This is a genomic window from Nakamurella multipartita DSM 44233, assembly GCF_000024365.1.
In the GTDB taxonomy this organism is placed as follows: domain Bacteria; phylum Actinomycetota; class Actinomycetes; order Mycobacteriales; family Nakamurellaceae; genus Nakamurella; species Nakamurella multipartita.
Window position 1 is genome coordinate 1,431,061 of sequence record NC_013235.1, and the last position, 115,343, is coordinate 1,546,403.

Sequence of the window (115,343 nt, forward strand, 5' to 3'; positions counted from 1 at the left end):
CGGGCCCGGCCCGCGACGAGAGCACTGATGGCGATCAGCGTGTTCGACCTGTTTAAGGTCGGCATCGGTCCGTCCAGCTCGCACACCGTCGGGCCGATGCGGGCGGCCCTGCTGTTCACCGAGGAGCTGACCGAGCGGGGGATCACCCCGGCCCGGGTCCGGGTCGAGCTGTTCGGCTCGTTGGGGGCGACCGGTCACGGGCACGGCACCGTCACCGCGGTCATGCTCGGGCTGCAGGGACACGCCCCGGACACCGTCGACCCCCGGGCCGCCGGCCCGTCGGTGCAGCAGGTGGCCAGTACGCACCGGCTGACGCTGCCGGGCGGCCCGACGATCGACTTCGACCCGGACCGGGACATCGTGCTGCACCGCCGGCGGCGGCTGGATTTTCACACCAATGGCATGCAGTTCCACGCCTACGGCGAGACCGGTCCCGGAATCGCCCCCGAGGCCGACCCCGAGACCGCTGAGCCGGTGCTGAGCCGGACGTACTTCTCGGTGGGTGGTGGGTTCATCCTCGGCGAGGACGAGACCGGTGAGCAGGCCGTGGTGCCGGACAGCACCCCGGTGCCCTACCCGTTCCGCACGGCCGCCGAGTTGCTCGCGCACACCCGGGCCACCGGCCGGTCGATCAGCTGGATCATGCTGCAGAACGAGCTGGTGCAGCGGACCGAGCAGCAGGTCCGGGACGGCCTGCTGCACATCTGGTCGGTGATGCGCGAGTGCGTGGACCAGGGTTGCCGGGCGACCGGGGTGCTGCCCGGCGGGCTCAAGGTCCGCCGCCGTGCGCACACCCTGCACCAGCAGCTGCTGGCCGCCGACGGGACCGGCGATCCGTTGCACGCGATGGAATGGATCACCCTGTACGCGTTGGCGGTGAACGAGGAGAACGCCGCCGGGGGACGGGTGGTCACCGCGCCCACCAACGGGGCGGCCGGCATCGTGCCGGCGGTGTTGCACTACTACCGGCGATTCGTCCCCGGCGCCGACGACGACGGCGTGGTCCGGTTCCTGTTGGCCGCCGCGGCCATCGGCATCCTGTTCAAGGAGGGGGCGTCCATCTCCGGTGCCGAGGTCGGCTGCCAGGGCGAGGTCGGCTCGGCCTGTGCGATGGCCGCCGGTGGTCTGGCCGAGGTGCTGGGCGGCACTGCCGAGCATGTCGAGAACGCGGCCGAGATCGGCATCGAACACAACCTGGGCCTGACCTGCGATCCGGTCGGCGGCCTGGTCCAGATCCCGTGCATCGAACGCAACGCGGTCGCTTCGGTCAAGGCGATCACCGCGGCCCGGATGGCCATCCTGGGCGACGGGCAGCATCACGTCTCCCTGGACAAGGCGATCCGGACGATGCGCGAGACCGGCGCCGACATGAGCGTGAAGTACAAGGAAACCGCCCGCGGCGGGCTGGCCCTGCACGTGATCCCGGTGAACATCCCGGTCAACATCGTCGAATGCTGACCGCGGGCGGCGGATACTGCCCCCAGGCTCAGTCACGGGGGTGATCGGTATGACGGCGGACGTGGTCGCCGGCCGCTTCATGCTGTGCGACCCCATCGGTGCCGGTGGGTCGGGCACCGTCTGGCGCGCCTTCGATCGCAGCCGCGGTGCGTTCTGCGCCGCCAAGCTCCTGCGCCAGCGCGACGCCGGGGATTTGCTGCGCTTCGTGCGGGAGCAGTCCGTCCGGCTCGATCACCCCAACATCGTCAGCCCGTACAGCTGGGTCGCCGAGGACAGCACGGTGCTGATCGCCAGTGAGTTGATGACCGGCGGCTCGCTGCACACCCTGCTGGGCGACTACGGCCCGCTCGCCGAGGGCACCGTGGTCACCGTGCTGGGTCAGGTGCTCGCCGCGCTGGCGGCGGTGCACGACGCGGAACTGATCCACCGCGACGTCAAGCCGGCCAACGTGCTGGTGCGGACCACCGGGACCGGACCGATCCACGTGGTGCTCACCGACTTCGGCTTGACCATCAGCCGCGCGGACGCCCGGCTCACCCAGGTCGGCACGGTCATCGGCACTCCCGGGTACCTGCCGCCGGAGGTCCTGCTCGGCGGGGTGCCGCCGGATCCGCGGCACGACCTGTACGCGGCCGGCCGGCTCGCGGTCACCCTGCTCGGCGGCGACGAACGCACCGGCCCGACGGGCGGGGTGATCGAGTCGATCCAGGATCCGGTCCTGCGGCAGGCCGTGGACGCCTTGGTGCGCCCGGACCCGCTCGAGCGCCCGACGGCCGCGCGAGCGGCCCTGGCCCTGCTGGCCGGGGCGGCGGCCGACCCGGAACCGCGCACCCGCGAGGGCGACCCGGTCGACGTGCTGGACCAGCTGCCGGCGTTGCCGGCCGGCTGGACCACCGACGGCCCGCCGCTGCCGCGGTCGCCGTCGGCACACTCGTCACAGTCACCGCCGCCGCCGCCGTCGTCGTCGGTCCGGCCGGGCCGGGCGACGGTGATCGACGTGCTGCCCACCGCTCCGCGGACCGCGCGGTCGCCAGGTCCGGGGACGCCCGGAGCAGCGACGGCGCCGGTCCCGGACGCTTCGGTCCACCCGGACGGGCCGGCCCGGCCAGCGCCGCCAGCGACATCGGCGCGCCGGCCCCGCCGCACCGGTCCGGTGCTGGCCGGGGTGCTGGTGCTGGTGGCCGGCGTGCTGGTGGGCCTGCGCCTGGTCGGCGGCTCCGGCGCCGACGACCCGGGCACCCCGCCGGCGACGGTGCAGTCGTCCGTGCCGTCATCCCTGTCGACCTCCGTGGTCGGCTCGGGCGTCCCGCCGACCACGGACGTGCAGGCCGGCGACCCGTGCACCTGGCAGCAGGAGGGTGACCGGCGAACCGGCACCGACGGGGTGCTGGTCTGCACCCTCGCCGACGGGGTCTACGGCTGGCGTCCGGCCTGATCGGCCCGACGGCGCGAGAGCAGGACCACCACCAGCGCGGCCACGCTCGCGACCAGGGCTCCACCCAAGGCCCAGACCCAGCCCGGCAGCGAGGATTCCCCCGGTCCGGTCGACCCGGCCCTGGCGTCCGTCGAGGATCCGGCCGTCGCCGCTGACGTCGCCGCTGACGTCGACACAGTGGCCGATGCTGACGTGGACGGGGATGAGGACGTGCTCGGCGCCGTGCTGCCCGTCGTCACGACCGCGCCGGCCGGCCCGTACACGGGCCCCGGTTCGACGTCGCCGCTGACCACGACCGTGATCAGGAACGTGGTCGAGGACGGCTGGTCCTCGTTCCGGTTGGCGTTGACCCGCAGGTAGTAATCGCCATCGAGGGAGAACTCCCGTGATTCACCGCCGGTGCGGTTCGTATAGCGGGCCAGGTACTCGGTCGATGAGCTGAACGGCTTGTCGTTGACGGTCCGGGCGAACCACCCCTCGCCGCTGATGTCGGCCAGGCGGGTGACCTCGGCCCGGACCGGGTTGAACACGTCGACCCAGACGGTGACGCCGTTCGCGTCGATCGGCGGCTGGGCCGGGCCCACCTCGGTGATCAGGTAGGACAGACGCTGCCCCCACTGCAGGGGGACCCGGTAGTAGCGGCTCTCCCCGGTCGTCAGGGTGTCGGTGTACGTGGTTCCCGAGGTCAGCCGGGGCGCGTCGTTGAAGCTGTTGCCGCCGGTCAGGCCGGTCGGGGTGCCGTGCGTCGGGGCCGGCAGGACCTCGCCCTTGGACGCCGGGGGGAGCACCCCCGAGGCGTCGGCCGGTGGTTCCATCCGGACGACGATCTCCACCGACACCGGCTGGTCGGCCCACGCCTGTCCGATCCGGGCCACCTTGAGGATCGCGACCCCCTCGGTCGGGCAGGTGCGGGCCTCGGGGGTGCCGAAGGTCGGCCCGTCCAGCACCGCCGTGGGGGCCTCGCTGCGGTTGCCGTCCAGGACGACCGAGCCCCGCTCGTGCGCGCATGAGGTGAGATCGGACCGCAGCAGGTCCACATCGAGGCCGAAGATCTCGCTATCGCCCACGTTCGCGTCCGGCGGCACGATGGTGGCCGAGATGTAGGGGCGCATGCCGGCCTGCACCGGGATCGTGTAGTACTTCGTCGTGCCCGCGGCGGCCATGTCGGTCGTCCCGCCGACCGCGTAGCTGTCGACGTACTGCCCCGGGGTGAGCAGGGGCGCCTGCTCGGAGGCCTGGTCGGCTCCGGTGACCGGCGTCCCGGCGGTCGTGTAGCCGCTGATCGCCACCTCGACCTTGGCCTGCAAGGCATCGGTCAGGCCGGTGGCGTTGCCGGCGTCGCTGTAGGTGCCACCGGTCGCCTGGGCGACGCAGCTGAGCTGGTCGCGGGCGGTGGCGTCGACCTTGAACCCGACGGTGTGCACGGTCAGGTCGACCCCCTGCTCGTGCAGCTCACGGGCGACGTCGCAGGGGGCGGGCGGCGCGCAGGTGTCCTCTCCGTCGGAGACCAGCACGATGCTGCGGGGTCCCTCGTTCGGCAGGGCCTGCGCGGCGGCCCGCAGAGCGTTGCCGATGGGCGTGTAGCCGGACGCGGTGATGCCGGCGACCTGGCTGGTCAGGGTGGCCGCGTTCAGCGTGCCCACCGGGGCCAGGGTCTTGATGTCCTGGCAGCCGGCGGCCCGCTCGGCGTCAGTGCTGCCGGTGCTCGTGCCGTAGACCATCAGGCCGACCTGCGTCGGTGCGGGCAGCGTGCCCAGCAGGTCGGTGACCGCGGCCTTGGCCGCGTCGATGCGCAGGCCGGGGGCATCGTCCTGATTCATCGATCCGGACGCGTCGAGCACGATCATCACCGGCACGGGCGGCGGAGCCACGGCCACGGCGGGCGATGGTGTCGAGACAGCGGCCGCAGGGGAGGCCGCGGCGGGCCAGGCGGTCAGGGGCAGCAGGACCAGGGCGGCCGCGGCGACCAGGGCGCCGGCGCGGGCCGGGCCGAACCGGCGACGGGCGGGAGCGCATCGTGACACAGGGTCCTCCATCCGATATCTTTGCAGTAGCAAAGCCCACATTTGCATATGCAAACAGCCCGCGCAAGTCCGGAAGGGGCGCCGTGACGAGTTCAGATCGCATTCACCCGCCCGAGGGGCCGACCGTCACCCGGCAGGTGGACCTGTACGGGCTGAGCTGGTCGGAGCGGCTGCACCGGCTGATGACCGCCTACGGCCTCACGCAGGGACGCCTGGCCGCGGTGATCGGCCTGAGCGCGCCGATGGTCAGCCAGCTGATCAGCGGGCAGCGGGTGAAGATCAGCAATCCGGCCGTGTACGGCCGCGTGGTGCGGCTGGAGGAGCTGGCCGGTTCGCCGGCGGTGCGGGCCGGCGATCCGGCCGAGATCGCCCGTGTGCTGGCCGATGTCGCGGCGGTCACGCCGACCCTGACGACCGGCGGGATGCCGGCCGGGCGGGCGCAGGCGATCGGCCACCTGGCCGTGATCGCGACGCCGTCGGTGCTGCGGGCGGCGGCCGCCGCCGTCCCGGGCACCGAGCTGGCCGCCCTGCTGGACGAGGCGGCCGGGCCCGGGCAGGCCGGCACACCGGGCTGAGAACGCCGGCGGCGCCGCCGTCCCGGGGTGGGACGACGGCGCCGGCATGCTTTGATGCGGTCTCAGACGCGGCGGAACATCAAGGCGCGCTTGACTTCCTGGATCGCCTTGGTCACCTGGATGCCGCGCGGGCAGGCCTCGGTGCAGTTGAAGGTGGTGCGGCAGCGCCACACGCCCTCGGCGTCGGAGAGGATCTCCAGGCGCTCCTGGGCGCCCTGATCGCGCGAGTCGAAGATGAACCGGTGGGCGTTGACGATCGCCGCCGGGCCGACGTAGGCGTCCTCGGACCAGTAGACCGGGCACGAGGTAGTGCAACAGGCGCACAGGATGCACTTGGTGGTGTCGTCGAATCGATCGCGATCCTTGGAGGACTGCACGTACTCCCGGGTCGGCGGGTTGTCGTAGGTGATCAGGAACGGCTTCACCGCGCGGTACGCGTCGAAGAACGGCTCCATGTCCACGATCAGATCCTTGAGCAAGGGCAGGCCCTTGATCGGCTCGATCGTCACCTCGTTGCGCTTGTCCCCGATGAGGTCCTTGACCAACACCTTGCAGCCCAACCGGTTTCGCCCGTTGATCCGCATCGCGTCGGACCCGCAGACGCCGTGCGCGCACGAGCGGCGGAAGGTCAGGGTGCCGTCGATGTACCACTTGATGTAGTGCAGGACGTTGAGCAACCGGTCACCCGGCTGGGCCGGCACCCGGTAGGACTCCATGTGCGGGCCGTCGTCGAGCTCGGGGTTGTACCGCTGGATCTTGACCGTGAGCATCACCGCACCCTCGGGGATGGGGGGCAGTTCGGCGCGGTCGGACCCCTGGACGGACGCGGCCGCTGTTCCGGTCTCAGCTGCGATCGTCATCAGTACTTGCGCTCCATCGGCTGGTAGCGGGTCTGGACCACCGGCTTGTAGTCCAGGCGGATGTCCGCGGTGAGTTCGTTGCCCTGCTTGTAGGCCATGGTGTGCCGCATCCAGTTGGCGTCGTCCCGGTTCGGGTAGTCCTCCCGGGCGTGCCCGCCGCGCGACTCGGTGCGCACCAGGGCCCCGACGACCAGGATCTCGGCCAGCTCGAGCAGGAAGCCCAGCTCGATGGCCTCCAGCAGGTCGGTGTTGTACCGCTGGCCCTTGTCCTGGATCGAGACGCGCGAGTAGCGCTCCTTGAGCACCCGCACGTCGTTGAGGGCCTCCTTGAGGGTGGCCTCGGTGCGGTAGACCGCCGCGTTCAGGTCCATGGTGGCCTGCAGGGTGGTCCGGATCTCGGCGACCTTCTCCTTGCCGGTGGACTCCCGCAGCTTGGTCACCATCTCGATGACCAGCGCCTCGGGGTTGTCCGGCACCTGGACGAAGTCGCTGGCCAGGGCGTGCTCGGCGGCCGCGATCCCGGCCCGCCGGCCGAACACGTTGATGTCCAGCAGCGAGTTGGTGCCCAGCCGGTTCGAGCCGTGCACCGACACGCACGCGCACTCGCCGGCGGCGTACAGGCCGGGCACCACGTCGGTGTTGTTGCGCAGCACCTGGCCGGCGATGTTGGTCGGGATGCCGCCCATCACGTAGTGGCAGGTGGGGAAGACCGGGACCGGCTCGTCGAGCGGCTCCACCCCCAGGTAGGTGCGCGAGAACTCGGCAATGTCAGGCAGTTTCGTCTCCAGCACCTCCTTGCCCAGGTGGGTGACGTCGAGCAGCACGTAGTCCTTGTTCGGGCCGGCGCCGCGGCCCTCGCGGACCTCCATCACCATCGAGCGGGCGACGATGTCGCGCGGCGCGAGGTCCTTGATGGTCGGCGCGTAGCGCTCCATGAACCGCTCGCCCTGCGCGTTGCGCAGGATCCCGCCCTCGCCGCGGACCGCCTCGGAGATCAGGATGCCCAGGCCGGCCAGGCCGGTCGGGTGGAACTGGAAGAACTCCATGTCCTCCAGCGGCAGACCCTTGCGGAACACGATGCCCAGACCGTCACCGGTCAGGGTGTGCGCGTTGGAGGTGGTCTTGAAGATCTTGCCGGCGCCGCCGGTGGCCATCACCACGGACTTGGCCTGGAAGACGTGGATCTCGCCGGTGGCCAGCTCGTAGGCCACGGCGCCGGTGCAGGTCTCGCCCTCGTCGGTCTTGGACAGCAGCAGATCCAGCACGTAGAACTCGTTGTAGAACTCGATGCCGAGCTTGACGCAGTTCTGGTAGAGCGTCTGCAGGATCATGTGGCCGGTGCGGTCGGCGGCGTAACAGGCCCGGCGGACGGCGGCCTCGCCGTGGTTGCGGGTGTGCCCGCCGAACCGGCGCTGATCGATGCGGCCCTCGGGGGTGCGGTTGAACGGCAGCCCCATCTTCTCCAGGTCCAGGACGGCGTCGATGGCCTCCTTGCACATCACCTCGGCGGCGTCCTGGTCGACCAGGTAGTCGCCACCCTTGACGGTGTCGAAGGTGTGCCACTCCCAGTTGTCGTCCTCGACGTTGGCCAGGGCGGCGCACATGCCGCCCTGCGCCGCGCCGGTGTGCGACCGGGTGGGGTAGAGCTTGGTGAGAACGGCGGTGCGGGCCCGCTGGCCCGACTCGATCGCGGCGCGCATGCCGGCGCCGCCGGCGCCGACGATCACCACGTCGTACCTATGGAACTGCATGACCAGGTGCTCCCGTCAGCTCATCGTGGGATCGAAAGTGAAGATCACCAGCGTGCCCACCGCCAGCGTCAGCACGACCGAGATCAGCAGCAGCAGCTGCAGCCAGAACCGGGTGCCGTCCTTGCGGGCGTAGTCGTTGATCACCGTGCGCAGGCCGTTGGCCCCGTGCAGCTCGGCCAACCACAGCATCAGCAGGTCCCAGATCTGCCAGAACGGGCTGGCCCAGCGGCCGGCCACGAAGCCCCAGTTGATCCGGTGCACCCCGCCGTCGAGCACGTTCATGATCAGCAGGTGGCCCAGAACCAGGACCACCAGCACGATCCCGGACAACCGCATGAACATCCACGAGTACATCTCGAAGCTGCTGCGGCGCCCGGTGACCCGCTTGCGCGGGGCCCGCGGGGCCACGATGCCGCGGGTGGCCGGCGGATCGAACGCGGCGGTCATGCTCCACCTCCGAACATGGCCGAGACGGTGTGCTTCATCATGAAGTAGACGCCGGGGACCATGACGACGAACCAGATCGCCAGGATGATCCACAGCATCGTCCGCTGGTAGCGGGCGCCCTTGGCCCAGAAATCGACCAGCATGACCCGGATGCCGTTGAGCGCGTGGTAGAGCACCGCGCCGACCAGGCCGACCTCCATGAGGTTGACCAGCGGGTTCTTGTAGGTCTCGATGACCTGGTTGTAGGCCTCGGGGGAGACCCGGACCAGGGCGGTGTCCAGGACATGGGCGAACAGGAAGAAGAAGGTCAGGACGCCGGTGATGCGATGGGCCACCCAGGACCACATGCCCGCATCACCGCGGTACACCGACCCTCGCCTGGGTGGCGGCAGGGTCTGCCCGCCTTCCACGACGGTGGGGTTGGACATGTCGCTACTCGACCTCCGGCTCCGACAGCTGGACGTGCAGATACGTGGTGGGACGTGCGCGGCTCGGGTCGGCGAGGTGATCGCCCGGCCGGCCACAGCGATCCGAGCCCAAGGCTAACCCCGTGTTTACATGCCGTGCTGCCGGCACACGTGTGACGTGATCGACATCGACGTGGGCTAGGGCACAAGCGGCGGGGCCGACGGGCCGGCGGCGCGGCCGCCGGGCCGTTCCGGCTGATCACCGTGAGTGACGACGCGCGTGGGCGGTTGAACCAGATGCCGAGAGAGTTTCGTAGCGACGGCCTTCCGGCCGGGCTTTTTTCGGCGTATGCCGGCATTTCGGACAGCTACAGGAACAATTCTGTCACGGAGCGATGTCAGCTCTCGCTCTGCCGGTGGAGCCGCAGTAGCCTCCGACGATGCCCATTCCGCCGAACAGCCGGTGCCATCGGGCCTGGCGACGGCGGACGCAAGCAGGAGGAAAGGGAGACCCAACGTGCGTCGAGCTGTAGGACTCAAGCTCATCGCCGGACTCGCCGCGGCCGGCCTCGTGCTGTCCGCGTGTTCGTCCGGCAGTAGTTCTTCGGGCACCACCAGTGCAGCTGCCACCACCGCGGCCTCGTCGGCCCAGTCGGCGGCCTCGTCCGCTGCCACCGGGGCCAGCGGGTCGGCCGGAGCGGCGGCCGAACCCTCGTTGACCGGCGATCCGAGCAGCGTCAAGGTGGGCCTGGCCTACGACATCGGTGGCCGGGGTGACCAGTCCTTCAACGATCTGGCCGCGGCCAGCCTGGACAAGGCCAAGGCCGCCGGGGTCACGGTGGTCGGCGAGCTGACCGCCGGGGCCGGCGAGCCGGACTCGGCCAAGACCGACCGGCTCAACCAGCTGGTCGACAGCGGGGCGACCGACATCATCGCGGTGGGCTTCGCCTACGCGACCCCGCTGGGCGAGGTGGCCAAGGCCAACCCCGACGTGCACTTCGCCATCGTGGACGATTCCAGCCTGGCCGACGTGCCCAACGTGGCCTCGCTGACCTTCGCCGAGGAGCAGGGCTCCTACCTGGTCGGTGTGGCCGCGGCCAAGAAGAGCACCACCGGCAAGGTGGGCTTCGTCGGCGGCGTCAACACCCCGCTGATCCAGAAGTTCCAGGCCGGCTTCGAGGCCGGGGTCAAGGCCACCAACCCGAGCGCGACGGTGACGTCCAAGTACATCAGTGAGCCGCCGGACTTCAGCGGCTTCAACGCTCCCGACAAGGGCGAGACGATCGCCACCGGCATGTACAACGACGGCATCGACGTGATCTACGCGGCCGCGGGCGGGTCCGGGGCCGGGGTGTTCAAGGCGGCCAAGGCCACCGGGAACTACGCCATCGGCGTGGACTCCGATCAGTACAACATCCCCTCGCTGGCCGACGTCAAGGACGTCATCATCACCTCGATGCTCAAGAAGGTGGACGTCGCGACCTGGGACTTCATCGCCAGCGCGGTCAACGGCGAGGTGATCTCCGGCCAGCACGTGTACAGCCTGAAGAACGACGGGGTGGGCTACTCCACCTCCGGTGGATTCATCACCGAGTACGTCCCGGACATCGAGAAGGCCAAGGCGGCCATCCTCGACGGCTCGATCACCGTGCCGTCGACGGTCGGCTGAGTCCGGCACCTGACGATGCGGCCCCGGCGGGAGTCATCCCGTCGGGGCCGCGTGCTTTCTGCTAAGACTGCCTGACCGTAGGCAGCCCATCCTTCGCGCGGAAGCAGGTGCGATGAGTCCCGACGCGACACCCACCGGAGCGCCCCCCACCCGATCACCCGGCTCGCCCGCCGGGCCCGCGGCGGTCGAGCTGACCGGTATCACCAAGCGGTTCCCCGGCGTGGTGGCCAACTCCGACATCACCTTCAGCGTCCGCCGGGGCACCGTGCACGCGCTGGTCGGGGAGAACGGCGCCGGCAAGTCGACGCTGATGAAAACCCTGTACGGCATGCACCAGCCGGACGAGGGCACCATCACCGTCGACGGCCGGCAGGTGACGTTTCATTCACCGGCCGACGCGATCGCGGTCGGCATCGGCATGGTGCACCAGCACTTCATGCTGGCCGACAACCTGACCGTCTGGGAGAACATCGTCCTGGGCTCCGAACCGGTGTCCGGGGGCCGTCTGGACGTGACCGGCGCGCGGACCAAGATCGACGAGCTGGCCCGCACCTACGGGTTGGCGGTGAACTCCGGGGCGCTGGTCGAGGACCTGGGCGTGGGCGCCCGGCAGCGGGTGGAGATCCTCAAGGTCCTCTACCGGGGCGCCCGGATCCTGATCCTGGACGAACCGACCGCGGTGCTGGTGCCGCAGGAGGTCGACGAGCTGTTCGGCAACCTGCGCGAGCTCAAGGCCGAGGGGCTGACCATCATCTTCATCTCGCACAAGCTCGACGAGGTGCGGGCCATCGCCGACGAGATCACGGTCATCCGGCGCGGCACCACGGTCGGCACGGCCGATCCCAAGGCGGTGACCAACCGGCAGCTGGCCGAGATGATGGTGGGCTCGGCGCTGCCCGTGCCGGAACTGCGCGAGTCGACGGTGACCGACCGGGTCGTGCTCGAGCTGTCCGGGGTCCGGGTCGGCGGCGGCGCGGGGGAGCGCGACGTGCTCTCCGACATCGACCTGACCATCCACGCCGGCGAGGTGCTGGGCATCGCCGGGGTCGAGGGCAACGGTCAGGCCGAGCTGGTCGACGCGATCATGGGGATCCGGCCGATCGCCGGCGGCACCATCGAGCTGGCCGGCCGGGACGTCGGGCACCTGTCCACCGCGGCCCGGCGCGAGGCCGGGGTCGGGTTCATCCCCGAGGACCGGCACCGGCAGGGCCTGATCCTGGAGGGCTCGCTCTGGGAGAACCGGATCCTGGGCCACCAGACCCGCCGGCCCGCCGCCCGCGGTTGGCTGATCGACCGAGCCGCGGCCAAGGCCGACACCCGGCGCATCGTCGAGGCTTTCGACGTCCGCACCCCGGGCATCGAGGTGACCGCGACCTCGCTGTCGGGCGGCAACCAGCAGAAGCTGATCGTGGGCCGGGAGATGAGCGAGGACCCGGTGCTGCTCATCGCCTCGCACCCGACCCGCGGCGTGGACGTCGGCGCCCAGGCCGCGATCTGGGAGCACCTGCGCAACGCACGGGCCAACGGCCTGGCCGTGCTGCTGATCTCGGCCGACCTGGAGGAGTTGATCGGCATGTCCGACCGGTTGACGGTCATCCTGCGGGGCCGGCTCACCGGCACCTACGACCCCCGCTCGGTGACCCCGGAACAGCTCGGGGCCGCGATGACCGGCGCCGGTGAGGACGCCGCCGCGCCGGCCCCGGAGGTGGGCCAATGATCGGCACCCGATGGCGCCGGTTCCTGCTCGGCGCGGCCGCCCCGGTCGGGGCACTGGCCTTCTCGGTGGTGATCACCTCGCTGCTGCTGGTGACCACCGGGCACAGCCCGGCCGAGGCGTTCGGGGCGATGGCCGGCGCGTTCGAACGGTCCCGGATCATCCTGGGCACGGTCAACCAGAGCGCCATCTACTACCTGTCGGCGGTCGCGGTGGCCATCGGCTTCAAGATGAACCTGTTCAACATCGGCGTCGACGGCCAGTACCGGCTGGCCGCGATGCTGTCCGCCGCGGTGGCCGGCGCGGCCTGGATGAGCTCGCTTCCCGGCTTCCTGCGGGTCGCCATCACCCTGCTGGTGGCGATGGCCGTGGGCGCGGCCTGGGCCGGCGTCGCCGCCCTGCTCAAGGTCACCCGTGGGGTCAGCGAGGTGATCAGCACGATCATGCTGAACGCGATCGCCACCTTCATCATCGCCTACCTGCTCACCCCGCAGCGGCTGGCCGTGCTGGACGGCAACAACATCAGCACCCCCAAGATCACCGAGGGCGGGCAGCTCCCGGTGATCGAGTTCACCGGGTCCACCACGCCGCTGTACTCGCTGGTCCTGCTGGCCCTGCTGGTCGGCGTGTTGTATGCGCTGATGCTCTCGCGCACCGTCTTCGGCTTCAGCCTCAAGGCCACCGGGTTGTCCGAGTCGGCGGCCATCGCCTCCGGCATCTCGGTCAAGCGGATGGTGGTCTCGGCGATGCTGCTCTCCGGGGCGGTCGCCGGGCTGATCGGCATGCCCGAGCTGCTCAACGGCACGGCCGCGTCGTACTCGCTGAACTTCCCGACCGGCATCGGCTTCACCGGCATCGCGATCGCCCTGCTGGGCCGCAACCATCCGGTCGGCATGATCTTCTCCGCGCTGCTGTGGGCGGCTCTGGACAGCTCGGCCAACGCCCTGCAGGGCGTCGGCGTCCCCCGGGAGCTGGTGACGATCATGCAGGGCGTCATCGTGCTCTCGGTCGTGGTGGCCTACGAGTTCGTCCGCCGCTACCGGCTCACGCTGGAGGCCAAGGACGTGGCCCGGGCCCTGGCCGCCAAGACCGCCCCCGCCGTGGCGACGAAGGGAGCGTCGTCGTGAGCGTCGACTCGGATCTGGCCGTCCCGCTGCCCACCTCGCCGCGCCGCGCGCGGAACCTGACCCCGGTGATGTGGTTGGGCATCGTCGCGATCGGCATCGCGGTGGTCTCCCTCGTCCGCATCTGGACCGGCGCGAACAACCTGGACTCCTCGGGCGCCATCCAGGCGGCGATCACCGCGGCCACGCCGATCGCGCTGGCCGGCCTGTCCGGGCTGTGGTCCGAACGCGCGGGCGTGGTCAACATCGGCATCGAAGGCATGATGATCCTGGGCACTTTCGGGGCCGGTTACGCCGGCTACCAGTGGGGCGCCTGGGCCGGGGTGGCCTTCGGTGTGTTCTGCGGGTTGCTCGGCGGCATGCTGCACGCCCTGGTCACCGTCACCGTCGGGGTGGACCACATCATCTCCGGCGTCGCCATCAACATCCTGGCCCCCGGTCTGGCCCTGTACCTGTCGCGGTTGCTGTTCACCGACGCCCCCGGCGGCGGCCAGCGGCAGTCGCCCCCGGTGCCCGACGTCGGCCGGATCACCCTGCCCTGGCTGTCCGACTGGCTCGGCGAGATCGAGGACAAGGGTTGGTTCTTCGTCTCCGACCTGGCCGGCATCCTGCGCGGCATGTGCACCAACCTGTCCCTGCTGACCGTGCTGGCGGTGGTGCTGATCATCGCCACCGGCTTCGTGCTCTGGCGGACCCGGTTGGGCCTGCGCCTGCGCTCCTGCGGCGAGGCCCCGTACGCCGCGGAATCGTTGGGCGTCAACGTCTATTGGTACAAGTACGTCGCGGTGATGATGTCCGGTGCGCTGGCCGGCCTGGCCGGTTCGTTCCTGGTGGTCGGCCTGAAGTTCCAGGACGGGCAGACCGGCGGCCGCGGCTACATCGGCCTGGCGGCCATGATCTTCGGCAACTGGCGGCCGGGCGGGATGGCGTTGGGCGCCTCGTTGTTCGGCTACACCGACGGCGTGCAGCAGTACGACGCCAGCGGTTCGGCGATGCGTGCGTTCCTGGTCCTGGTGGCCATCGCCCTGCTGGTCGTGGCGGTGCTGCAGTACCGGGGCGGGCACCGGATCGTCGCCGGCGTGGCCGTGGTGATCGCGGCGCTGTGTCTATGGTGGTTCGCCGCCACCGACGAGCTGCCGCAGCAGCTGGTGAAGGCCGCGCCGTACGCGATCACCCTGCTGGTGATGGCGTTGGCGTCGCAGAACCTGCGGATGCCCAAGGCCGACGGCCTCATCTATCGCAAGGGTGGTCATTGACGTGTCCGAGAGCTCGGTCGACTGGCCGCTGTTGCGCCAGGCCGCCGTCGAAGCCGCCCAGTCGGCCTACTGCCCGTACTCGGGCCTGCAGGTCGGGGCCGCGGCCCTGGTCGACGACGGCCGGATCATCACCGGCTGCAACGTGGAGAACGCCTCCTACGGCCTGGGGCTGTGCGCCGAGTGCACCCTGGTCGGCCAGCTGCGGCTCTCCGGTGGTGGTCGGCTGGTCGCCCTGGCCTGCCGCTCGGGCGAGGGTGAGCTGCTGATGCCGTGCGGCCGCTGCCGGCAGGTGATCTACGAGTTCGGCGGGCCCGAGCTGGAGGTCGACGGCCCGTCCGGGCCGCGGCCGATGACGGCCGTGCTCCCGGACGCCTTCGGCCCCGAGCACCTGCCGGCCGCCCGCACGGCCCCGGAACCCGCGTCCGCCCGCTGGAGTTGACCGTGCCGGTCACTGATCCCGACAGCGAGGTCGGGCCGGTGCCGCATCCGGACAAGAACAGGCCGGGCCGTCCGAAGGGAGTTCCGTGGCCGACGATGTCCCCGACCCGGTGGCCGATCTCATCCGATCGTTCGTCCAGAACCTCGAGGATCCGGCGGGCGGCCTGGGCGACTGGGCATCCACCGCGTTCGTGCTGGAGTTCCCCGACGGGCGGTTCAACTCGGCGCACGGTTACCTGTACGCGGCGGACGGCCGGATCTCCCCGGTCGCGGCCGACCCGTGGGCGGTCGGGACCGCGGTCGATGCGTACCTCGACTGCCATTACCAGCCCGCGGACGCTCGACCGCGGGCGATCCTGGTGCAGTTCGACCGGACGTCGGGCCGCTACCAGTTCAGTTCGAGGACACCGATGAGCACCGATGGAACGCGACTCCGCGCACCTTCCGGCAGCTCCGGGAGGAGCTGCGACCGAGGCTGCCGTGAGCCGCAGTCCCGCCCGAGGCCCGGAAAGGGGCGCCCCATGACCGACGTGCATCCGGCGACGGAGGGCCAGACGGGCGACCCGGTCGCCGAGGAAGGACGAGCATGAGCACCTTCGCCGCGGTGGACATCATCCGGGCCAAGCGGGACGGTCAGGAGCTGCGCACCGAGCAGATCCAGTGGGTGATCGACGCCTACACCCGGCACGAGGTGGCCGAGGAGCAGATGTCGGCGCTGCTGATGGCCATCCTGCTCAACGGGATGTCCGGTGCCGAGATCGCCGCCTGGACCACCGCCATGATCGAGTCCGGCCGGCGGATGGACCTGTCCGCCGTGCCCCGGCCGACCGTGGACAAGCACTCCACCGGCGGGGTGGGGGACAAGATCTCCTTGCCGCTGGTCCCGCTGGTCGCCGCGTGCGGGGCGGCCGTGCCGCAGCTGTCCGGCCGCGGGTTGGGCCACACCGGCGGCACCCTGGACAAGATGGAGTCGATCGCCGGGTGGCGGGCCACCCTGTCCCCGCAGGAGATGACCGACCAGCTCAGCACCCTCGGCGCCGTCATCTGCGCCGCGTCGGAGGACCTGGCCCCGGCCGACCGCAAGCTCTACGCGCTGCGGGACGTCACCGGGACCGTCGAATCGATCCCGATGATCGCCGCGTCGATCATGAGCAAGAAGATTGCCGAGGGCACCTCGGCCCTGGTGCTGGACGTCAAGGTCGGCACCGGCGCGTTCATGAAGCGGGCCGACCACGCCGCCGAGCTCGCCCGCACCATGGTCGAACTCGGGACCCGGGAAGGGGTCCGGACCAGCGCGCTGCTCACCGACATGTCCACCCCGCTGGGGGTGGCGGTGGGCAACGCGATCGAGGTCGCCGAATCGGTCGAGGTGCTGGCCGGTGGCGGGCCGGCCGATGTGGTCGAGCTGACGGTCGCACTGGCCCGGCAGATGGTTGAGCTGGCCGGGCTGTCGGTCGACCCGGCCGACGTGCTGGCCTCCGGGCAGGCCATGGACTGCTGGCGGGCGATGGTCAGCGCCCAGGGCGGCGACCCGGACGCGCCGCTGCCCACGCCCCGGTTCCGCGAGGTGGTGGTCGCCGACGAGGCGGGGGTGGTCGCCGAGCTGGACGCGCTGCCCGTCGGCCTGGCCGCCTGGCGGCTGGGTGCCGGCCGGGCCCGCAAGGAGCATGCCGTGCAGGCCGCCGCCGGGGTGCTGTGCCTGGCCAAGCCGGGGCAGACCGTGCGGATCGGCCAGCCGCTGTTCGAGCTGCACACCAACACCCCGGACAAGTTCCCGGCCGCCCTGGCCGACCTGGACGGTGCGATCCGGATCGCCCCCGCGGGCACCACCGTGCACCGGCCCGCGCTCGTCCAGGACGTGATCACCGCCGGCTGACCCGCCCGGCCCGCCCCCCGCCCCCCGACGCCCGCCCCCTGACGCCCGCCCCCTGACGCCCGCCCCCTGACGTGGTGTTGATCAGTCGAAAATAGGTGACGGGCGGCTCGGACGGGGGCGTGTTTGAGTTGCCGGCCTGCTGGTGTGGGCTGGTTGGTGACGGGCGTGGGGGTTGGCGGGGCGGGGTTAGTTCATGCGGCGTCGTTGTGGGTGACGGTGTAGCCGTTGGTTTCGAGGATGGTGCGGGCGCGGCGGATCCGGTTCTTGTCCAGGTCGCGGCGGCGGTATTCGTTCAGGTAGGTGGGTCCGAGGTCGTGGTAGTCGGTGTCTTTGCGGATCAGGTGGTGACAGGTCTCCAGGATGATCCTGGAGATCGCGACCAGGGCTTTGGTTGGTTTCATCCGGGTACACAGATCGGCGTACTTCGCGGCCAGGTACGTGCTGTGGGTGCGGGCGGCGGCCTTGGCGCACTGGAACAGCACTGCGCGTAGTGACCGGTTGCCCTTGCGGGTCCGGGTCGAGAGGTGTCGTCCGGCTGATTCGTTGTTCCCGGGGCTGAGCCCGGCCCACGAGGCCAGCCGGTCGGTCCCGGTGAACCGGCTCATGTCGATCCCGATCTCGGAGACGATGATCATCGCGGCGCGGCGGCTGACTCCCGGGATCGTCTCGAGGTGGTCAACCGCTCGGGCGAAAGGGGCGATCTCCTGGTCGATCTGTTGGTCCAGGTCCGTGAGGAGCGTGTCGAGGTCGTTGATCTGTCGCATCATCGTGGCGGCCAGTCGCGCGTGGTGGTCGGTGAAGTGTCCGGTCAGGGCCTCGGTCAGTTCCGGGAGCTTGCTGCGCATCCGGACCAGCGCCAGGTCCGCGACCTGGCGGGGATCACTCATCGCCCCGGCCGGGTCGTTGATCATCGCGTGCAGCATCGCGGTGGCCGATTTGCCGGTGATGTCGCTGACCGTGCTGGACAGCTTGATCCCGGCGGATTCGAGCAGATCCTGCAGCCGTTGCACGGCGCGGGTCCGGTCGCGGACCACGTTGCTGCGGTACCGGGTCAACTCCCGCAGCTCCCGCACCGGGATGTCCGGCACGAACGAGGGTGTGACGAGCCCGAGCTGAGCCATCCGAGCGATCCATTCGGCGTCCTTGACGTCGGTCTTGTTGCCCGGTACCCGTTTGACGTCCCGCGGGTTGAGTAGCCAGCATCTGAACTGGTCTTCCAGCACCAGGAACAATGGTTTCCAGTACACCCCGGTCGATTCCATCGCGACCAGCTCGATGTCCAGTTCGGTCAGCCAGTCCCGTAGCCGCAGCAGCGATGGTGTCGTCGTGGCGAAGGTGCGGACCTTGAGTCGTTTGACCCGGCCGTTCTCGATCAGCCGGACCGCGACCTTGACATCGCGCTTGGAGATGTCCATCCCCGCGACCCGGCCGTAGGCGATCTCGTCGTCGTCGATCACCGGCATCAGCCTTACCTCCGTTTCCGGTATCCCTTGTGACGGGTGGTGCCGCCGTCGGGTGGGAGGTCTCCCGGCAAAGACGATCAGTCACGTGCTCGAAGCAACACCACGGGATCCCTGACCGACCTCCAGCGTCCAGTTCATGGCCAGGCTCGCCGGCACCAATCAACATCGACGTCAGACAACCCGAGGGCAGCACCAAGAACATTTTCGCCGCCACGGGACGGCCCGCAAGGGCCCCCAGTCGTTCATGGGAAGAGTGCCGTTTTCCGGGCCCGGAAAACGGCACTCTTCCCATGATCAACTGCGGGATGGGTGGGGGCGGGCGGGGAGTCGGTGCGCCGGGTACCGTGCGGAGATGCCGACCGCGCTGACCGCCGAGACCATCGCCACCGCACCGAAAGTCCTGCTGCACGATCATCTGGACGGGGGGCTGCGCCCGGCCACGCTCATCGACCTGGCCGAGCGGATCGGCTACCGGGAGCTGCCGGCCGACACCCCGGCCGCGTTGGCCCGCTGGTTCTCCGAGTCGGCCTATTCGGGATCGTTGGAGCGGTACCTGGAGACCTTCACCCACACCCTGGCCGTCATGCAGACCCGGGAGTCGCTGATCCGGGTGACCTCCGAATGCGTGCAGGACCTGGCCGCCGACGGGGTCGTCTACGCCGAGATCCGGTTCGCCCCCGAACTGCACACCGAGCAGGGGCTGCCCCTGGACGACGTGGTCCGGGCCGTGCTGGACGGGGTGGCCGCCGGCACCGCGGCGGCGCAGGCGGCCGGGCACCGGATCCGGGCGACGATCCTGCTGACCGCGATGCGGCACGCGGCCCGTTCCCGGGAGATCGCCGAGCTGTGCATCGCCTTCCGCGACCAGGGGGTCGCCGGCTTCGACATCGCCGGCGCCGAGGCCGGTTTCCCGCCCACCCGGCACCTGGACGCGTTCGAGTACCTGCGCCGGGAGAACGCGCACTTCACCATCCATGCCGGCGAGGGCTTCGGCCTGCCCTCGATCTGGGAGGCGCTGCAGTGGTGTGGCGCCGACCGGTTGGGGCACGGGGTGCGGATCGTCGACGACATCACCCTGCACCCCGGCGGGCGGGTGGAGCTGGGCCGGCTGGCCGCCTACGTCCGGGACAAGCGGATCCCGCTGGAGATGGCGCCGACCTCCAACGTGCAGACCGGTGCGGCCACCTCGATCGCCGAGCACCCGATCGGGCTGCTGGCCTCGCTGAAGTTCCGGGTCACCGTGAACACCGACAACCGGCTGATGTCCGGCTGCAGCATGACCAGCGAGATGACCGCGCTGAGCGAGGCCTTCGGCTACGGCTGGGACGACCTGCAGTGGTTCACGGTCAACGCGATGAAGTCGGCCTTCCTGCCGTTCGACGAGCGGCTGGCCCTGATCAACGAGGTGATCAAGCCCGGCTACGACCGGCTGCGGCGCGGCTGAGCATCAGCCGCGGGCGCCGTCCCAGTCCAGCGTCCCGGCGAACCGGTCGACCAGCACCGACCAGGCGGCCGCCTCATCGTCGAACGGCGGCGAGGGCGGCAGCCGGTCCGGGTCGGGACGGGTGATGGCGCTGATCAGGTTGCCCAGCGGGGTGGACGAGCCGACCGCCTCGACGGTCTCGGTATCGCCGCGCTCCAGGGCCGCGTCGATGAGCAGCTCCACGGCCAGCTCGAGCTGCTTGCCGTCCACGGCCTCCGGGCCCTCGCGCAAGGACTCGGTGAGACCGTCCAGCCGGTAGGTGTTCTCGGGCCCGGCCAGCACGGCCGCGTCGCCGTCGGTGACCGCGCGCCGGATCTCCTCCCACACCTGCAGGGTCGACAGGTTGTGCGTGATATCGGTTTCCATCAGGTAGTTCTCCAGATCCTCGGCCGAGGAGTAGATCTGGATCCGATGGTTCTCGGCCAGGAACACCGGGTCGTCGCCCAGGTAGCAGCGCAGCGTGTAGCCGGTGCGTTCGCCGATGGTGATCTCCAGGCAGTCGACGCCGGTCTCGTCCCAGAACTCGAGATCCTCGTCGCGCTCTTCCTCCTCCTCCGGTTCCACGGTCTCGGAGGTCTTGGCGACGGCGTTGATGGCGGCGGCCTCGGCCTTGGTCTGGGTCAGCTCCTCGGCGTCGACCTCCGGGATGGTGACCAGCGCGTCGAGGGCGTCGATCACCTCGTCCCACCGCTCGACGATGACGGCGCCCATCTCGTTCCACAGCTTCTCGCCGTTGCGCCCGACGAAGGCCTGCTGGCCCAGCGGGAGCACCGCGAACCCGTCGGCCGAGTCCAGGATCTCCTCGACCACCTCCAGGTCGCAGACCTCGGCCAGCGACCGGACGATGGCCACGGTGTCGGTCAGCGAGGCCAGCGTCCAGATGTCGGGCACCTCGGCCATCAGGTCGGGCACGCCGACGATGTCGAAGATGTGGTCGTCGTCCGGGCGCAGCTCGTCGACCAGCAGTTCGGCGGCGGTGTCCCACTCCGGGTGGTCGATCAGGTCGTGCTCATCCGACGTGCGGATGAACGCGGCCAGGTGCGCGGGGGAGGGGAAGACGTACAGATGGTCACCGTGACCGAGGAACGCCTCCCATTCCTCGCCGTCCTCGAGCCACTGGGGTGCCCACAGCGTGTAGACGTTGCCCTCGGTCAGTCCGAGCTGGATGGGAATGATGTCGGCGGCCACCGGGGGTCCTTCCGTGCGGGTGTTGCAGCGGGGGACAGCGTAGACCGACCCGTCTGTGAAACCGGTGTGGCAGGGGGGTCAGCCGTCGCCGGCGCCGACCGCCCGCAGCACGAGGACGTCCCCGGAGCCCAGGTAGGCCCGGGTGCCGAAGCCGGCCGTGGAGAACGCCGCGTCCAGCTGCGCACCGGTCTGCCAGGGCCCGTCGCCGGCGGCCGAGCGGACCGACGCCGGCAGGTCGGCCGGCAGGTCGGCGCTGGTCAGGCCCGGGGTGGCGCGCAGCATGGTGACCGCCGACGGCGGCAGCTGCACCGCGGCGTCGATCCAGTAGGTGCTCGGCCCGGGCACCGCCGGGTCGCCCGTCGTGCCGGAGCGCCAGGTCACCGCCACCGGCTCGCCCAGGGCGGCGAACCGGCGGGTCAGCGGCTCCGGGTCGTGCCGGTCCGGCCCCGGATCGGTGCGGGTGGCGCTGGGCAGGAAGGACGAGCTCACCGGGGTCTCCTCGGATCCGGACGTGCACGAGGTCAGCAGGGCGGCGGCCAGCAGCAGGCCGGCGGTCCGGCCCCGGCCGCTCACGTGCCGTCCAACGGCGTGGTGTCCGGGATCGGCGGCCAGGACGGTCGGCCGCTGCCGAGCTCGTCGGGCCGGTCCTCGGAACCGGGGTTGCGGGAGACGTCGCCCTCGCCCGCGGTGATCGGGATGCTGTCGCCGACCGGCCAGGTGATGGTGCGGGTCAACTCCCCGCGGGTGTCGAACGGCTTGGCCCAGCCGAGCACGGCGAACCGGCCGTTCTCGTCGTCCGGGGTGCCGGTGGCGATGTCGGACATGCCCGCGTTGAAGTCGTAGCGGTCGTGCGCGTGCACGGTGATCACCATCGTCGCGGTGCCGCCCGCGATCGTCACGTCCGCGCTGCTCCAGAGCTGGTGATCGCCCAGCGCCTTTTGCCAGTTCTCGGTGCTGGGATAGCCGCTCAGGGCGCTGGCCAGGCTGGCCGCTCCGCTCATCGAGAACGAGCTCTGACCGGTCTGGGCGGCCAGGTCCTGCGCCGCGGTCCGGGCCCGGGCCAGCTCGGCATCGACGGCGGCGGCGATGGCGGCGTCCTCCCGGTAGGCCTCTTCGTAGTCGACGGTCATCGGGGTGCCGGTGTTGTCGCGGTAGTGGTCGTACACGCGCAGGGCGTCGTCCAGGTCGGGCCGGATCAGGTGGGCGCCGGCGGCCTGGGCGCCCCACTTGAGCCAGGCCGCGTGGTCGGCGGGGGTGGCCCGCGCGTCCGGGTCGTAGGGGAACGAGTCGGTGAAGGTCAGTGGTGGCTCGGTGGGCGGGCCCACGGTGAGGCCGTCGATCGACGGCCCGCCGGCGGGGTGCATCCCGACCGGCACCGCCAGGCCGTGCCCACCGATCGGGCCGGGACCACCACCCGGGCCGGCGAGTCCGGCCGTGCTGCCGGCGCCCGGTGCGGCGCTGGCCCGTCGCTGCTCATCGGCCTGCCGGGTCAGGACCACGGACGCGTCCCGCAGCCGGCGGCCGGCGGCGCCGATCGCCTGGTGATGGGTGGTGTCCCAGTCGTGCCGGAACGCCTGGGCATCCGAGCCGGACCACGGCGCGGTGTGCAGGCGGCCGCGCAGGGCGGAGTGCGTGGCGACGAGCCGGTCGGCCGCGCCGGACAGCTCCCGGGCCAGGTCGTCGAGCTGGTCGGGGTCGGCCCCGATCATCCCGCCCGCCGGCGCGCCACCCGTCCCCATGCCCGAGCACTGTAATGCCGACCCGCCGGCTATCCGCTGGCGGTGAGACGGCCGGCCGGGACATGATGGGCGAGCCCCGACCCCGGGGCGCCGTCACGCAATTCGACGATCGATCCGACCGAGCCCGGGAGGCCACCATGACCGAGCAGGCAGCAGACAACCAGTCGGAGTCGTCCACCGAACACGTCCCCGTCACCCAGTCGACCAAGGACAAGTTCGCCGAGGCGCTGGCCCGCAAGAAGGCCGAGGGTCAATCCCGCAGCGCTCACCTGGACGGGCACGGCGGCGTGGAGGGATCGACGGCCAGCCACAAGGCGACCCGGCAGTTCCGCCGCAAGTCCGGCTGAGGGCAGCGCGCCCATCACCTCACCCGGACGGGTAGTTCTCCCCATTCCGGTCTTCGCCGCGAACCCGTAGCGTGCCTCACGCAGGTCAATTGTCCGGAAACGGCTTCATCGGACGACTTGCTGGTCAGGGGCGGGGCAACGGGGCCGGTATTCTCGGCCCCCGGGTGGGAATGTCAGTGGATTCGTTGGGTGATGGGCGCTGCCCGAATGCGCACCCCGTTTTATCAGGAGGGGTGATGGACGTCGCGTGGGGCGCCCGGACGGATAAAGGGCATGTCCGGAAAATCAATGAAGACGCCTATTTGACCGAACCGCCGGTTTTTCTGGTGGCCGACGGCATGGGCGGATATCAGGCCGGGGAAACCGCCAGCGCGGCCGTGATCGACGAGTTCCGGGACGCCGACAGCGTCGAGGTCAGCCCGGAATGGGTCACCGATCGCCTGGTTCGCGCCAACGCCACGATCCGTGACGGCGCCGGCGGCGGCACCACCGCGACCGGCGCGGCCCTGGTGCTGCGGGACGGCCGGCCCTACTGGCTGGTGTTCAACATCGGCGACTCCCGGGTCTACCTGCGCAGCGGGTCACAGATGCGGCAGGTCAGCGTCGACCATTCGGTCGTCCAGGAACTGGTGGACGCCGGCCGGCTGGCCCCGGAACGAGCCCGATTCCACCCCGAACGGCACATCGTGACCAAGGCCGTCGGCACGCCGGCCGCCCCTCGACCGGACTTCTGGCTGGTGCCGCGGGACCCGGGAGACCGGCTGCTGCTGTGTTCCGACGGTGTGAGCACCGAGCTGGACGACGCCGCCATCGCCGACGTTCTGGGCCGGCCGGCCGGCGCGCAGGACGTGGCCGACGCCCTGACCGAGCTGGCCCTGCAGGCCGGCGGCCGGGACAACATCACCTGCGTGGTCGTCGACGCGCTGCCCGTCGACCCCGACGACGGCCAGGCCGGCGCCGACCATGATCAGACCCGGCCGCGGCCGCGATCCGAACTCGGGACCGCCCGATGACGGTGACCTACCGTCCCGGGTCGATCGCGCTGCTCGCGGTCCCCGGGTTGGCGCTGGCCACCACCGACGAGGACATGGCCCGGCGGGTGTGGCCCCGCCTGGCCGCCGGGGACGCCGCCGACGAGGCGCTGCAGGAACTGACCCGGGCCGGATTCGCGGCCACCCCGCCCTTCGCCATGGTCGACCTGACCGGGCCGCGCGCCCGGGTGCTGGTGCGCGGCGAGCAGCTGCAGGCCGAGGTCGACACCGGGAGCACGACCGTTCGCTGGGACGGGGCCGGGGTCAGCACCTGGGCCGAGCGCACCTTCGACCGGCCGGCCCGGATCCGCATCGCGGCCGGCGCGACGGCCGGTGACCCGCTCCCGTTGCGGGCCGGGATCGTGCGCTGTGGCGAGGTCGTGGTCGAGCCCGATCCGGCCCCCGGGGCGCCCGCAGCGGCCCGCCCCGCGCCGGTGGTCGAACCGGACCGGCTGATCACCGCCGCACCCATCACTGCCGCACCCATCACTGCCGCACCCATTGCCACCCCACCAGCGGCCGCGCCCGTCACGAACGCACCGACCGTGGGGACGGTGATCACGGACAAGCCCCCGGCGGCGCCGGACCTGGCGCAGACCCGCACCGACGACCCGGACCCTGGGTTCGACCACCTCTTCGAATCCACGATCATGCGCAGCATCGAGGACGCCGCGGTCCGCGAGATCGCCGAGGACGCATCCGCGCATGACTCCATGGAGCAGGGCCCGGCGCCGATCGAGCCGATCGGGCCGGTTCCCACCGCGGCGGACCCGGCCGGCCCGCCCGGGGATCGACCGGGGGACGAGCTCGGCGATCACGACGGGCACACCGTCGCCGCCGTCGATCTGGACGCGCTGCGGGAGCAGACCCCGGCCACCGAGCCACTGGGTGCGCCGGTCCCGCCCGCGCCGGCGCACCAGCCCCGGCTGGAACTGTCCACCGGCGAGGTGATCACCCTCGATCGGGACGTGGTGATCGGCCGCCGCCCGCAGGTCGACCGGGTGCAGGACGGCCCGGTGCCGGCCGTGGTCACCGTGCCCAGCCCCCAGCAGGACGTCTCCCGCACCCACCTGCGCGTCGCCCTCGCCGGCGAGCAGGTGCTGGCCACCGACCTGCACTCGATGAACGGCACCGTGCTGATCGGCGCCGACGGCCGCACGGTCGCCCTGGACGGCGGCGCTCCACAGCCGCTGGCCGACGGCGATGCCCTGGACCTCGGGGACGGGATCACCGTCACCCTGCGGCTGACCTGATGGCCCGGCCTCCGGCGCCGGCCCCGCAGTTGCCCGGCTACACCCTGGTCCGCCACCTCGGCGGCGGCGGGTTCGCCGACGTGTTCCTCTACCGGCAGGAGAGCCTGGGCCGCGAGGTCGCGATCAAGGTGTTGCTGGCCAAGGACTCCTCGCCGGCGGCCCGGGCGCGCTTCGAGAACGAGGGCGCGGTGATGGCCCGGCTCTCCGAGGAGCACCGCAACATCGTGCCCGTCTACGACGCCGCGATCGGCCCGGACGGCCGCCCGTACCTGGTCATGCAGTACTGCCCGAAGCCGGATCTGGCCAAGCGGTACAAGTCGGGCTCGTTCACCGTCGCCGAGGTGCTGGCCACCGGCGTGCAACTGGCCGGGGCGGTGGAATCGGCCCACCGGCAGGGCATCCTGCATCGGGACATCAAGCCGGCCAACGTGTTGACCACCCGGTCCGGCCGGCCCGCGCTGGCCGACTTCGGCATCGCGGTGAACGCGGCGGCCGAGCAGGATCCGGACGCGGTCGGGGTGTCGATCCCGTGGAGCCCGCCGGAGCTGCTGGCCGACGAGCCGGCCGGTGACGCCCGCTCCGACGTGTATTCGCTGGTCGCCACCCTCTACACGCTGCTGGCCCGGCGCTCGCCGCTGGAGCTGCCGGACCGGCCGACCACCCAGGCCGACCTGCTGGCCCGGATCCCGCGGATCCCGGCGCCGCCGACCGGCCGGCCCGACACGCCGCGGTCGCTGGAGCGGCTGCTGTCCCGCGGGCTGGCCAAGGACCCGGCCCTGCGGTTCGCCTCGGCCGAGCAACTGGCCCGCGCCCTGCAGCAGGTGCAGCGCGAGATCGGTGAGCCGGTCACCGATTTCGAGTTCCTGGCGGCCGATCCGACGGCCGAGCTGGCCGTGCTGTCCGAGGATGCCGCCGACCACACCCGGGTGCGGCCGCTGGTCATCACCGCCCAGCCGAACCCCCAGCCGGTCACCGATCAGATCACCGAACGGCTCGCGGCGCCCGGCCCGGAACCGGTATCCGACGAGGGCACCCGGATGCGCGAGCACACGGTGCTGCGCGGCCGGCCGAGCACCGGCGCGTACCTGGACGCCCCGGCCCCGGCGGCGCCGCCGGCCGAGGACACGGTGGTTCCGGCCCGGTCCGCGCCGGGCGCGGCCGCGCCGGCGGCCCCCGCGCGGCGGCTGCGCCCGGTGCCGCTGGCGATCGGCGCGGTGGCCCTGCTGGCCGCGGGTGCCTTGGCCTGGATCGTGGCCAGCGGCGGCACCGCGGCACCCGCGCTGGACAGCCCGACCACGGCGGCCGCGCCGACCTCGGACCCGGCGCTGGCCGTGGTCGACGTGGTCCCGGCGCCGGCCGAGCTGACCGGCACCGCCACTGCGGACGGGGTCAGCTTCACCTGGACCAACCCGGAGCCGCGGACCGGGGACAGCTACGACTGGCAGCGGGTCAGGACCGGGGGGCCGGAGGAAGCGGTGAACCGGGTGAGCGACCCGGCGGTGACGATCACCGGGGTGGCGCAGGCGTGCATCGAGGTGGTCATCGTCCGCGATGACGGCAGCTCGTCGGTGCGGCCGGCCCAGGCGTGCGTGGGGGAGGCCGGAGGATGACGGCGGGGCAGCAGCTTCGGGTTGGGTTCTGCGGCGAGTGGTACGACGCCGACCCGCAGGGGGAGTTCGTCATCGGCCGCGAGGGTGACCTCGCCGTCGACGACAACCCTTATCTGCACCGGCGTTTCCTCACCCTGGTGTTCCAGCAGGACCTGTGGTGGTTGGTCAACGTGGGCACCCAGCTGTCGGCGACGGTGGCCGACACCGCCGGCGCGGTGCAGGCCTGGCTCGCCCCGGGCGGCCGGGTGCCGCTGGTGTTCGCGCACACCACCGTGCTGTTCACCGCCGGCCCGACCACCTACGAGATCGAGATCGCCTGCGACGACCCGACCTTCACCCCCAACCAGGACGGTCCCGGCCGCGGCATCGGGGAGACCACCATCGGTCCGGTCACCCTGACCCCGAGCCAGAAGCAGTTGATCGTCGCGCTGGCCGAACCGTTGCTGCGCCGGGAAGGCACCAGCATCAGCGCGATCCCGTCGTCCAAGGAGGCGGCGGCCCGCCTCGGCTGGGAACTCACCCGGTTCAACCGCAAGCTGGACAACGTCTGCGACAAGTTCGACCGGCGGGGGGTGCGCGGGCTGCGCGGCGGCCCCGGGCAGTTGGCCTCCAACCGGCGGGCCCGGCTGGTCGAGCACGCGGTGACCGCCCGGGTGGTCACCGCGGCCGACCTGGATCTGCTGGACGCCCCGACCGGGCAGGCACCGGCATGAGGCGGATCCGCGCCCGCTGGACCGGTTCCACCCGGTCCGTCCGGTCCACGGTGGTGATCGTGGTGCTGACCCTGCTGGCCTCGGTGCTGGTGGTACTGGGGGTCAACGCCCAGGGCTACCCGGTGACCGACGTCAACCTGGCGTCCTCGACGGTCTGGGTGACGAACGAGGCCAAGGGCGTGGTCGGCCGGGTGAACCGGCAGATCGACGAGCTCAACTCGTCCGTCAAGGCCAACAAGCCCGGTTTCGACGTGCTGCAGGACGGCGACGCCGTGCTCGTGGTCGACCGGATCAAGAACGAGGTCCGGCCGGTCGACGTCGCCGCGGTGGTGCTGACCTCGCGGATCGGCCTGCCGGAGAACGCCTCCGTCGGATTCGGCGGCGGCACCCTGGCCGTGGCCGACCCGGTCACCGGCCAGCTGTGGGCCGGCACCCCGGACTCGCTGACCGGCCTGGACCCGGCGTCGACCGAGCCGCTGCTGACCGCGGGGGCCGGGGCGCGGGTGGCCGTCTCGGTCGGCGGGACCGTCTTCGCGGTCGCCCCGGGCAGCGACGCGCTGTGGTCGGCGCCGATCGGGGACACCGGCGAGGTGACCGGCTGGGCCGTCGACGACGCCGGCGCCCCGGTCGCCCCGGAACCGGCCCGGCTGCCCGGCGGCCCGCTGACCCCGGTGGCCGCCCAGGTGGTCTCGCAGCAGGCGCCGACGGTGGATCTGACCGCGGTCGGCGATGTCCCGGTGGTACTGGATCGGGCGAGCGGGGAGCTGATCCTGCCCGACCGGCGGATCGCGATCCCCGGCGGCGCGGAGGCGGTGCTGCAGCAGCCGGGACCGGCCGCCGACGCGGTGCTGGTCGCCACCGGGACGGCGTTGCTGCGGGTGCCGCTGACCGGCGGCGACCCGCAGACCGTGGTGGACGGCGTCACCGGCACCCCGAGCGCGCCGGTGGCGCTGGACGGCTGCGCGCACGCGGCCTGGGCCGGCCAGCAGCCCCGTTACGCCGTCGCCTGCGGGGACGACCCGGCCCGGCTGATCGACGTGCCGAACGCGGCCGCGGCCGCCCGGCTGGTCTTCCGGGTGAACCGGAACGTGATCGTGCTCAACGACCAGGCCACCGGCGACATCTGGCTGGTCGACGCGGACATGAAGCTGATCAGCAACTGGGACGACGTGCAGCGTCAGGACTCCAGCAGCGATCAGACCTCGCCGGACGGCGAGCAGAACAGCTCCGACCAGCTCACCAACTCCCGCACGGACTGCGCGGCCACCTCCGCCGCGGGCACCCCGCCGCAGGCCGCGGCCGACGAGTTCGGGGTCCGCGCCGGCCGGACCACGGTGCTGCGGGTGCTGGACAACGACTCCTCGGCCGACTGCTCCATGCTGGCGATCAGCGCGGTCGCCCCGCTGCCGGCCGAGCAGGGCACGGTCGCCGTCGCCGAGGGCGGTCAGGCGCTCCAGCTGACCGTGCCGGCCACCGCCACCGGGCCGCTGCCGACCATCGACTACACCGTCGACGACGGCCTGGGCCGCACCTCGACGGCGCAGGTCAGCGTGAGCGTGGCCGCCGCCGACGACGTGCGGGCGCCCCGCAAGCTGCGCGACTCGGCGACCCTGGTCGAGGTCGGCGGCACGGTCTCCTACAACGTGCTGCCCGACTTCCGCTCGCCGGTCGGCGAGGATCTGTCGCTGATCTCGGCCACCGCCACCACCGACGACTCGGTGACCTTCCAGCCCAACGGCCTGGTCACCTTCCGGGACACCGGATCGGCCGGCGCGATCAAGAAGACCGTCGACCTGGTGATCTCCGACGGCACCAGCCAGATCAACGGCGCCCTGACCATCGACGTCAAGGCCGAGGGCACCACCACCCCGGTGCCCGGCCCGGTCGCCGCCAGCGGTGTCGTCGACGAGGCGGTCACCGTGAACCCGTTGCGCAGCGTGCTGTCCGGGCTGCGCGACCCGGCCCGGGTCACCGCGGTGCAGCCGCTGGTGGCGGCCACCCCGGACCGGCCGGCATCCGCGAGCGCCACCCTGAACCCGCTGGATTCCACCGTCGTGCTCACCGGGACCGCCCCGGGCACCAGCTACTTCCTGTACACGGTGGTCGCCGGCTCGGCCAGCGCCACCGGGGTCATCCGCTTCGACGTGACCGCCCCGCCCGACACCCCGGCCCCGCCCGTGGTCACCCCGGACGTCGGCTACCTGGTGCCCGGCCGGACCCTGGTGCTCGACCCGCTGGCCAACGACCGCGACCCGATGGGCGCGGTGCTCTCGATCCAGCAGCTGAGCCAGCCGGCGGACAGTCCGCTGACCGCGACCGTGCACGACCTGAGCCTGCTGCAGGTCTCCTCCGCGCGCAGCGTGCCGGCCACCGGCGTCACCCTGACCTACACCGCGGCGAACACGGCCGGGTCGACGACCGGCCAAATCCGGGTGATCCCGGTGCCCGCGCCGCTGACCCCGCAACCCCCGGTCGCCGCCGACATCGCGGTGACGGTGCGGGCCGGGGACGCGGTGACCGTGCCGATCTCCCGGTACGCCACCGACCCGACCGGCCAGGTGCTGACGGTCAAGCCGTTCCCCGACGGCACCCTGCCGGCCGACCAGGGCCTGGTGTTCGCCACCGAATCGGCGATTCGCTACCTGGCCCCGGCCACCCCGCCGCCGACCTCCGTCCGGTTCAGCTACACGGTCGTCAACACCGATCAGCTCACCGACACCCGGTCGGTCACCATCTCGGTGCTGCCCGCCGATCCGGCAATCAACACCGCCCCGCAGACCCCGCCGCTGACCACCGCGCGGGTGTTCGCCGGCCGCACCGCGACGATCCCGCTGCCGTTGGACGGGCTCGACCCGGACGGCGACTGGGTCACCTTCGCCGGGCAGACCGATCCGGCGCCGACCCTGGGCCGGGTGGACAAGGCCGGCCCGGCCACCCTGACCTACACCGCGCTGGGCGCCCCCGGCCTGGACGCCGCCGGCTACCTGGTCACCGACCCGTAAGGCAAACAGGCCAAGGGCGCCATCCGGGTCGCCGTGGTCGCGCCGCCCTCGGTCGCCGAACCGCCGGTGGCCCCCGACCTGAGCGTGGTCGTCCGGCCCGGCCGCACGGTCGGCGTCGACGCGCTCGGGGCGGCGACCGACCCGGGCGGCAACACCCCGTTCGCCTTCGCCGACCCGGCCCTGGTGGTGCCCGACGGCATCGCCGCCGAGATCGGCGACGGCGCCGTCGTGGTCACCGCCCCGGGCACCGAGGGCACGTTCCCGATCAAGTACACCGTGCGCAACAGCAAGGGGCTGGCCGCCTCCGGCATCCTGACCGTCACCGTGTCGGCGACCGCACCGCTGGCGCCGCCGACCGCCAAGGACGTGTTCGTCGACGCCGCCGCGCTGGCCGCGGACGGCGCGAGCGCCTCGGTCGACGTCACCGGGGCGGTGACCAACCGGTCCGGCCTGGTCGCCGACCTGACGGTCTCCGCGGGGGCCGTCGGGTCGAGCGGGGCGAGCGGGTCGGGCGTGGCGGTGGACGGTCGCACTGTGACGGTGCCGGTCACCGACCGCCGGCAGGTGCTGGCCTACACGGTGAGCAACCTGGACGCCGACACCGCGCGCGCCTTCATCGTGGTGCCGGCGCGCAACGAACTGATCCCACCGGTGGCCCAGCAGAACCAGGAGCAGCCCCAGCCGGCCGCGCCGCCGCAGGCCCGCGGCGACGTCGAGCCGTTCACCATCACCGCCGGCCAGAGCGCCACCGTGCCGGTGCGCGATTACGTCGCGGTGGACGCCGGGCGGAGCGCGGTGGTGCCGGCTGGCGCCGCGATGAACGCCAGCCAGGGCACGGTGCAGCGGGTCGACGATGCCAGCCTGCAGTACTCGGTGCCGGAGTCCGCCGGCGGCCCGGCGGTGATCAACGTGCAGGTCTCGGACGGCACCGGCGACCCGGTGTTCATCCCCATCCCGGTGCAAATCATCCCGGTCGTCATCCCGCCGCCGACCTTCACCGGCGCCACCCTCAACGTGGAGAAGGGCACCTCGGCCACCCAGGATCTGGCCGGTCTGGTCGGCACCGCCAACGCCGATCAGGCCGCGGCGCTGCAGTTCTCGGGTCCCGGCGGACTGACCAACGGGCTCTCCGGATCGTTGGACGGGTCCGTGCTCACGGTCACCGCCGACCCGTCCGCGGCCCGCGGTACCACCTCGACCGCGACGATCACCGTCACCGACGGGACGAACACGGTGACCGGGTCGATCGCGGTGAACGTGGTCGGCTCGACCGCCGCCCTGCCCGGGGTGGCGGCCAACCGGCAGGTCGAGGCCAGCGCCGGCGCGCCGGTGACGGTCGACGTCCTCGCCGGCGCCTACAACCCGTTCCCGGAGACGCCGCTGAGCATCGTCACGGCCACCGCGTCCAACGGCGTCGGGGTGCAGATCGCCGGCGGATCGTTGACCGTGACCCCGCCGGCCGGGGTGCTGGACCAGTTCACCGTCTCGTTCACCGTCGCCGACGCCACCGGCGACGCCGACCGGCAGGTGCAGGGCACGCTGACGGTGATCCCGCTGGCCAAGCCGGAGGCGCCGACCGCGGTGGTCGCCACCTCCCTGGGCAAGCCGGACAGCGTCGACGTCGCCTGGCGGGCCCCGGCCCTGACCCGGCCGGCGATCAGCTCGTTCACCGTGTACTTCAACGGCGGGTCGACCAGCTGCAGCGGGGACGCCGGGCATTGCGAGGTCGGCCCGCTGACGCCCGGCAAGGACTACACCTTCGAGGTGTCGGCGACCAACAGCGAGGGTGAGGGGCCGCGGTCGGCGCCGTCCGCATCGATCACCCCGGACGTCGAGCCGGACACCCCCGCCGCGCCCACTGCCACCTGGGCCGCCCCCGGGTCGATCACCGTCACCTGGCGGCCGCCGGCCAACCGCGGCTCGGCGATCGTGAGCTACCTGCTGACCACCAACACCGGCGAACAGCGCACCGTCGCCGCCGGCAGCACCAGCACCACCCTGACCGGTCTGGACCCGACCGTGCAGGTCAACGTCACCGTGTCGGCGACCAACAGCACCGGCAAGACCAGCCAGACCTCGGCGCCGTCCAACTCGCTCTATCCCAGCGACACCACCCGGGCACCCGGCCGGCCGGACCTGGTCGCCGGGGTCGACGCCGGCGGCACCCGCACCATCACCGCCACCTGGGCCGCGGCCGAGCCGCGGGGCGACCCGGCCGAGAGCTACCTGGTCACCGTCAACGGCAGCACCGCTACCGTCACCGCACCCAAGACCAGCTACGTGATCACCAACGTGCGGGACGGCCAGCAGTACACGGTGTCGGTGGTCGCCCGCAATCATGTGGGCGATTCGGCGGCCAGCGGGTCGGCCTCGTTGACCACCACCCCGGATGTCGCGAACGTGACCGGGGCGAGCGCGACCAGGCCCAACGAGGTGGACGTGACGGTCCGGGCGTCCACCAGTGCCGGCGGCCAGGTCACCCAGTTCCGGGTCTTCGCCGACGGCCAGCAGGTGGGGTCGGGCGGCGGCCCGACGATCACGGTGCCGGCCAGCCGCGGCCGGCACACCTACTCCGCGTTTGCCTGCGTCGACAACTCGTGCAGTGGCGAGGCCGGGGCGACGGCGTCGGCGACCGCGTTCGACCCGGTCGGCAACGCCTCCGCTGGCCAGACCGACAGCAGTCAGACCGCCGTCCGGTTCAACTGGAGCCCGCCGGCCGACAACGGCCGCGGGCCGATGCAGGTCCGGTACCAGATCGACGGCGGCGGCTGGTCCGGCTGGGGCGGGGCGGACACCGGTGTGTGGGGCAACGGCTGCGCGCAGTCGCACACCATCTCGGTGCAGGGCCGGGACGCGGGTGGGTTGGAAGGGCCGGTCTCCTCGGCCTCCGGCCGGTCCCAGGACTGCCCGAAGCCGACCGTCACCCGGATCGAAAGGGGCGACGCCACCGGGCATATCGGTGGGTCGCCGAACTCGGAGCTATGTCTGGGTCCGCGGTGCCGGTTCATTGATGTGCAGGTGACCAACTTCCCGCCCAACACCTCGGTGACCTGCGAGCTCTTCAACTCTTCGGCCACGCCGAAACAGACCGACGGTAACGGGCAGGCCTATTTCGACTGGGGCTGGTACAGCGGCACTCCCGAACAGGGACAGGCGACCTGTCGAGCCGGCAACGTCACGGCCAGCGGCTAGCTCGGACCACTAATGAGACAGACTGCAGGAGAACAGCAATGAGCATGACCCCGGAACACGCGTCCTGGTTCGCCGAGACCTTCGGCAAGCTGGTGGCCAACGTCGGCCTGGCCGTGCGCGGCAAGCCCCGGCCGATCGGCCTGGCCGTGACCTGCCTGCTGTCCGAGGGTCACCTGCTGCTGGAGGACTACCCGGGCACCGGGAAGACCTCGCTGGCCCGGGCACTGGCGGACACGGTGCAGGGCACCAGCTCCCGGATCCAGTTCACCCCGGACCTGCTGCCCAGCGACGTCACCGGGGTGACGATCTACGACCAGGCGACCAAGCGCTTCGAGTTCCACAAGGGCCCGATCTTCTCCTCGATCGTGCTGGCCGACGAGATCAACCGGGCCTCGCCCAAGACCCAGTCGGCGCTGCTGGAGGTGATGGAGGAGGCCAAGGTCACCGTCGACGGCGTCTCCCACTCGGTCGGCAACCCGTTCATGGTGATCGCCACCCAGAACCCGATCGAGCACGCCGGCACCTACCGGTTGCCCGAGGCGCAACTGGACCGGTTCCTGATCAAGACCTCGCTGGGCTACCCGGACCACGCGGCGACGGTGGAGATCCTGGCCGCCGCGCACACCCGCAGCCACCAGCCGCAGATCACCCCGCTGATCACCCCGACCGCGGTGGTCGACATGGTCGAGCTGGCCGCCACCGTGCACGTCGACCCGTCGGTGCTGGACTACGTCGCCCAGATCGCCGAGCAGACCCGCACCTCGCCCCTGACCAGCCTGGGCGTGTCGGTCCGCGGCTGCCTGGCGTTGCTGCGGGCCAGCCGGACCTGGGCGGCGGCCCACGGGCGGCACTTCGTCACCCCCGACGACGTGAAGGCGTTGGCCGAACCCGTGCTGGCGCACCGGATCCTGCTCGACGCGGAGGCCGAGTTCGCCGGCAGCACGGTGGCCGACGTGCTCGGCCAGATCCTGGCCGACATCGCCCCGCCGGAGCGGCGGGGCGTGTCCTCGTGACCCTGCGCCAGGCCCGCGGGATCATCACCCCGCTGGGCTGGTCGGTGCTGGGCGCCGCCGTGGCGTTGTTCCTGCTGGCCTTCGGCGGCGGGTGGGTCGAATGCGCGATCGCCGGGTCGGCATTGCTGGCCGCGTTGCTGGCGGCCCTGCTGTTCTCGATCGGGCGGGCCCGGTACCGGGTCGAGATCGACCTGCGCACCCGGCGGGTCGTCGTCGGCGAGCCGGCGTCCGGCCGGATCGTGGTGACCAGCACCGCCTCTCGGGCGCTGCTGCCGTCCCGAATGGAGCTGCCGGTCGGTGACGGCGTGGGGCGCCTGGCCATCCCGGCCCTGCGCCCGGCCGAGCAGCACGAGGACCTGTTCGTGGTGCCCACCCAGCGTCGGGCCGTCATCGCGGTGGGACCGGCCCGCTCGGTCCGTGGCGACGCGTTCGGCCTGGTCCGCCGGGAGGTGCGCTGGACCGACCCGCAGCTGCTGTACGTGCACCCGCGGACGACGTCGTTGTCCGGGGCGGTGGCCGGGTTCTTCAAGGACCTGGAGGGCCAGCCCACCGACGACCTGTCCAACGACGACGTGTCCTTCCATGCGCTGCGCGGATACGTCCCCGGCGACGACCGCCGCTACATCCACTGGCGGACCTCGGCCCGGTCCGGCGCGCTGATGGTGCGCCAGTTCGAAGAGACCCGCCGCTCGCACATCGCGGTGGCACTGTCCACCGACGCCGCCGAGTACGCCGACCCGGACGAGTTCGAGCTGGCGGTGGAGGCCGGTGCATCCGTCGTCGTGCAGGCGGCCAAGGAGAGCCGGGAGCTCACGGTCGTCGCCGGCGGCACCCCGGTGCCGGCCGGCCCCGCGCGGCGCACCCTGGACCGGCTGGCCGGCGTCCAGATCGACGACCGGCCGGCTCGCACGGCCGACCTGGAGGTCGGCATCGTGGCCACCGCCCGCCGGGTCGCCGAGCTGACCCCGGACGTCTCCATCGTGTTCCTGCTCTGCGGATCCACCCCCACCCCGGCGCAGATCCGGCAGGCCGGGGCGGCGCTGCCGGTGGGCGTGCGGGTGATCGCGGTCCGCGCGGTCCCGGGCGTGGCGCCGTCGGTGCGCCGGATCTCCGGTCTCACCGTCGTCACGGTCGGCGCCCTGGACAAGCTGCCGGTCACCCTGCGCAAGGCCCGCGGATGAGGGCGGCGACCCGCCCGCTGGCCGCGGCCACCGTCGACGCCGTGGTGATCGCCGTCCTGGTCGTGCTGGCCGCTGCCGCCTTCGGCGGCGCCTACGGCGGAACCCGGTGGTGGGTGGCCGCTGCCGGTGGTGCGCTGGTCGGCGCCGGGGTCGCGGTGCTGGCCGCCCGGCGGCGCTGGCCGTGGTGGGGCACCGGGCTGGCCGTTGCCGCCGGGTACCTGCTGTTCGGGGCCGCGTTGGCGGTTCCGGCCAGCGCGATCGGCGGGGTGCTGCCGGGCATCGAGTCGTTGCGGCTGCTCACCGTCGGCGTGGTCAGCTCCTGGCGGCAGCTGCTGACGGTTGCGGTGCCGGTCGGCACCTCCGGGGCGCTGATGATCCCGGTGTACCTGACCGCGCTGGTCACCGCGGCGGTCGGGACGAGTATCGCGGTGCGGGCCCGGACCGCCCGCCGGGCCTGGTGGGCCCTGGTCGCACCGCTGACCATGCTGGTGGTGGCCGCCCTGTTCGGAGCGAGCTCGCCGTGGCTGCCGCTACTGGCCGGGCTGGGGGTAGCCCTGGGCGGCCTGGCCTGGGCGTCCTGGCGCGGCCGGAGCGCCGGCGGTGGACTCGACCTGCGCCGTCCGGTGTCCGCGCTGGTGGTGTTGGCCGCCGCGGTGGTCGCCGGGTTCGTCCTGGGACCGCAGGCCGACGTGGGCCCGCGGTTCGCGCTGCGCGAGGTGGTGCAGCCCCCGTTCGACCCGCAGCAGTACCCGAGCCCGCTGGCCGGGTTCCGCAAGTACTTCAAGGACCAGCGTGACGCCGACCTGTTCACCATCACCGGGTTGCCCGCGGGCGCCCGGGTCCGGGTCGCCGCGATGGACGACTACGACGGCGTCGCCTACGCCACCTCCAGTGCGCTCGATCCGTTCCGCAAGGTCGGCGACGAGATCTCCGGTCAGCCGCCGTCGTCCGCGGCCCGGGCGGCGACGGTCCAGGTGAGCATCGAGGACTACCGGGGGGTGTTCCTGCCGTTGGGCGGCAGCCTGACCTCATTGCAGTTCGACCCGGACGGGGCCCGGTCGGCCACCCTGCAGGACGCGTTCCGATACTCGCCGGGCAACGCCACCGGTGTCGTCGTGGGCGGGCTGGCCGCCGCGGACGGGTACCGCGCGCAGGTGCTGACCACTCCGATGGCCGATCAGCTGGACCTGAGCTCGACGCCGATCGAGCCGGTCACGCTGCCGTCCCCCGGCAAGATCAGCGACGACATCGTCGCGATGGCCGGCCGGCTCACCGAGAACGCGACCACGCCCCAGGAGAAGATCGCGGCCATCCGCAAGGGCCTGGCCGACCAGGGTTTCCTCTCGCACGGCACCCAGGGCGAGGAGCCGTCGGCCTCCGGGCACGGCCTGGACCGGCTGTCCGCGCTGGTCGGTGACCAGGTGATGGTCGGTGACCAGGAACAGTTCGCCCCGACGATGGCCCTGATGCTGCGCGCCCAGGGCATCCCCGCCCGGGTGGTGATGGGATTCGCGCCGCCGACCGACGATCAGGGCAGCCCGGTGCTCGCGGACGGCCAGACCTGGACGGTCCGCGGCGGCGACGCCACCGCCTGGGTCGAGGTGCCGTTCCAGGGCGTCGGCTGGGTGGCCTTCGACCCCACCCCCGACGATCAGCGGATCGAGCAGCAACCCGACCCCGAACCCGAGGTCGCCCCGCGGGCCCAGGTGCTGCAGCCGCCACCGCCCCCGCAGCCGCCGCAGGAGATCACCACGGACGAGGTCAACCGCAGCCAGAACGATCAGAACGACCAGGACAACCAGAACGACGACGCCTCGGACTCCGGTGCGGTGGTCCGCACCATCCTGCTGGTCACCGCCTGGGTGGGCAGTGCGTTGCTGGTGATCGGTGGCCCGATCGCGCTGATCCTCTGGCTCAAGGCCCGGCGGCGTCGGCGGCGGCAGGAGGCGGCCGTCGTCGCCGACCGGTTCGCCGGTGGCTGGGATCAGATCGTCGACGTGGCCACCGATCTCGGCTACGGGGCGGCGTCCGGGCGCACCCGCACGGAGACGGCGGCCGACCTGGATGCCACCTTCGGTGGGTCCACCGTGCTGTTGGCCCGGCGCGCGGACGCCCGGGTGTTCGGACCGGAGGAGCTCGATGACGGGCAGGCACGGCAGTTCTGGGCCGATGTGGACGCCGCGGTGCTCGGCCTGAGCAGCGGCCGCAGCCGGTGGCGGCGGCTGCGGGCGGCGCTGTCGCTGCGTTCGCTGCGCCGGTCGGGCCGGACCGGGGGCCGGCGATGAGACTGAAGTTCTCGCTCGCCCGCAGCGGCCGGCCGGCCGTCGATCTGGCCGCCACCGTGGATGCCACGGTCACCGTCGGCGATCTGGCCGCGGCCCTGGACCGGTGCGACCCGGACCGGGAGTTCCGCCGGGACGCCGGTGCCCCCGGGGTCAGCGCGGCCGGGGATCCGGTGAGCGGTTCCCGGTTGAGTCTGCGGGTGCACTCGGGGACCAGTACCTCGGGCCAGAGCACCGTGCTGGCCGCCGATCTGCCGCTGTCGGTCAGCGGTCTGCGCTCGGGATCGCTGGTCTCGCTGACCTCGGTGAGCGAGCGGTTCACCGGGCCACGGGGTGAGCGGGGCGCGGCGGCGGCCACCCTGACCGTGCTGTCCGGGCCGGATGCCGGGCAGGAGTTCCCCCTGGCCGAAGGCACCAGCGTGATCGGCCGCGACGCCGGCTGCCAGGTGCGGCTGACCGACCCCCTGGTGTCCAAACGGCACGCCCGGATCACCATCACCGACGTGGCCGAGGTGGTCGACACCGCCTCGGCCAACGGGTTGATCATCGGCGGCGCGCAGGTCCCGCGGGCGGTGGTCCGGCCGCAGGACCGGTTGATCCTGGGCGAGACGGCGATCGCCATCACGGTGCACCGCAGTGTCGCCGCGGCCCTGGCCCAGACCACAGACGTCGACTTCAACCGCTCGCCCCGGCTCGACCCGACATTCCCCGGGGAGCGGTTCGTCGCCCCCGATCCGCCGGAGAAGCCGCACTGGCAGCGGTTCCCGCTGATCGCGATGATCGCCCCGCTGGTGATGGGGGTCGTGCTGTTCGTCTTCACCCGCAGTGCCCTGTCCATCCTGTTCATCGGGCTGTCCCCGCTGTTCATGATCGGCACCTGGATCGACAACCGGATCCAGAACCGGCGTCTGGTGCGCGACGGGGACCGGGAGTTCGCGCAGGCGGTGCAGCAGCTCCGGCAGGAGATCGCGCAGGCGCTGGCCCGGGAGCGAGTCGGGAGGCTGGCCGAATGCCCGTCCACGGCCGAGGTGGTGGATGCCATGCGCCGGCAGACCCCGCTGCTGTGGACCCGCCGTCGCGAGCACGAGCGGATGCTGACCGTCCGCCTGGGGGTGGGCACCCAACCCAGCCGGCACGAGATCGAACTGCCGCCGCGCAACCGGACCCAGGCCCGGCACTGGCTGGCGCTGGCCGCGGTCCGGGACGATGCCGCGCTCGTGCCGGGAGTGCCGGTGGTCGGCGACCTGCGCGAGTCCGGGTCCATCGGGGTGGCCGGATCCCGTCCGGCCGCGGCCGGCGTCGCTCGCGGCCTCGTCGCCCAACTCGCCGGGCTGCACTCGCCGGCCGATCTGACCCTGGTCGCGTTCGCCTCGGCCGACACCACGGCCGACTGGGAATGGCTCAAGTGGTTGCCGCATCACGGGTCCGCGTTCTCGCCGGTGTCCGGCCCGCACCTGGCCGGCGAGGCCGCCGCCGGGCTGCGGTTGGTCGCCGAGCTGGAGGAGGTGATCATCCGCCGCACCGGTGACGGCTCGGCCGGCGCGGGCGAGCCGACCTGGCCGGCGGTCGTGGCGATCGTCGACGATGCGGCCCCGGTCGAGCGGGCCCGGCTGGTCGGGCTGGCCGAGATCGGCCCGGCCGCCGGGGTGCACGTGCTCTGGGTGGCCGGCAGCCAGGAGCGACTCCCCTCCGCCTGCCGGACCTTCCTGGCCGTCGACGACGGGACCGGTTCGGTCGTCGCCGGTTTCGTCCGGCTGGGCGCGGCGGTCGCCCCGGTGGTCTGCGAGACGCTGGACGGTGCGGCGGCCGCATCGGCGTCCCGGGCGTTGGCCCCGGTAAGTGATGCCGGGGTGCGCGTCGAGGACGATTCCGATCTGCCCCGCTCCCTCGCCCTGCTCTCCCTGATCGGGCCTGAGCTGGCCGCCGAACCCGGTGCGGTGCTGGAACGGTGGCAGGAATCCGAATCGATCGTCCGGCGCGGTCCCGGCACCCCGCTGCGGCGCCGCAACCTCACCCTGCGGGCCGTCGTCGGGCAGGCAGCCGGCGACCCGCTCACCCTGGATCTGCGGGCGCAGGGGCCGCACGCCCTGGTCGGCGGCACCACCGGTGCGGGCAAGAGCGAGTTCCTGCAGTCCTGGGTGCTGGGCCTGGCCGCCGGCTACAGCCCGGACACCCTGACCTTCCTGTTCGTGGACTACAAGGGCGGGGCCGCGTTCGCCGAGTGCATCAACCTGCCGCACAGCGTTGGCCTGGTCACCGACCTGTCCCCGCACCTGGTGCGCCGGGCACTGACCTCGCTGAACGCCGAATTGCGGTACCGCGAACACATTCTCAACGCCAAGAAGGCCAAGGACCTGCTGGAGCTGCAGCGGCGCGGTGATCCGGAGGCGCCGCCCAGCCTGGTGATCGTGGTCGACGAGTTCGCCGCGCTGGTGCAGGAGGTGCCGGCGTTCGTCGACGGCATGGTCAACATCGCCCAGCGCGGGCGGTCCCTGGGTCTGCACCTGATCCTGGCCACCCAACGGCCGGCCGGGGTCATCAAGGACAACCTGCGGGCCAACACCAACTTGCGGGTCGCGCTGCGCATGGCCGACGAGGCCGACTCCGTCGACGTGCTGGGATCGCCGCTGGCGGCGGACTTCTCACCGGACATCCCCGGGCGCGGCGCGGCCAAGACCGGGCCGGGGCGGATCACCGGGTTCCAGACCGGATACGTGGGCGGCTGGACCGGGCAGGGCCCGGAGCGGGCTCAGTTGGAGCTGCACGAGTTGACCTTCGGCGCCGGCCGGGCCTGGGAGGAGCCGGCGCCCGCGGGCGCGGCGGCCGCCACCGACCTGGGGCCGACCGACATTGCCCGGCTGGTCACCAGCATGTCCGAGGCGGCCCGGCGAGCCCAGCTGCCGGCCCCGCGCCGGCCCTGGCTGCCCGAACTGGCCGCGACCTACGACCTGCAGTTCCTGCGCCAGCGCAGCGACCACGAGCTGACCCTGGGCGTGCTGGACGACCCGGAACGGCAGGAGCAGCGCACCGTCGCCTTCCATCCGGACCTGGACGGCAATCTCGCCGTCTACGGCACCGGCGGCGCCGGCAAGTCGACGCTGCTGCGCACCGTCGCCATCGCGGCCGGCATCACCCCACGGTCCGGGCCCTGCCAGGTCTACGGGCTGGACTTCGGGGCCGCCGGGTTGCGGATGCTCGAGGTGCTCCCGCATGTCGGCTCGATCATCTCCGGGGACGACGGTGAGCGGGTCGTCCGGCTGATCGGCTACCTGCGGGAGCTGGTCGAGGAACGGGCCGTCCGGTTCGCCGCGGCCCGGGCCGGCTCGATCACCGAGTACCGGCAGCTCACCGGCCAGCACGACGAGGCCCGCGTGCTCGTGCTGCTCGACGGGCTGGCCGCCTTCCGGGCCGAGTACGAGTTCGCCGGCCGGCAGAACCATTTCACCGCGTTCACCCAGATCGCGGCGGACGGACGGCAGGTCGGCGTGCACCTCGTGGTCAGCGCGGACCGCCCGGCCACGGTGCCGTCCGCGCTGGGGTCGACGATCCAACGCCGGGTGGTGCTGCGGCTGGCGGACGAGGCCGACTACCTGATGCTGGACACCGGCACCGACGTGCTCGACGCGTCCTCGCCGCCCGGACGGGGCGTGCTGGACGGCAACGACCTGCAGGTGGCCGTGTTCGGGGGCGCCGCCAATGTCGCCGCCCAGGCCAAGGCGATCGACCAGCTCGCCCTCACCCTGCGGGCCCGGGGGGCGGTGACCGCCCCGCCGATCCGCCGGCTGCCCGAGACGGTCCGGGCCGCCGAAGTGGTCGCCGTCGGTGGCGCCGGGGCGCCGGAGGGCTCGCCGGCGGGGGAGCGGGTCATGATCGGCATGGCCGACGACACCCTGGGTCCGGTCTCGATCGAGGCCAGCGGCGTGTTCCTGCTCGCCGGGCCGCCGGGATCGGGCCGCACCACCTCGCTCGGCGCCCTGGCCGCCGCGGTCGCCCGGGTGCGCCCGACGGCGCAGCGGTACTACCTGGGCCACCGGCGTTCTCCGCTGCCCCGGCAGCTGCGGTGGACCGAGGTGGCCGACACCCCCGAGACGGTCGCTGACCTGGCCGCCGCGCTGGTCGGCCGGTTGCCGACCGCGGCGCCGGCCCTGGTGGTGATCGAAGGGCTGACCGATTTTCTGTCCAGCCCCGCGGAGATGTCGCTGCAGGAACTGGTCAAGGTGATCAAGATCAGCGATCACCTGCTGCTCGCCGACTCGGAGACCTCGACGCTGTCGCAGTCCTGGCCCCTGGTGCAGGCGGTGCGGTCGGCGCGCCGCGGGTTCGCCCTGCAGCCGGACCAGGCCGAGGGTGACGCGATCTTCCGGACGAGTTTCCCGCGGATCAGCCGGGCCGAATTCCCGCCCGGTCGCGGCCTGCTGGTGGAAGGAGGCAAGACCCGCAAGGTGCAGATCGCGTTGCCCGACTGAGTCACCGGCGCGATCGAACCGCCCGGGGTCGGGCCGATGGGGAGTCGTCCCCATCGACCGGAACGACCCGACAGCACAGACTCGAACCCACGGCCGCGGGGAGCGGCCGGCCCACCAATCGCGGACCAGCGGTCCGCACGAAGGGGAGTGAACTCCATGGCCATGCAGGGAATGGATACCGGCGAGGTCCGCGTCCTGGCGCAGCAGCTGCACCAGGCATCCACCGACATCACCACCCTGGTCTCGACGCTGACCCAGCGGGTGCAGAACGCGCCGTGGGCCGGTCCGGACCGGGAGCGGTTTGTCGCCGACTGGCAGTCGCACCACGTCACCGCGCTGAACACGGTCGCCCAGGCGCTCAGCGACGCGGGCACGTTGGCCACCACCAACGCCCAGCAGCAGGACGACGCCTCCAACGCCTGACGCGGGGTCGGGGGATCGGGGGCGGTGCCGTGAGCACCATGATCGGATCCGACGTCGACGAGCTGCGCGCGTTGGCGGCGGAGCTGGACACCAGGGCGGCGACCCTGCGGTCCGTGGAGGTCCAGCTGACCTGGCGAATCCACGGCGCACCCTGGCAGGGCGGCGATGTCGAGCGCTTCCGGCACGACTGGAACGACCGGCACCGCCGGGCGATCACGATCAGCGCCGCCGGCATCGACGAGGCGGCCCGGGTGCTGCGGGCCAATGCCGACCAGCAGGAGCTGGCCAGTGCGTCCGGCTTCACTGGCCGGGTCCCGGCGGTCGGCCGATTCGACGGCGCCGGTGGAGTGGGCGGCGCGGTCAGCGGGGATGGGGACGGATGGATGGCCGCCTACCTGGCCACCACCGATTCCGGCTGGTGGCAGGGGGCGGGTGACGTAACCGCCCTCGGGGATGCCGCCCATACCTCCTTCGAGGAAGCCCGGCGCGCCGTGCGGAGCGAGGATCTGGTCGCGGACTTCCTCCATGCCCCGCACGAGCCGCTCGGCGTTGCCGGTCGGGTCGGTGTCGGATTCGGCCTGGCCGGGATGGTGTTCGACGCACAGGAACTGGGCGAGGATCTGGCGACCGGCGACGGTTGGGGGGTGGCCCTCAGCGGTGCTTCTCTCGCAGTGGGGGGTCTGGCCACGATGGCCGCCGTCGGCATGGGCACTGCGGCGATCGTCGGTGCGGCCCCTGCACTGGCGGTCGGCGCTCTGGTCGTGGGGCTGGCCAGCTTTGCCTACCACGAGCCGGCGGTCCGCGGCGTCGTGACCGGAGCCGGCGACGCCGTCGTCCGGGCCGGCGAATGGGCGGCCGACCGGGCTCGGGACGTGGCCGGCGGCCTGGCCCGCTCCGCGACGGACGCGGGAAAGCGGTTTGTCGACGGCATCTTCGGCAAGCCCGCCTGGGCGCCGTGGTGAGCAGAACACGGGAGCTGCGATGAGTTCACCTGGATCCGAGACGAAACCGGCCGCGCCGACCAGCCTGACCGCGCACGAGTTGCGCTACCTGCTTGATCTCGAGTCGTCCGCCGCGGCTCGGGCCAATCTGCGGCGGCTGAACCTGCCGGCCGTGGCCGATGACAGTGACGCCGTCGAGGCGGGCGCCGCCACCCTGCTCGTGCGGGGGCTGGCGCAGCTGGCCGACGGAAAGCTGCGGCTGGGTGAGATCGCCGGGCTCGTCGGGTATGTGCTCACGCACGCGAGCACCTGGACCGAGCTGGCCCTGATCGGCGTTGACGTCGCCGACGGTGCGCTGCTGCTCACCGAGGACGACGTCACCCTGCTCTTCATCCCCCGCCCACTGGCCATCTTCGACGTCCTGGCGCTGCGTCGGCCCTCCGGTGCGCGGGAGATGGTCATGTCCCTGGCGACCGCCTTCTTGGACGGCGGCCATGACCGGATCGCGGTCGTGCGGGCGGACGGCGGATCGGGCGAGCGATCCGCGGCAGTGATCCGGACCGGGCCCGATCGCTGGCGGGTCGCCGTCGACGTGCCGCGGCCGGGCGCGCCCGAGCTTCCCGAATCCTCGTATCTGGACACTGACCGGGCCTCGGCGTTGCGCACGCTCGCGCAGGTGCCGGCATGACGGCGGCTGCCGGGACCCCGACCACCCGGCTGTCTTCGGAGGAGCTGGCCTACCTGCTGCAGATGGCGCCGGGCGACCACGAGCTGGCCGCCGAGCGGTTGCGCCTGCCGGCCGATGATGCGGCCGGGCGGGCCGCGCTGGCCGCGCGGGGCGGTGTGCGGATCGAGCACGGCACCATTCGTCCGACGCTCGAGAACGCGGCGGCCGCACTGGTGCTGGCCGCGGCGACCAGCTGGGTGGAGATCGGCGTGGCCGGGGCTGGCCGGGCTGACGTGCTGCACGTCGTCGCGGGGGCCGGCGCGGTGCTTGTGGTGAACCGGCGGGCGCTGGGCGTATGGGAGTTCACCGGATTGCGGCCCGGCGTGCCGATCGACGCGGGCGTGCTGCGGATGCTGGCCGCGCTGCTCGACGCGCCGTCCTCGGGACTGGTCGTGGTGAACCGCGTCGACCGCGGCGGCGGGGCCGGCCCGGCGGCGGTGATCGGCGTCCGCGCCGGCGAGCACTGGCGGCTGGCCCGGCGGGACGACGTGCTGCCCGCGGGTGCGGTGGCCGCGCTGAGCCGCAGCACCGAACCGGGACCGGGATGGACCGCGATGGGAGCCGGTGGGCCCGCCGACCTGCTGTCCTGGGTCGCCCTCGTGGTCGGCGCCGGCGAGCCGAATCGGGCGCCACGATGACCATGATCGGCGCCGACCCGGACGAGCTGGACCGCCTCGCCGCCACGTTCGACCACGCGGCCGAGCAGACCCGGCGCATCGAATGGCTGGCCAGTTCGCGCCTGTTCCTGGCCGGCTGGCACGGGCCCGACATCGACGACATCCGGTTCCGCTGGCACCACGGCGCGCGCCCGGGGCTGCGGCACTGCACGCAGTCGCTGACCCAGGCCGCCCGGCAGGTCCGGGATCAGGCCGACCAGCAACGCCGGGCCTCCGACGCCGGACTGTTCTACGCCCGGTCCTCGACCTGGTCCCCGGGCTTGGGTGACCTGCTGGGGCAGGCCTGGCGGGACGCCGTCGGCACCGGCCGATCCCTGCTGGATGCGATCGGCAGCGCCACCGGGGATCTGTTCGTCTCCCTGGCCACGCTCGTGCCCGTCGGTGCGGCAGCCGTCGGCGAGGCGCTGGACGACCTGGGCCGGCAGAGTGCGAAGACGGCCGGCGACATCGTCGACGACGTGATCAAGCCGTGGCTGGACCGCGAGATCCTGCAGAACTACGACCTTCTCGCCGGACTGCCCGGCATCGGGGAGCTGGTCGAGCAGACGGCCGGCGTGGTTCCCGCGGCCAGCCTGCTCGACGGAACGGGCCGTCAACTCGACGTGACCACGGTCTACGACAACCTGGCCACCAACTACGGCGGGCCCGGGCACATCGAGGTGCAGACCGTGCGGGGGGCCGACGGCCAGGACCGTTACGTCGTCTACATCCCCGGCACCCAGGAGTGGTTGCCGGGCAGCAACAATCCGGCCGACGTGATGTCCGACCTGGAGGTCGGCGGCTTCTACGACGACACGCCCCTGTCCATCGCCGTCGAGAAGGCGATGAATGCCGCTGGCATCCCGCCCGGCGCCCCGGTCGTGCTGGCCGGACACAGTCTGGGTGGCCTGACCGCGGTCCAACTGTCCCGGGATGCCGATTTCACCGCCCGCTACGACGTCCAGGGCGTGTTCACCGCGGGCGCCGGCACCGACCTGACCCCACCGCCGGACGGCGTGCAGTTCCAGGCGCTGCGCCACTACAACGACGTGGTGTCGTGGCTGGGCGATTCCGAGCCGGTGCGGACCGGGGCGCCCGGCCAGCACGAGCACTGGTCATGGGGTCCGAGCCCGATCAATCCGTTGGACAATCACAACATGCCCGGATATCAGGACGACGCTCAGCGATTGCAAGACGCCGGTGCCTTCACCGGGACCCAGCAGGCGCTGCCCGGCTTCTTCGGACCCGGCTCCGCCGTCGTCGACTCGCAGGGATTTCAGGCCCGCAAGTTGACCTACCTCGGTGATGCCCCGGCGCTCTCGGCCGAACCGGTGGCGCCGTGAACCCCGGTTCGTTCTGCGGTTCCTGCGGCGCCGTGGTCAAGCCTGGCGCGCTGTACTGCGCCGGATGCGGGGCACCCGCGGCCGCGTCGACGGTGTCCACCCCGGTGCCGCCGCCGACCATGATCGGCACCATTGGCGGTGCGCCTGGCCGGACCGACACGGCCGACCCGGCAACGGGTTCGATCAGCGGGCCGGTGGACGTCGCGGGCCTGGCCGGCTTCGGTCGTCGGGTCGGCGCCTACCTGATCGACGGGATCGTGCCGGCGGCGTGCAGCACCCTGGGGTTCCTCGCGCTGATCACCGAGGCTCTGTCAGGATCGACCCCCGCGCTGGCCCTGCCGCTGGTGCTGCTGGTCGGGATACCGCTGCTGTACTTCGTCGTGCTCTGGGTGATGGCCGCCCGGGGCAGCAGCCCGGGCAATGCGCTGCTGGGGATCCGCGTGGTCCGCGCATCGACCGGCCAGCGCCCGGGGGCCGGCCTGGGACTGGCTCGCCTGCTGCTGCGCAACCTGCTCATCGGGGTGACGATCGGGATCGGCGGCTTCTCGCCGCTGTGGGACTCCTCCGGCCGGCGTCGGGGTTGGTGGGACGCGGCGTGCGACACGCTGGTGCTGGATCGGGACGCGGTGCCGGCCTACCGCGCGGATGCTGCCCGGCGCCGGACGCCGTCGCTGGCTGACTTGTCCCGCTCGGGCCTGCCCGTCGTCGACGGCCCGGCCGCGCCGACCCCCGACCCGGCGTGGGGACGGGCGGCGGCGGCCGTGGACGACCGTCCGGCCTGGGACCTCCCGCCGATCCCGCCCCCGTCCCGGCCGGCCGCGTCGCCGGCGGCCAGCGGACCGGTCGCAACCTGGGGCGACCGCCCGGCGACTGTCCCGTCGACCACTCCGCCGACGACGGCGATGCCGGCCGCCAGGGTCTCGGGCGAAGGGCCCCCGCCGGCCGTCGAACCGGACCCCGAGGCCGATCCGGCCTGGTCGCAGCCGGTGACGAGCGGTCCGGTCATCCGGGCCGTACCCCGATTCGGCTCGGCCGGTGCGAGCGAGCAGCGACTGGACCACACCCGGATGCGGGTCACCCCGCCGCCGACCTCCCCGCCGACCGCCGCGCTCACCTGGCGCCTCGAGCTGGACGACGGCCGCTGCCTGCCGTTGGACGGTCCGCTCGTTCTGGGCCGCGACCCAAGCATCGGCCCCGATGAGTCGACCGCGACCCTGGTGCCGGTCTCCGACGACGCGCGCAGCGTGTCCAAGACGCACCTGCGGTTGGACGTCGCCGCCGGCGGCGTCCAGGTCACCGATCGGCACTCGACCAACGGGGTGGTCATCGTCACCGCCGGGGTGGATCTGCGCTGTGTCCCCGGGGTGCCGACGCCGGTGCCGAACGGCTCTACCGTCCGCTTCGGGGACCGCAGCCTGGTCGTGCGTCAATCCTGACGGCGGCCGCCGTGGGCCCGCGGGATGACCGGCCGACCCGTTCCTCGGCGCCCGGTTCGCTCAGAGCACGACCACCGACCGCAGCAGGTCCCCGCCGTGCATCATGTCGAAAGCCGCTTCGATGTCACCGATTCCGATGGTCTCGGTAACGAACTTGTCCAGCGGCAACCGGCCCTGCAGGTACAGCTCGGACAGCACCGGGAAGTCGCGGCTGGGCAGGCAGTCGCCGTACCACGCCGACTTGAGCGACCCGCCACGGCCGAAGAAGTCCAGCAGCGGCATCTCCAGCTGCATGGTCGGGGTGGGAACCCCGACCAGCACGACGGTCCCGGCCAGGTCGCGGCCGTAGAACGCCTGCTTCCAGGTCTCCGGGCGGCCCACCGCGTCGATGGCCACGTCGACGCCGAATCCGCCGGTGGCGTCCTGGATCTGCTCGACGACGTCCCCGTCATCCGGATGCACGGTGTGAGTGGCGCCGAACTCCTTGGCCCACTCGAGCTTTCGCTTGTCCGTGTCGACCGCGATGATGGTGTGGGCACCGACCAGGGCGGCGCCGGCGATGGCTGCGTCGCCCACCCCGCCGCACCCGATCACGGCGACCGAATCGTTGCGGGTGACCGCGCCGGTGTTGATCGCGGCGCCGATGCCGGCCATCACGCCGCAGCCGAGCAGGCCGGCGATCTGCGGGGGAATGCGCGGGTCCACCTTGGTGCACTGGCCCGCGGCGACCAGGGTCTTGTCGGCGAAGGCGCCGATACCCAGCGCCGGCGACAGCGGCGTCCCGTCGACCAGGGTCATCTTCTGCTGCGCGTTGTGGGTGGCGAAGCAGTACCAGGGCCGCCCGCGCCGGCAGGCCCGGCACTGCCCGCAGACGGCTCGCCAGTTCAGGATCACGTAGTCGCCCGGAGCGACCTCGGTGACGCCGGGACCGACCGCCGAGACCACGCCCGCGGCCTCGTGCCCCAGCAGGTAGGGGTAGTCCGCGCCGATGCCACCGAGCTTGTAGTGCAGATCGGTGTGGCACACCCCGCAGGCCTGCACGTCGACCAGCGCCTCGCCGGGTCCCGGGTCGGGAACCACGATCGTGGTCAGCTGGACGGGGGCGTCCTTGGCCAGCGACACCACACCTTGCACTTCGTGCGCCATGAATCGGGCTCCTTGCCTGCGGACGGACCGGGACGCAGGCGAGGGTAACCGGTCGACCCGTCAGCCGGTCAGCGTGGCCGTGGTGACTCCGAAACCGGCGATGTACTCCCGGATGGGCCGGTAGAACGAATAGGTCACCGCGTACTCGCCCACCGCACCCAGGGCGGCGTAGGCGGCGATCCAGGTGCGCACCTCGTGTGAGGAGTTGCCGGCGACCTCGGTCATCCAGTCCGGCGTCCACGCGTCCAGAGGAGTCAGATCGCCCGAGGCCAAGATGTCCATCAGGGCCCGGTCCCACTCGGGGGCCAGGTCCTTGATGGCCGCGGTGCCGGCGGCGAAGTCGCGGGCGGTGCTGATCACCCGCTGCTGGCGCTCGTCCCTGGCCGCCGCGGTGAGGTGTCGCCCGCCCCCGAGCAGGAACTCGCGCTGCTCGGGGGTCGCCGTGGCGATCCGCGGGACCGGCGGGTCATGGGACAGGCCGCCGGAGGCCAGAAAGAGCACCCGTTGGTCGCTCCGGGCGAAGAACGAGCCGATGGCCCGGCCGAGCAGCCGGATTCGTTGCACCGGGCTGAAGGGCGGGGCGACGCAGTTGAGAAAGATCGGGATGACCGGCTGGGCGGCGATGTCGCCGAACATCAGCTCCAGCGGCTGCACCGCGCCGTGGTCGACCTCCATCCGCAGGGACACGGCTGTATCCAGGCCCTGATCGAGGACGAACCCGGCGAGTTCCCTGGCGGTCTCGGTCGGCACGTTCAGCGGCCCAGCCTGGCTGCCGTAGTCGCCGATCGAGACGGCGTCGTAGCCGATGCAGACGGTCGGCATGAGCTCGTAGAAGAACCCGTTGTAGTGGTCGGGACCGAAGTTGACGATCAGGTCGGGGTCGAAGTCCCGGACGAAGCTGCGGGCCTGGTCGAAGGCGCCGGTGACGGCGGCGGCGACTTCCGGGCCGGGATCGACGTGGTCGAGCAGCGGGCTGTGCGACATGGACAGCAGGGCGGCGGTCATGCCCGGTCAGCTCCTTCCAGCAGGAAGTCCAGGTGGATGCGATTGAAGGTCTCGGCGTCCTCGTACTGCGGCCAGTGGCCGCAGTTGTCCATCACGGCCAGCCGGCCGTTGGGGATGAGGCCGGCGATGCGCCGGCCCTCGTCGACCGGTCCGGAGGGGTCCTTGGTCGTCCACAGCACCATGGCCGGGGCCCCGATCGCGCGCAGGTCGTCGTCGGAGAGCATGTTCCGCCGACGGATCGGCAGATCCTGCAGGGCCATGTTCCGCTCGCAGGCCATCAGCCAGTCGGGTTGTTCGAAGATCTGCTGGCGGGTGCGGATCAGGTCGTCGGTGACCATGGTCGGGTCGGCCATCAGCCACTCCAGCCGGGCCTTCACGCGCTCCCAGGACGGATCCTTGGCGGCCTCGATCGACAGGGTGTAGAGCCGCTCCATCACCGTCGGGTTGGCCATGGTGCCACCCATGGTGTTCAGCACGATCCGCTGCACCCGCTCCGGGTGCTGTTGGGCCAGGCGGGCGGTCACCCAGCCACCGAGCGATTCGCCGGAGAACGAAGCCTTCTCGACTCCGATGGCGTCCATGAATCCGAGCACCTGCTCGATGTAGTGCGTGATCTCCAACGGGTGATCGGGCTTGGCGCTGTACCCGTGCCCGATGAAATCGATGGCCCAGACGTCGAAATGCGCGCCGTGCGCGGCCAGGTTCCGGACGTAGGCCTCGGCGTGGCCGGTGATCCCGTGCAGCAGGATCAGGGCCGGACGGCCGGGCTTGCCGGCGTGCAGGTACCGGGTGCGATAGCCCCCGGCGTCGAGGAATCCCTGCGCGAACTCGACCTGGTTCAGGTCGGACCACACGCTGGTGTAGGGACGGTCGGTCATGGCGAAAGTCCTTTCTGAGTAGCCGGTCTCAGGCGGCCGGGAACGAGATGGCGGTCAGCAGCGCCGCCAGCAGGGCGGGCGCGTCCTGGGTGAGGCCGGCGGCCGCGACGAAACGGTCCGGCCGCAGGAAGACCACGGGGGTGGGCCGGTCGTCGAACCAGCGCTTGAGCTCACCGGTGCGGTCGGCCGCCACGACCGTGCCGTCGGCCGGCGGGTCGTTGTCCAGCTGGGTGACCGGCCGCAGCGAGATCAGCGTCGCCCCCAGGGCTTTGAGCGTGAGCAGGTCGTCGGCGGAGAACATCTGAGCCGGGTTGGCCCCCCAGCACAGAACTGCCCAGGTGGGCCCGATCAGGTCGTCCAGCAGCACGTTCGATTCGCTGGCGGTATCGACGCGGGGCTGGATGAACTGGACGCCCACCGGTGAGACCTTGGTGTTCGCCGACGCCACCGGGTGGGAGCGGCCGGTCAGCTCGGCCGCCGATCGGCCGGCCTGCCCGGTCGTGGCATCCACGACGGCGCCGTGGTGGTAACGGGGCATGGGCTTGTAGCGCATCTCGGCGAAGTGGCGCTTGACCGGCGGCGCGGCGTTGAGCACCGCCGCGACGCCGTCCCGCAGGCCGGCGACGACCCGGTTGGTGGGCTTGATGACCCGGCCGAACGCGACCGAGATGTCGATCATCGCCTTCGCGTGCTCGCGCCGCTCCAGATCGTAGGTGTCCAGCAGGGTGTCGGCGCACTCGCCGCGGAGCACCGCGGCCAGCTTCCAGGCCAGGTTGGTCGAGTCCCGGATGCCGCTGTTGTAGCCCTGGCCCTGCCACACCGGCATCAGGTGGGCGGCGTCACCGGCCAGGAAGATGCGTCCCTTGCGGAACGATCCGGCGATCCGGGAGTGGTGGGTGTAGACCCGCTGGCGGATGAAGTTGAGCCTCTCCGGGTGCGGCACATGGTCCTTGAGCAATCCCTGGACGAACGTCGGGTCGTCGACCACGGTGTCGGCCTCGTGCTCGAACAGCATGAACTCGAACCGGCGGATCGCATGCGGCAGGCCGAGCGAGACGTACGGCCGGCGCGGGTCGGCGCCCAGGAAGACGTTCGGCGTCCCCAACGGGTCGTCGTTGACGTCGATCACGAGCCAACGGGTCGACGGCGACTGTCCCTCGAAGCTGACGCCGATGTGCTTGCGGGTCCGGCTCTTGCCGCCGTCGGCGCCGACCAGATAGTGCGCGCGCAGGGTGCGCGGACCCTGCGGCGTGGATACCCCGACCTCGACGTGATCGCCGTGGTCGGTGATGGTCTCGACGGTCTGCTCGAAGCGCAGCTCGACCTGATCGAACCGGTCCAGGCCCTGCGCCAACACCTTGTCGACCAGCGGCTGGACGAAGGCGTTGCGCCGGGACCAGCCGAATTCCCTGGTACCGGGCTTGATCTCGGCAATCACCCGGCCCTTGCCGTTGACCAGCCGCATGACGTGCTGCGGCGTGGTGTGTGGCAGCACCTGCTCGACCAGGCCCATGGCCTGCAGCGAACGCAGCGATTCGTCGTCCAGGCCCACGCCCCGCGGGAAGTCGATCAGCTCGGGCAGCTGTTCGAGCACGAGGGCCCGCACGCGTTGCCGGCCCAGCAGATTGGCCAGGCCGAGGCCGGCCGGCCCGGCGCCGACGATCAGCACGTCGGCATCGAGATCGGTGGGTGGGGGTGGCGGGGCGCTGGTCATCGTTGACTCCCTCGGTGGTCAGGTGATGTGCGTTTAACGAACGAAAGCGTGCGTTATACGAACAACTATGACGAGGGCGCGGAAGGGTGTCAAGAGGGTGGCGGTCGGTCCGGCCCAGATCACTCGCGAGGTCCCACGAACCCTCGGCCGCCCGATGGCGTCGAGGATGCCGGCCGCCCCGCTGATCTCGGTCGGTGCGGGTCAGCGCAGGTCGGGGCAGGTCAGTGCAGATCAGCGCAGGTCGGCGCGGGTCAGTCCGGCGCCGCGACCAGGGCCCGGCCCAGTTCGGCGGCGGCCGCCATCACGGCGGGCCGGGCCTGCTCGATCAGTTCCGGCCGGTAGGTGATCAGGTTGATGCAGGCGGCGACGGCGGGGTCCGGAGAGGGGACCGGCACGGCCAGACCGTAGGCGCCCGGTTCGACCTCGGCGAACGACGTCGCGTACCCGTCGGCCCGGGCCTTGCGCACCCGGTCGCTGTCCTGGGCTGTCGCCGGCCGGATCGACGACAGCGCGTGCCCGGCCGCGCCACGGTCCAACGGATGGGTGCTGCCCTCGGCGAACACGATCCGGTACCGGGAGGTCTCGGATTCCACGACGGCCAACGCGACCGCCTCGTCGTTCTCCACCACCAGCAGGGACACGGTGGAACCGACGTCATTGGCCAACCGGCGCAGGATCGGCACCGCAGTCGCCCGCAGGGTGTGGAACGCGCCCGCGGTCAACTGCAGCAGGCCGACCGCTCCGCGGAACCGGCCGTCCTGGCCGCGGCTGACCAGCCCGGCGTCGACCAGCGTGGTGAGCAGCCGGTAGGCGATGGTCCGGTGCACGCCGAGCAGGTCGCCGACGTCCTGGGCGGACAGCCCGTCGGGGGCGGCGACTACGGCCTTGAGCGCGGACAGCCCCCGGGCGAGCGTTTGCGCGCCACCGGTCGCGGTTCCCGTCGCCTGAGCCATGGGCGTCAGCGTATCCGCCACAAACTCTTGACAAGGCGTCGGCCGATCCCCACGATGTTCTGTATCCGCACCAATGCGTGCGGAATATGCACAAGCCCGGGAGCGCGCCCCAGGCCGTCGGCACGACCCCTCGCAGGCCCCACGATTCAATGGAGCGTCCATGAGCCAGCCCGCCGCAGCATCCGCGGAAGCGCCCCCCGTCACCGCGCAGAAGGATCGAGCCCGCCGCCGGGCGATGATCTCCAGCTACCTCGGCACCACCGTCGAGTACTACGACTTCCTGCTTTACGGCACCGCCGCCAGCCTGGTCTTCCCGGCCCTGTTCTTCCGGGAGCTGTCGCCGATGGCGGCGACCATCGCCTCGTTCGGCACGCTGGCCGTCGGCTACCTGGCCCGCCCGATCGGTGGTGTCATCTTCGGCCACTTCGGAGACACGTTCGGCCGCAAGAACATCCTGATCATCACGCTGGTGATGATGGGCGGGGTCAGCTTCCTCATCGGGCTGCTGCCCACCCAGCAGACGATCGGCATGGCGGCCCCGATCCTGCTGGTCACGCTGCGGATCATCCAGGGCTTCGCGGTCGGCGGCGAGTGGGCCGGCGCCGCGCTGATGTCGATGGAACACGCGGCGCCCAAGGGGCGCGGGTTCGCGGCCAGCATCGTCGCCTCGGGCGGGCCGTCCGGGGCCGTCCTGGCCACCCTGGTGCTGACCGCCTTCTCCGTGCTGCCCGACGATCAGTTCCTGGCCTGGGGTTGGCGGGTGCCGTTCCTGCTGTCTGCGATCCTGGTGATGATCGCGTTCTTCATGCGGATGCGGGTCACCGAATCGCCGGAGTTCGTCGCGGCCATGGCGGCCAAGGCCGCGGCCGCGGCGGCCGAGACAGCCGAGACAGCTGCGCATACGGTGGCCCCCAAGCCGAAGGCCCCGCTGCTCACCGTGCTGCGGCACTACCCGCGGCGGACCCTGGAGGCGATCGTCGGCGGGCTCGCGCCGCTGTTCATCCAGTCGCTGCTGGCGACCTTCATGCTGACCTACGCCGTGTCCGCCGGGCACAGTCGCACGTCCGCACTGATCCTGGTCACCATCGCCAACGCCATCCACACCCTGACCATCCCGGCCTTCGCGGCGTTGTCCGATCGGATCGGTCGCAAGCCGGTGATGGTGGCCGGCGCGATCGCCGGTGCGGTGCTGATCTTCCCGATCTTCGCGCTCGTCGGCCAGGGCTCCGCGGCCGCGCTGCTGCTGGCGTTCGTGCTGGGCAACCCGATCGTGCAGGCCCTGATGTACGGACCGATGGGTGCCTGGATGAGCGAGAAGTTCCCGGCCGACTCCCGGTACACCGGGGTGGCGCTGAGCTACCAGGTGTCCTCGACGCTCGGTGCCGGCCTCGCCCCGCTGGTCGCCACCGCGCTGCTGGCCTGGACCGGCGGCACCAGCGTCACGCCCATCGCGATCCTGTTCGTGGTGCTCTGCGTGCTCTCCGGGATCACGTTCGTGTTCAGCAAGGAGACCGCCGGGGCCGAGCTGGCGCTGACCGCCGACCAGCGGGTCGACCTGGAGTCCGCGTCGATGCGCTGACCGGCTTCCCACCTCCCGCCCCCGCCCCTCGGAAGTTGATCATGGCGTTCTCTGTCGCGCACCCGGCGTGTCGCCGGCGTGTCGAGCAGAGAACGCCATGATCAACTCTGTTTGGGGGGAGTGCCGAGCTCAGGCGCGCGCGGCGATCCGGGTCATCTCGGTCCGGGAGGTGACCTTGACCCGGCCGCGACCGACCGGTTCGCCGGCGGTCAGCTCGTGCGCGTCGAGCCGGTCCCAGCCGGCGAAATCGGTGACCGGCAGGCCCTTGTCGGCCAGCAGGGCGTCGATGTCGACGGGGCCGCGGTGCGGCGCCGGGGTCAGGTCGGGGGCGTCGGCCAGCAGGTGGGCGATCGTCTCGGCCGCGTCGGACTTGGTGTGGCCGATCAGCCCGACCGGCCCACGCTTGACCCAGCCGGTCGCGTACAGGCCGGGCATGTGCTCGCCGTCCAGGTCGAGCAGCCGCCCGCCCTCGTTCGGCAGGACCAGCCGGAAGGTGTCGAACGGCAGGTCCTCGATCGCCTCGGACCGGTACCCCACCGCCCGGTAGACCGCCTGCACGTCCCAGTCGGTGAATTCGCCGGTGCCGCGGACGTTGCCGTCGCCGGTCAGCTCCTGCCGCTCGGTACGCAGCCCGGTCACGGCGCCGTCGGTGCCGGTGATCTCGACCGGATTCTCCAGGAAGTGGATGTGGATGCGGCGGTGCGGGCCCGGTCGCGGGTCGCGCATCGCCCAGTCGGAGAGCACGTCGACGACCATGCGCAGCGACTTGCTCCGGCCCAGTGCCGCCTCGGACTCGGCGTCGAACTCCATGCCCTCGGGCGCGACGACCACCTGGACGTTCGGCGAATGGTCCAGCTCGCGCAGCTCCACCGGGGTGAACTTGGCCTGGGCCGGGCCGCGGCGGGCGAACATGTGCACGTCGGTGACCGACGAGTCGGCCAGCACCGCGTGCACGTGCGGCGGGATGTCGGTCGAGAGCATCTCGTCGGCGCTGCGGGCCAGCACCCGGGCGACGTCCAGCCCGACGTTGCCGACGCCGATGACGGCGACGTGCCGCTGCTGGGACAGGTCCCAGGTCTGCTCACGGTCCGGGTGCGAGTCGTAGAACGCGACGAAGTCGGCCGCGCCGTAGGAGCGCTGCAGGTCCTCGCCCGGGATGCGCAGCGAGCGGTCCCGCTCGGCGCCGGTCGCGAAGATCACCGCGTCGTAGTAGTGCCGCAGCTCGTCGACCTTGAGGTCGACCCCGACGTGCACGTTGCCGATGAACCGGATCCGCTCGTTCTCCATCACCCGGTGCAGGGCGACGATGATCGCCTTGATCCGCGGGTGGTCGGGCGCGACGCCGTAGCGGATCAGCCCGTACGGGGTGGGCAGCCGGTCGAAGATGTCGACGGAGGCCTGCGGGTCCTTGGTGGTCAAGATATCGGCGGCGTAGATGCCGGCCGGTCCGGCGCCGACGATGGCGACGCGAAGGGGCGGTGTCATGCGGCACTCCTGGGTCTAAGTTAGGCAACCCTTCCATGGTAGGCAGCGCAAGACCCGCGGTGGACCGCAAGTGATCAAGGTCGCAGCCGTGCGGACAGCCGGCGCAGGCCTAGTACCCGCCACCGCCCCCGAGCGAGACCGCGCCGGTGGGGTGCCAGACCGTCTTGATCTCCAGGAACGCCCGCAGCCGGGCGGTGCCCGGTGGGCGGCGGAAGTCCTGCGGGCCGGGGGAGTAGACCCGCTTGACCGTGCCCGCCGCGGCCCGTTCCAGGTCCGGCCGGGCGGCGGCGTTCACCCCGGTCAGGTCCAGCGCGTTGACGTCGGCGTGCGCGGCCAGATGCGGGGCCATCTCCAACGGTCCGCCGGTGAGGATGTTCACCACCCCGCCGGGCACGTCCGAGGTGGCCAGCACCTCGGCCAGGGTCACCGCCGGCAGCGGCCAGGCCGGGGAGGCCAGCAGCACGCAGGTGTTGCCGGAGGCGATGATCGGGGCCAGCACGGCGACCAGGCCGAGCAGCGGGTCGTCGGCCGGGGCGACCGCCGCGACCACCCCGGTCGGCTCCGGCGTGGAGAAGGAGAAGAACGGCCCGGCCACGGGGTTCGCGCTGCCGAACACCTGGGCCAGCTTGTCGGTCCAGCCGGCGTAGTGCACCCAGCGGTCGATCGCCGCGTCCACCACGCGCTCGTTGGTGCCGCCGCCGCCGAGCAGCCCGACGAACTCCGTGCGCCGCGCCTCCATCAGCTCCGCGACCCGGTACAGCACCTGGCCCCGGTTGTAGGCGGTCGCCCGCGACCACTTGCCGAACGCGGACCGGGCCGCGCTGACCGCGTCCCGGGCGTCCTTGCGCGAGCCCTGGGCCACGTTCGCGACGATCGAGCCGTCGACGCCGCCGCTGGCCCGGTAGGTGCGGCCGGATTCCGAGCGGGGGAACGCCCCGCCGATGAACAGCTTGTAGGTCTTGGTCACCGCCACCCGGTCGGGGTCGATGATCGGGTCCGCGGTGGCCGAAGCCGGCGGGGGCGGCGGGAGCAGGTCCTCGATCTCCTCGTCCAGGGCCGCGGCCAGCATCGCGTCGGCGTCGTTCGGGTCGGCCGCGTCCAGGTCGATGGTCCGCGGCTCGTCGTCGGCATCCAGGTAGGCGGCCAGACCGGCGCGGCCGCCCTCCCGACCGAACCCGGACTCCTGGTAGCCGCCGAACGCGGCGGTCGGATCGAACCGGTTGAAGGTGTTCGCCCACACCACGCCGGCGCGCAGGGCCGAGGCCATGCCCAGGATCCGGGAGCCCTTCTCGGTCCACACCCCGGCCGAGAGCCCGTACGGGGTGTTGTTGGCCTTGGCCAGTGCCTCGTCCGGCGTCCGGAACGTCAGCACCGACAGCACCGGGCCGAAGATCTCCTCCCGGGCGATCCGCATCGACTGCGACACGTCGGTGAAGACGGTGGGCGCGAAATAGAAACCGCGGTCGGGTAGCGGGCACGGCGAGGTCCACCTCGTGGCCCCCTCGGCGTCCCCGGCGTCGGCCAGGGACGTGATGGTGGCCAGTTGCCCGGCCGAGTTGATCGCGCCGACGTCGGTGTTCTTGTCCATCGGGTCGCCGACCCGCAGGGTCGAGATGCGGTCCTGCAGCTTGGCGATCACCTCGTCGACGATCGATTCCTGGACCAGCAGACGCGATCCCGCGCAGCACACGTGACCTTGATTGAAGAAGATGCCGTTGACGATGCCCTCGACGGCCTGGTCGATCGGCGCGTCGTCGAAGACGATGTTGGCCGCCTTGCCGCCCAACTCGAGGGTCAGCTTGCGGCCGGTGCCGGCCAGCGAGGCCTGGATCTGCTTGCCGACCTCGGTGGAGCCGGTGAAGGCGACCTTGTCGATGCCCGGGTGGTTGACCAGGGCGGCGCCGATGTCGCCGGCGCCGGTGATGATGTTGACCACCCCGGGCGGCAGGTCGGCGTCGGCGATGATCTCGGCCAGCACCAGCGCGCTCAGCGGCGTGGTCTCGGCGGGTTTGAGGACCACGGTGTTGCCGGCGGCCAGCGCCGGCGCGATCTTCCAGGCGGCCATCAGCAGCGGGAAGTTCCACGGAATGACCTGGCCGGCCACGCCCAGCGGCCGGACCGCCGGTCCGTAACCGGCGTGCCCGAGCTTGTCCGCCCAGCCGGCGTGGTGGAAGAAGTGGGCCGACGCGGTCGGGATGTCCACGTCCCGCGATTCCTTGATCGGCTTGCCGTTGTCCAGCGTCTCCACCACGGCCAGCTCCCGGGCGCGCTCGGCGATGCCGCGGGCGATCCGGAACAGGTAGGTGCCGCGCTGCGCCGGGGTCAGCCGCGACCACGGCCCGTCGAACGCCGTCCGGGCGGCGTGCACCGCGTCGTCGATGTCGGCCCGGCCGGCGGTGCTGACGATCGCCAGCGGCTCCTCGGTGGCCGGATTGATCGTCTTGACGTCCTCGCCGCGCCCGTCGACGAAGCGGCCGTTGACGAACAGTTGGTACCGCTCGCGCAGCCGGCCGATCGCCGCCGACTCCGGAGCCGGGTCGTACTGCCAATCCAGGTGCGCCATCAGTCCACCGTCATCTAGTCGGTCACCTAATCAACCGTCACGTAGTCGGCGCCGGAGTAGTGCCCGAGCCGGTGCGTGCGCCGTTGCCGCAGCAGATCGTTGAGCAGGCTGGACGCCCCGAAGCGGAACCAGAACGGGTCCAGCCACTGCGGCCCGGCCACCTCGTTCACCGCCACCAGGTAGCGCAGGGCGTCCTTGCTGGTGCGGATCCCGCCGGCCGGTTTGACCGCCCGCTGCTGGCCGGTCTGGTCCAGCCAGTCCCGGACCGCCTGCAGCATCACGTGGGTCACCGGCAGGGTGGCCGCCGGGGCGATCTTGCCGGTGGAGGTCTTGATGAAATCGCCGCCGGCCAGCAGGGCCAGCCACGACGCGCGGCGGACGTTGTCGTAGGTGGCCAGCTCGCCGGTCTCCAGGATGACCTTGAGCCGGGCGCCGCCGCAGGCCGCCTTGACCGCCACGATATCCTCGAACACCGCGCCGTACCGGCCAGCCAGGAACGCGCCCCGGTCGATCACCATGTCGATCTCGGTGGCGCCGGCGTCGACGGCGACCGCCACGTCGGCTAGCCGCACGGCCAGCGAGGTGCGTCCGGTGGGAAAGGCGGTGGCCACCGAGGCGATGCCGATGGAGGTGCCGGCCAGGGCCTGCACCGCGGTGGCGACCATGTCCGGGTAGATGCACAGCGCGGCGACCGAGGGTGTGTCCGGCAGGTCGGGGTCCGGGCGGCGGCCCTTGGCGGCCAGCGCCCGCACCTTGCCCGGGGTGTCCGCGCCCTCCAAGGTGGTCAGGTCGACCATGGAAATGGCCAGGTCGATGGCCGCGAGCTTGCTGGCCTTCTTGATCGACCGGGTGGCCAACGCAGCCGCGCGGGCCTCCACGCCGACCGGGTCGACCCCGGGCAGGCCGTGCAGGAATCGTCGCAGGGCGGCGTCACTGCCCGTCACGTCGGCCAGGTGCGCGGGCAACGGGGCGGGCGTGGCCTGCGCGGTGACCCCGGTCGGCTCGGACATGGCGCCATCCTAGGTTGCCCGGTGCCGACCGGGGCCGGATACGGTTCCTGGTGTGACCGCTCCCCGGACGCCCCGCATCCCCGAGAACCTCGACGTCACCATCGTCGACCATCCGCTGGCCGCGGCTCGGCTGTCGACGATGCGGGACACCCGCACCGACAACGCCTCGTTTCGCGCGTCGCTGCGCGAGCTCACCCTGATGCTCATTTATGAGGCGTCCCGCAACCTGACCATCCGGTTGGAGCCGATCCAGACTCCGGTGTCACCCACCCTGGCCATCCGGCTGGCCAACCCGCCGCTGCTGGTGCCGGTGCTGCGGGCCGGCCTGGGTATGGCCGACCAGGCGCACGCGCTGATCCCGGAGGCCCAGATGGGCTTCGTCGGGCTGGCCCGGGACGAGGAGACGCTGCAGCCCACGCCGTACATGGAGTCGCTGCCCGACTCGTTGGCCGGCCGCCCGGTGTACGTGCTCGACCCGATGCTGGCCACCGGCGGCTCCATGGTGCACACCATCGAGATGCTCACCGGACGCGGGGCCACCGACGTCACCGCGATCTGCGCCCTGGCCGCCCCCGAGGGCCTGGCCACGCTGGCCGCGGCCAACCTGCCGGTGCGGGTGGTCACCGCCTCGGTCGACGAGCGGCTCAACGAGATCGGCTACATCGTGCCGGGCCTGGGCGATGCCGGAGACCGGCAGTTCGGCGCGGTCTGAGCGGGCCGGACCGTCGGGGCGGCGCCTGATCGGTACCGGATCGAGACCTCGCCCCGGCCGAAGTTGACCGGCGGTTCACCTGCCGTTCTGTGATGATGCGGGTCCGGATTCGGGACACGGACAGAACGGACTGCGATGACGACGGGTGCACGAGTACGCGGGACTCTCGGCCTGCTGGGGGCGGGTGTGCTGCTGGTCGGCCTGACCGCCTGCGGATCGAGCGGAAGCGCCGGCAGCGGCGCGACCAGCGCCGGGTCGTCCTCGGCGGCCGCTTCCTCGGCATCGGCATCGGCCTCCGGGTCGGCTTCCGGGTCGGCGTCGGCGTCGGAATCGGCGCGCACCACCCGCAGCGATCTGGACGGCAAGAGCTTCGTGGCCACCGAGGTCACCGGCTCGCACACCATCGTGCCGGACTCGACCATCACGATCGCCTTCGAGGGTGGCAGCCTGTCGGCCAACGCCGGCTGCAACACCATGGTCGGCCGTTACACGCTGGTGGGCGGCAAGCTGACCGCGCCCGCGCTGGCGTCCACGATGATGGCGTGCCTGGGCGATCTGGGGGACCAGGACACCTGGCTGGCCGCGTTCCTGTCCTCCGGACCGACCTACACCCTCGACGGCGACACCCTCACCCTGACCAACGGCACCGACACGGTCGTGTTCGGGCCGGCGCCCAGCGGCGCGCAGGCGTTGGCGGCCACCGGGTGGAAGGTCACCGACGTCGTGTCGATCACTAACCAGGCCAACGTCACCAGTGCCGTCGACCCGAGCCTGTCCGCCTGGATGCGGTTCCAGGGTGAGGAGGTCGCCTTCAACAACTCCTGCAACGTGGGCGGCGGCCCGGTGCAGATCGGTGACGACACACTGACCTTCGGTGCGCTGCGGTCCACCTTGATCTTCTGCGACGGCGCCAGCGGGCAACTGGAGCAGACGATGTCGACGGTGCTGCAGGGCGAGACCACCTACTCGATCACCACCGGCGGTGGCATCAAGTACCTGCGGATCATGTCGACCGACGGCACCGCCGGGCTGGGCCTGATGGCCGACGACACGGTCGGTCAGGACGCCTTCCCCAGCGGCTCGGCCCCGGCGACCTCCACCTCCGGCTGAGGCCGGACCGGTCACAGCCCGATGATCGCGGCGACCTCGTCGCGCAGTCGGGCCAGCTCGGCCGCGGCGTCCGCCCGCAGTTCGCCCAGGTTCGCGCCCTCGCCGACGGGGGCGCGAACCTGCAGGTAGCACTTGAGTTTTGGTTCCGTGCCGGACGGCCGGACCACCACCCGCACCCGGTCGGTCCGCCAGCGCAGGCCGTCGGTGCGGGGCAGCAGATCGGTTGATTCGGTGAGCGCGGCTCCCAGCAGGGTCGTCGGCGGATGCGCTCGCAGCCGGCGCATGGCGGCCGGGATCAGGGTCAGGTCGGACACCCGGACGGACAGCTGGCCGGTGACGAAAAGGCCGTGTGCCCGGGCCAACTCGTCGAGCCGGTCGGACACGGTGTGGCCGGCGGCGGACAGCTCGGCGACCAGGTCGCAGGCCAGGACGGCGGCGGAGATGCCGTCCTTGTCCCGCACGTGGTCGGGGTCCACGCACAGGCCGAGGGCCTCCTCGTAGCCGAAGACCAGGCCGGTGCCGGACCCGTCGCCGGCCCGGACGATCCACTTGAAGCCGGTCAGGGTCTCGTCGTACCGGGCACCGTGGGCCTCGGCGATCGCGGCCAACTGCTCGGCCGAGACGATGGTGGTGGCCACCAACGGGTCCGGGTGGGCCGTGCGATCCAGCTGGCGGAGCACGTGATCGCCGAGCAGGGCACCGGTCTCGTCACCGGTGAGCATTCGCCAGCCGTCGCTGTCCGGGTGCCCGTCCGGAATCCCGATCGCGCACCGGTCGGCGTCCGGGTCCAGGGCGACCGCGACCGCCGCTCCGGTCCGGGCGGCCAGCGCCAGCAACAGGTCGGTCGCGCCCGGCTCCTCCGGGTTCGGGAACGGCACGGTCGGGAAGCCGCCGTCCGGCACGGCCTGTTCGGCGACCACGTGCACATCCGTGAAACCGGCCAGATGCAAGGCTTTGACGGCGATCTCGCCGCCGACGCCGTGCATCGGGGTGAGCGCGACGCGCACCGGCGTCCCCGCCGGGAGGGGCCGGGCCAGGCTCGCGGCCCGGTCCAGGTAGCCGGTGACGATCTCCTCGGGCCAGGTGGTGGCGCCGCTGGGTACATCAATCGACCGGGCGGCCGGAGCCGCGGCGATGGCCCTCTCGATCTGCGCGTCCTGGGGGGAGATCAGTTGCGTGCCGCCGCGCAGGTACACCTTCAGGCCGTTGTCCTGGGGCGGGTTGTGCGAGGCGGTGACCTGTAATCCGGCGCACGCGTGGAGCGCGCGCACTGCGAACGCGGTCACCGGCGTGGGCAGCGGACCGGGCGCGAGCAGGACCGAAAAGCCCTGGCCGACCAGGACTGCGGCCGCGTCGGTGGCGAACTCGGCCGACCGGCGACGGCCGTCGTAACCGACGACCACGGTGCCGCCGGCATCGCCGGTGGCGCGCAGGAAGGTGCCGATGCCGTGGGCGGCCCGGCGGACCACGGTCAGGTTCATCCCGTTCGGTCCGGCCCGCAGCGGCCCGCGCAGCCCGGCCGTGCCGAAGGTCAGCGGCGCGGCCATCCGATCGGCGAGATCGGTGACGGCCTCGGGCGTGCCGGCCATCGCCTGGGCCAGCACCCGCTGCAGCTCGGCCCGGTCGTCGGCGGCGGGATCGTCGGCGATCCAGCGCATCGCCGCGTCCCGCAGGTCGGGGGTGAGCCGGTCGCTCACGCGCGGGCCACCAGTTCGGCGAGCAGGTCGCCCATCCGGGCGGCGGCGGCCCGCCCGGTGGACAGCACCTCCTCGTGGTTGAGCGGCTCGCCGGTCATCCCGGCGGCCAGGTTGGTGACCAGGGACAGCCCGAAGACCTCGGCCCCGCCGGCGCGGGCGGCGATCGCCTCCAGCACGGTGGACATGCCGACCAGGTCGGCGCCCAGGCCGCGCAGCATCCGGATCTCGGCCGGGGTCTCGAAATGCGGCCCGGGCAGTTGCGCGTAGACCCCCTCGGTCAGGCTGGGGTCGATCTGCCGGGCCAGCTCGCGCAACCGCGGCGAGTACAGGTCGGTCAGGTCCACGAACGTGGCGCCGGTCAACGGGGATGTCGCCGTCAGGTTCAGGTGGTCCGAGATCAGCACCGGATCACCGGGTTTCATGCCTTCGCGGATGCCGCCGGCGGCATTGGTCAGCACGATCAGCCGGGCGCCGGTGGCCGCGGCGGTGCGAACCGCGTGCGCGACGGCGCCGACGCCGCGTCCCTCGTACAGATGGGTGCGGCCCAGGAAGACCAGGGCCCGCTTGTCGCCCACCGGGATGGACCGGATCCGGCCGGCGTGACCCTCCACCGCGGGCGGGGCGAAGCCGGGCAGGGTGGCGACATCCAGGTCGGCCGTGGCCGAACCCAGTCGTTCGGCCGCCGGCAGCCAGCCCGAGCCCATGACCAGGGCGACGTCGTGGTGCAGGACGCCGCTGGCCCGGGCAATGGCCGAGGCGGCCTCCTCGGCGGTGGCGCGGGCGTCGGTGGCGGGGTCGGCAGACATGGCAGGGACAGTAGTCGGCCGTCCGTCAGAAAAGCGGTCCGTTCGCGAGATCGACGGTCGCCGAGTCGGTCGGGAGCACCACGCCGGCGCTGCTGGCGTGGGCGGCGCCGGCAGCGCTGTCATCGGCGGCGTCGGCGATCCACCGCACCGCGAAGAAGCCGACGATCGCGGCCAGCACCGCGACGAGCACGGCGGCCACGATCCGGGTCCGCGCCGAGGGCTCGGGCGCTTCGTCCGGCAGGGCCGGCAGCGCGGCGGCGTCGGCCTGCGCCCAGGGCGGCGGCGGCAGGGAATCCGCCGGGGCGGCGCCGAATCCCGGTCCGGCCTGACCGCTCGCGCGGGCGATGCCGGGCAGCGGGATGTGCCCGCTGAACTGACCGGAGTCCACCGGCGGCGGCGCGGGATAGGCCGGCGGATAGGACGACGTGGGCGGTGGCGGTCCGACCGGCGGCTGCGACGGCCCGCTGGAATACGAGGAATCGGCCGCGGTCGTGGGGCGCTGAGTGGCGTGCAGCGGAACCCCGGTTCCGGCGGTGCGCAGCCCCGGGGACGGTGGGTTGGACCGCAGGGGCGGCCCGGGCGGCGGCGTGTTCGTCGGCCCGCCGGTGGCGGTCGGCGAGGGCGATGGCGGGTTGGTCGGCGGGGACGGGGGCCCGGATGGAGGCGCGGTGTGCGCGGCCGGCCGGCCCGCCGGCGGCGGGGCCAACGGGGTCGATCCGGTCGGGTGGCGACCGAAGCCGGGCCATTCCTCGCGGGGAATCCGGGTCACCGCCGCGAGGTAGGTGCCGGACGGATCGTCGGCGATGCCCCGCATGATCTGCAGGGCCTTCTCCAGACGCATCCGCAGGTTCGGGGTCTTGACCAGCAGCCCGGAGACCACCGCGCCCAGCCGGCCCGAGTGCGGGTGCGGCGGCACCGGATCCTTGACCACCGAGGTCAGCGTGGCGATCGCGGTGCCCTGATCGAACGGCGGGCGTCCCTCGACGCAGGCGAACAGCAGCCCGCCCAGGCTCCAGGCGTCCGACACCGGTCCGGCGGCGGTGCCGCTGGCCACCTCCGGGGCGATGTAGGCCGGGGAGCCCAGCAGCAGGCCGGTGGCCGTCATGGTGTTCTCGGCCGAGCTGCGGGCGATGCCGAAATCGGTGAGCTTGATCCGCCCGTCGTCGCAGATCAGCACGTTTGCCGGTTTGACGTCACGGTGCGTGATCCCGGCGGCGTGGGCGGCCAGCAGGCCGGACGCGACCGCGACGCCGATGGTGGCGGCCTGGCCGTCGGGCAGCCGGCCGACCTTGCGCAGGATGTCCGCCAGGGAGCGGGAGTGCAGCAGCTCCATTACGATGACCGGGCCGCTGGCCACGGTCAGGATGTCGAACAGGGTGATCACGTAGGGGTTGGACAGGGCGGCGATCGCCCGGGCCTCGCGCAGCGTGCGCTGCTCCAGCTGGCGGCGCTCCCCGGCCGGGGTGCCGGGCGGGAAGTCGATCTCCTTGATCGCCACCGTGCGGTGCAGCACCAGGTCGGTGGCCGCCCAGACGGTGCCCATCGAGCCCTTGCCGATGACCGAATCGAGCCGGTAGCGCCCGGCCAGCACCCGCGGAGTCGCGGCGGCGCCAGGCGCGGTGGATGCGGTCACGGGACCATCGTGCCAAAGGGGGCTGTGCGACCGACACCGCAAGGCGTGTGGTGTCGGCCGCACGAGGCGAAGAGCGCGTCCGGACCCCGGCCGGCCGCCGTTCTGCCGGGCACGCCGCGCCACGCCGGCGGACACCGCTCCACGAATGCGGACGCAGCTCCGGCCACGGGTGGAGCGCCGTTCATCTTCGCGGAGCGGCGCCGGGCCGGTCCTGCGCCGCTCCGCGGTGCAGGGCGCGGCGGATCCGATCGGCCAGGTGCGCCGGGTCGTCCAGATCGCTCCAGGTCCAACGGACGACGACGAGCCCGGCGTCGCGGATGCGGTCCTCGCGGACCTTCTCGGCGAACACCGCATCCCCGGGCCGCTCGCCCGGCCCGAGCAACCGTCCGTACTTCTCGGCGCCGTCGAACTCGCCGACGGTCGCGAACTCGGGCCACCCGAAATCACAGACCGCGCGACCGTGACCGTCCCCGGACGGCACCGGGAACTGGATCTGCGGAGTCGGCAGGGCGGCGCGGGCGATCAGCAGCCGGCTCAGCGATTCGCCGACGCTCTCGGCGCCGCCATCGGCGAACAGCATCACCCGGCGGGCCTGGCGCATCCCGGCTCGCCGCGGGGCCCGATCGGTCGCGGCCAGGAGTTCGGCCTTGGACACGAGGCCCTGATGCAGGGCCGAGTCGGCCGCGACCAGGGCGTCGTCGAACCGGTTGGTGCGGGCGATGTCGACCAGGGTGCGGGCGGGACCGGTCACCTGGTGGCCGCGTCGGAGCTCCCGCTCGTCGTCGTCGATCGCCGCCCGGCTGGTGTGCAGCAAGGGCCGCCGATGCCCGCTGGCCGCGGTGGGGATGGTCACCTGCACCCGCCGGCCGGGGATGCGGAGCAGATCGATGCCCAGCTCGCAGGCGGCGGACAGGTGGCTGACCACGGCGTCGGGGCTGGTGTGGGGGAGCTCGGCGTCGATCTGCATCAGGTGCCGCTGCCGGGCGGTGATCGACAGCAGCTGGCTCACCGGCAGGTACACGCCGGGCCGGACGATCTGCCACTCGCCCCGGGCGACCTTGCGCCGGATGTCGTCCGAGTTCAAGCCGTTGGACAACGCATCCGGTCGATGGATCAGCCGCGATCTGATGGTCGCCGGGGCCGACATCTCGATGTCGGCCGGGAGCGGGGCACCTGCGTCGTCGAACATGCCGGCAGCGTGCCGGATCCGGAGCCCCACCCGGCGGGGCGGCGGCCCGATTGTGGATGGATCGGAGGGTGGGGACAACTCCGGCCGAGCGGTCGGGCGGTCGGACTGCCGGGCACACCGCGCCACGCCGGCGGAGCGGTGTCCGCCTTCGCGGTGCGCGGTGTTCACGTTCGCGGAGCGGTGTGGCTGGCGGGCACCTGTCCGCGCCGCCCGCCCGGTGCCTCACCGCCCGTCGAACGCCCGCAGGATCGCGTCGGCGGCGCTGGGGGCGGGCAGGGTGTCGGCCAGCACCTGCGGCCGCAGCTGGGCGGCGGCGTCGGCGACCGGGCCGGAGCGGCGCAGCCGCTGGTCGAGCTCGTCGCGCACCAGCGACCAGACCAGATCCCAGCGCTGCCCGGACCGCTTGTCGGCCAGGCCCGGCGGCCCCAGGCCGCTCCGGTGAGCCAGCACCGCGTCCCAAACCTGGTCGATGCCGTCGCCGGTCAGCCCGGAGCAGGTCAGCACCGGCACCGACCAGCCGGGACCGGCGGTTCCCGCGCCGCCCGCGGACCGGCCGCGCACCAGACGCAGCGCGCCGGCCAGATCCCGGGCCGCGGCCTTGGCCTCGACCACCCGGTCGCCGTCGGCCTTGTTCACCGCGATGACGTCGGCGATCTCCAGCACGCCCTTCTTGATGCCCTGCAGCTGATCGCCCGAACGGGCCAGCGCCAGCAGCAGGAACGTGTCGACCATGCCGGCCACGGTGGTCTCGGACTGGCCGACGCCGACCGTCTCGACCAGCACCACGTCGTAGCCGGCGCCCTCCAGCAGGGTGATCGTCTGAGCGGTGGCCCGGGCCACCCCGCCGAGGGTGCCGGCGCTGGGGGACGGCCGGATGTAGGCGTTCGGGTTGGCCGACAGCAGCGGCATGCGCGTCTTGTCGCCCAGCACGGAGCCGCCGGTGCGGATGCTGGACGGGTCGACGGCCAGCACGCCGACCCGCAGGCCGCGGCCGGTCAGTACCGAACCCAGGGCCTCGACGAAGGTGGACTTGCCGACGCCGGGGACCCCGGAGATCCCCAGCCGCACCGACCGGATCTCGGCCGAGCCGTCCGGTGGGCGCAGCGCGGTGAGCAGTGTGCGGGCCGCCTCGCGGTGGTCGTCGCGGGTCGATTCGACCAGCGTGATCGCGCGGGAGAGCGCGGTGCGGGAGCCGGCCGCGACCTGCCGGGCCAGCTCGGTCGGGTCGAGCGCGGGCGGGCGGGATTTCGCGGTGTTCAGCCCGGCACCTCCCAGGTGTGCACCGGCTCGTTAGAGTGCATGCCCTGCGAGTACAGCTTGAGCATCTCGGTGAGGGCGGCGTCCCGGCTCAGGCCGCGCCGCTCCAACGCGGCCACCGTCTCGGCCTGCCACCAGGCGCCGTTGCGTTGGGTGATGCACCGGTCGCGCACGATGCCCAGGTAGCGGTCCCGGACGTCCTTGTCCACGCCCCACCGGGCCAGGCCCTCGTCGGCCTTGGGCAGCAGGTCCCGCAGGATCAGCTCGTCCCAGGTGACCTGGCCGAAGCCCGGCCAGTAGAACACCGCGTCGGCGCCCAGCCGGGCGCCGGCGTCGAAGTTGGCCCGGGCCGCGTCGAACGACATCTTGGTCCAGATCGGCCGGTCCTCGGTGGCCAGCACGGTGACGGCGCCGTAGTAGAAGGCGGCGTTGGCCAGCACGTCGACCACGGTCGGCCCGGCCGGCAGCACCCGGTTCTCCACCCGTAGGTGCGGGCGGCCGTCGACGACGTCGTACACGGGCCGGTTCCACCGGTAGACGGTGCCGTTGTGCAGCCGCATCTCCTGCAACCGCGGGGCCTTGCCGGCGGCCAGAACGGCTTCGGGGTCCTCGTCGGTGCACTCGGGCAGCAGGGCCGGGAAGTACCGGACGTTCTCCTCGAACAGGTCGAAGATCGAGGTGATCCAGCGCTCGCCGAAGAACACCGGCGGCCGGACCCCCTGGTTGCGCAGCTCCAGCGAGCGGGTGTCGGTGGCCTGCAGGAACAACTCGGTGCGGGTCTCGGCCCACAGCCGTTTGCCGAACAGGAACGGCGAGTTCGCGCCCAGTGCGAGTTGGGGACCGGCCAGCACCTGGGCGGCGTTCCAGCAGGCGGCGAAGTCGGCCGGCGAGACCTGCAGGTGCAGCTGCACCGAGGTGCAGGCCGACTCGGGGGCGATGGTGTCGGCGTACATCTTCAGATGCTCGACGCCACGGATGTCCAGCTCCAGATCCTCCCGGCGCGCGGCGAACACCGCCTCGTCCAGCGCCTGGTACCGCGGATTGGCACTCATCCAGTCGGTCTCGAAGTGCTCGGTGCGCAGCGTCGGCAGGATGCCGATCATGATGATCTCGGAACCGGTGCGGTTGGCCCGCTCCTCGGCGTGGTCGAGCGAGGAGCGCAGCTGCTCCTCCAGCTCGGCCATCAGCTGCCCGCCGAGCTGGCGCGGGGCGACGTTGAACTCGATGTTGTACCGGCCCAGCTCGGTCTGGAAGTCCGGGTCGGCGATGGCCTCCAGCACCCGGGCGTTGGCCATGTCCGGCTCCCAGTTGCTGTTGACCAGGTTGAGCTCGATCTCCAGGCCGGTCATCGGCTGGCCGAAATCGAAGGCGTGCTCGACCAGCATTCGTTCGAACACGTCCAGGCAGCGCCGGACCTTGGCCCGGTAGGCCTGCCGCTGCTCGCGGGTGTACGTCGTGGCCGCGACCTCGTCGCCCATGGGTCCTCCTGCGCTCGCACCCGGCAGTGATTCAAGAGCCAACCACACCGGGCCGCGACTGGTGCGGGGAGCGGTCGCTGGCCCGTCGCCCGGATCGGACGGCCGGCGCAGCGGTCGGCCCAGCCCGCGCGGGTCGCTACAGTACGTCGGGACTTGAATCCGGCGAGAGCGAGGCGACATCGACACCGACGACCTGTTGGTCCGCCCGCCGATCGTCCCCGCTCCCGAGCGGGTGGACGACCTGGGTGCCGGCCTCGGTCCGCAGTGGTTGGACGACTACCTCGAGCAGTGCCTGGCCGAGCTGATCCGGCTGCGGCGACGGGTGCACGCCCACCCCGAACTCGGGCATCGCGAGTCGGCGACCACCGCGCTGATCATGCGGGTGCTCGACGCCGACGGCATCAAGGCCTCCGTGCTGCCGTCGGGCACCGGGGTCATTGCCGAGATCGGTTCGGGGGAGCGGCTGGTCGGCCTGCGGGCGGACATCGACGCGTTGCCGATCCGGGAGTCGACCGGCCTGCCGTACTCCTCGACGCTGCCCGATGTCTCGCATGCCTGCGGGCACGACGTGCACCTGACCGTGCTGCTGGGCGTCGCCCAGGCGCTCAAGCGGGCCGGGGATCTGGGCGGCCGGGTGCGGCTGATCTTCCAGCCGGCCGAGGAGGTCTTTCCCGGCGGCTCGCACGACGTCATCGCCGCCGGCGGCCTGGACGGGCTGACCCGGCTGTACGCGCTGCACTGCGACCCGCGGCTGCGGGTCGGGCTGGTCGGTCTCAAGGTCGGGGCGATCACCTCGACCTCGGACCAGATCGAACTGCGCATCCTGGGGCCGGGCGGGCACACCTCGCGCCCGCACCTGACCACCGACCTGGTCTACGCGCTGGGCACCGTGATCACCCAGATGCCGGCGCTGCTGACCCGCAAGCTCGACCCGCGGGCGGCGGCCGTCATGGTCTGGGGTGCGGTGCAGTCCGGCGAGGCGGCCAACGCGATCCCGCGGGAGGGCGTGCTGCGCGGCACCCTGCGGCTGATGGATCGGCGGTCGTGGGACGCGGCCGAGGGCATGGTCCGCGACCTGATCACGCAGCTGCTGGCGCCGTTGGACGCCCGGTTCGAGCTGGACTACCGGCGCGGCGTGCCGCCGGTGATGAACGAGGCGGTCTCCACCGAGCTGATGCGCACCGCGGCGCAACGGGCCCTGGGCGCCAACGCCGTCCGCGACGCCGAACAGTCCACCGGGGCCGAGGATTTCGCCGTCTTCCTGGACCGGGTGCCGGGGTCGCTGGCCCGGCTGGGGGTGTGGGACGGCATCATTCCCCGGGTGGACCTGCATTCCTCGCAGTTCGTGGCCGACGAGCGGGCGGTCGCGGCCGGGGTCCGGCTGATGACGCACACGGTGTTGGCCGCGCTGCACCATTGAGGAACTGCACCATTGAGAAACTGAGGAACTGCACCACTGAGGAACCCGCCGGCCCGGATCACAGGCGGGCTCGCCCCGGCCGTCAGCTGGCCGGACGGGTCGGCCGGTTGCGGATGTCGTTGACGTACTCGGCCGGCGCGTCGGCGGCCTCGGCGGCGTCGGCGATCACGCTCAGGTAGCGCGGGGAGGGCAGGCCGCCCTCGTAGGCCTGCAGCGCATAAAGCCAGGCCAGCACGTCGCCGTCCAGGGTGTGCACCCGCAGCCGGATCTTGGTGTACAGCCCGAGGTCGCTGCCCTCCCAGGAATCGAGGGTCTTCTCGTCGGACTCGGCCATGTCGTAGAGCACGACGAACACCGAGGAGTCCGGATCCTCGACCACGGTGGCCAGCGCGCCGTCCCAGCCGATGTCCTCGCCGCCGAAGGTGAGTCGCCAGCCGGGCAGCCAGCCGGTCCCGGCCACCGGGGAGGACGGACACCGCTGGAGCATGTGGCCGGGATCCATGTTCGTCCCGTACGCCGCGTACAACGCCATGGGTGCAGAGCGTAGTGGTGTGGGCGACACGTCCCGCACGGGCGGAGGCGGGGGCGGACCGGCCCGGCTACGGTCGTGCTGCCGGGCAGTGACACCGATCAATGAGACCGATCCAGGGAGAAGGTGCAGCAGGTGACCCGAATCGTGATCATGGGCGGTGGGCCCGGGGGGTACGAGGCCGCGCTCGTCGCGATGCAGTACGGGGCCGACGTCACCCTGATCGAGCGGGACGGCCTGGGCGGGGCCTGCGTGCTCTCGGACTGCGTGCCGTCCAAGACCTTCATCGCCTCCGCGGGCGGGCGGACGGCGGTGCTGGCCGCCGGCAGCCTGGGTCTGACCGTCGATCCCGACCAGGTGGGGGTGGACGTCGCCGTGGTGCACGGCCGGGTGGCCGGCCTGGCCCTGGCCCAATCGGCGGACATCCGGGCCAAGCTGATCGCCGACGGGGTGCGCATCGTCGACGGCACCGCACGGCTGGCCGACAACGCCTCGGGCCAGGCCACGCACACCGTGGTGGCCACCGCCCCGGGCGGCGCCGAGACCGACCACCCGGCCGACGTCGTGCTGGTGGCCACCGGGGCGAGCCCGCGCATCCTGCCCGACGCGGTGCCGGACGGGGAACGGATCCTGACCTGGCGGCAGGTCTACTCGCTCGACGAGCTGCCCGAACATCTGATCGTGATCGGTTCGGGGGTCACCGGTGCCGAGTTCGCCTCCGCCTACACCGAGATGGGGGTCAAGGTCACCCTGGTCTCCAGCCGGGACCGGGTGCTGCCGTCGGAGGACGCCGACGCGGCCGCCGTCATCGAGCGGGTCTTCTCCGCCCGGGGCAGCGTGCTGGCCCGCCGCGCCCGCGCGAAATCGGTGCGCCGCACCGGGTCCGGCGTCGTGGTCACTTTGGAGGACGGCCGGGAGATCGAGGGCTCGCACGCCCTGATGACCGTCGGTGCGGTACCCAACACCCGCGGGATCGGCCTGGAGAAGGCCGGCATCCGGCTGGACCGGGGCGGGTCCATCGAGGTGGACAAGGTCTCACGCACCTCCGTGCCCGGCATCTACGCCGCCGGCGACTGCACCGGGGTGTTCATGCTGGCCTCGGTGGCCGCCATGCAGGGGCGCATCGCGATGTGGCACGCCCTCGGCGAAGGCGTCGCCCCGCTGCGGCTCAAGACCGTGTGCTCAAACGTGTTCACCCACCCGGAGATCGCCACGGTCGGGTACTCCGAGGTGGAGGCCGAGACCGGACCGGCGCTCGCGCAGACCCAGATGATCCCGCTGGCCACCAACGCCCGGGCCAAGATGCTGGGCCTGGAGGAGGGCTTCGTCAAGATCGTCTCCCGCCGGTTGACCGGGATCGTGATCGGCGGGGTGGTCTGCGCGCCGGAGGCCTCCGAGCTGATCCTGCCGATCGCCATCGCCGTGCAGAACCGTTTGACGGTCAAGGATCTCGCCTACACCTTCAGCGTCTACCCGTCGTTGTCCGGCTCGATCACCGAGCTGGGCCGGCGGCTCATGCACAGCGATACCGAGGGCATCTGAGGCCAGGCTCAGCGGGTCGGGGTCAGGCCCGGGCCAGCTCCGGGTAGAGCACGCTCAGCGGTTGGCTGAGCCGATCCTTGACGAACCGGCTGGTGTCGTCGGCCAGCACCTCCAACGCCCCGGTCTCCAGGCCGAGGTAGACCTCGCGGACGATGTCGGCGGGATCGGCCTTGGGCACGTCCAGGCCGGCGATCATCGGCGTGTCGGTGTAGCCCAGATGCACCCCGACCACCTGGGTGCCCTGGCCGGCGAGTTCGAGCCGCAGCGAGTTGGTCAGCGACCAGAAGGCGGCCTTGCTCGCGCTGTAGGCCCCGCCGCGGGCCAGCCAGCTCAGCGCGGAGTGGATGTCGACCAGTGCGCCGCCGCCGTTGGCCGCGAGTACCGGGGCGAAGGCCTGGGCGATGGCCAGCGGCCCGAACACGTTGGTCTCGAACAGGGATCGGATCGCCGCGGGGGAGGTGTCCAGCACCCGGCCCGCGCTGGTCGCGCCGGCGTTGTTGATCACGACCGCGACGTCCGCGGCGGCGCGGGCGGCCGCGGCGACCGAGGTCGGGTCGGTGACATCCAGGGCGAGCGGCACGATCCGCTCGTCGTCCCAGGAGCGGGGGGTGCGGGCGGTCGCGTAGACCGTGCGCGCGCCGCGGGCCAGGGCCTGCCGCACGAATTCGCGGCCGAGGCCGCCGTTGGCTCCGGTGATCAGCACGACCGAGCCGTCGAGAGTCGTCATGTGGGTCTCCCATCTGAGTTGGTGATGCCAACTTAGCTACCAGGGTAGGAAATGGCAATCCAGCTGGCTAGACTGATCCGGTGGACGCGAAAACCGGGACGGCCGCCGCCTGCCCGATCGCCCGCTGCATCGCGGTGGTCGGGGAGAAGTGGGCGCTGCTGATCGTGCGCGACGCGCTGGCCGGGCTCACCCGGTTCGCCGACTTCCGGACCTCGCTGGGCATCGCCCCGGACGTGCTGACCGATCGCCTGGGCAAGCTGGTCGCGCACGGGATCCTGCAGCGGCGCAGCTACCGCGATCCCGGTGAACGGGCCCGGGACGAGTACGTGCTGACCCCGGCCGGACGCGATCTGGCCCCGGTGCTCGCCGCGCTCGCCGGGTGGGGGGTGGAGCACGTGCCGGTCGACGCCCAGTTGCCCTACCTCTTCGTCGACCGCGACACCGGCGCACCGGCCCGGCTGGGCTTCGTGGACGCGGACGAACGGCCGATCCCGCCGGCTCAGGTGGTCCTGCAGCGCCGCTGACCAATCCTTTCCCCACGTTTCGCCCGCGACCGTCCGCCCGCGCGACCGGTTGCGGCGCCGGCCACCTTCGGTAGCGTCGAGTCGGGTGCATTCGACCGGATCGACAAAGGAGTCGAGCTGACATGACTGGTGACGGCATCGCGTCCGGGGCCCGGCTCGGGCCGGCCGAACGGGCGGCCAACTTCGATCGGCTGGGCGCCGAGACCTTCGACGTGCTGATCATCGGCGGCGGCGTGGTCGGTGCCGGCGCCGCGCTGGACGCGGTGACCCGGGGCCTGTCGGTGGCCCTGGTGGAGGCGCGCGATCTGGCCTCCGGCACGTCCTCGCGCTCGTCCAAGCTGTTCCACGGCGGCCTGCGTTACCTGGAGATGTTCGAGTTCGGGCTGGTCCGGGAGGCACTGGCCGAGCGCGAGCTGATGCTCACCAAGATCTGCCCGCACCTGGCCAAGCCGGTCTCGTTCCTCTACCCGCTGTCCAAGCCGGGGATCGAGCGGCCCTACGTGGCCAGCGGGCTGATCATGTACGACACGATGGGCGGCGCCCGATCGGTGCCGCGGCACAAGCACCTGACCCGGGCCGGCGCGCTGCGGCTGGTGCCCGCGCTGCGCCGGGACGCCCTGGTCGGCGGGATCCAGTACTACGACGGGCAGGTCGACGACGCCCGGCACACCCTCAGCGTGGCCCGCACGGCCGCCGCCTACGGCGCCGTCATCCGCACCTCCACCCAGGTGGTGGGCTTTCTCAAGGAGTCCGACCGGGTGGCCGGGGTCCGGGTGCGGGACGTGGAGACCGGCGCCGAGACCGAGGTCAAGGCCCGGGTGGTGATCAATGCGACCGGGGTGTGGACCGACGAACTGCAGCGCCTGTCCGGCGGCCGGGGCCGGTTCAAGGTGCGCGCGTCCAAGGGGGTGCACCTGGTGGTGCCGCGGGACCGGATCGCCTCCGAGAGCGGGATCATCCTCAAGACCGAGAAGTCGGTGCTGTTCGTCATCCCGTGGAAGTCGCACTGGATCATCGGCACCACCGACACCGACTGGCACCTGGATCTGGCCCACCCGGCCGCGACCAAGGCCGACATCGACTACATCCTCGACCACGTCAACAAGGTGCTGGCGGTGCCGATCACCCACGAGGACATCGAAGGGGTGTACGCCGGCCTGCGGCCGCTGCTGGCCGGGGAGAGCGACCAGTCCTCCAAGCTGTCCCGGGAGCATGCGGTGGCCCGGGTGGCGCCCGGCCTGATCGCCATCGCCGGCGGCAAGTACACGACCTACCGGGTGATGGGGGCCGATGCGGTGGACGCGGCCGGCGAGGACCTGCCCGGCCGGATCAACCCCTCCTGCACCGCCGAGGTGCCGCTGGTCGGCGCCCTGGGCTACCAGGCCCTGGTCAACCAGGCCGACCGGCTGGCGGCCACCCACGGGGTGCATCCGTACCGGATCCGGCACCTGCTGGACCGCTACGGCTCGGAGATCCACGAGCTGCTGGCCCCGGCCAACGGTCCCGACGGCGACCGCTCCCTGCTCCAGCCGATTCCCGGGGCCCCGGACTACCTGCAGGTTGAGGCCAGGTACGCGGTCACCCACGAGGGTGCGCTGCACGTCGAGGACGTGCTGGCCCGCCGCACCCGGATCTCCATCGAGTACGCGCACCGGGGCACCGAGTCGGCCCGCCGGGTCGCCGAGATCATGGCCGCGGTGCTGGGCTGGTCGGCCGCGCAGATCGACGACGAGGTCGCGGCCTACCAGGCCCGGGTCGACGCCGAGCGCCGCTCGCAGACCGAGCCGGACGACGACGCCGCCGACAAGGTGCGGCTGCAGGCCCCGGAGGTGCGCGGCCGGATCGCCTCACCGGTGGCCTGACCCGCGGCGGTTGTCCACATTCCCGGTGCCCGCCTTGACCCGGTGACCGGCCCGCCCGCAGGGTCGGCGGATGGGGGAGCGCGCCGGACCGGTCGAGCTGCTGGACGCGCTCGCCGATCTGGTGCTGCCCCGGCCCTGCCCGGGATGCGGCCGCGCCGGGCCCTGGTGCGTGAACTGCGCGCGGACGGTGGGCCGGGCGCCACGCCGGATCCGGCCGCCCGACGACCCGGCGGCGGCCGCCGGCCTGCCGCCGGCCTGGGCGCTGGCCCACTACACCGGGCCGATCCGGGCGGCGGTGCTGGCCGGCAAGGAGAAGGGTCGCCGCGACCTGCCGCCACGGCTGGGACAGGCACTGGGGGCGGGCGTGCTGCAGCTGCTGGCCTGGGGGGCGGTGCTCGAACCGGTCTGGTTGGTGCCGGCGCCGAGCCGCCCGTCCGCCGCCCGCCGGCGCGGGGGTGACCCGGTCCGGGCGATGGCCACCGCCGCCGCCCGGACGGTCGCGGCCGCCGGCCGCGCCTGCGGGGTCGCCCCCTGCCTGGTGACCGCCGGTCGGGCCCGGGACTCGGTGGGCCTGGACGCGGACGCCCGTCGCCGCAACCTGTCCGGCCGGATCCGCCTGCGCCCGGGCGGCGCGCCGCCACCCGGTGCCGACGTGCTGCTGCTCGACGACGTGCTGACCACCGGGGCGACCGCCGTCGCGGCCGCCGCGGCCCTGACCGCGGCCGGTCACCGGCCGGTCGGCCTGCTGACCCTGGCCGCCGTCCCCCGGTCGGTGAGCGGGCGGTGACCGGCGCCGGCCCGAACGGCGGACCCGCCCTGGGCACGGGTGATACCCAGCGGAAACAGGGCCTTTGCGCCTTGCGAGAACTGGGGGGCCCTGTAGGTTCAAGGTGTCCCGGGTGACGCCCCGGTGAACGGTTGGCGTGGCTCAGGATGATCGTCAGTAGACCACCGTCGGGGTGTTGTGCGCCGGCAGGAAGCAGTCGGTCCTGCCAGATGAGGAGGAATCGTGGACATTGTCGTCAAGGGACGAAACGTGGAGGTTCCCGAGCACTTTCGGGTGCACGTGGCCGAGAAGCTAGCCCGGTCCGAGAGGTACGACCCCAAGATCATCCGAGTCGACGTCGAGCTTTCCCACGAGACCAACCGCCGCCAGCACAAGACGTGCCAGCGGGTTCAGATCACCGTCGCCAGTCGCGGTCCGGCCGTGCGCGCCGAGGCCAGCGCGGAGAACTTCTACGCGGCCCTGGACGCCGCGGTCACCAAGGTCGAGACCCGGTTGCACCGGCTGCATGACCGGCGCCGGGACCGCCTGCACGGGCGCACTCCGATCACCGCGGTCGCCGCCTCGCCGGAGGAGATCCTGGGGGCCGAGGCGTTCGCGCCCAACGGCGCCGTGGGCACCGCCGTGCTGGAGGACGAGCCCACCGCCGCCCCGGCCGTCGACGAGATCTCCGACGACGACCGCTGGGGCGCCGAGGACGGCGGCCCGGGCCAGATCGTCCGGATCAAGGACCACCCGGCCGAGCCGATCACGGTGGACGAGGCGCTGCTGCAGATGGAACTGGTCGGCCACGACTTCTACCTGTTCAACGATTCCGAGACCGGCCTGTCCTCGGTGGTCTACCGCCGGCGGGGCTTTGACTACGGCCTGATCCGGCTCAAGTAACCGCCTTCTCGGCCCCGCACCGCGGCCGGGACCGGGGCCGGGCTGCGCGCCCGAGCCCGCCCCGACCGCGGTGCGCCTACCATGGTCACGGCCGGGTTTGCCCCGGTACGAGCGCCGGGTCATCGGCGCCGACGCGATCCGACCGAGGGTGAAACACGTGGTTCTTGGCAGACTGCTCCGGGTCGGCGAGGCAAAGACGCTCAAGCGTCTACGGGTCATCGCCGACCACGTCAACGCCATCGAGGACGACTACGTCGCGATGTCCGACGACGAGTTGCGTGGCCAGACCGCCGCGTTCAAAGAGCGCCTGGAAAAGGGCGAGACCACCGACGACCTGCTGGTCGAGGCGTTCGCCGTGGTCCGCGAGGCGGCCAAGCGCACCCTCGGGCAACGGCACTTCGACGTGCAGTTGATGGGCGGTGCCGCGCTGCACCTGGGCAACATCGCCGAGATGAAGACCGGTGAGGGAAAGACCCTGGTCTCCACCCTGCCGGTCTACCTCAACGCGCTTGACGGCAAGGGCGTGCACGTCGTCACGGTCAACGACTACCTGGCCAAGCGCGACTCGGAGTGGATGGGCCGGGTGCACCGCTTCCTGGGCCTGGAGGTCGGCGTCATCCTGGCCCAGCAGACGCCGGACGTGCGCCGCGCCGCCTACGCCGCGGACATCACCTACGGCACCAACAACGAGTTCGGCTTCGACTACCTGCGCGACAACATGGCCTGGTCCAAGAACGACCTGGTCCAGCGCGGGCACTACTTCGCCTGCGTCGACGAGGTCGACTCGATCCTGATCGACGAGGCCCGCACGCCGCTGATCATCTCGGGTCCGGCCGACCAGTCGTCCAAGTGGTACACCGAGTTCGCCCGGCTGACCCCGCGCCTGCACCGGGACGCCGACTACGAGGTCGACGAGTCCAAGCGGACCGTCGGCGTCACCGAGGAGGGCGTGGCCAAGGTCGAGCAGGCCCTGGGCATCGAGAACCTCTACGAGTCGGTGAACACCCCGCTGGTCGGGTTCCTGAACAATGCGCTCAAGGCCAAGGAGCTGTACAAGAAGGACCGCGACTACATCGTGGTCAACGGCGAGGTGCTCATCGTCGACGAGTTCACCGGCCGCGTGCTGCACGGCCGCCGCTACAACGAGGGCATGCACCAGGCGATCGAGGCCAAGGAACGGGTCGAGATCAAGGCCGAGAACCAGACCCTGGCCACCATCACCCTGCAGAATTACTTCCGGCTGTACGAGAAGCTCTCCGGCATGACCGGCACCGCCCAGACCGAGGCGGCCGAGCTGCACCAGACCTACAAGCTGGGCGTGGTGCCGATCCCGTCGAACAAGCCGATCCAGCGCCTGGACGAGGCCGACGTCATCTACAAGACCGAGCTGGCCAAGTTCGACGCGGTGGTCTCCGACATCGCCGAGCGGCACGAGAACGGGCAGCCGGTCCTGGTCGGCACCGCCTCGGTGGAAAAGTCCGAGCTGCTGAGCAAGCTGCTGCTGCGCGCCGGTGTGCCGCACGAGGTCCTCAACGCCAAGAACCACGCCCGGGAGGCGGCGATCATCGCCCAGGCCGGGCGCTCCGGTGCGGTCACCGTGGCCACCAACATGGCCGGTCGCGGGACCGACATCATCCTGGGCGGCAACGTCGACTTCACCGCCGACCTGGATCTGCGGGCCCGCGGGCTCAGCCCGATCGACACCCCCGAGGAGTACGAGGCGGCCTGGTCGGACGCGGTCGAGGAAGCGACCAAGCGGACCAAGGCCGAGGCCGAGAAGGTCCGCGAGGCCGGCGGCCTGTACGTGCTGGGCACCGAGCGGCACGAGTCCCGCCGGATCGACAACCAGCTGCGGGGCCGCGCCGGCCGGCAGGGTGATCCGGGCGAGTCCCGGTTCTACCTCTCGCTGGGCGACGAGTTGATGCGGCGGGTCGGCGGCGGCACCGTCGAGGCCCTGATGACCCGGCTGCGGATGCCCGACGACGTGCCGATCGAGCACAATTTCGTCTCCAAGGCGATCAAGAGCGCGCAGACCCAGGTCGAGCAGCAGAACTTCGAGATCCGCAAGAACGTGCTCAAGTACGACGAGGTGATGAACAAGCAGCGCACCGTCATCTATGACGAGCGGCGCCGGGTGCTCGACGGTGAGGACCTGCACCTGCAGGTGCAGAACATGATCACCGACGTGATCACCGCCTACGTCGACGGCGCGACCGCCCAGGGCTACGCCGAGGACTGGGACACCGACACCCTGTGGACGGCGCTCAAGACGCTGTACCCGATCTCGGTCACCCCCGAGTCGATCGCCAAGGAGCACGGCGACCTGACCAAGACCTCGCTGCGGGAGGCCATCCTGGCCGACGCCCGGGACGCCTGGGCCAAGCGCGAGGAGGCGCTGACCTCGCCGATCACCCGCGAGCTGGAACGTCGCGTGGTGCTGTCCGTGCTGGACCGCAAGTGGCGCGAGCACCTCTACGAGATGGACTACCTCAAGGAGGGCATCGGGCTGCGGGCCATGGCCCAGCGCGACCCGTTGGTGGAGTACCAGCGGGAGGGCTACGACATGTTCGCGGCCATGCTTGACTCGCTCAAGGAGGAATCCGTCGGGTTCCTCTACAACCTGCAGGTGCAGGTCGTCCCGGCCGGCGAGCAGCCGCCGGCGGCGGCCCCGGCCGCGCCGGTGGTCACCGCCACCTCGGCGGCGGCGACCGCGCTGGCCGCCGGTGGGGCGGCGGTCGGGTCGACCGGCGCTCCGGCCCAGGCGACCGCGGCCGGCAACGGGGCCGCGGCTCCCGAGCCCGCCGGCAACGGCAAGCCCGCGGCGCCCAAGCGGCGGATGCGTCCGGTGGAGGCCCTCCCGACCGACCAGGCGGCCGCCTCCGCGAAGGCGGCCACCGCGACCGCCGGCTCCGCGGCCCCGGCCGCGGAGGTGCTTCGCGGCAAGGGATTGGGCGGCCCGCCCGCGGCGACCCCGTTGACCTACAGCGGGCCCACCGAGGACGGCGGCACCGAGACCCGGCGGGCCGGCGGCGCCGCCGGCAAGTCCGGATCGGCCACCGCGACCGGCAACAAGCCGTCCCGCAACGCCCCGTGCCCGTGCGGGTCGGGCAAGAAGTACAAACTGTGCCACGGCCGGCCCGGCAGCGAGTGAGCATGCACCCCTTCCCTTCGCACGGAATGCAGAGGCCATGACCGGCGCCGACCACGACCATGACCGCAGCCACCAGGGCATCGACCACTGGGCCCAGCACGGCGTCGAGGAGTACGAACAGCGGGAGGCGGCCGAGCGCGCCGAGCGGGGGCAACCGGACGGTGATGAGCCGCTGCCGGACCAGCGGGCATCCGGGCCACGCTGACCCGAACGAATTCGGCTTGTCCCCAGGGATCGCGATCGGTCACCATGTCCTGGTTCATGGAGGACGGATTCATCCCGGAGGCCGGAATTGTCGCCTACGTCGACGGCGTCACCAGCACGGAGCGCAGGCCTGGCCCCGCTCGATGACGGGTTCGACGACGAGGACGAACAGGATCTCGAGGCGCTGCGCCCGTACGTGGTGAACCTGACCCGCGGGGCGCTGTCCCAGGACGGGATCATGCAGACCTCGGTCGCGGACGTGGACGCGATCTTCGACGAGCATCTGCCGCGGTTCCTGGCCGGGCGCGCCGAACCGGTGCCGGTGGTTTTCTGGGCGCACGGCGGGATCGTCTCCGAACGGGCCGGCCTGCGCATCGCCGGCGACCAGGTGCCCTGGTGGGTGCGCAACGGCGCGTACCCGATCCATTTCGTCTGGGAGACCGGGTTCACCGACACCCTGCGCGATCTGGTCTCGTGGTGGGCGCTGCGCGATCTGGGCGGCCGCGGCGCGCCGTGGCAGTCGGTCAAGCGCAGCGCTCAGGTCGCGGCCGAACCGGGCGGGGGCGCCCACTATGTGGCCCAGCGGCTCGCCCGGTTCTGCCGGGAGCATCCGGGGCACATCACCGTCCACGCGGCCGGCCATTCGGCCGGTGCGATCTTTCATTCCCGGTTCCTGCCGGCCGCCGACCGGCTGGGGGTCCGCTCCTTCGGCTCGCTGCAGCTGCTGGCGCCGGCCCTGCGGGTGGACGAGTTCGAGTCCACGCTGCTGCCGATGATCGGCACGTCCATCGATCGGTTCGCGATGTACACCCTCACCGCCGCCGTCGAACAGCAGGACTGCTGTTTCCGGCTGTACCCCAAGTCGTTGCTCTACCTGGTCAGCGAGGTGTTCGAGCGCCCGCCGGACGTGCCGCTGCTGGGCCTGGAGCAGTCGATCCGGCAGAGCCGGGACCTGTTGACCGCATTCGGGCTCGACCCCGAACAGCAGTGCGCGTCCGAGGTGGTCTGGTCGCCGACCGGACCGCTCGCGCCGGTGGGACGGCGCAGCTCGGCGCGCAGCCACGGCGGGTTCGACAACGACGTGGACACCATGAACAGCGTGGCCAGCCGGGTGCTGGGCCGGGAGAACTTCGCGCCGTTTCCGTCGACGACGGTCTCGGCCAGCCGGGTGCTGGACACGCCGACCACAGCGACCCGAGTCAGTTGGATCCCCTGATCGGGGTCGTGGCACACTCGACACGCCCGAGGTGGTCGGTGGCCGCCGGGTCGGACGGATTCGAGGAGAGCGGCGACATGTTCAGACGAATGGGACGAGTGGGTCGGCCCGGTTTGGTCGGCACCGTGGCGCGCACCGCGGTGGTCGCGGGCACCGCGACGGCGACCGCCAACGCCGTGAGCCGGCATCAGGCCAACAAGGCCGCCGAGAAGCAGGCCGCCGCCGAGCAGCAGGCCGCCGAGCAGGCGCCGCCGCCTCCGGCGTACCAGCCGCCGCCCCCCGCCTACCAGCCGCCGCCCCCGCCGCCCGCTCCGGAGCCGGCCGCCGACAGCGGTGGCGAGAACGACCTGGTCGCCCAGATCGGTCAGCTGGCCAAGCTGCGCGACGCCGGAGTGCTCTCCGATGCCGAGTTCTCCGCCGCCAAGAGCAAACTGCTCGGTCTGTAGTTCCCGGTCGGGGTCCGGTGCCGGCGCGGCCGCGGCCGGGCCCCCGGCTATCCGATGTCCAGTGCGGTGATCCGCCACCGGCCGTCGACCCCTTCGAGCCGGAACGCCATCGCGTGGGCCCGGCGGGCGCCGCGGACGGTGGCGCTCACCTCGGTCACCCCGTCCGCCGGTTGGCAGATCCGCACCGAGGCCACCTGCACGGGCGCCCCCCACCCCTGCGCCGCCCGATTGGCCAGCCCGGCGAACACCGCCGGTGCGGTGTGCACCCGGAGCTGCCCGACCGGCCGCCGCCCGGCCAGCACCTCGACCAGGGCCGTCGCGTAAACTTGAGCGGCCCGGCCGGGCGCCGGCAACTGTGCGGTCGCCGTGCGCCGGACGCCGACGTCGGCCTCCGCCGACCAGGACGGCACCGCCTCACAAGCCACCGACGTCGAGCCCGTCACCGGCCGGCGGGCGGGCGTCGACCGCCGGAAGCCGCCGGCCGCCGGGCGAGCCTCTCCGGCCCGGGGACGGACGGCCGGCACCTCCGGGATCGGATCGAAGGGCGGCTCACTGTCCGGCACCGGCGCCAGGTACGGCCGCTTGGGCCGCGCGTCCGGGCCCGGCCCGGCCACCGCCGCCGTCATGACCGCACCTGACCGGCCACCGTCGGGGCCGTCAGCTGCTGGCCCGGCACTATCTGGTCGGGGTCGTCGCCGACCACCTGCTGGTTGGTGAAATACCAAGCTCGCCAGGAATTGTCGATATCGGCGTCGCTCGCGCCGGGGCCCAAGGTGCGGGCCGCGATCCGCCACAGCGAATCTCCCGGCTGCACCGTCACCGTGACCGCGCCGCCGGTGTCGGTGTCGGTGTCCGTGTCGGTGCTCGCCGGCGCTCCGGTATCGGCCGGGGCGGGTGGGGGTGCCGCCGACGCGGGTGGCGGTGCCGCGGGAGCCGGGGTCTGGGCCGGGATGCCGGCGGTGGCGGTGGGGGGCGGTGAACCGGGCACGGTGGACTCCGAGGTCGGCGAGAAGGGAACCGGGGACGGCGATGTCGTCGCGGGCGGGGTGGGCGAGGGGCTCGCCGGGGCCGCGCTGGTGGGCTCCGGGGCCACCGGGCCGGGGGTCGAGGTCGGTGCGGTCTGGCTTGGTTCTGTCTGGCTTGGCGCGGCCGGGCTCGGGGTGGTCGAGCCCGGGATGGCGGGGTCCGGGGTTGGCCAGTCGATGGCGATCGAGCTGGTCGGCGCGGCGGTGGTGAAGCCGGGCGCCGGCGTCACGTCGGGGCTGACGGCGGGGTTGACGGGGGCGCCGGCGGTCACCGCGGGCGCCGGGCGGGCCGATGCGCTCGCCCCGGCCGGCGCGGCACATGCCGCGGTACCGGCGAGCAGGGACACGCCCACCGCGGCCGCCACCAGCCGTCCGACCGCGGACGGTGCGATCCGCGGCAGCAGTCGCCGGGCCCGGCGGCCCGAGCGTCCGGGGAGCCGGGCGATCAGGCCCACGGCAAGGACCACCGCCGCCCAGCCGACCAGGAGCCAGGCGATCAGTCCGGCCGTCGTCACCAGGACCGACGCCACGGCGGCCAGTGGCGCAGGCGCGGTCACCGGGGCCGATCCGGAAACCGCGGCCCAGAGCTGGCCCGGCGGGGGCAGTTGCGTCACCAGGACCGCCAGCCCGCCGACCCACAGCAGCATGGTCAGGCGTGCCGACCATTGCTTTGCCGTCGAATCCTTGCGTTTGACATCGTTTGCCATGGCTTGAAGTGAAAACCAGGCCGAAGCGTGTTGTCAAGCTGGTTCACGGGACGTTGATCGCCGATTTGACCGGCCGGGTGGGGTTGGCCAGGCTGGGCCGATGCGGTGGGAACGGCTGTTCGCCGAGATGGAGGCGCGATTCGAGGCGCTGGCACAGGAGCAGGCCGATGGCGAAATGGCCGATCGCGAGCGGGTCGCGGTCGGGTCGATCACCGCCCGGCAGCGGCTGGCCGGCGCCCTCGATCAGCCGATCCGGATCCGGCTGGCCGGCGGACTCACGGTCGCCGGGACGCTGCGGTCCGTCGGGCCGGATTGGCTCCTGCTGGCCGAATCGGCCCATCGCGATTGTCTGGTGCCATGGTCGGCGGTCACCGTCGTGCTGGGGCTGACCGCGGCGACCGGGCCGGAACCGACCGGGCTGGACCTGCGGTTCGACCTGCGTCGGGCGCTGCGTGGTCTGGCCCGGGATCGGGCGCCGGTTCAGCTGGCCGTGTCCGGATGGGCGGACGACGCCGGCGCGGCGGGCGCCGGCCGGTCGTCGGGCGAGCTGACCGGCACGATCGACCGGGTGGGGGCGGACTTTCTGGAGCTGGCCGTGCACGCCGCCTGGGAGCCGCGGCGGGCCGGGTCCGCGCGGTCGGTGGCATTGGTGCCGTTGTCGGCGATCGTGCTGGTGCGCGCGCTGCCGTTGGGGTGAGGCGCCGCCGGGATGAGCAGCGCGTCAGGCGTCGCTGGGCAGGGTGGTGGGCAGTTCGTTGAGGTGGGATGCGGTCCGCTTGTAGGCCTGCTCGATGTATTCCTCGAGCTTGGAGCGCTCGACCCGCCACTGGTTCCGGCCGCCGATCTGGATGCCCTGCAGGTCCCCGCTGCGGACCAGGGCGTACGTCTGGGACGCCGAGATGTTCAGGATCTCGGCGACGTCGGCAAGGGTGAGGAACCGTTCCGAGGCCACGACCCGACCTTCCTTCTGCTTGTCACTATGACGACAAACCGTACCCGAATGGGGTTGATCCGGCATCGTTGGGCTGCTTTTGACGAACGTTGAGTTCTGGTGATGTAGTTTGCCACGCAGGGCGGGCCCATGGGTGACCCGGTGTGGACAGATCGGGGCGGGTGCGGGGCGGGTCCGTCCGGCCGTTCGGGGAGGGAGACGGGACATGGCGATGCCGCCGGCGCCGTCCCCCCGTCGGCTGTCCCGTCCCCGGTGGTTCAACGTCCGGGTGGTGGGCGGCATCCTGCTGGTGATCGCGGCCATCGTCCTCGGGGCCCGGGTGATGGCCGCGGGATCGCAGACCACCCCGGTCTGGGCGGCGTCCCGGAGCCTGTCCGCCGGCACCGTCATCGGGGCCGGTGACCTGACCGCGGTCGAGGTCAATCTCGGCGACCAGGCCGGCGCCTACCTCACGCCCGCCGGCGACTCACCGGTCGGCCGGACGCTGGTGGCCCCGCTGGGCGCCGGCGAGCTGCTGGCCGGATCGGCGGTCGAACCGACGGACAGCGGCCGGGTGGTCTCCATCGCAGTGGCCCCCGAACACATGCCGCCCGGGGTCGAGCACGGTGCCACCATCGACCTGTACCTGACCAGGGAGGCGAACCCGGGCTCGGCCGAGGCGGCCATCACCGAGCTGATCGGCCGTGACCTGACCGTGCAGTCGGTGAGCGCCCCCGCTTCCGGCGGGCTGTCCGGCGCGACCTCCAACCGCTACCAACTCTCAGTGCTGCTGCCGGCCGACGTGGCCGACAAGCTGGTGCGGGTGCTGCCCACCGGTGAGCCCATCGTCGTGCTGGTCAGCGGCTCGTGAGCAGGCGCCGGTGAGCCAAGGTCTGCTGACCGCCGGCAGCGGCCAGGGTTGGGAGAACGAGCTGGTCGCCGCCCTGGACCGGCCCGGCTCGCCGATGACGGTGTTGCGCCGGTGCGTGGACATCGGCGACGTGCTCGCGGTGGCCACCACCGGTCAGGCCGCGGTCGCAGTGGTCTCGGCCGATCTGCGGCGGCTGGACACCGACGCGGTCACCCGGCTGCGCACCTCCGGTGTCGCCGTGGTGGGGGTGCATCCGGCCGACGACGAGAACGCCCGCGCCCGGTTGCGGCGGATCGGCATCTCGGCCCTGGTCGCCGCGGATGCCGGCGTGGACGCGCTAGTGGCCGCCGCTCGGGTGGCGGTGGCCGAACTCGGCGACGCCGAACCCAGTTCCCGGTCGGCGGCCAACCTGCGGGCCGCGCTGCCGCCGGCGACGCCCGGGCTGGAGGTCGAGATCCCGGACGGGCCGCCCGCCCGGGGATCGGTGGTGGCGGTCTGGGGTCCGACCGGCGCGCCCGGCCGGACGACGGTGGCCACCAACCTGGCGGTCGAGGCATCCGGCCTGGGGGTGCCCACCCTGCTGATCGACGCCGACGTGTATGGCGGGGTGATCTCGTCCGCGTTCGGGCTGCTCGACGAATCGCCCGGGCTGGCCGGCGCCTGCCGGCTGGCCGCCGCGGGCTCGCTGGACCTGGGTGCGCTGGCCGGCTTGTGCTGGTCGCTGGGCGACGACCTGCGGCTGCTCACCGGCATCGCCCGGGCCGACCGTTGGCCCGAGGTTCGCCCCTCGGCCATCCCGCTGGTGCTGGACGCGGCCCGGGAGATGGCGCCGTTGACCATCGTCGACTGCGCGTTCGCCGTCGAGGCCGACGAGGAACTCTCCTTCGACACCAGGGCGCCCCGTCGCAACGGGGCCACGCTCACGGTGCTGGCCGAGGCCGACGTGCTGCTGGTCGTCGGCTCCTGCGACCCGCCGGGGCTCGAGCGGCTGGTCCGGGCGCTGGCCGAACTGCGTGAGGTGGTGCCCGACGCCGCCCCGCGGGTGGTGCTCAACCGGTGCCGGCCCTCGGTCGGGTCGACCGCCGAAGCGCAGGCGGCCGTGCGCCGGTTCACCGGGTTGGACGTCTCTGCCCGATTGCCCGAGGACCGGGCCGCGACCGACCGGGCGTGGCGGCGCGGTGTCCCGTTGGCCGATGCCGCCCCCCGGTCGGCACTGCGGTCGGCCGTCGTGGAGTTGGCCCGATCGATGGCCCAGCTGATCCGGACCGGGTGATTGCCACCGCTGGCCCGTCCACCAGGATGGTCGGGTGAGCGCAGTCGTGGTGGCCGGGGACAGCTTCGACGTCCCGGCGGACGCCCAGATCCGACAGACCGGGGGCCGGGGCCCACTGATCAGCCGGTTGCGCTGGGAGCATCCGGACGGGACGACCGTCACCTGGGAATCACGGCAGGCCCGCAAGCGCGGGTTCATCGAGGTGGTCCGGGACGGGATCGTCCAGCGGATCGTGGCCCGGCCGGCCGTCGCCGTCCGGCTCCGCCGGTGCAACGACCTGTCCGGTCTGTCGTTCTTCCTCGGCGGTGCCCTGTTCACCCTGGGCGCCCTGCTGGCCCAGTACGACGCCGCGTCCACCCCGACGATCGACTGGACGTTCCTGATCGGCGGGTTCTGGTTCTCCACCGGTGCCTACGCCGCGCTGGTGCAGGAGATCAACTCGCCCCGCCGGATCGCCGCCGACGGCACGCTGGCCGCCCGCCCGTGGCGCTGGTGGGCCTACGAGCCCAACCGGCCCGGCTGGGTGGCCGCGTTCGTGCTGTTCTGCGGCACCCTGGCCTTCGCGGTCAGCCTGGTCGACGCGTTCCTGTCCAACCTGACCGGGCCGCAGTACAACCGGTTGATCTGGGCCCCGCAGATCGTCGGCTGCGTCCTGTTCCTGGTGTCCGGGCACATCGGCATCCTCGAGGTCTGCCACGGCCGGTTGCGCTGGATGCCGTCGTCGCTGGGTTGGTGGATCGTGATCGTCAACCAGGTCGGATCGTGGCTGTTCATGTTCTCCGGCCTGGCCGCCTTCGTCCGGCCGGCCACCGGCGAGACGATCAGCATCTGGGTGATCAACTGGGGGACCGCGCTGGGCGCCGCCTGCTTCAGCGGCGCCGGCCTGGCCCAGCTCTTCGAGCGGCCGGCGGCCCCGGCGTCGGTGCCCGCCTCGCCCCCCGTGGTCGGCGATCGGTGACGAACCACGCGCTGTGCCACGATGTCGGGATGACCGACCGGCTCTCCGCGACGGATGCGTCGTTCCTCTACGCCGAGGACGCCGGCACCCCCATGCACGTCGGTGGGGTGGCCATTTTGCAGCCCGACCCGGACGGTCCGGAGTTCGAGTACTCGACCATCGTCGAGCTCATCGAGTCCCGGCTCTCGCTGGTGCCCCGGTACCGGCAGAAGGTCCGGTTCGTGCCCGGCCGGCTGGCCCGACCGGTGTGGGTGGACGACGAGGACTTCGACATCACCTACCACGTGCGCCGGTCCGCGCTGCCCAAGCCGGGCACCGAGATCGAGCTGGACGAGCTGGTCGGCCGGTTGATCTCGCGCCCGCTGGACCGCTCCCGGCCCTTGTGGGAGGTCTACGTCATCGAGGGTCTGACCGGCGGCCGGGTCGCCCTGGTCAACAAGACCCATCACGCGATCATGGACCGGATCGGCGCCGTGGACGTGGCCGCCGCGATCCTGGACGTCACCAAGCACTCGCGCGACCTGCCCGAACAGCCGTGGATCCCGAACCCGGCGCCCGGAGACATCGATCTGGTCGTCGACGCGATCTCCGACCTGACCGCGCGGCCGTCCGAGATGGTCGACGTGGCCAGGCTCTTCGCGCAGGACGCGGGCGCGGTGATGGGCAAGGTGCTCGGGGCGGCCGGGCACGCCCTGGAGATGGTCTGGCACACGGTCCGCCCGGCCCCGCGGTCGCCGCTCAACGACGCCAAGAGCGGGTTGCGGCGGTTCGCCAGCGTGCGCGCCGACCTGGCCGACTTCAAGCAGGTGCGCCGGGCGCACGGCGGATCGATCAACGACGTGGTCATCGCGGTGATCACCGGGGCGCTGCGGTCCTGGCTGCTCTCCCGGGGCGAGGCGGTCACCGCGACCACCTCGTTGCGGGCGATGGTGCCGGTGTCGGTCGCGGCCGGACCGGGCGAGGACAGCGGCTCGGTGGCCTCCTACCTGGTCGATCTGCCGATCGCCGAGCCGAACCCGGCGATGCGGCTGCATCAGGTGTCCTTCGCGATGGGCCCGCACGTCGATTCCGGGCAGCAGGTGGCCGCCGACGCCCTGGTCGAGCTGGGCCGGTTCGCCCCGCCGACGCTGCATGCGCTGGGCGCCCGGGTGGCCGGGCAGCTGTCCCGGCGCACCTACAACCTGCTGATCACCAACGTTCCGGGCCCGCAGGTCCCGCTGTATGCGGCCGGTTATCCGGTGGTGGCCATGTACCCGGTCGCGCCGCTGACCGTCGGGCATGCGCTCGCGGTGTCCTGCACCTCCTACAACGGCGGCGTGTTCTTCGGGGTCACTGCCGATCGTGAAGCGGTGCCCGACGTGGAGGAGTTCGCCGCGCAGATCGCCGAGGCGGTCGACGAGATCCGGTCCACCGCGCCGGCCGGGGGCACTCGGAGCAAGCCGACCCGGTCGCGCCGGTCGCGGTCCAGTTCGTGAGCGCACCAGGATGAACGGGGCTTGATGAGGATCTACCTGCCCAGCACGGTGTCCGGGCTGCAGGCGGCTGCGGCCGCGGGTCAGGCGCCGGTGCGCTCCGGGGTCGCCTTCGCGGTGACCGACGCGCTGCGCCGCGAATACCCGGGCTGGACCGAGGAAGAGCTGGAATACCTGGCGATGCTGGACGCCTCGCGGGCCTCGCTGCGGCTGCTGGCCGCGTCGCCGGCGGACGAGCCCGCACTGCGGGTGGTCCTGGCCGCCGACGTCGACGAGACCCGGGTGACGGCCCGCCCCGAGGCCGACCGCGCGGTGGTCGCCGTGGCCGGGGGTCCGGTGCCCTGGCGCCGGGTCGCCTCGGTCCACCTGGACGGGGCCGACGCCGCCGACGCGGTGCGGGCGGCCGCTGCGGTGATCGACGCCGCCGACCTGGGCGACGACGACGCGGAGTTCGCGCTCGGCTCGGCCGAGGACTTCGACCTGGCCTGGTACGCGCCGGGCGAGATCCGGTACCTGCTGGAGGAGCTGACGGTCCAGCACGCCCGACCACAGGAGTAGCCGGCGGTGAAGGTGAGAGCGGGCGGTACGCGGCTTCGGCTGTGGTGGGACAACGCGTTCTGGGTGATCCCGTTGGCCGGGTTGGTGGCCGCGGTGGTGCTCGATGCGATCGTGGCCCAGATCGATCAGGAGCTGTCGGCCGAGGTCGGCGGGGCCGAGTTGTGGTCGCCGTCGTCGGCGGTGACGTTCCTGGCCTCGATCGGCGGCGGGATGATCACCTTCACCGGGTTCGTGTTCTCCCTGGTGCTGCTGATCATCCAGTTCGGGTCGGCGACGTACTCGCCGCGGACGGTCTCGTACTTCCTGCGGTCCCGGGTGACCCAGGGGGTGCTGGCCATCTTCGTCGGCACCAGCGCGTACGCCTTCCTGGCGTTGATCTCGATCGGGTCGGCCGGCCGGGAGTCGTACGTGCCGTTCTTCGGCGTGCTGGTCTGCCTGGTCTGCCTGCTGGCCAGCCTGGTCGCGTTCCTGGTGCTGATCCAGAGCGTGGCCGGCCGGATCCGGGTGGATTCGCTGATCGCCGACCTGGGCCGGATCGCCCGGCGGGCGGTCACTCGGCGCCCGGCGAGCGGCTCCGCCGCGGAGCCCGCCGCCCTGGACGCCCAGCCCGCGGCCAGCGGCACCGTGCTGCGGCATCGGGGAGAACCGGGCCAGATCGTGGCGATCGACGTCGACCGCGCCGTGCGAGGTGCGGCCCGGTTCGGCGTCGAGATCGTGTTCCGGGTGCGGGTGGGCGACGCGATCGCGCCGGGGGCCGCCGTCGGCACGGTGTCCTGGGACGGCGCGGTTTCCCCGGCCGGCTCGGTCGATCCGGCGCAGGAGCGGGCGGTCGGGGAGCTGGTCGACCAGTGCCTGCTGGTGCATCGGGAGCGATCGTTGAAGTACGACCCGCTCTACGCCCTGCGCATCCTGTCCGATATCGGTCTGCGGGCGCTGTCCGCGGCGATCAACGATCCGACGACCGCGGTTCGGGCGTTGGACGAAGCGGAGGCCGTGCTGCGGGTCGCCGCCCCGCTGCCGCTGGGCCCGGTCCGGGTCTCGTCCGGTCGGGGTGGCGTCGTCGCGGCGTCCTTCACCTGGAACGACATCGTCGATCTGGCGCTCTGGGAGGTGTTGGAGGCCGGACTGCAGTCGCCGCAGGTGACCCGCCGGCTGACTGCGTTGCTGGACGACCTGCTCGCCGACCTGCCGGCCGAGCGGCACGACCCGCTGCTGCGCCACCGCGCCCGGCTACGTGCGGCGGTGACGGCATCGACGCTCACCGACCCCGGGAACGCCGAAGCCGCCGGGCCCTGGCTGATCGGTGATCGGCAGGGCCTCGGCGGCCAGCGGTAGAACTTCCCGGCGGTAGCACGTCGGGATGCGGGATCGGCCGGACGAGATCCGGTCGAGCGAGATCAGTCGGCGTTGCGGACGAACTCCAGCTCCAGGTCGATCTCGACCTTGTCGGCCACGACCGCGTTGCCGGCACCGAAGGCGGCCTCGAAGCTCACGCCGTAGGCCTTGCGGGAGATGCTGGTCTTGGCCGAGAAGCCGGCCCGGGTGTGGCCGTAGGCGTCGACGGTCTCGCCCAGGAACTCGGTGGCCAGCTCGACCTCGTTGCTGGTGCCGCGGATGGTCAGGTCGCCGACCAGCACGAACTCCTCGCCGTCGATGTCCTTGACGGCCTTGGAGACGAAGGTCAGGGTCGGGTGGTTCTCGACATCCAGGAAGTCGGCGGAGCGGACGTGCGCATCCCGCTGCTCCTGCTTGGTGTCCACGCTCGCGGCGTCGATCTCGGCGGTCACGGAAGCGTCGGCGATGCCGTTCGCGCCCACGACCAGGGTGGCCGACTTGAGCGCGAAGGTGCCCTTGGCCTTGCCGACGGCCATGTGCCGAACCTTGAACGAGACGTCGGAGTGAACGGCGTCGGCCGCCCAGGTGCCGGCGGAGAGGGTGGGGGTGGTGACGGAGGTCGTCATGATGGGGTTCCTTCCCGGGTGTCTGTTACATGAGCGTTCAACAAGACTGTCGTCAGCTTATTCCCCGGGAAGTAGACATGTCAACTGTGAGTCTCGTGAACGAGCACCTCCGGCAGCGGGCGCCGCGGCGTCGGCGTCGGCCGGGCCGAACCGTCCCCGTGTCCCAGCCGCACCACCTGCTGCACGATCACCGGTCGGCCCAGCGTGGTCGAGTACTCCTGGTCCACCGCTTCGTGCGTCGGCGCCTGCTCGAGCGCCTGGCCCAGGATGCCGATTCGCAGTCCGGAGGCGGTGGCTCGCAGGCCGACCCGCTCCAGGGCCCGGCCCGCGTCGAGCCAGTCGGCCGGGGTGTCCTGATCGCTGCGCAGCACCGCGAGCTGCAGCCGACCCTCGAACTGGCCCGACGGCAGCGCGCTGCCGACCTGGTTCGGTCCGACCGAGAAGTCCCGGCCCGGGTACTGACCCGTGGAGTCGTGCACGCCGGCCGCGCCGCCGGGGATGCCCTCGTACGGGCCGCGGTCGACCCAGCGCCGCACCTCGGCCAGGTAGGCCACGTCGCCGACCATCCGGGCCTCGACCTCGGCGGTCAGCTTGAGGAACACCCGGGTGAAGTCCTCGGAGACCGCCTCGGTGGACACGGCGCCGCAGGCGCCGGCCGCCGCGATCTCCTGCCACTGCGGGCCGGTCACCGCGGTCGCCGCGAACGGTGCCCGGCTGGTGAACCGGTCGTGGATGGCCCCGTACAGCTGCGCGTCCGCGGCGGACGGCGCGAGCCGGTCGCCCGACCAGGAGACGCTGGCCACCGGCGCTGTGGTCAGGTCGCGCAGGATCGGCGGGAGCTGGTCGCGGGCGATCGGGGCCAGGCCGGCCGGCGGCTGCGGTCCCGGCCCGGGGAAGTCGATGACGCGGACCCGGGCCTCGAGTCGGTGGGCCAGGGCGAGCTCCAGGTTGGCCAGCGCGGCCCCGGCCGACTGCACCGCCCAACGTCCGGACGGATCGACGACGTGCGGCGCGCGGCCGACGTCGAGCCACAGGTCGATGCTTTCGCCCCGGTAGACGAAGATCCAGGGCTGGCTGTTGTGGATCGATGCCGCGCGAGTGGCGTCCTCGACGGCGGCGCGGACGTCACGGGGGATGCGACCGAACATGACGGTTCCTTCCTGTGGTGGGACGGCAGGGCCGAATCGTCAGGGGCACGATCGCGGAACGCCTGCGTCCCGACGCTAGGCGTCGGCGGAACCGCAGGGGCCTGCCATTGGACCAACCCGGACCGGGCACCAAGTCCCGTTGTCCCCGACATCCGGGCGGGGGGACTTGCGTGATCGACGCGGCTGCGGGATACCGGAAGGAGACACGCATCGAGCGCAGTGAAGGGACCACCGCCATGACGACAGCGGACTGGACAGCGGATGCGGATCCGGCCGATCTGGCCGAGCAACAGGTGCCGGTGCTCGACGACGAGGGGACCGAGCCCGCGGTCACCGGGATCGGGGAGTTCGGCGAGGCCGACTCGGCCGACGTGATCGAGCAGGCGGTGGTGGTCGGCGGCGACGACGACGGGTACGACCGGGCCTGATCGGGCGGGGCGCGGCCGGGCGGGATCAGTCCGAGCCGGCCCGTGACTGCAGCAGGCGGCGGAACGAGGCCAGCCGGCCGGCGCTGGAATGGCCGGCCGCCACCCAGCCGTCCAGGGCGCACTCGGCGCCCAAGTGGTCGCAGTTGGGCGGGCAGTCGACGGTGCCTTCGAGAAGGTCGTCGAATGCGGCCAGCAGGTCGTCCGGGGTGACGTGGGCCAGGCCGAACGAGCGCACGCCGGGGGTGTCGATCACCCAGCCGCCGCCGGCCAGCGGCAGCGCGATCGCCGAGGTGGAGGTGTGCCGCCCCTTGCCCACTCCGGTAACCGAACCGGTGGCCCGTAGGGCCTGCGGCACCAGCGCATTGACCACGGTGGACTTGCCGACGCCGGAGTGGCCGATCATCACCGACACCCGCCCGGACAGTTGCTCGCGAACCGCGTCGATGCCGTCGACCACCCGGACACCGGTGTCGTCGAGACCGCGATCGATCCCGCGGCGGGTGACCAGGATGGGCACGGTCAGCTCGTCGTAGGTGCTGCGGAGCGGTCCGGCATCGGCCAGATCCGACTTGGTCAGCAGCAACACCGGCGTCAGGTTGCCGGTGAACGCGGCGACCAGGCACCGGTCGATGAACCCGGTCCGGGGTTCCGGGTCGGCTAGGGCGCTGACGATCACCAGCTGGTCGGCGTTGGCCACCAGCACGCGTTCGGTGGTGTCCACGTCGTCGGCCGAGCGGCGCAGGATGCTGCGCCGCGGCGCGATCCGCACGATCCGGGCCAGGGTGTCCGGGGCGCCTCCGGTGTCGCCGACGAGGTCGACCAGGTCGCCGACGGCGACGGCCCGGCGGCCCAGCTCGCGGGCCCGCATCGCGGTGACCGGCCGCGCGTGCCGGGTGCCATCGCCCACCAGGCAGGTGTAGCGGCCGCGGTCCACCGTGGTGACGAACCCCTCGACCGATTCGGTGTGGGCCGGCCGGGTCTTGGTGCGGGGACGGGACGAGCGGCCCGGCCGGACCCGGACGTCGTCGTTGTCCCAGTCTTCGCCGAGCCGGCTCATGCCACCGCCGGGCCGAGCATCCGCGTCCACATGTCCGCGAACCCGGGCAGGGTCTTGGCCGTGGTCGCCACGTCGTCGACGAGCACCCCGGGCACCCGCAGCCCGACGATGGCTCCGGCCGTGGCCATCCGGTGGTCGGCGAAGGCGGCCCAGGGGCCCCCGTGCAGCGGTTGGGGGTGAATGGTGAACCCGTCCGGCGCCTCGTCGACCCGGCCGCCGACCGCCTGGATGTCCTGGGCCAGCGCGGCCAGCCGGTCGGTCTCGTGCCCGCGCAGGTGACCGATCCCGGTCAGCCGGGACGGTCCGTCGGCGAACAGGGCGATGGCCGCCACGGTCGGGGTCAGCTCGCCGACGTCGTGCAGGTCGGCGGTCAGCCCGCGCAGCCGGTCCGGCCCGGAGACGGTCAGCCCGTCCGGTCCGATCGACACCCGCGCGCCCATGGCGGTGAGCAGGCCGCGGATGGCGTCCCCGGCCTGGGTGGTGGCCGCGGGCCAGTGCGGGACGGTGACGGTGCCGCCGGTGACTGCGGCGGCCGCCAGGAACGGGGTCGCGTTGGACAGGTCCGGCTCGATGGTGCTGGTCCACGGCTGGACCGGCCCGGGCTCGACCCGCCACCGGTCCGGGGTCGCGTCGTCGACCCGCACCCCGACGCCGCGCAGCGCCTGCACGGTCATCTCGATGTGCGGCAACGAGGGCACGGCCGCGCCCTCGTGCCGCACCTCGATGCCGCCGGCGAAGGAGGGGGCGGACAGCAAGAGCCCGGAGACGAACTGCGACGAGGCGCTGGCATCGATCCGCACCGTGCCGCCGGGGACCCGGCCGTCGGCGTGCACGGTGAACGGCAGCCGGTCGCCGTCCACGCGCACCCCGAGCGCCCGCAGTGCGTCGAGCACCGTGGCCATCGGCCGCCGGCGGGCGGCCTCGTCGCCGTCGAAGATGATCGGTCCGGTGGCCGTCGCGGCCAGCGGCGGCAGGAACCGCATCACGGTTCCGGCCAGCCCGCAGTCCACGTGGGCCGGACCGGCCAGTGGCGCCGGCGTCACCAGCCAGTCCCGTCCCCCCGGGCCGGCGGACTCGATGCCGGTGCCCAGGGCCCGCAGCGCCGCGGCCATCAGGTCGGTGTCCCGGCTGCGCAGCGGAGCCGGGATCAACGACGGCGCCACGGCCTGCGCCGCGAGCACCAGGGCCCGGTTGGTCAGCGACTTGGAGCCGGGCACGGGGACCGTGGCGGTCACCGGTGCATCGGCGGTCGGGGCGGGCCAGGGAGCCAGTGCGGTGGTCACCGGTCCATGATCTCGCACCGCCCCCGGATCATGGGTAGCTGACCACGGTGACCGGGACGTCGGGGTTGGCGATGGTGGACGACCCGCCGACGCCGTTGATGACGTTCTGGATGCCGCCCTTGCCGTTGGCCGGGTCCAGGAAGATGGTCAGCAGGTTGGTCAGGCTGCCGGCCTTGAGCCCGGTGGGCACCTCGAAGGCGTTGGCGGCGTAGACGTCCACACCCTGGTTGAAGAAGCTGTAGCTGCCCATCCCGGTCCCGCTGAACGAGCGCACGCCGTCGGCCACCTTCCGCGCCGGGTAGCCGAGCTCACCCGAGGGCTGGGTCCAGGCCGCCTGGTTCGGCGGGTCGTACGGCAGCTCGTTCTGGTAGAACACCACCCGCCCGTTGTCGCCGTTCCAGATGGTCTCGGTCTTCTGGTAGTGCTCGACGAACAGGCCGTAGGCGGTGACGTTGTCCCCGTTGACGATCAGCCCGGTGTCGGCCGTGTTCACGGTCCAGCCGACCCCGTTGCCATGGTCGGCCCGCCAGGCCCAGATGTTGTCCAGGATGGTGTTGTCGCTGTTCACCACGATGCTGGTGGTCGCCCGGCCGGCGGCGGCACCGCCGATGCGGACGAACACGTCGTGCAGCACGGTGGGGTTGCCCCGGCTGCTGCTGCACTGCCCGCCGGGCGTGCCGACCTGCACGAGCACGGGGGAGTTGACCGGGCCGGCGTCGATGGTCACCCCGGCGACGTCCACCCCGGGCACGTCGCCGATGGTGATCGCCGCGTTGCCGTTCTGGGGGATCAGGGTCGCGTAGCCCAGGCCGAGGATCAGCGTGTTCGGCCGGGTGACGGTGATCGGCCGGTCGAGCTGGTAGACCCCGGGAGTGAGCAGCAGCTGCTTGCCGCGGGCCAGCGCGGCGTTGATCGTGCGGGCGTCGTCGCCCGGCCGGGCCACGTAGAAGTTCTCGATCGACTGGGACGAGCCCTTGGGGTTGCCGGAGGCCCATGTGGTGCCGCTGCTGTTGCGCTGGACGGCGGGCACGAACACGCGGTACCGGCCGCGGTCGTCCTGGTACAGGAACGGGGATTCCTTGGTCACCGGACTCTTGGCCACCGTGGTGTACGGGCCGCCGCAGGCGGTGGCCGCCGGGAAGCAGGTGGCCGGGGCGCCCTCGACGCCGGAGAACACCTGGTTCCAGACGCCGTTGGTCCAGGTGCTGACCGTGCTGTTGCGGGTCATCCACTGCTGCTGGGAGCCGTTGATCACGGTCCCGTCGAACTTCGAGTCGGCGATGAACCCGCCGCTGGCGAAGGACGGATTGGTGCAGTAGTCCATCAGCGTGGTCTGGCCGCCGGTGACGTGCACCCGACGCATCGGCGCCGCCTGCGACACCGCCCAGAATTCGCCGGCGTAGCACCCGGCGGTCGGCTTGTCGGTGACCGCGATGGTCAGGTTGGACAGCGAGCGCCAGAAGTTGTTCAGCGCGATGCAATGGTCGCCGTAGCACTGGTTGTGGACGTTGATCGTTCCGTTGATGATCACGTCCCCGGGCAGCCGGCCCAGGCCGGCCACGCTGGTGTAGTAGCCGACCTCGAAATTCAGCGGCTCCGTGGCACTGCCGTAGGTGCCCGGTTCGAACAGCAACGCGAACCGGTCGGCCGCGAACTCGTTGCTCTTCTGCTTGTTGAAGACCGCTGTCGCTGCGGCCTCGATCTCGGCCGCCGACATGCTCGGGTCGAAGATCGTCACGTTCGGGCCCAGGTCGGGTTGCCAGGGTCCACTGCCCCCGCCACTGCTCCCACCATGGCCGCCACCGCCCCAGCCACGGTCGCCGGTGGCGGCGTTCGCGACGGGCGCCACCAGGGTGGCGGCCAGCACGGCCACCACGAGCACGGACAGTCGGAGCATGCGGGTCAGCGCCATCGATGCACCACCGGGGAGAGAGGTCGTCCGGGACTCGCCTGTGTACGGACTGTGCCGGTCCGCTCACGTGCGGCCATGAGTATGCATCCGCTCGGTTGAGCCCGCCCGGTGAACCGGGAGCGCTCCCACCTTTGGTCGTCGGCCGGCCTTCCGGACCCGCATCGGCCCGGCGATGACCGTCGGATGACGCCGGGATGACCACCGGTCGCGTCTTGTTCGATCGCACAGCAGGGGGCGGCCCGGACCGGAGAAGTTTGGCAATCCGGTGACTGTCGGGCCCGCCGGAGCGTCGGCGATTCTCAACTCGCCACGCCGTCCCAGCCCCTAGGACGCTCCTGAATTATCCGTATGTCGGCCCCTGTTGATCTTGTGGGTTCGGGATGATCTTGGTGTGCAGGGTCGGTCGCGGGATCAGCGTGAGTTGTTGGATGCCGAGTCGGTAGTCGGTGGGCTGCTCAAGCCGGGCAGCGTGTTCGCGTTTCTGGCCGCGCACCGTCGGGAGGTGTTCCCGGACGGCATGTTCGCGGATCTGTTTCCGTCGGGTCGGGGCCGCCCGTCAGTGCCGGCCGACGTGATGGCGTCGGTGATTGTGCTGCAGGCTCTGCACGGCCTGTCCGACGCGGACACGGTGGACTCGGTGACGTTCGATCTGCGGTGGAAGGCAGCGTGCGGGTTACCGGTGACCGCTGCGGCGTTCCATGCCACGACATTGACGTACTGGCGGCGTCGGCTGGCCGCTTCGCAGTCGCCGAACCGGATCTTCGACGCGGTCCGCCAGGTCGTGGACCAGACCGGGGTGCTGGCTGGAAAGAGCAGGCGAGCGTTGGATTCCACGATCCTGGACGACGCGGTCGCCACCCAGGACACGGTCACCCAGTTGATCGCGGCGATCCGCCGGGTCCGCCGCGAGGTACCCGGCGCCGCCGAGGTCGTCGGCGAGCACTGCTCGGCTCACGACTATGACGACCCGGGCAAACCGGCGATCGCCTGGAACGATCAGCAGGCCCGCGAGGCCCTTGTCGATGCGCTGGTCACCGACGCGCATCGGGTGCTGGGACACCTGCCCGACCAGGAGCTCGGACCGAAGGCGGCGGACGCGGTCGCCCTCTTGGCGTTGGTCGCCGGGCAGGACGTGGAACCGGTCGAGGGCTCGGACGGCACCGACGGACGGTGGCGGATCGCGCAGCGGGTCGCCCCGGACCGGGTGATCTCCACCGTGGACCCGGAGGCGCGGCACGCCCACAAGACCGTCCACCGGCGGCAGGACGGGTTCAAGGCACACATCGCGGTCGAACCCGACACCGGTCTGGTCACCGCCTGCGCGGTGACCATGGCCAGCGGACGCGGCAACAGCGACGCCGAGGTTGGACCCACCTTGCTGGCACAGGAGACCGAAAAGCTGCACGTGCTGGCCGATTCGGCGTACGGATCGGGATCCGCGCGGGCCGAACTGGACCATGCCGGGCACATCGCGTTGATCAAGCCGTTCCCGCTGCGGTCGGCCGTGCCGGACGGGTTCACCCTGGACGACTTCACCGTCGACCCCGAGGCCAGGACGGCCACCTGCCCGAACGGGGTGACCCGGTCGATCACCGCGCAATGGTCCGTCACCTTCGGAGCGGCTTGCCGCGGCTGCCCGCTCCGGGCCCAATGCACGACCAGCGACGCCGGTCGATCGCTGAAGCTGACCGAGTACGAAAGCCTGCTCAGGGCGGCCCGTCGACAAGCGGAAACCGAGGACTTCCAACAGGTCTACCGACGGCACCGGCCGATGGTCGAACGATCGATCTCCTGGCTGGTCCGCGGCAACCGCAAAGTCCGCTACCGCGGCGTCGCCAAGAACGACCACTGGTGGCACCACCGCGCCGCTGCGATCAACCTCAGGCGAATGCTCACCCTCGGGCTGACGCGGGTGAGCGGGACGTGGACCATTGCACCGGCCTGACCGGCCGGCACGAGACCTCACCGGGCCGTGAGCAACGGCCCGTCCCTCCGATCAGTCAGGAGAATCATCCAGGGCCGGGCGACGACTCAGGACCACGCCTGACAGCCCGATCACGCGCGAACGCTCCCACTGTCCCAAAGCGAACTCCCGAACCCACAAGTGACCGTTATTCAGGAGCGTCCTAGAGGACATCCATGACGACAACCGCTCCCACCCCGACGCCGGCCAAGCGCGTCCACCCGGTCGACGAGGTCCTGCCCGTCCCGAAGCTGGCCGCCTACGGGTTTCAGCACGTGCTCGCCTTCTACGCCGGCGCCGTGCTGGTGCCCATCCTGGTGGCCAACGCGCTCGGCCTGTCCAGCGAGCAGCTCATCCACCTGATCAACGCCGACCTGTTCACCTGCGGCATCGCCTCGATCATCCAGTCCGTCGGATTCTGGAAGATCGGGGTGAAACTGCCGCTGCTGCAGGGCGTCACGTTCACCGCGGTGAGCCCGATGATCGCCATCGGGCTGGCCGTCGGCGGCGGTACGCAGGGCCTGCTGGCCATCTACGGCGCGGTCATCGTGGCCGGTCTGCTGACCTTCTTCGCGGCCCCGTACTTCGCCAAGCTGCTGCGGTACTTCCCGCCGGTGGTGACCGGTTCGGTCATCCTGATCATCGGCATCGCGTTGCTGCCGGTCGCCGCCAACGACATCGTGAACGGTCAGACCACGATGGCCATGCAGGATCCGGTGCTGCTCAAGAACATCGCCTACGCCATGGGCACCCTGTTCCTGATCGTGGCCATCCAGCGCATCTTCCGCGGGTTCCTGGGCACCATCGCGGTGCTGCTCGGCCTGGTCATCGGCACGCTGGTGGCCTGGGGCCTGGGTGACGCCCACTTCGATGCGGTGACCGATTCCTCCTGGTTCGGCTACACCTCGCCGTTCTACTTCGGCTGGCCCACCTTCAGCATCACCGCGATCCTGTCCATGGTCGTGGTCATGCTGATCACCGCGGTGGAGACCACCGGCGACGTCTACGCGACCGGCGAGATCGTCGGCAAGCGGATCGTCAAGGAGGACATCGCCCGGGCGCTGCGGGCCGACGGCGTGTCCACCACCCTGGGCGGCGTCCTGAACTCGTTCCCGTACACCTGCTTCGCCGAGAACGTCGGCCTGGTCCGGCTGACCCAGGTCAAGAGCCGCTGGGTGGTCTGCTCGGCCGGCGTCATCATGATCGTCCTGGGCTCGCTGCCCAAGGCGGCGGCGATCGTCGCCGGCATCCCGCACCCGGTGCTGGGCGGGGCCGCGCTGGCCATGTTCGCGGCCGTCGCCGTGGTCGGCATCCAGACCCTGCAGAAGGTGGACTTCAACGACCACCGCAACATCGTCATCGTCGGCACCAGCGTGGGGCTGGGCATGATGGTGACCGCGCAGCCGTACATCGCGTTCGCCTTCCCCGAATGGGCGCAGATCATCTTCGGGTCCGGCATCACCCTGGGCGCCCTGTGCGCCATCGTGCTCAACATCGTCTTCTTCCACATCCCGGGCGGGCACGGTCCGGGCGTCGCGGGGCGGCCCGGCCACGACCTGGTCACCCTGGACGAGGTCAACGGGATGGACCAGGACAAGTTCGTCGAGACGTTCTCGTTCCTGACCGAGGGCGTGAGCTGGCCGGCCGAGCGGGCGTGGATCGAGCGGCCGTTCGGGCGACACGCTGGAGTTGCGGGCGGCCTTCCACGACGCCCTGCTCACCGGCAGCCCGGCGGAGCAACTGGCCTTGATGAACTCGTTCCACGACCTGGGCAGCGAGGAGGCCGGGACCGCCTACCTGGCCGATCACGCCGCCGGTGTCATCGGCATGGACGAGCAGGAGCATGCGGACATCCTGAAGATGGCGCGCGCCTATCGGGCCAAGTTCGGCTTCCCGCTGGTGATCTGCGCCAAGGAGGTCGACCGGTACGAGCGGGTGCTCAACGCCGGCTGGGACCGGATGGCCAACTCGGCCGGAGTCGAGCGGGCGGCGAACCTGGTGGAGATCGCCAAGATCGCCAACAGCCGGTTCGACGAGCTGGTGGCCGACGCCAACCCGATCGCCGCGGCCCGGGCCGGGGTGACCCGCTCAGAGCAGGTGTAACGCCAGGTAGACATCGGCCCGGTCGTCCATGCGGCTCAGGTCCCGTCCGGTCAGCTCCTCGACCCGGGCGATCCGGTACCGCACGGTGTTCAGGTGCAGATGCAGGCGCTGCGCGGTCCGGCTCCACGAGCCGTTGGCGTCCAGGAACGCGCGCAGCGTGACCACCAGGTCCGCGCCGGTGCGCCGGTCGTACTCGACGACGTCCTGCAGGACGGCGGTCGCGAACGACCGGCGCAGCCGGTCCGGCACCGCGGACAGCAACATGATCGCCGAGGTGGCCCGGTCGCCCGAGGCCACCCGGACGCCTCGGTCGGCCGGATCACCGGGCCGGCCGGAGGCCAGCAACCGGGCGTAGCGGGCGGCTCGTAGGGCCCCGGCCAGCCCGGCCGGTTCGGTGGGCCGGCTGACGCCGACGTCCAGCCGGATCCCGGGCAGCGCCGGTCCGAGCCGGAGCAGGGCCCGGCGGACGGTGTCGGCGGCGATCGATCCGGCGGTCCCGGCCGGGTTCTCCTGGTCGCTGTCCGGCCCGGCCCCCGGCATGGACACCAGCGCGACCGCCAGGCCCTGCGCATCGGACCCGACCACCGGAGTGGACAGATGACTGACCGCCTCCCCGAGCAGGCTGCCGACCAGGCCCAGCGGCGTGGTCGAGCCGATCGCCTGGGCCACCACGGCCACGGTCGGCCGGGTCAGGTCCAGGCCCAGTTGGCGCAGCAGGATCGGGATCTCCGGGCGCTCGGCGTCCTCGTCCAGCAGGGTGATGACCTGATCGGTGAGTTCCCGGCGCGCCCGGATGGGCTCTTCGGTCCGCCGTCGTTCCAGGGCCGCGATCGCGGCCAGCTCGTTGAACGGATCGACGGTGTCCGGGTCCTCCCCGGGCTCGGGCCGGTCGGCCGGCCGGTTGCCGGGCAGGTCGGCGATCACGAACCAGGCCAGCGCCCGGTGCTGGGACGCCGGGCCGACCAGGAAGGCGGTGCCCGAACCGGTTGCGGTGCTGACCCGGGTCGGGAACCGTTGCGCGGCCAGCGCCTGCCCGACCAGCAGATCCACGTCCGGCTCGGCCAACGGCGCGGTGGACGAGGCGATCTGCCGGCCGGTCGAGGTCAGCACCCGGCAGCTCAGGCCGGTCTCCCGGGCGATCCGCCGGACCAGCTCGTCCAGGGTCTGCCCGGCGGCCATCTCGGCCAGCAGTTGCCGTTGCCGGATCAACCCGTCGGTCAGCCGGCCCAGCCGCCGCTGCGCCTGCTGCCCGGCCACGAACTCGGTGACCTGGGCGAAGGAGACGGAGGCCGGCACCGCCAGCAGTGGCAGGCTCCACCGGCGGCAGGCGGCGACCACGTCCTCGGGGACGAAATCGAACAGTGCCTCACCGACGATGAGCGCGGCTGCCCCGGATTCCACCAGCCGCCGGACGAACGGATCGCTGTCCCCCGGACCGGTGCGCCACATCATTCCGGTCATCAGGGTCTGGCCGGGGGTGAGGTAGCGGCTGGGGTCGGGCAGGTCGGTGGTGTAGATCCAGCCCAGCGGGCGGGCCAGATCCTGCGCGTCGCCGTGCAGCGCGCGAATGCCCAGCTCCGGCGCGGCGAGCAGGTCGGTCAGCCTCATCGTGATCATTCTGCGCCCGTCGCACGGGTGTTACCGGCCGGTCATGCCGGTGGGATGGGCTCGCCGTCGTGGACCTGACCTCCGTCGCCGGCTATCGCGCCGCCACCTGCCGCGCCGACCTGGCCCTCGCGCCCGGCGAGGTCTTCCTGGGCGGCGGGACCTGGCTCTATTCCGAACCGCAGCCGGAGGTCACCGGGCTGGTCGATCTGACCGCAATGGGGTGGGCCCCGTTGGAACCGTTGCCCGGCGGCGGGCTGCGGGTCGGCGCCACCTGCACGATCGCCGAGCTCGCCGCGGCCCGGCCGTTCTTCCTCCAGTGCGCGACGGCGTTGCTCGCCTCGGTCAAGGTCTGGCGGATGGCCACCGTCGGCGGCAACATCTGCCGCTCGTTCGCCGCGGCGGCCATGGTCTCGCTCGCGGTCACGCTGGACGGGGTCGCCGAGATCTGGACGCCGGACGGCGGGTCCTACCGGATCCGGGTCGCGGAGATGATCACCGGCAACGGCACGAACACGCTGCGGCCGGGGGAGGTGCTGCGGGCGGTCGACCTGCCCGGGGCGGCGCTGGCCGGGCGGACCGCGTTCCGGCAGATCGCCCTGGCCACCCTCGGCCGGTCCGGGGCGGTGGTGACCGGACGGGCGGACCCGGACGGGGCGCTGACCCTGGTGATCACCGCGGCGACCCTGCGCCCGGTGGTGCTGCGGTACCCGGGCCACCCGTCGGCGGATCAGCTGGCCGCCGACGTCGCCGCCGTGGATGCGTACTACACCGATCCGCTCGGCCCGGCCGACTGGCGCCGGCAGGTCAGCGGAGTGCTGCTCGACGAGATCCGACAGGAGTTGCGCAGATGAGGTTCTCGGTCAACGGGCGGGACGTGGACGGCGAACCGGGACCCGGTCAGTGCCTGCGCACCCTGTTGCGCGAGCTGGGCGAGTTCGGGGTGAAGAAGGGCTGCGACTCCGGCGACTGCGGCGCCTGTTCGGTGCTGGTCGACGGGCAGCCGGTGCACTCCTGTATCTCTCCCGCCCGCCGGATCGAGGGTCGCGCGGTCACCACCGTCACCGGCCTGGGCACCCCGTCCGACCTGCACCCGCTGCAGCGGTCCTTCGTGGACCACTTCGGCTTCCAGTGCGGTTTCTGCACCGCCGGGATGATCGTCACCGCCTCCGCCCTGGAACCGGAGGAGCTGGCGGATCTCCCGCGGGCGATGAAGGGGAACCTGTGCCGCTGCACCGGCTACCGGGCCATTCGGGACGCGATCCGGTCGGGGCCGGGCGCGGCGCGGGCCGACACCGGGAGCGTGGTGGGCACATCCGCGCACCCGCCCGCGGCCCACCGGGTGGTGACCGGAACCGAGCCCTATACCTTCGATCTGGACCAGTCCTCGACCCTGGTGCTGCGGGTGCTCGGCTCGCCGCACGCGCACGCCCGGATCGTCTCGATCGAGGTGGCCGAGGCGCTGGCCGTGCCCGGGGTCGAGCTGGTGCTCACCCATCACGACGTGCCGCGCACCCGGTTCTCCACCGCCCGCCACGAGAACCGGCTCGAGGACCCCGACGACACCCGGATCCTGGACGACGTGGTGCGGTTCGTCGGGCAGCGGGTCGCCGCCGTGGTGGCCACCGACGCGGTCGCCGCGGATCGGGCCAGCCGGCTCATCCAGGTCGAATACGACGTGCTGCCGGCCGTGATCGACCCGGTCGCGGCCACCGCCCCCGGGGCCCCCGTGCTGCACCCGGAACTCGGCGCGGCCGACCGGGTCGCCGACGCCGGCCGCAACGTGGTGGCCCGGATCCACGACGGCATCGGCGATTCGGTCGACGACGCGTTGGCCGCCGCGGCCGTCGTCGTCTCCGGCAGCTGGCAGACCCAGCGGGTCAGTCACGGGCAGCTGGAGACCCACGGCAGCATCGGCTGGCTCGATCCGGACGGCCGGCTGGTCATCCGGACCAGCTCCCAGGTGCCGTTCCTGGTCCGGGACGAGCTGGCCCGGCTGCTCGACCGGCCCACGGACCGGATCCGGGTGCTGACCAAGCGGGTCGGCGGCGGGTTCGGCGGCAAGCAGGAGATCCTCACCGAGGACCTGGTCGCGCTGGCCGTGCTGCGCACCGGCCGCCCGGTCGCCTACGAAATGACCCGGGCCGAGGAGTTCGTCCGGGCCACCGTGCGCCATCCGATGCGGGTCGCGGTCAGCCTCGGGGCCGACCCGGACGGGACGCTGACCGCCATGAAGGTGGACGTGCTGGCCGACGCCGGCGCGTACGGCAACCATTCGATCGGGGTGCTGTTCCACGGCTGCGCGGAGTCGATCAGCCTGTACTGGTGCCCGGTCAAACGGGTGGACGCACAGGCGGTGTACACCAACACGGTGCCCTCGGGAGCATTTCGCGGGTACGGGCTGGGTCAGGTGATCCTGGGCGTGGAGTCGGCCATGGACGAGCTCGCGCTCACCCTGGGCATCGACCCGTTCGAACTGCGCCGGCGCAATGCGGTCCGGGCCGGCGATCCGCTGCTGGTGGTCCACGAGGAGCCCGAACCCGATCTGGTCTGGGGCAGCTACGGCCTGGACCAGTGCCTGGACCTGGCCCAGACGGCCCTGCGCCGCGGCGATGTGGTCGCCGCGCCCGAGGGCGATCACTGGCGGGTGGGGGAGGGGATGGCCGCGGCCATGATCGCCACCATGGCCCCGCGCGGGCACCATTCGACCGTCACCGCCGCGGTCGACGCCCACGGCCGGTACCGGATCGGCGTGGGTACCAGCGAATTCGGCAACGGCACCAGCACCGTGCACACCCAGATCGCCTGCACCGTGCTGGGGACCACGGCCGACCGGATCGAGCTGACCAACTCCGACACCGACGGCGCCGAGTACGACACCGGGGCCTTCGCCTCGGCCGGCACGACCGTGGCCGGCCGGGCGGTGCTGGCCGCCGTCACCGCGCTGCGCGAGCAGTTGCTGGCCGCGGCCCTGGCCCGCCGGCCGGCCGGGCGGTCCGCCGGCGACCCGCCGGATCTGCGGCGGGACGGGGTCTGCCTGGACGGAGACCTGGTGGCCTTCGCCGCACTCGTCGGGCCGGGCCTGTCCGCCCGCGCGCAGGAGCACGGCGAGCGGCGGTCCCTGGCGTTCAACGTGCACGCCGTCCGGGTCGCCGTCGACGTGCGCACCGGCGAGGTCCAGATCCTGCAGTCGGTGCAGGCCGCCGACGCCGGCACCGTGCTCAACCCGCAGCAGTGCCGCGGTCAGGTGGAGGGCGGGGTCGCCCAGGCCATCGGCTCGGCGTTGTTCGAGGAGGTGCTGATCGGCGCGGACGGGTCCGTGCTGACCCCGGCCTTCCGGGTGTACCGGATGCCGCAGATGGCCGACATCCCCGACACCGAGGTCTACTTCGCCGACACCCACGACGAACTCGGCCCGTTCGGGGCGAAGTCGATGAGCGAGAGCCCCTACAACCCGGTGGCCGCGGCGATCGGCAACGCGATCCGCCGGGCGGTCGGGGTGCGGCCGACCCAGACGCCGTTCTCCCGGGACCGGATCTGGCGGATGCTGGCCGACGCCGGATGACGAGCGGCCGGCCACCCGGGCGCGCGATGAGTCCGGGCCGGCCGCGCAGTCTGCCGGTCATGAGAACACTGGCACTGGTCGAGTTCCTCACCGTCGACGGCGTCATGCAGGGGCTGGGATCGCCCGGGGAGGACACCGACGGCGGCTTCACCCACGGCGGCTGGGGCACCCCGTACGCTCCCGCGCTCGGTCAGGTGGTCGACCCCGGCGGGCTGGGCCGGACCACCGGGTACCTGTTCGGGCGGCGCACCTATCTGAAGATGGCCGACTTCTGGCCGCACCAGGGCGACGACAACCCGATCGCGGCGAGCATGAACCACAGCCCCAAGTACGTGGTGTCCAACCAGCTGACCGAGGTGAACTGGGCCGGCACCACGATCCTGACCGGCGACCCGGTGCCCGCCGTGCGAGAGCTCAAGGCCCAGGGCGAGGGCGACATCACCGTGCTCGGCAGCGGCCACCTGGCCCGCACCCTGCTGGCCGCCGGGCTGGTCGACGAGCTGCGGCTGTTCGTGCACCCGCTGCTGATGGGCACTGGTAAGCGGCTGTTCGGTGAGCTGCCCGACCCGCGGACGCTGACCCTGCAGACGGTGGCCCGGACCGACCTGGGCACGGTCGCCTTGGTCTACCGGATCGGTTGAGCCCCTCTCGGGCGTCAGTCGACGATCCGGACGTAGGCCCGCAGCCGTGGCTCGTCGGCGCCGACCTCGGCCCACCCGAGGGCGGTGTAGAAGGCCCGTGAGCCGGGTTCGTCGTCGGTCAGCAGCACCTGCTGGCGGACGCCGGTGAAGGGCGCTAACGCCGCCGTGATCAGGGCCGCGCCGAGGCCGCGGCGCTGCTGGTCCGGGTGGACCAGCACGTCCTGGAGGTAGGCGATGGTGGCCCGGTCCGAGACCACCCGGGCCAGGCCGGCGAGCACCCCGTCGCCCGTGCGGGCCACGACCAGGTGCGTGCTGCCGGCCAGGGCGGCTGCCAGCACCGCCGGCCGGTCCGTGTAGCCGGTCCACCCCACGGACCGGTAGAGCTCGAGCACCTCCTCCGGATCGAGGTCGTCGGCGGTGGCCGGGTGGACGGTGCAGCGGGACACCCGGCGAGCTTACGAGCCGGCCGGCGACCCCGGGGGCACCGTCGGACCCCGGTGGCACGATGGCCTCATGTGTGGCCGTTACGCGTTGACGATGGAACCGGAGGCCCTGTACGGCACCTTCGACGCCGAGCCGGACGAGCACGCCGGAGGCGCCTCGGGCCTGTACGGGGGTGATCCGGTCCGTCCCCGGTACAACATCGCCCCGACCCTGACCGTGCCGGTGGTGCGGCTGGAGCCACGGGTCGCCCCGGAGGACGCCGCCCGGCAGATCGAACCGATGCGCTGGGGCCTGGTGCCCTCGTGGGCCAAGGATCTCTCGGTCGGCAACCGGATGTTCAACGCCCGCGTCGAATCGCTCGGTGCGAAGGCGGCGTTCCGGACCGCGCTGATCAAGCGGCGCTGCCTGATCCCGGCCAGCGGGTATTACGAGTGGCGGGTGCTCGGCGACGAGACCGTCCGGGGTCGCCGGCGGCCGGTCAAGCAGGCTTACTACCTCACGCCGCAAGACGGCAGCGTGATGGCCTTCGCCGGGTTGTGGGAGTACTGGCGGCCGGCCGGGGCCGAGTCCGGTCAGGGCGTGGTGTCCATGACGATCATCACCGCCCCCGCCGTGGGCGCGATGCGGGAGATCCACGAACGGATGCCGCTGGTCCTGCCGGCCTCGGAGTGGGCGGCCTGGCTGGACCCGCGGGTCGATCCGGCCCCGATGCTCGGCCCACCCCCGGACGAGCTGGTCGCGGCGATCGAACGGCGCCCGGTGGGTCCCCAGGTGGGCAACGTCGCCAACGATGACCCCGGACTGATCGCCCAGGTGGCGCAATTGACCGAGCCGGTGGAGCAACCGACCCTGCTCTGAGTCCCGTCTGCTCGTCATGACCGTCACATCCACGGCACCCGGGGTATCACTCGGCCGAGCCTTCACTCCTTCGGATGGCTTACCGGGTGACGTCGACACGAGCGGTCACGTCAACGGCGCAAGCCTGGCTACAGTTGTCGATCAGCACTGGTGGAATAGGGGACGCACGGTGGTCCTGAACGCGGGCGAACAGTTCGCCGGATACACGATCGAGTCGGTGCTGGGCACCGGCGGGATGGGTGCGGTCTATCTGGCCAAGCACCCCCGGCTGCCGCGCCGTGACGCGCTCAAGCTGCTCAACCCCGCCTTCTCCAACGACCCGAACTTCCGCACCCGGTTCGAGCGGGAGGCCGACCTGGCGGCCGGCCTGGTGCATCGCAACATCGTGGCCGTCTACGACCGGGGATCGGTCGACGGTCAGCTGTGGATCTCGATGCAGTACGTGGCCGGCGTCGACGCCTCGGTGGCCGCCCGGGCCGGCGACGGGTCGATGACCCCGCACCGGGTCGTGCACATCATCAGCGAGGTCGGTGCCGGGCTGGACTATGCGCACCGGGCCGGCCTGCTGCACCGCGACGTCAAGCCGGCGAACATCCTGCTGGCCGCGCCGGACGACCCCAGCGAGCCCGAGCACGTACTGCTCACCGACTTCGGCATCGCCAAGTCGACCACCGAGGAGGTGCAGCACCTCACCGGCACCGGCAACCTGCTGGCCACCCTGGCCTACGCCTCGCCGGAGCAGATCGAGGCCCGGCACCTGGACCACCGGGTCGACATCTACGCCTTGGGCTGCGTGCTCTACGAGCTGCTCACCGGGTCGGTGCCCTACCCGGAGAACTCGCCGTTCGCGACGATGACGGCCCACCTGAAGAACCCGATCCCGAAGGTCACGGACACGGTCCCGTGGCTGCCGCCCGGCCTGAACGCCGTGGTGGCCAAGGCGATGGCCAAGAACCCGGACGAGCGGTACAACAGCTGCCGCGAGCTGAGTCTGGCCGCCCGGGCCGCGCTGGTCGCCGCCGATCCCGCGCTGTCCACCCCGACCCGCGCCGAGGTGGCGGTGATACCGGCCGAGGCCAACCCGAATCCCAAGCCCAACCCCGAGCACACCGCCCAGGACGTCGCGGTGCCTGCGGTGGCGGCCGCGGCGGTCGCCGCGGTGGAGGATCGGTCGCTGACGACCCCGCGGCCGCCGTACACGGTGGGGGTGCGCCGGATCGACCGCGTGCAGGGCACGGTCGCCGAACTGGGTCCGATCAACACCAGCGGTCTGCCCGCGCAGGACCGGATCGAGGTCGAGCGGCTGCTGTTGGAGGAAGTTCGGTTCTTCGACCTACCGCCGCGTCTGCGCCAGGTTCTGGTCGTCCCGGGCGATGTGTTCCAGGAGATCACCGTCAGGAACCACGACGTCACCCGCACGGTCGGGTACGAACGGGAGGGCTCGCAGCACCCGAAGGCGCTCGACGACCTGGTCGTCCTGTTGGAGCGGCATGCGGGCTGGCAGGTCCGCCAGCTCAACACCGGGCCGCAGCGAGTGCCCGGGGCGTGGACCCCGACCGGCAACATCCCGCCACTGGGCGCCGGCGCGGTCCGGCCCACCGAGGTCAACGCCCGCGGCCCGGTCGGCGGCTATCACCCGACCGGACCCACCGGCGCCTACCCGCCGGGCGGGGCCTACCCGTCCGGGCCGCACCAGGGCTATCAGACCGGGCCGGTCTCGCTGACCGGGCCGACCCAGACCGCCGCCCGCCCGAGCGGGGCCAAGAAGTGGATCCTGATCGGGCTGGCCGCCGTGCTGGTGATCGCCGGCGGCATCACCGCCGCGATCGTGCTCGGCGGCGGCGGGGGAGGGGGTGGGATTGCCGCCCCGGCCAACCTCGCGGCCAAGGCCGACGACCAGCGGGACATCACGGTGAGCTGGTCGCCCACCGCCGGAGCCACCGGCTACACCGTGGCCCGCAATGGTCAGACGGTCTACACCGGCGTCAGCACCTCCTGGGTCGACCCGCGGGCGCTGCCCGGCAACTACAGCTATGTCGTGACCGCCACCAATGCCGCCCGGCAGACGTCCCCGGCGGCGGGGCCCGTCGTGGTCACCGTGGAGAACAAGGGCTGGGGCGCGCTGACCAATGTGGCCGCGGACTTCGACCGCCTGATCCCCCAGACGCCGGCCGAGAAGGGTTACGAGGACGCCACCTGCACCAGCGCCAGCGACAACTTCGGCAGCAACGCCGACGGCATCATCAACTGCACCGACAGTCAGGGCGTCGTCTTCTGGGTGATGCATTTCCCCAGCACCGATGCGCTGGACACCTACATCCAGGCCAGCTTCGGCGACTCACCGGAGCAGACCAAGTGGACCCGGGAGGACGACGACAACGCCGGGATGCGCTACGGATCGGCGGACAGCACCACCAACCCGTCCTACTTGGTGACTACCTTCAACGACCCGAAGTTTGCGGACTACATCGTCTACGCGGAGTGGGACGGGCACACCACGCTGGACCTGCTTGATGAGTGGTGGCACCCGGCCCCGTTCTGATCAGGGGCCCGCCGGGACCGGCGCTCAGGCCGACCGCAGCGCCGCGATCCGGTCCGCCACCTCCGCTGCGGTGGCGGGCCGGGTGTCCAGCGGGGCCAGGCAGCTCAGCACGAGTTCGGCTTCGGCCGGGGTGAGCGAGGGATGCACGGTCGGCGCGGAGCTCTGCACTCGCCGGATCGCCAGCAGCGGCTGATGCTCGGGCAGCTCGCCGTACAGGCCGGCGCCGGACAGGGCCCGGTGCAGGGTGGCCCCCAGGGCCCAAATGTCGGTCGCCCGGGACGGCGGCTCGCCCAGCAGCAGTGACGGATCCAGGTACTCCACCGAGGTCTCCGGAGCCATCCCGGTCAGCGCGGCGCCCGCGTTGAACACCCGGGCCAGACCCAGGTCGGACAGCTTGCCGCCGCCGTCGTGCACCATCACGTTGCCCGGCTTGACGTCGCCGTGGGCCATGCCGGCCTCGTGCAGGTCGTGCACCGCGCGGGCGGCGTGCTCGACGGCCCGCAGCACCTCGTCCCGGGTGAGCGGGCGGGCCGGCGCGGACAGCGACCCCAACGGGAAGTACTCCATGGCGTACATGAAGTTGTCCTCCAGCACGGCGTCGTACACCCGGGCCAGGTACGGCGAGGCGACCGCGGCGAAGGCCCGCAGCTCCCGGGTGCCGCGCCGGTAGGCGTCCTCGCTGCACTGGCCAGCAAAGACCTTGACCGCGACGTACTCGTCGTCGATGCCCAGTCGGGCCGGCGGCTGGGCCAGGTAGAACCGGCCGTGGTTGCCCTCACCGATCAGGCGGATGACCCGGAAATCGGCGAGCACCGGAACGGCCTGCGCGGGGGTGTCCTGAAGCACCACGTCGGACTCCTGTCGTCCTCCCGGCCGGCGCACGTCCGGCAGTGATCGGGGCTGGTCCGCGGCCGACGATGCGGCGCGCACTCCGGCGAGCATATCGGGCAAGTCGGCCACACGGATGGTGGAAGATCGCTGTCGCATGTATCGGTCAGCCCGCTGCGTGCCTCACACTCGGTGACGACGCCTCGTCGCCCGTCCGGACCAACGCTCGCCTGACATCTCGGGAATCTCGCATGCATATTGCTGCCCTGGTGTTCATCGACATCGCGATCATCATGGTGGTGGCCCGGCTCTTCGGCCGGCTCGCGATCAAGATCGGCCAGCCGCCGGTGGTCGGCGAGATCGTGGCCGGCATCGCGATGGGGCCCAGCCTGCTGGGGCTGCTGCCGGGAGAGCTGGAGGCGACCCTTTTCCCGCCCGAGGTGCTGCCGTACCTGAACATCCTGGCCCAGCTGGGCCTGGTGCTGTTCATGTTCATCGTCGGCCTCGAGCTGGACATGCTGCTCATCCGCGGACGCGAGAAGGTGGCCGGCACGATCTCGGCGGCCTCGGTGGCGCTGCCGTTCGCACTCGGTGCGGGGCTGTCGCTGGTGCTGTTCCCGTTCCACGACGAGACCGCGACCGGGCCGGTGGCCCCGCTGGCGTTGGCCCTGTTCATGGGCGTGGCCATGTCGATCACCGCGTTCCCGGTGCTGGCCCGGATCCTGACCGACCGGGGCATGCACCGCACCCCGATCGGGGTGCTCGCGCTGGCCTGCGCGGCGGTGGACGACATCATCGCCTGGACCCTGCTGGCGTTCGTGGTCGCCGTCGTGCAGGGCAACGGCCCGCTGGACGTGCTGCGCATCGTCATCCTGACCGCGATCTTCGCCGCCATCATGTTCGGCCTGGTCCGGCCCCTGCTCAAGCGTCTGAACGAGTGGTACCAGCGGGCCGGCCGGCTCACCCCGGACATCCTGTCGGTGGTGCTCATCGGGGTGCTGGCGTCCGCGTTCGTCACCGAGATCATCGGCATCCACGCCATCTTCGGGGCCTTCGTGTTCGGCGCCGTGATGCCCCGCCAGGGTGCCGCGGATCTGACCAGGGAGATCCTGGAGCGGCTGGAGCAGGTCAGCGTCCTGCTGCTGCTGCCGCTGTTCTTCGTGGTCACCGGGCTGTCCACGA

General features: G+C 72.1%; 93 protein-coding genes and 2 pseudogenes (2 of these 95 only partly in view). 58 read left to right on the forward strand and 37 right to left on the reverse strand.

Features of this window, described 5'->3' with window-relative positions; genetic code table 11:
* The 3 genes in view from NAMU_RS06510 to NAMU_RS06520 are tightly spaced (at most 49 nt apart) and all read left to right on the forward strand, a layout consistent with a single transcriptional unit that may run on beyond the window.
* On the forward strand, nucleotides 1–28 hold the 3' portion of the coding sequence (locus tag NAMU_RS06510; protein WP_015746614.1) for a WhiB family transcriptional regulator. The gene continues 329 nt to the left of window position 1, outside the view; 28 of the gene's 357 nt are visible here — the last part of the coding sequence; its start codon lies beyond the left edge, outside the window; the stop codon is at nucleotides 26–28.
* Nucleotides 28–1,458 (forward strand): L-serine ammonia-lyase, encoded by a 1,431-nt coding sequence (locus tag NAMU_RS06515; RefSeq protein ID WP_015746615.1) that lies wholly within the window; start codon nucleotides 28–30, stop codon nucleotides 1,456–1,458. The genes NAMU_RS06510 and NAMU_RS06515 overlap by 1 nt, the downstream gene beginning before the upstream one ends.
* 49 nt (nucleotides 1,459–1,507) lie before the next feature.
* Nucleotides 1,508–2,893 (forward strand): serine/threonine-protein kinase, encoded by a 1,386-nt coding sequence (locus tag NAMU_RS06520; protein WP_015746616.1) that lies wholly within the window; start codon nucleotides 1,508–1,510, stop codon nucleotides 2,891–2,893.
* Here NAMU_RS06520 and NAMU_RS06525 read toward each other — a convergent pair.
* Nucleotides 2,872–4,929, reverse strand: a complete 2,058-nt coding sequence (locus NAMU_RS06525; protein WP_169312471.1) for a vWA domain-containing protein — start codon at nucleotides 4,927–4,929, stop codon at nucleotides 2,872–2,874. The two genes, NAMU_RS06520 and NAMU_RS06525, sit on opposite strands and share 22 nt — an antisense overlap.
* A gap of 71 nt (nucleotides 4,930–5,000) precedes the next feature.
* Here NAMU_RS06525 and NAMU_RS06530 point away from each other — a divergent pair, with 71 nt between their 5' ends.
* Complete coding sequence (locus tag NAMU_RS06530; RefSeq protein WP_015746618.1) at nucleotides 5,001–5,492, forward strand: helix-turn-helix domain-containing protein; 492 nt, start codon at nucleotides 5,001–5,003, stop codon at nucleotides 5,490–5,492.
* 62 nt (nucleotides 5,493–5,554) lie between these two features.
* Here NAMU_RS06530 and NAMU_RS06535 read toward each other — a convergent pair whose 3' ends face one another.
* The 4 genes from NAMU_RS06535 to sdhC are packed head-to-tail and all read right to left on the reverse strand — an operon-like array spanning nucleotide 5,555 to nucleotide 8,978.
* A complete protein-coding gene (locus NAMU_RS06535) occupies nucleotides 5,555–6,352 on the reverse strand; it encodes a succinate dehydrogenase iron-sulfur subunit (protein ID WP_015746619.1) in 798 nt (265 codons plus the stop codon).
* Nucleotides 6,352–8,103 carry a succinate dehydrogenase flavoprotein subunit gene (gene sdhA / locus NAMU_RS06540; RefSeq protein ID WP_015746620.1) on the reverse strand — a complete coding sequence of 584 codons (1,752 nt, stop codon included), beginning with the start codon at nucleotides 8,101–8,103 and terminating at the stop codon, nucleotides 6,352–6,354. The genes NAMU_RS06535 and sdhA overlap by 1 nt, the downstream gene beginning before the upstream one ends.
* A 15-nt stretch (nucleotides 8,104–8,118) precedes the next feature.
* Entirely contained in the window at nucleotides 8,119–8,550 is a 432-nt protein-coding gene (locus NAMU_RS06545; RefSeq protein ID WP_015746621.1) for a succinate dehydrogenase hydrophobic membrane anchor subunit, read from the reverse strand.
* Nucleotides 8,547–8,978: a succinate dehydrogenase, cytochrome b556 subunit gene (gene sdhC, locus NAMU_RS06550; protein WP_015746622.1), complete on the reverse strand. Its 432-nt coding sequence runs from the start codon at nucleotides 8,976–8,978 to the stop codon at nucleotides 8,547–8,549. The genes NAMU_RS06545 and sdhC overlap by 4 nt, the downstream gene beginning before the upstream one ends.
* 496 nt (nucleotides 8,979–9,474) lie before the next feature.
* Here sdhC and NAMU_RS06555 point away from each other — a divergent pair, with 496 nt between their 5' ends.
* The 7 genes from NAMU_RS06555 (at nucleotide 9,475) to NAMU_RS06585 (ending at nucleotide 17,034) form a co-directional block, all read left to right on the forward strand.
* Entirely contained in the window at nucleotides 9,475–10,626 is a 1,152-nt protein-coding gene (locus NAMU_RS06555; RefSeq protein ID WP_015746623.1) for a BMP family lipoprotein, read from the forward strand.
* A 112-nt stretch (nucleotides 10,627–10,738) separates the two neighbouring features.
* Nucleotides 10,739–12,343, forward strand: coding sequence for an ABC transporter ATP-binding protein (locus NAMU_RS06560; RefSeq protein ID WP_015746624.1), 1,605 nt, complete (start codon nucleotides 10,739–10,741; stop codon nucleotides 12,341–12,343).
* Nucleotides 12,340–13,467, forward strand: a complete 1,128-nt coding sequence (locus NAMU_RS06565) for an ABC transporter permease (protein ID WP_015746625.1) — start codon at nucleotides 12,340–12,342, stop codon at nucleotides 13,465–13,467. Before NAMU_RS06560 ends, NAMU_RS06565 begins: the two co-directional genes overlap by 4 nt.
* Entirely contained in the window at nucleotides 13,464–14,720 is a 1,257-nt protein-coding gene (locus NAMU_RS06570) for an ABC transporter permease (RefSeq protein ID WP_015746626.1), read from the forward strand. Before NAMU_RS06565 ends, NAMU_RS06570 begins: the two co-directional genes overlap by 4 nt.
* A gap of 1 nt (nucleotide 14,721) precedes the next feature.
* On the forward strand, nucleotides 14,722–15,159 hold the full coding sequence (locus tag NAMU_RS06575; protein ID WP_015746627.1) for a cytidine deaminase: 438 nt from the start codon (nucleotides 14,722–14,724) through the stop codon (nucleotides 15,157–15,159).
* Nucleotides 15,160–15,244: 85 nt separating this feature from the next.
* Complete coding sequence (locus NAMU_RS06580) at nucleotides 15,245–15,748, forward strand: hypothetical protein (RefSeq protein ID WP_015746628.1); 504 nt, start codon at nucleotides 15,245–15,247, stop codon at nucleotides 15,746–15,748.
* Entirely contained in the window at nucleotides 15,745–17,034 is a 1,290-nt protein-coding gene (locus NAMU_RS06585; RefSeq protein WP_015746629.1) for a thymidine phosphorylase, read from the forward strand. Before NAMU_RS06580 ends, NAMU_RS06585 begins: the two co-directional genes overlap by 4 nt.
* Nucleotides 17,035–17,225: 191 nt before the next feature.
* Here NAMU_RS06585 and NAMU_RS06590 read toward each other — a convergent pair whose 3' ends face one another.
* Nucleotides 17,226–18,497 carry an IS110 family RNA-guided transposase gene (locus NAMU_RS06590; RefSeq protein ID WP_015746281.1) on the reverse strand — a complete coding sequence of 424 codons (1,272 nt, stop codon included), beginning with the start codon at nucleotides 18,495–18,497 and terminating at the stop codon, nucleotides 17,226–17,228.
* A gap of 352 nt (nucleotides 18,498–18,849) precedes the next feature.
* On the opposite strand from NAMU_RS06590, the gene NAMU_RS06595 reads away from it, so the two are divergent.
* Nucleotides 18,850–19,941 (forward strand): adenosine deaminase, encoded by a 1,092-nt coding sequence (locus NAMU_RS06595; RefSeq protein ID WP_015746630.1) that lies wholly within the window; start codon nucleotides 18,850–18,852, stop codon nucleotides 19,939–19,941.
* A gap of 3 nt (nucleotides 19,942–19,944) precedes the next feature.
* Here the strand turns inward: NAMU_RS06595 and NAMU_RS06600 are convergent, their stop codons facing one another.
* The 3 genes from NAMU_RS06600 to NAMU_RS27080 form a co-directional block, all read right to left on the reverse strand.
* Complete coding sequence (locus NAMU_RS06600) at nucleotides 19,945–21,168, reverse strand: hypothetical protein (RefSeq protein ID WP_015746631.1); 1,224 nt, start codon at nucleotides 21,166–21,168, stop codon at nucleotides 19,945–19,947.
* A 78-nt stretch (nucleotides 21,169–21,246) separates the two neighbouring features.
* Complete coding sequence (locus NAMU_RS06605) at nucleotides 21,247–21,741, reverse strand: hypothetical protein (protein ID WP_015746632.1); 495 nt, start codon at nucleotides 21,739–21,741, stop codon at nucleotides 21,247–21,249.
* Entirely contained in the window at nucleotides 21,738–22,907 is a 1,170-nt protein-coding gene (locus NAMU_RS27080; protein WP_138179988.1) for a WXG100 family type VII secretion target, read from the reverse strand. Before NAMU_RS27080 ends, NAMU_RS06605 begins: the two co-directional genes overlap by 4 nt.
* Nucleotides 22,908–23,044: 137 nt before the next feature.
* On the opposite strand from NAMU_RS27080, the gene NAMU_RS29115 reads away from it, so the two are divergent.
* From NAMU_RS29115 to NAMU_RS06695, 17 genes are all read left to right on the forward strand, one after another.
* Nucleotides 23,045–23,254 (forward strand): DUF5302 domain-containing protein, encoded by a 210-nt coding sequence (locus NAMU_RS29115; protein ID WP_015746634.1) that lies wholly within the window; start codon nucleotides 23,045–23,047, stop codon nucleotides 23,252–23,254.
* 236 nt (nucleotides 23,255–23,490) lie between these two features.
* Nucleotides 23,491–24,267, forward strand: a complete 777-nt coding sequence (locus NAMU_RS06620; RefSeq protein ID WP_015746635.1) for a PP2C family protein-serine/threonine phosphatase — start codon at nucleotides 23,491–23,493, stop codon at nucleotides 24,265–24,267.
* Nucleotides 24,264–25,538 (forward strand): FHA domain-containing protein, encoded by a 1,275-nt coding sequence (locus tag NAMU_RS28830; RefSeq protein ID WP_015746636.1) that lies wholly within the window; start codon nucleotides 24,264–24,266, stop codon nucleotides 25,536–25,538. The genes NAMU_RS06620 and NAMU_RS28830 overlap by 4 nt, the downstream gene beginning before the upstream one ends.
* Nucleotides 25,538–27,148, forward strand: coding sequence for a serine/threonine-protein kinase (locus NAMU_RS06630; RefSeq protein WP_015746637.1), 1,611 nt, complete (start codon nucleotides 25,538–25,540; stop codon nucleotides 27,146–27,148). The genes NAMU_RS28830 and NAMU_RS06630 overlap by 1 nt, the downstream gene beginning before the upstream one ends.
* A complete protein-coding gene (locus tag NAMU_RS06635; RefSeq protein ID WP_015746638.1) occupies nucleotides 27,145–27,861 on the forward strand; it encodes an FHA domain-containing protein in 717 nt (238 codons plus the stop codon). The genes NAMU_RS06630 and NAMU_RS06635 overlap by 4 nt, the downstream gene beginning before the upstream one ends.
* The gene (locus tag NAMU_RS06640; RefSeq protein WP_015746639.1) at nucleotides 27,858–30,863 is read left to right on the forward strand and encodes an Ig-like domain-containing protein; all 3,006 of its coding nucleotides are present in this window, start codon (nucleotides 27,858–27,860) and stop codon (nucleotides 30,861–30,863) included. Before NAMU_RS06635 ends, NAMU_RS06640 begins: the two co-directional genes overlap by 4 nt.
* A 33-nt stretch (nucleotides 30,864–30,896) precedes the next feature.
* Nucleotides 30,897–34,055, forward strand: a complete 3,159-nt coding sequence (locus tag NAMU_RS06645) for a fibronectin type III domain-containing protein (RefSeq protein ID WP_015746640.1) — start codon at nucleotides 30,897–30,899, stop codon at nucleotides 34,053–34,055.
* A gap of 38 nt (nucleotides 34,056–34,093) precedes the next feature.
* A complete protein-coding gene (locus NAMU_RS06650; RefSeq protein WP_015746641.1) occupies nucleotides 34,094–35,068 on the forward strand; it encodes an AAA family ATPase in 975 nt (324 codons plus the stop codon).
* Entirely contained in the window at nucleotides 35,065–36,249 is a 1,185-nt protein-coding gene (locus NAMU_RS06655) for a DUF58 domain-containing protein (protein ID WP_015746642.1), read from the forward strand. The genes NAMU_RS06650 and NAMU_RS06655 overlap by 4 nt, the downstream gene beginning before the upstream one ends.
* A complete protein-coding gene (locus NAMU_RS06660) occupies nucleotides 36,246–38,534 on the forward strand; it encodes a transglutaminase-like domain-containing protein (RefSeq protein ID WP_015746643.1) in 2,289 nt (762 codons plus the stop codon). Before NAMU_RS06655 ends, NAMU_RS06660 begins: the two co-directional genes overlap by 4 nt.
* Nucleotides 38,531–42,997 carry an FtsK/SpoIIIE domain-containing protein gene (locus NAMU_RS06665; RefSeq protein ID WP_015746644.1) on the forward strand — a complete coding sequence of 1,489 codons (4,467 nt, stop codon included), beginning with the start codon at nucleotides 38,531–38,533 and terminating at the stop codon, nucleotides 42,995–42,997. The genes NAMU_RS06660 and NAMU_RS06665 overlap by 4 nt, the downstream gene beginning before the upstream one ends.
* Before the next feature lie 156 nt (nucleotides 42,998–43,153).
* Nucleotides 43,154–43,420 (forward strand): hypothetical protein, encoded by a 267-nt coding sequence (locus NAMU_RS06670; protein WP_015746645.1) that lies wholly within the window; start codon nucleotides 43,154–43,156, stop codon nucleotides 43,418–43,420.
* A 38-nt stretch (nucleotides 43,421–43,458) separates the two neighbouring features.
* Nucleotides 43,459–44,382 (forward strand): hypothetical protein, encoded by a 924-nt coding sequence (locus NAMU_RS06675; protein WP_015746646.1) that lies wholly within the window; start codon nucleotides 43,459–43,461, stop codon nucleotides 44,380–44,382.
* Between the two features lie 19 nt (nucleotides 44,383–44,401).
* Nucleotides 44,402–45,049 carry a hypothetical protein gene (locus NAMU_RS06680; protein ID WP_015746647.1) on the forward strand — a complete coding sequence of 216 codons (648 nt, stop codon included), beginning with the start codon at nucleotides 44,402–44,404 and terminating at the stop codon, nucleotides 45,047–45,049.
* Entirely contained in the window at nucleotides 45,046–45,726 is a 681-nt protein-coding gene (locus NAMU_RS06685; RefSeq protein ID WP_015746648.1) for a hypothetical protein, read from the forward strand. The genes NAMU_RS06680 and NAMU_RS06685 overlap by 4 nt, the downstream gene beginning before the upstream one ends.
* Complete coding sequence (locus NAMU_RS06690) at nucleotides 45,723–47,087, forward strand: alpha/beta hydrolase (RefSeq protein WP_015746649.1); 1,365 nt, start codon at nucleotides 45,723–45,725, stop codon at nucleotides 47,085–47,087. Before NAMU_RS06685 ends, NAMU_RS06690 begins: the two co-directional genes overlap by 4 nt.
* Entirely contained in the window at nucleotides 47,084–48,523 is a 1,440-nt protein-coding gene (locus NAMU_RS06695) for an RDD family protein (protein ID WP_015746650.1), read from the forward strand. The genes NAMU_RS06690 and NAMU_RS06695 overlap by 4 nt, the downstream gene beginning before the upstream one ends.
* A 60-nt stretch (nucleotides 48,524–48,583) precedes the next feature.
* Here NAMU_RS06695 and NAMU_RS06700 read toward each other — a convergent pair whose 3' ends face one another.
* From NAMU_RS06700 to NAMU_RS06720, 5 genes are all read right to left on the reverse strand, one after another.
* Nucleotides 48,584–49,669, reverse strand: coding sequence for an S-(hydroxymethyl)mycothiol dehydrogenase (locus NAMU_RS06700; protein ID WP_015746651.1), 1,086 nt, complete (start codon nucleotides 49,667–49,669; stop codon nucleotides 48,584–48,586).
* A 60-nt stretch (nucleotides 49,670–49,729) separates the two neighbouring features.
* Nucleotides 49,730–50,674, reverse strand: a complete 945-nt coding sequence (locus NAMU_RS06705) for a 3-carboxyethylcatechol 2,3-dioxygenase (RefSeq protein WP_015746652.1) — start codon at nucleotides 50,672–50,674, stop codon at nucleotides 49,730–49,732.
* Nucleotides 50,671–51,552, reverse strand: a complete 882-nt coding sequence (locus NAMU_RS06710) for an alpha/beta fold hydrolase (protein WP_015746653.1) — start codon at nucleotides 51,550–51,552, stop codon at nucleotides 50,671–50,673. Before NAMU_RS06710 ends, NAMU_RS06705 begins: the two co-directional genes overlap by 4 nt.
* A gap of 28 nt (nucleotides 51,553–51,580) precedes the next feature.
* Entirely contained in the window at nucleotides 51,581–53,266 is a 1,686-nt protein-coding gene (locus tag NAMU_RS06715) for a bifunctional 3-(3-hydroxy-phenyl)propionate/3-hydroxycinnamic acid hydroxylase (protein ID WP_015746654.1), read from the reverse strand.
* A 251-nt stretch (nucleotides 53,267–53,517) separates the two neighbouring features.
* Nucleotides 53,518–54,219: an IclR family transcriptional regulator gene (locus tag NAMU_RS06720; RefSeq protein ID WP_015746655.1), complete on the reverse strand. Its 702-nt coding sequence runs from the start codon at nucleotides 54,217–54,219 to the stop codon at nucleotides 53,518–53,520.
* Between the two features lie 160 nt (nucleotides 54,220–54,379).
* On the opposite strand from NAMU_RS06720, the gene NAMU_RS06725 reads away from it, so the two are divergent.
* Nucleotides 54,380–55,798: an MFS transporter gene (locus tag NAMU_RS06725; protein ID WP_015746656.1), complete on the forward strand. Its 1,419-nt coding sequence runs from the start codon at nucleotides 54,380–54,382 to the stop codon at nucleotides 55,796–55,798.
* Between the two features lie 129 nt (nucleotides 55,799–55,927).
* Here the strand turns inward: NAMU_RS06725 and NAMU_RS06730 are convergent, their stop codons facing one another.
* The 4 genes and pseudogenes from NAMU_RS06730 to deoC form a co-directional block, all read right to left on the reverse strand.
* Nucleotides 55,928–57,283 carry an FAD-dependent oxidoreductase gene (locus tag NAMU_RS06730; protein WP_015746657.1) on the reverse strand — a complete coding sequence of 452 codons (1,356 nt, stop codon included), beginning with the start codon at nucleotides 57,281–57,283 and terminating at the stop codon, nucleotides 55,928–55,930.
* Nucleotides 57,284–57,392: 109 nt separating this feature from the next.
* On the reverse strand, nucleotides 57,393–58,352 hold the full coding sequence (locus NAMU_RS31705) for an aldehyde dehydrogenase family protein (RefSeq protein WP_407669230.1): 960 nt from the start codon (nucleotides 58,350–58,352) through the stop codon (nucleotides 57,393–57,395).
* Nucleotides 58,353–58,412: 60 nt separating this feature from the next.
* Nucleotides 58,413–59,846, reverse strand: a pseudogene (locus NAMU_RS31710) (aldehyde dehydrogenase family protein); the annotation flags it as partial.
* 26 nt (nucleotides 59,847–59,872) lie between these two features.
* Nucleotides 59,873–60,856 carry a deoxyribose-phosphate aldolase gene (gene deoC, locus NAMU_RS06740; RefSeq protein ID WP_015746659.1) on the reverse strand — a complete coding sequence of 328 codons (984 nt, stop codon included), beginning with the start codon at nucleotides 60,854–60,856 and terminating at the stop codon, nucleotides 59,873–59,875.
* Nucleotides 60,857–60,908: 52 nt separating this feature from the next.
* Here deoC and upp point away from each other — a divergent pair, with 52 nt between their 5' ends.
* Nucleotides 60,909–61,568 carry a uracil phosphoribosyltransferase gene (upp, locus tag NAMU_RS06745; protein ID WP_015746660.1) on the forward strand — a complete coding sequence of 220 codons (660 nt, stop codon included), beginning with the start codon at nucleotides 60,909–60,911 and terminating at the stop codon, nucleotides 61,566–61,568.
* A gap of 135 nt (nucleotides 61,569–61,703) precedes the next feature.
* Nucleotides 61,704–62,678 (forward strand): META domain-containing protein, encoded by a 975-nt coding sequence (locus NAMU_RS27085; RefSeq protein ID WP_015746661.1) that lies wholly within the window; start codon nucleotides 61,704–61,706, stop codon nucleotides 62,676–62,678.
* Between the two features lie 11 nt (nucleotides 62,679–62,689).
* Here NAMU_RS27085 and NAMU_RS06755 read toward each other — a convergent pair whose 3' ends face one another.
* From NAMU_RS06755 to NAMU_RS06780, 6 genes are all read right to left on the reverse strand, one after another.
* Entirely contained in the window at nucleotides 62,690–64,336 is a 1,647-nt protein-coding gene (locus NAMU_RS06755) for a phospho-sugar mutase (protein ID WP_052308146.1), read from the reverse strand.
* A gap of 35 nt (nucleotides 64,337–64,371) precedes the next feature.
* Nucleotides 64,372–65,181 carry a purine-nucleoside phosphorylase gene (locus NAMU_RS06760; protein WP_015746663.1) on the reverse strand — a complete coding sequence of 270 codons (810 nt, stop codon included), beginning with the start codon at nucleotides 65,179–65,181 and terminating at the stop codon, nucleotides 64,372–64,374.
* 25 nt (nucleotides 65,182–65,206) lie between these two features.
* Nucleotides 65,207–66,814, reverse strand: a complete 1,608-nt coding sequence (locus NAMU_RS30375) for a serine/threonine-protein kinase (RefSeq protein ID WP_015746664.1) — start codon at nucleotides 66,812–66,814, stop codon at nucleotides 65,207–65,209.
* Between the two features lie 181 nt (nucleotides 66,815–66,995).
* Nucleotides 66,996–68,003, reverse strand: a complete 1,008-nt coding sequence (locus NAMU_RS06770; RefSeq protein ID WP_015746665.1) for a type IV toxin-antitoxin system AbiEi family antitoxin domain-containing protein — start codon at nucleotides 68,001–68,003, stop codon at nucleotides 66,996–66,998.
* 222 nt (nucleotides 68,004–68,225) lie between these two features.
* Nucleotides 68,226–69,263, reverse strand: coding sequence for a methylmalonyl Co-A mutase-associated GTPase MeaB (gene meaB / locus NAMU_RS06775; protein WP_015746666.1), 1,038 nt, complete (start codon nucleotides 69,261–69,263; stop codon nucleotides 68,226–68,228).
* Nucleotides 69,260–70,738, reverse strand: a complete 1,479-nt coding sequence (locus NAMU_RS06780) for a glutamate--cysteine ligase family protein (protein ID WP_015746667.1) — start codon at nucleotides 70,736–70,738, stop codon at nucleotides 69,260–69,262. The genes meaB and NAMU_RS06780 overlap by 4 nt, the downstream gene beginning before the upstream one ends.
* A 196-nt stretch (nucleotides 70,739–70,934) precedes the next feature.
* On the opposite strand from NAMU_RS06780, the gene NAMU_RS06785 reads away from it, so the two are divergent.
* Entirely contained in the window at nucleotides 70,935–72,158 is a 1,224-nt protein-coding gene (locus NAMU_RS06785; protein ID WP_217180769.1) for an amidohydrolase, read from the forward strand.
* 82 nt (nucleotides 72,159–72,240) lie between these two features.
* Here the strand turns inward: NAMU_RS06785 and NAMU_RS06790 are convergent, their stop codons facing one another.
* The gene (locus tag NAMU_RS06790; RefSeq protein WP_015746669.1) at nucleotides 72,241–72,690 is read right to left on the reverse strand and encodes a gamma-glutamylcyclotransferase family protein; all 450 of its coding nucleotides are present in this window, start codon (nucleotides 72,688–72,690) and stop codon (nucleotides 72,241–72,243) included.
* 132 nt (nucleotides 72,691–72,822) lie between these two features.
* Between NAMU_RS06790 and NAMU_RS06795 the strand changes: the two genes are divergently transcribed.
* Nucleotides 72,823–74,229 carry an NAD(P)H-quinone dehydrogenase gene (locus NAMU_RS06795; protein ID WP_015746670.1) on the forward strand — a complete coding sequence of 469 codons (1,407 nt, stop codon included), beginning with the start codon at nucleotides 72,823–72,825 and terminating at the stop codon, nucleotides 74,227–74,229.
* Between the two features lie 22 nt (nucleotides 74,230–74,251).
* Here the strand turns inward: NAMU_RS06795 and NAMU_RS06800 are convergent, their stop codons facing one another.
* Complete coding sequence (locus NAMU_RS06800) at nucleotides 74,252–74,956, reverse strand: SDR family oxidoreductase (protein WP_015746671.1); 705 nt, start codon at nucleotides 74,954–74,956, stop codon at nucleotides 74,252–74,254.
* Nucleotides 74,957–75,036: 80 nt separating this feature from the next.
* On the opposite strand from NAMU_RS06800, the gene NAMU_RS06805 reads away from it, so the two are divergent.
* The 8 genes from NAMU_RS06805 to NAMU_RS06835 all read left to right on the forward strand — a co-directional run bounded on the left by NAMU_RS06805 (nucleotide 75,037) and on the right by NAMU_RS06835 (nucleotide 84,028).
* Nucleotides 75,037–75,480, forward strand: a complete 444-nt coding sequence (locus NAMU_RS06805; RefSeq protein ID WP_015746672.1) for a winged helix-turn-helix transcriptional regulator — start codon at nucleotides 75,037–75,039, stop codon at nucleotides 75,478–75,480.
* Between the two features lie 122 nt (nucleotides 75,481–75,602).
* Nucleotides 75,603–77,342: a glycerol-3-phosphate dehydrogenase/oxidase gene (locus NAMU_RS06810; RefSeq protein WP_015746673.1), complete on the forward strand. Its 1,740-nt coding sequence runs from the start codon at nucleotides 75,603–75,605 to the stop codon at nucleotides 77,340–77,342.
* Nucleotides 77,343–77,412: 70 nt separating this feature from the next.
* Complete coding sequence (locus tag NAMU_RS06815) at nucleotides 77,413–78,129, forward strand: ComF family protein (protein WP_015746674.1); 717 nt, start codon at nucleotides 77,413–77,415, stop codon at nucleotides 78,127–78,129.
* A gap of 222 nt (nucleotides 78,130–78,351) precedes the next feature.
* Entirely contained in the window at nucleotides 78,352–79,011 is a 660-nt protein-coding gene (gene hpf, locus NAMU_RS06820) for a ribosome hibernation-promoting factor, HPF/YfiA family (protein ID WP_015746675.1), read from the forward strand.
* Between the two features lie 157 nt (nucleotides 79,012–79,168).
* Nucleotides 79,169–82,162, forward strand: a complete 2,994-nt coding sequence (secA, locus tag NAMU_RS06825; protein ID WP_015746676.1) for a preprotein translocase subunit SecA — start codon at nucleotides 79,169–79,171, stop codon at nucleotides 82,160–82,162.
* A 37-nt stretch (nucleotides 82,163–82,199) separates the two neighbouring features.
* Nucleotides 82,200–82,367, forward strand: coding sequence for a hypothetical protein (locus NAMU_RS29790; protein ID WP_015746677.1), 168 nt, complete (start codon nucleotides 82,200–82,202; stop codon nucleotides 82,365–82,367).
* An 87-nt stretch (nucleotides 82,368–82,454) separates the two neighbouring features.
* A complete protein-coding gene (locus NAMU_RS06830) occupies nucleotides 82,455–83,582 on the forward strand; it encodes a hypothetical protein (protein ID WP_138179990.1) in 1,128 nt (375 codons plus the stop codon).
* Between the two features lie 89 nt (nucleotides 83,583–83,671).
* Complete coding sequence (locus NAMU_RS06835; RefSeq protein ID WP_041368526.1) at nucleotides 83,672–84,028, forward strand: SHOCT domain-containing protein; 357 nt, start codon at nucleotides 83,672–83,674, stop codon at nucleotides 84,026–84,028.
* A 47-nt stretch (nucleotides 84,029–84,075) separates the two neighbouring features.
* Here the strand turns inward: NAMU_RS06835 and NAMU_RS27090 are convergent, their stop codons facing one another.
* Both NAMU_RS27090 and NAMU_RS06845 read right to left on the reverse strand, forming a co-directional pair.
* The gene (locus NAMU_RS27090) at nucleotides 84,076–84,654 is read right to left on the reverse strand and encodes an Rv3235 family protein (RefSeq protein WP_015746679.1); all 579 of its coding nucleotides are present in this window, start codon (nucleotides 84,652–84,654) and stop codon (nucleotides 84,076–84,078) included.
* Nucleotides 84,651–85,760 carry a LysM peptidoglycan-binding domain-containing protein gene (locus NAMU_RS06845; protein ID WP_015746680.1) on the reverse strand — a complete coding sequence of 370 codons (1,110 nt, stop codon included), beginning with the start codon at nucleotides 85,758–85,760 and terminating at the stop codon, nucleotides 84,651–84,653. The genes NAMU_RS27090 and NAMU_RS06845 overlap by 4 nt, the downstream gene beginning before the upstream one ends.
* A 100-nt stretch (nucleotides 85,761–85,860) precedes the next feature.
* Between NAMU_RS06845 and NAMU_RS06850 the strand changes: the two genes are divergently transcribed.
* The gene (locus NAMU_RS06850) at nucleotides 85,861–86,457 is read left to right on the forward strand and encodes a hypothetical protein (protein ID WP_015746681.1); all 597 of its coding nucleotides are present in this window, start codon (nucleotides 85,861–85,863) and stop codon (nucleotides 86,455–86,457) included.
* A 24-nt stretch (nucleotides 86,458–86,481) separates the two neighbouring features.
* Here the strand turns inward: NAMU_RS06850 and NAMU_RS06855 are convergent, their stop codons facing one another.
* The gene (locus NAMU_RS06855; protein ID WP_015746682.1) at nucleotides 86,482–86,712 is read right to left on the reverse strand and encodes a helix-turn-helix domain-containing protein; all 231 of its coding nucleotides are present in this window, start codon (nucleotides 86,710–86,712) and stop codon (nucleotides 86,482–86,484) included.
* A gap of 205 nt (nucleotides 86,713–86,917) precedes the next feature.
* On the opposite strand from NAMU_RS06855, the gene NAMU_RS06860 reads away from it, so the two are divergent.
* From NAMU_RS06860 to NAMU_RS27095, 6 genes are read left to right on the forward strand one after another with little or no spacing between them, the layout of a single operon-like run.
* Nucleotides 86,918–87,562: an SAF domain-containing protein gene (locus tag NAMU_RS06860; RefSeq protein WP_015746683.1), complete on the forward strand. Its 645-nt coding sequence runs from the start codon at nucleotides 86,918–86,920 to the stop codon at nucleotides 87,560–87,562.
* Nucleotides 87,563–87,572: 10 nt separating this feature from the next.
* Nucleotides 87,573–88,835 (forward strand): AAA family ATPase, encoded by a 1,263-nt coding sequence (locus tag NAMU_RS06865; RefSeq protein WP_015746684.1) that lies wholly within the window; start codon nucleotides 87,573–87,575, stop codon nucleotides 88,833–88,835.
* Between the two features lie 34 nt (nucleotides 88,836–88,869).
* Complete coding sequence (locus NAMU_RS06870) at nucleotides 88,870–89,793, forward strand: hypothetical protein (RefSeq protein ID WP_015746685.1); 924 nt, start codon at nucleotides 88,870–88,872, stop codon at nucleotides 89,791–89,793.
* Nucleotides 89,794–89,822: 29 nt separating this feature from the next.
* Nucleotides 89,823–91,268, forward strand: coding sequence for a WS/DGAT/MGAT family O-acyltransferase (locus tag NAMU_RS06875; RefSeq protein ID WP_015746686.1), 1,446 nt, complete (start codon nucleotides 89,823–89,825; stop codon nucleotides 91,266–91,268).
* A 24-nt stretch (nucleotides 91,269–91,292) separates the two neighbouring features.
* On the forward strand, nucleotides 91,293–91,823 hold the full coding sequence (locus NAMU_RS06880) for a DUF6912 family protein (RefSeq protein WP_015746687.1): 531 nt from the start codon (nucleotides 91,293–91,295) through the stop codon (nucleotides 91,821–91,823).
* A 6-nt stretch (nucleotides 91,824–91,829) separates the two neighbouring features.
* The gene (locus tag NAMU_RS27095) at nucleotides 91,830–93,158 is read left to right on the forward strand and encodes a DUF2254 domain-containing protein (RefSeq protein WP_015746688.1); all 1,329 of its coding nucleotides are present in this window, start codon (nucleotides 91,830–91,832) and stop codon (nucleotides 93,156–93,158) included.
* A 62-nt stretch (nucleotides 93,159–93,220) separates the two neighbouring features.
* Here the strand turns inward: NAMU_RS27095 and NAMU_RS06890 are convergent, their stop codons facing one another.
* A complete protein-coding gene (locus NAMU_RS06890) occupies nucleotides 93,221–93,784 on the reverse strand; it encodes a YceI family protein (RefSeq protein ID WP_015746689.1) in 564 nt (187 codons plus the stop codon).
* Nucleotides 93,785–93,864: 80 nt separating this feature from the next.
* On the reverse strand, nucleotides 93,865–94,932 hold the full coding sequence (locus NAMU_RS06895) for an Acg family FMN-binding oxidoreductase (protein ID WP_015746690.1): 1,068 nt from the start codon (nucleotides 94,930–94,932) through the stop codon (nucleotides 93,865–93,867).
* 236 nt (nucleotides 94,933–95,168) lie between these two features.
* On the opposite strand from NAMU_RS06895, the gene NAMU_RS06900 reads away from it, so the two are divergent.
* Nucleotides 95,169–95,360: a hypothetical protein gene (locus NAMU_RS06900; protein ID WP_041368531.1), complete on the forward strand. Its 192-nt coding sequence runs from the start codon at nucleotides 95,169–95,171 to the stop codon at nucleotides 95,358–95,360.
* Nucleotides 95,361–95,385: 25 nt separating this feature from the next.
* Here NAMU_RS06900 and rsgA read toward each other — a convergent pair whose 3' ends face one another.
* Genes rsgA through NAMU_RS06915 form a run of 3 tightly spaced genes read right to left on the reverse strand, consistent with a single transcriptional unit; the run spans nucleotide 95,386 to nucleotide 99,612 of the window.
* Nucleotides 95,386–96,417, reverse strand: coding sequence for a ribosome small subunit-dependent GTPase A (rsgA, locus tag NAMU_RS06905; protein ID WP_015746692.1), 1,032 nt, complete (start codon nucleotides 96,415–96,417; stop codon nucleotides 95,386–95,388).
* Nucleotides 96,414–97,700: a 3-phosphoshikimate 1-carboxyvinyltransferase gene (aroA, locus tag NAMU_RS06910; RefSeq protein WP_015746693.1), complete on the reverse strand. Its 1,287-nt coding sequence runs from the start codon at nucleotides 97,698–97,700 to the stop codon at nucleotides 96,414–96,416. The genes rsgA and aroA overlap by 4 nt, the downstream gene beginning before the upstream one ends.
* A gap of 28 nt (nucleotides 97,701–97,728) precedes the next feature.
* Nucleotides 97,729–99,612 (reverse strand): glycosyl hydrolase family 28-related protein, encoded by a 1,884-nt coding sequence (locus NAMU_RS06915; protein WP_015746694.1) that lies wholly within the window; start codon nucleotides 99,610–99,612, stop codon nucleotides 97,729–97,731.
* 391 nt (nucleotides 99,613–100,003) lie between these two features.
* Here NAMU_RS06915 and NAMU_RS06920 point away from each other — a divergent pair, with 391 nt between their 5' ends.
* Together NAMU_RS06920 and NAMU_RS30855 are read left to right on the forward strand one after the other, a co-directional pair.
* A complete protein-coding gene (locus NAMU_RS06920; protein WP_015746695.1) occupies nucleotides 100,004–101,557 on the forward strand; it encodes an IS1182-like element ISNml3 family transposase in 1,554 nt (517 codons plus the stop codon).
* A 194-nt stretch (nucleotides 101,558–101,751) separates the two neighbouring features.
* Nucleotides 101,752–103,678, forward strand: a pseudogene (locus NAMU_RS30855) (solute carrier family 23 protein).
* Here the strand turns inward: NAMU_RS30855 and NAMU_RS06930 are convergent.
* On the reverse strand, nucleotides 103,664–105,286 hold the full coding sequence (locus NAMU_RS06930; protein ID WP_169312473.1) for a PucR family transcriptional regulator: 1,623 nt from the start codon (nucleotides 105,284–105,286) through the stop codon (nucleotides 103,664–103,666). The pseudogene NAMU_RS30855 and the gene NAMU_RS06930 overlap by 15 nt on opposite strands.
* Nucleotides 105,287–105,354: 68 nt before the next feature.
* Between NAMU_RS06930 and NAMU_RS06935 the strand changes: the two genes are divergently transcribed.
* Genes NAMU_RS06935 through NAMU_RS06945 form a run of 3 tightly spaced genes read left to right on the forward strand, consistent with a single transcriptional unit; the run spans nucleotide 105,355 to nucleotide 109,489 of the window.
* The gene (locus NAMU_RS06935; protein WP_015746697.1) at nucleotides 105,355–106,137 is read left to right on the forward strand and encodes an FAD binding domain-containing protein; all 783 of its coding nucleotides are present in this window, start codon (nucleotides 105,355–105,357) and stop codon (nucleotides 106,135–106,137) included.
* Nucleotides 106,134–108,848 carry a molybdopterin-dependent oxidoreductase gene (locus tag NAMU_RS06940; RefSeq protein ID WP_015746698.1) on the forward strand — a complete coding sequence of 905 codons (2,715 nt, stop codon included), beginning with the start codon at nucleotides 106,134–106,136 and terminating at the stop codon, nucleotides 108,846–108,848. The genes NAMU_RS06935 and NAMU_RS06940 overlap by 4 nt, the downstream gene beginning before the upstream one ends.
* 59 nt (nucleotides 108,849–108,907) lie before the next feature.
* Nucleotides 108,908–109,489, forward strand: coding sequence for a dihydrofolate reductase family protein (locus NAMU_RS06945; protein ID WP_138179992.1), 582 nt, complete (start codon nucleotides 108,908–108,910; stop codon nucleotides 109,487–109,489).
* Nucleotides 109,490–109,503: 14 nt separating this feature from the next.
* On the opposite strand, the gene NAMU_RS06950 is transcribed toward NAMU_RS06945, so the two are convergent.
* A complete protein-coding gene (locus NAMU_RS06950; protein ID WP_015746700.1) occupies nucleotides 109,504–109,935 on the reverse strand; it encodes a GNAT family N-acetyltransferase in 432 nt (143 codons plus the stop codon).
* A gap of 67 nt (nucleotides 109,936–110,002) precedes the next feature.
* Between NAMU_RS06950 and NAMU_RS06955 the strand changes: the two genes are divergently transcribed.
* Nucleotides 110,003–110,791 carry an SOS response-associated peptidase gene (locus tag NAMU_RS06955; RefSeq protein ID WP_015746701.1) on the forward strand — a complete coding sequence of 263 codons (789 nt, stop codon included), beginning with the start codon at nucleotides 110,003–110,005 and terminating at the stop codon, nucleotides 110,789–110,791.
* 169 nt (nucleotides 110,792–110,960) lie between these two features.
* Nucleotides 110,961–113,333: a serine/threonine-protein kinase gene (locus NAMU_RS28840; protein ID WP_015746702.1), complete on the forward strand. Its 2,373-nt coding sequence runs from the start codon at nucleotides 110,961–110,963 to the stop codon at nucleotides 113,331–113,333.
* A gap of 24 nt (nucleotides 113,334–113,357) precedes the next feature.
* On the opposite strand, the gene NAMU_RS06965 is transcribed toward NAMU_RS28840, so the two are convergent.
* Nucleotides 113,358–114,182 (reverse strand): serine/threonine-protein kinase, encoded by an 825-nt coding sequence (locus NAMU_RS06965; protein WP_015746703.1) that lies wholly within the window; start codon nucleotides 114,180–114,182, stop codon nucleotides 113,358–113,360.
* Nucleotides 114,183–114,412: 230 nt separating this feature from the next.
* Between NAMU_RS06965 and NAMU_RS06970 the strand changes: the two genes are divergently transcribed.
* Nucleotides 114,413–115,343, forward strand: the start of a protein-coding gene (locus NAMU_RS06970; protein WP_015746704.1) for a cation:proton antiporter. It continues 1,139 nt past the right edge of the window; only the first 931 of its 2,070 coding nucleotides appear in the window; its start codon is at nucleotides 114,413–114,415; its stop codon lies off the right edge, out of view.

Coding starts and splice junctions, on each gene's coding strand:
- rsgA (WP_015746692.1), bottom strand. CDS start 96,417: ATGAGCCGGCTCGGCGAAGACTGGGACAACGACGACGTCCGGGTCCGG.
- NAMU_RS06810 (WP_015746673.1), top strand. CDS start 75,603: ATGACTGGTGACGGCATCGCGTCCGGGGCCCGGCTCGGGCCGGCCGAA.
- NAMU_RS06915 (WP_015746694.1), bottom strand. CDS start 99,612: ATGGCGCTGACCCGCATGCTCCGACTGTCCGTGCTCGTGGTGGCCGTG.
- NAMU_RS06590 (WP_015746281.1), bottom strand. CDS start 18,497: ATGCCGGTGATCGACGACGACGAGATCGCCTACGGCCGGGTCGCGGGG.
- NAMU_RS06815 (WP_015746674.1), top strand. CDS start 77,413: ATGGGGGAGCGCGCCGGACCGGTCGAGCTGCTGGACGCGCTCGCCGAT.
- NAMU_RS06895 (WP_015746690.1), bottom strand. CDS start 94,932: ATGTTCGGTCGCATCCCCCGTGACGTCCGCGCCGCCGTCGAGGACGCC.
- NAMU_RS06850 (WP_015746681.1), top strand. CDS start 85,861: ATGCGGTGGGAACGGCTGTTCGCCGAGATGGAGGCGCGATTCGAGGCG.
- NAMU_RS06515 (WP_015746615.1), top strand. CDS start 28: ATGGCGATCAGCGTGTTCGACCTGTTTAAGGTCGGCATCGGTCCGTCC.
- NAMU_RS06945 (WP_138179992.1), top strand. CDS start 108,908: ATGAGAACACTGGCACTGGTCGAGTTCCTCACCGTCGACGGCGTCATG.
- NAMU_RS06755 (WP_052308146.1), bottom strand. CDS start 64,336: ATGCGCTGGATCGCCGACGATCCCGCCGCCGACGACCGGGCCGAGCTG.
- sdhA (WP_015746620.1), bottom strand. CDS start 8,103: ATGCAGTTCCATAGGTACGACGTGGTGATCGTCGGCGCCGGCGGCGCC.
- NAMU_RS06860 (WP_015746683.1), top strand. CDS start 86,918: ATGGCGATGCCGCCGGCGCCGTCCCCCCGTCGGCTGTCCCGTCCCCGG.
- NAMU_RS27090 (WP_015746679.1), bottom strand. CDS start 84,654: ATGACGGCGGCGGTGGCCGGGCCGGGCCCGGACGCGCGGCCCAAGCGG.
- NAMU_RS06780 (WP_015746667.1), bottom strand. CDS start 70,738: ATGGGCGACGAGGTCGCGGCCACGACGTACACCCGCGAGCAGCGGCAG.
- NAMU_RS06680 (WP_015746647.1), top strand. CDS start 44,402: ATGAGTTCACCTGGATCCGAGACGAAACCGGCCGCGCCGACCAGCCTG.
- NAMU_RS06890 (WP_015746689.1), bottom strand. CDS start 93,784: ATGACGACCTCCGTCACCACCCCCACCCTCTCCGCCGGCACCTGGGCG.
- NAMU_RS06670 (WP_015746645.1), top strand. CDS start 43,154: ATGGCCATGCAGGGAATGGATACCGGCGAGGTCCGCGTCCTGGCGCAG.
- NAMU_RS27080 (WP_138179988.1), bottom strand. CDS start 22,907: ATGGGGACGGGTGGCGCGCCGGCGGGCGGGATGATCGGGGCCGACCCC.
- NAMU_RS06845 (WP_015746680.1), bottom strand. CDS start 85,760: ATGGCAAACGATGTCAAACGCAAGGATTCGACGGCAAAGCAATGGTCG.
- NAMU_RS06955 (WP_015746701.1), top strand. CDS start 110,003: ATGTGTGGCCGTTACGCGTTGACGATGGAACCGGAGGCCCTGTACGGC.
- NAMU_RS06930 (WP_169312473.1), bottom strand. CDS start 105,286: ATGAGGCTGACCGACCTGCTCGCCGCGCCGGAGCTGGGCATTCGCGCG.
- NAMU_RS06635 (WP_015746638.1), top strand. CDS start 27,145: ATGACGGCGGGGCAGCAGCTTCGGGTTGGGTTCTGCGGCGAGTGGTAC.
- NAMU_RS29115 (WP_015746634.1), top strand. CDS start 23,045: ATGACCGAGCAGGCAGCAGACAACCAGTCGGAGTCGTCCACCGAACAC.
- NAMU_RS06595 (WP_015746630.1), top strand. CDS start 18,850: ATGCCGACCGCGCTGACCGCCGAGACCATCGCCACCGCACCGAAAGTC.
- NAMU_RS31705 (WP_407669230.1), bottom strand. CDS start 58,352: ATGCTGGCCGCGGCCCTGGACGAGGAGATCGAGGACCTGCTCCCGCCG.
- NAMU_RS06715 (WP_015746654.1), bottom strand. CDS start 53,266: ATGACCAGCGCCCCGCCACCCCCACCCACCGATCTCGATGCCGACGTG.
- NAMU_RS06520 (WP_015746616.1), top strand. CDS start 1,508: ATGACGGCGGACGTGGTCGCCGGCCGCTTCATGCTGTGCGACCCCATC.
- NAMU_RS06640 (WP_015746639.1), top strand. CDS start 27,858: ATGAGGCGGATCCGCGCCCGCTGGACCGGTTCCACCCGGTCCGTCCGG.
- sdhC (WP_015746622.1), bottom strand. CDS start 8,978: ATGTCCAACCCCACCGTCGTGGAAGGCGGGCAGACCCTGCCGCCACCC.
- NAMU_RS28830 (WP_015746636.1), top strand. CDS start 24,264: ATGACGGTGACCTACCGTCCCGGGTCGATCGCGCTGCTCGCGGTCCCC.
- NAMU_RS06710 (WP_015746653.1), bottom strand. CDS start 51,552: ATGACCGACCGTCCCTACACCAGCGTGTGGTCCGACCTGAACCAGGTC.
- NAMU_RS06560 (WP_015746624.1), top strand. CDS start 10,739: ATGAGTCCCGACGCGACACCCACCGGAGCGCCCCCCACCCGATCACCC.
- NAMU_RS27085 (WP_015746661.1), top strand. CDS start 61,704: ATGACGACGGGTGCACGAGTACGCGGGACTCTCGGCCTGCTGGGGGCG.
- NAMU_RS29790 (WP_015746677.1), top strand. CDS start 82,200: ATGACCGGCGCCGACCACGACCATGACCGCAGCCACCAGGGCATCGAC.
- NAMU_RS06705 (WP_015746652.1), bottom strand. CDS start 50,674: ATGACCGCCGCCCTGCTGTCCATGTCGCACAGCCCGCTGCTCGACCAC.
- NAMU_RS06940 (WP_015746698.1), top strand. CDS start 106,134: ATGAGGTTCTCGGTCAACGGGCGGGACGTGGACGGCGAACCGGGACCC.
- NAMU_RS06760 (WP_015746663.1), bottom strand. CDS start 65,181: ATGTCTGCCGACCCCGCCACCGACGCCCGCGCCACCGCCGAGGAGGCC.
- NAMU_RS06685 (WP_015746648.1), top strand. CDS start 45,046: ATGACGGCGGCTGCCGGGACCCCGACCACCCGGCTGTCTTCGGAGGAG.
- NAMU_RS06800 (WP_015746671.1), bottom strand. CDS start 74,956: ATGACGACTCTCGACGGCTCGGTCGTGCTGATCACCGGAGCCAACGGC.
- NAMU_RS06660 (WP_015746643.1), top strand. CDS start 36,246: ATGAGGGCGGCGACCCGCCCGCTGGCCGCGGCCACCGTCGACGCCGTG.
- NAMU_RS06880 (WP_015746687.1), top strand. CDS start 91,293: ATGAGGATCTACCTGCCCAGCACGGTGTCCGGGCTGCAGGCGGCTGCG.
- NAMU_RS06720 (WP_015746655.1), bottom strand. CDS start 54,219: ATGGCTCAGGCGACGGGAACCGCGACCGGTGGCGCGCAAACGCTCGCC.
- NAMU_RS06620 (WP_015746635.1), top strand. CDS start 23,491: ATGGACGTCGCGTGGGGCGCCCGGACGGATAAAGGGCATGTCCGGAAA.
- NAMU_RS06545 (WP_015746621.1), bottom strand. CDS start 8,550: ATGACCGCCGCGTTCGATCCGCCGGCCACCCGCGGCATCGTGGCCCCG.
- NAMU_RS06835 (WP_041368526.1), top strand. CDS start 83,672: ATGGGACGAGTGGGTCGGCCCGGTTTGGTCGGCACCGTGGCGCGCACC.
- NAMU_RS06770 (WP_015746665.1), bottom strand. CDS start 68,003: ATGTTCGACGACGCAGGTGCCCCGCTCCCGGCCGACATCGAGATGTCG.
- NAMU_RS06525 (WP_169312471.1), bottom strand. CDS start 4,929: ATGGAGGACCCTGTGTCACGATGCGCTCCCGCCCGTCGCCGGTTCGGC.
- NAMU_RS06535 (WP_015746619.1), bottom strand. CDS start 6,352: ATGACGATCGCAGCTGAGACCGGAACAGCGGCCGCGTCCGTCCAGGGG.
- NAMU_RS06730 (WP_015746657.1), bottom strand. CDS start 57,283: ATGACACCGCCCCTTCGCGTCGCCATCGTCGGCGCCGGACCGGCCGGC.
- NAMU_RS06565 (WP_015746625.1), top strand. CDS start 12,340: ATGATCGGCACCCGATGGCGCCGGTTCCTGCTCGGCGCGGCCGCCCCG.
- NAMU_RS06875 (WP_015746686.1), top strand. CDS start 89,823: ATGACCGACCGGCTCTCCGCGACGGATGCGTCGTTCCTCTACGCCGAG.
- NAMU_RS06630 (WP_015746637.1), top strand. CDS start 25,538: ATGGCCCGGCCTCCGGCGCCGGCCCCGCAGTTGCCCGGCTACACCCTG.
- NAMU_RS06690 (WP_015746649.1), top strand. CDS start 45,723: ATGACCATGATCGGCGCCGACCCGGACGAGCTGGACCGCCTCGCCGCC.
- NAMU_RS06900 (WP_041368531.1), top strand. CDS start 95,169: ATGACGACAGCGGACTGGACAGCGGATGCGGATCCGGCCGATCTGGCC.
- NAMU_RS06725 (WP_015746656.1), top strand. CDS start 54,380: ATGAGCCAGCCCGCCGCAGCATCCGCGGAAGCGCCCCCCGTCACCGCG.
- deoC (WP_015746659.1), bottom strand. CDS start 60,856: ATGTCCGAGCCGACCGGGGTCACCGCGCAGGCCACGCCCGCCCCGTTG.
- NAMU_RS06585 (WP_015746629.1), top strand. CDS start 15,745: ATGAGCACCTTCGCCGCGGTGGACATCATCCGGGCCAAGCGGGACGGT.
- NAMU_RS06790 (WP_015746669.1), bottom strand. CDS start 72,690: ATGGCGTTGTACGCGGCGTACGGGACGAACATGGATCCCGGCCACATG.
- NAMU_RS06700 (WP_015746651.1), bottom strand. CDS start 49,669: ATGGCGCACGAAGTGCAAGGTGTGGTGTCGCTGGCCAAGGACGCCCCC.
- NAMU_RS06665 (WP_015746644.1), top strand. CDS start 38,531: ATGAGACTGAAGTTCTCGCTCGCCCGCAGCGGCCGGCCGGCCGTCGAT.
- NAMU_RS06675 (WP_015746646.1), top strand. CDS start 43,459: ATGATCGGATCCGACGTCGACGAGCTGCGCGCGTTGGCGGCGGAGCTG.
- NAMU_RS06650 (WP_015746641.1), top strand. CDS start 34,094: ATGAGCATGACCCCGGAACACGCGTCCTGGTTCGCCGAGACCTTCGGC.